The sequence below is a fragment of the Shewanella submarina genome (assembly GCF_042646185.1).
Classification (GTDB): Bacteria; Pseudomonadota; Gammaproteobacteria; order Enterobacterales; family Shewanellaceae; genus Shewanella; species Shewanella corallii.
The window spans coordinates 402438-517780 of the sequence record NZ_JBHRTD010000017.1 but is presented as its reverse complement, the minus strand read 5'-3'; the positions used below and the strand labels follow the sequence as shown (position 1 = coordinate 517780).

The 115343-nt window shown below is 49.1% G+C and carries 100 protein-coding genes (2 of these 100 cut by a window edge); 73 read left to right on the top strand and 27 right to left on the bottom strand.

Going from position 1 to position 115343, the window contains the following annotated elements; all coding sequences use genetic code 11:
• The 4 genes from ACFOE0_RS16220 to ACFOE0_RS16205 all read left to right on the top strand — a co-directional run.
• On the top strand, window positions 1–829 hold the 3' portion of the coding sequence (locus ACFOE0_RS16220) for a FadD3 family acyl-CoA ligase (protein ID WP_248936227.1). Its footprint begins 788 nt before the window's first position; 829 of the gene's 1617 nt are visible here — the last part of the coding sequence; its start codon lies beyond the left edge, outside the window; it ends in the stop codon at window positions 827–829.
• Window positions 830–1103: 274 nt separating this feature from the next.
• A complete protein-coding gene (locus ACFOE0_RS16215) occupies window positions 1104–2819 on the top strand; it encodes a sensor histidine kinase (RefSeq protein ID WP_248936226.1) in 1716 nt (571 codons plus the stop codon).
• A gap of 2 nt (window positions 2820–2821) precedes the next feature.
• Window positions 2822–3265: a response regulator gene (locus ACFOE0_RS16210; RefSeq protein ID WP_248936225.1), complete on the top strand. Its 444-nt coding sequence runs from the start codon at window positions 2822–2824 to the stop codon at window positions 3263–3265.
• The gene (locus ACFOE0_RS16205) at window positions 3262–4161 is read left to right on the top strand and encodes a GGDEF domain-containing response regulator (RefSeq protein WP_248936224.1); all 900 of its coding nucleotides are present in this window, start codon (window positions 3262–3264) and stop codon (window positions 4159–4161) included. Before ACFOE0_RS16210 ends, ACFOE0_RS16205 begins: the two co-directional genes overlap by 4 nt.
• Window positions 4162–4203: 42 nt before the next feature.
• Here ACFOE0_RS16205 and ACFOE0_RS16200 read toward each other — a convergent pair whose 3' ends face one another.
• Together ACFOE0_RS16200 and ACFOE0_RS16195 are read right to left on the bottom strand one after the other, a co-directional pair.
• Complete coding sequence (locus ACFOE0_RS16200; RefSeq protein WP_248936223.1) at window positions 4204–6615, bottom strand: efflux RND transporter permease subunit; 2412 nt, start codon at window positions 6613–6615, stop codon at window positions 4204–4206.
• Window position 6616: 1 nt separating this feature from the next.
• The gene (locus tag ACFOE0_RS16195) at window positions 6617–7678 is read right to left on the bottom strand and encodes a WD40/YVTN/BNR-like repeat-containing protein (protein ID WP_248936222.1); all 1062 of its coding nucleotides are present in this window, start codon (window positions 7676–7678) and stop codon (window positions 6617–6619) included.
• A 381-nt stretch (window positions 7679–8059) separates the two neighbouring features.
• Between ACFOE0_RS16195 and ACFOE0_RS16190 the strand changes: the two genes are divergently transcribed.
• The 8 genes from ACFOE0_RS16190 (at window position 8060) to ACFOE0_RS16155 (ending at window position 16441) form a co-directional block, all read left to right on the top strand.
• Complete coding sequence (locus tag ACFOE0_RS16190; protein ID WP_248936221.1) at window positions 8060–9280, top strand: acyl-CoA dehydrogenase family protein; 1221 nt, start codon at window positions 8060–8062, stop codon at window positions 9278–9280.
• A gap of 27 nt (window positions 9281–9307) precedes the next feature.
• Entirely contained in the window at window positions 9308–10351 is a 1044-nt protein-coding gene (locus tag ACFOE0_RS16185) for a ferredoxin--NADP reductase (protein WP_248936220.1), read from the top strand.
• Between the two features lie 164 nt (window positions 10352–10515).
• A complete protein-coding gene (locus ACFOE0_RS16180) occupies window positions 10516–11298 on the top strand; it encodes an SDR family NAD(P)-dependent oxidoreductase (RefSeq protein WP_248936219.1) in 783 nt (260 codons plus the stop codon).
• Window positions 11299–11309: 11 nt separating this feature from the next.
• The gene (locus tag ACFOE0_RS16175; RefSeq protein WP_248936218.1) at window positions 11310–12410 is read left to right on the top strand and encodes an alkene reductase; all 1101 of its coding nucleotides are present in this window, start codon (window positions 11310–11312) and stop codon (window positions 12408–12410) included.
• A gap of 23 nt (window positions 12411–12433) precedes the next feature.
• Window positions 12434–13183 (top strand): electron transfer flavoprotein subunit beta/FixA family protein, encoded by a 750-nt coding sequence (locus tag ACFOE0_RS16170; RefSeq protein ID WP_248936217.1) that lies wholly within the window; start codon window positions 12434–12436, stop codon window positions 13181–13183.
• Between the two features lie 27 nt (window positions 13184–13210).
• A complete protein-coding gene (locus tag ACFOE0_RS16165; RefSeq protein WP_248936216.1) occupies window positions 13211–14164 on the top strand; it encodes an electron transfer flavoprotein subunit alpha/FixB family protein in 954 nt (317 codons plus the stop codon).
• Between the two features lie 92 nt (window positions 14165–14256).
• Window positions 14257–15429, top strand: coding sequence for a helix-turn-helix transcriptional regulator (locus tag ACFOE0_RS16160; protein ID WP_248936215.1), 1173 nt, complete (start codon window positions 14257–14259; stop codon window positions 15427–15429).
• A gap of 166 nt (window positions 15430–15595) precedes the next feature.
• The gene (locus ACFOE0_RS16155) at window positions 15596–16441 is read left to right on the top strand and encodes an alpha/beta hydrolase (RefSeq protein WP_248936214.1); all 846 of its coding nucleotides are present in this window, start codon (window positions 15596–15598) and stop codon (window positions 16439–16441) included.
• Window positions 16442–16479: 38 nt separating this feature from the next.
• Here ACFOE0_RS16155 and ACFOE0_RS16150 read toward each other — a convergent pair whose 3' ends face one another.
• A complete protein-coding gene (locus ACFOE0_RS16150; protein ID WP_248936213.1) occupies window positions 16480–17295 on the bottom strand; it encodes an enoyl-CoA hydratase in 816 nt (271 codons plus the stop codon).
• A gap of 186 nt (window positions 17296–17481) precedes the next feature.
• Here ACFOE0_RS16150 and ACFOE0_RS16145 point away from each other — a divergent pair, with 186 nt between their 5' ends.
• From ACFOE0_RS16145 to ACFOE0_RS16100, 10 genes are all read left to right on the top strand, one after another.
• Window positions 17482–18249 carry an SDR family oxidoreductase gene (locus ACFOE0_RS16145; RefSeq protein WP_380712414.1) on the top strand — a complete coding sequence of 256 codons (768 nt, stop codon included), beginning with the start codon at window positions 17482–17484 and terminating at the stop codon, window positions 18247–18249.
• Window positions 18250–18330: 81 nt separating this feature from the next.
• The gene (locus tag ACFOE0_RS16140; RefSeq protein WP_248936211.1) at window positions 18331–19323 is read left to right on the top strand and encodes an OB-fold domain-containing protein; all 993 of its coding nucleotides are present in this window, start codon (window positions 18331–18333) and stop codon (window positions 19321–19323) included.
• A gap of 8 nt (window positions 19324–19331) precedes the next feature.
• Complete coding sequence (locus tag ACFOE0_RS16135) at window positions 19332–20444, top strand: acyl-CoA dehydrogenase family protein (protein ID WP_248936210.1); 1113 nt, start codon at window positions 19332–19334, stop codon at window positions 20442–20444.
• Window positions 20422–20844, top strand: a complete 423-nt coding sequence (locus ACFOE0_RS16130; protein WP_248936209.1) for a MaoC family dehydratase — start codon at window positions 20422–20424, stop codon at window positions 20842–20844. Before ACFOE0_RS16135 ends, ACFOE0_RS16130 begins: the two co-directional genes overlap by 23 nt.
• A gap of 13 nt (window positions 20845–20857) precedes the next feature.
• A complete protein-coding gene (locus ACFOE0_RS16125; protein WP_248936208.1) occupies window positions 20858–22048 on the top strand; it encodes a lipid-transfer protein in 1191 nt (396 codons plus the stop codon).
• Between the two features lie 9 nt (window positions 22049–22057).
• Entirely contained in the window at window positions 22058–23224 is a 1167-nt protein-coding gene (locus tag ACFOE0_RS16120; protein ID WP_380712345.1) for an acyl-CoA dehydrogenase family protein, read from the top strand.
• Between the two features lie 144 nt (window positions 23225–23368).
• The gene (locus ACFOE0_RS16115) at window positions 23369–24619 is read left to right on the top strand and encodes an acyl-CoA dehydrogenase family protein (RefSeq protein ID WP_248936206.1); all 1251 of its coding nucleotides are present in this window, start codon (window positions 23369–23371) and stop codon (window positions 24617–24619) included.
• Complete coding sequence (locus ACFOE0_RS16110) at window positions 24616–25740, top strand: acyl-CoA dehydrogenase family protein (RefSeq protein WP_248936205.1); 1125 nt, start codon at window positions 24616–24618, stop codon at window positions 25738–25740. The genes ACFOE0_RS16115 and ACFOE0_RS16110 overlap by 4 nt, the downstream gene beginning before the upstream one ends.
• A gap of 291 nt (window positions 25741–26031) precedes the next feature.
• On the top strand, window positions 26032–26952 hold the full coding sequence (locus ACFOE0_RS16105) for a manganese-dependent inorganic pyrophosphatase (RefSeq protein WP_248936204.1): 921 nt from the start codon (window positions 26032–26034) through the stop codon (window positions 26950–26952).
• 108 nt (window positions 26953–27060) lie between these two features.
• A complete protein-coding gene (locus tag ACFOE0_RS16100) occupies window positions 27061–27396 on the top strand; it encodes a hypothetical protein (RefSeq protein ID WP_248936203.1) in 336 nt (111 codons plus the stop codon).
• Window positions 27397–27541: 145 nt separating this feature from the next.
• Here the strand turns inward: ACFOE0_RS16100 and ACFOE0_RS16095 are convergent, their stop codons facing one another.
• Together ACFOE0_RS16095 and ACFOE0_RS16090 are read right to left on the bottom strand one after the other, a co-directional pair.
• Window positions 27542–29608 (bottom strand): PhoX family protein, encoded by a 2067-nt coding sequence (locus ACFOE0_RS16095; RefSeq protein ID WP_248936202.1) that lies wholly within the window; start codon window positions 29606–29608, stop codon window positions 27542–27544.
• Window positions 29609–29814: 206 nt separating this feature from the next.
• Window positions 29815–30336, bottom strand: coding sequence for a hypothetical protein (locus ACFOE0_RS16090; protein WP_248936201.1), 522 nt, complete (start codon window positions 30334–30336; stop codon window positions 29815–29817).
• Between the two features lie 247 nt (window positions 30337–30583).
• Here ACFOE0_RS16090 and ACFOE0_RS16085 point away from each other — a divergent pair, with 247 nt between their 5' ends.
• The 4 genes from ACFOE0_RS16085 (at window position 30584) to ACFOE0_RS16070 (ending at window position 39724) form a co-directional block, all read left to right on the top strand.
• Window positions 30584–33553 (top strand): DUF3857 domain-containing protein, encoded by a 2970-nt coding sequence (locus ACFOE0_RS16085; protein ID WP_248936200.1) that lies wholly within the window; start codon window positions 30584–30586, stop codon window positions 33551–33553.
• Window positions 33554–33949: 396 nt separating this feature from the next.
• Window positions 33950–34816, top strand: coding sequence for a Tim44 domain-containing protein (locus ACFOE0_RS16080; protein ID WP_248936199.1), 867 nt, complete (start codon window positions 33950–33952; stop codon window positions 34814–34816).
• A gap of 450 nt (window positions 34817–35266) precedes the next feature.
• Complete coding sequence (locus ACFOE0_RS16075; RefSeq protein ID WP_248936198.1) at window positions 35267–39025, top strand: S8 family serine peptidase; 3759 nt, start codon at window positions 35267–35269, stop codon at window positions 39023–39025.
• Window positions 39026–39220: 195 nt separating this feature from the next.
• Complete coding sequence (locus tag ACFOE0_RS16070; protein WP_115136809.1) at window positions 39221–39724, top strand: SMI1/KNR4 family protein; 504 nt, start codon at window positions 39221–39223, stop codon at window positions 39722–39724.
• Between the two features lie 71 nt (window positions 39725–39795).
• Here the strand turns inward: ACFOE0_RS16070 and ACFOE0_RS16065 are convergent, their stop codons facing one another.
• A complete protein-coding gene (locus ACFOE0_RS16065) occupies window positions 39796–40902 on the bottom strand; it encodes a choloylglycine hydrolase family protein (protein ID WP_248936197.1) in 1107 nt (368 codons plus the stop codon).
• Window positions 40903–41110: 208 nt separating this feature from the next.
• On the opposite strand from ACFOE0_RS16065, the gene ACFOE0_RS16060 reads away from it, so the two are divergent.
• From ACFOE0_RS16060 to ACFOE0_RS16045, 4 genes are all read left to right on the top strand, one after another.
• Window positions 41111–41563, top strand: coding sequence for a virion protein (locus ACFOE0_RS16060; protein ID WP_248936196.1), 453 nt, complete (start codon window positions 41111–41113; stop codon window positions 41561–41563).
• Window positions 41564–42214: 651 nt separating this feature from the next.
• Entirely contained in the window at window positions 42215–44065 is a 1851-nt protein-coding gene (locus ACFOE0_RS16055; RefSeq protein ID WP_248936195.1) for a hypothetical protein, read from the top strand.
• A 202-nt stretch (window positions 44066–44267) separates the two neighbouring features.
• Window positions 44268–44516, top strand: coding sequence for a GlsB/YeaQ/YmgE family stress response membrane protein (locus tag ACFOE0_RS16050; protein ID WP_115136971.1), 249 nt, complete (start codon window positions 44268–44270; stop codon window positions 44514–44516).
• 144 nt (window positions 44517–44660) lie between these two features.
• Window positions 44661–45068, top strand: a complete 408-nt coding sequence (locus tag ACFOE0_RS16045; RefSeq protein ID WP_248936194.1) for a DUF4156 domain-containing protein — start codon at window positions 44661–44663, stop codon at window positions 45066–45068.
• Window positions 45069–45134: 66 nt separating this feature from the next.
• Here the strand turns inward: ACFOE0_RS16045 and ACFOE0_RS16040 are convergent, their stop codons facing one another.
• Window positions 45135–45707, bottom strand: coding sequence for a hypothetical protein (locus tag ACFOE0_RS16040; RefSeq protein WP_248936193.1), 573 nt, complete (start codon window positions 45705–45707; stop codon window positions 45135–45137).
• A gap of 1410 nt (window positions 45708–47117) precedes the next feature.
• Between ACFOE0_RS16040 and ACFOE0_RS16035 the strand changes: the two genes are divergently transcribed.
• The 3 genes from ACFOE0_RS16035 to ACFOE0_RS16025 all read left to right on the top strand — a co-directional run bounded on the left by ACFOE0_RS16035 (window position 47118) and on the right by ACFOE0_RS16025 (window position 52599).
• Window positions 47118–49355, top strand: a complete 2238-nt coding sequence (locus ACFOE0_RS16035) for an acyl-CoA dehydrogenase (RefSeq protein WP_248936192.1) — start codon at window positions 47118–47120, stop codon at window positions 49353–49355.
• A gap of 127 nt (window positions 49356–49482) precedes the next feature.
• On the top strand, window positions 49483–50274 hold the full coding sequence (locus ACFOE0_RS16030) for a CLCA_X family protein (RefSeq protein ID WP_346347858.1): 792 nt from the start codon (window positions 49483–49485) through the stop codon (window positions 50272–50274).
• 327 nt (window positions 50275–50601) lie between these two features.
• On the top strand, window positions 50602–52599 hold the full coding sequence (locus tag ACFOE0_RS16025) for an alpha/beta hydrolase family protein (RefSeq protein WP_248936373.1): 1998 nt from the start codon (window positions 50602–50604) through the stop codon (window positions 52597–52599).
• Between the two features lie 106 nt (window positions 52600–52705).
• On the opposite strand, the gene ACFOE0_RS16020 is transcribed toward ACFOE0_RS16025, so the two are convergent.
• From ACFOE0_RS16020 to ACFOE0_RS16005, 4 genes are all read right to left on the bottom strand, one after another.
• Window positions 52706–53230 (bottom strand): GNAT family N-acetyltransferase, encoded by a 525-nt coding sequence (locus ACFOE0_RS16020; protein ID WP_248936191.1) that lies wholly within the window; start codon window positions 53228–53230, stop codon window positions 52706–52708.
• A 39-nt stretch (window positions 53231–53269) separates the two neighbouring features.
• A complete protein-coding gene (locus ACFOE0_RS16015) occupies window positions 53270–53881 on the bottom strand; it encodes a response regulator transcription factor (protein WP_248936190.1) in 612 nt (203 codons plus the stop codon).
• A gap of 27 nt (window positions 53882–53908) precedes the next feature.
• On the bottom strand, window positions 53909–55687 hold the full coding sequence (locus tag ACFOE0_RS16010) for a sensor histidine kinase (RefSeq protein ID WP_248936189.1): 1779 nt from the start codon (window positions 55685–55687) through the stop codon (window positions 53909–53911).
• An 84-nt stretch (window positions 55688–55771) separates the two neighbouring features.
• Entirely contained in the window at window positions 55772–56884 is a 1113-nt protein-coding gene (locus tag ACFOE0_RS16005; RefSeq protein WP_248936188.1) for an FAD:protein FMN transferase, read from the bottom strand.
• 186 nt (window positions 56885–57070) lie between these two features.
• On the opposite strand from ACFOE0_RS16005, the gene ACFOE0_RS16000 reads away from it, so the two are divergent.
• Both ACFOE0_RS16000 and ACFOE0_RS15995 read left to right on the top strand, forming a co-directional pair.
• Window positions 57071–58426, top strand: coding sequence for an FMN-binding protein (locus ACFOE0_RS16000; protein WP_248936187.1), 1356 nt, complete (start codon window positions 57071–57073; stop codon window positions 58424–58426).
• A gap of 31 nt (window positions 58427–58457) precedes the next feature.
• Window positions 58458–59498, top strand: coding sequence for a porin (locus ACFOE0_RS15995; RefSeq protein WP_248936186.1), 1041 nt, complete (start codon window positions 58458–58460; stop codon window positions 59496–59498).
• A 97-nt stretch (window positions 59499–59595) separates the two neighbouring features.
• Here ACFOE0_RS15995 and ACFOE0_RS15990 read toward each other — a convergent pair whose 3' ends face one another.
• The gene (locus tag ACFOE0_RS15990; protein ID WP_248936185.1) at window positions 59596–60864 is read right to left on the bottom strand and encodes a cation:proton antiporter; all 1269 of its coding nucleotides are present in this window, start codon (window positions 60862–60864) and stop codon (window positions 59596–59598) included.
• Between the two features lie 324 nt (window positions 60865–61188).
• Between ACFOE0_RS15990 and ACFOE0_RS15985 the strand changes: the two genes are divergently transcribed.
• On the top strand, window positions 61189–61659 hold the full coding sequence (locus ACFOE0_RS15985) for a hypothetical protein (protein WP_248936184.1): 471 nt from the start codon (window positions 61189–61191) through the stop codon (window positions 61657–61659).
• A 78-nt stretch (window positions 61660–61737) separates the two neighbouring features.
• On the opposite strand, the gene ACFOE0_RS15980 is transcribed toward ACFOE0_RS15985, so the two are convergent.
• The 4 genes from ACFOE0_RS15980 to ACFOE0_RS15965 form a co-directional block, all read right to left on the bottom strand.
• Complete coding sequence (locus ACFOE0_RS15980) at window positions 61738–63810, bottom strand: tetratricopeptide repeat protein (RefSeq protein ID WP_248936183.1); 2073 nt, start codon at window positions 63808–63810, stop codon at window positions 61738–61740.
• Between the two features lie 116 nt (window positions 63811–63926).
• The gene (locus ACFOE0_RS15975; protein WP_248936182.1) at window positions 63927–64460 is read right to left on the bottom strand and encodes a hypothetical protein; all 534 of its coding nucleotides are present in this window, start codon (window positions 64458–64460) and stop codon (window positions 63927–63929) included.
• 112 nt (window positions 64461–64572) lie between these two features.
• Window positions 64573–65619: an ecdysteroid 22-kinase family protein gene (locus tag ACFOE0_RS15970; RefSeq protein ID WP_248936181.1), complete on the bottom strand. Its 1047-nt coding sequence runs from the start codon at window positions 65617–65619 to the stop codon at window positions 64573–64575.
• Window positions 65620–65621: 2 nt separating this feature from the next.
• Window positions 65622–66668 (bottom strand): tyrosine-type recombinase/integrase, encoded by a 1047-nt coding sequence (locus tag ACFOE0_RS15965; RefSeq protein WP_380712334.1) that lies wholly within the window; start codon window positions 66666–66668, stop codon window positions 65622–65624.
• 678 nt (window positions 66669–67346) lie between these two features.
• Here ACFOE0_RS15965 and ACFOE0_RS15960 point away from each other — a divergent pair.
• From ACFOE0_RS15960 to ACFOE0_RS15950, 3 genes are all read left to right on the top strand, one after another.
• Window positions 67347–67853 carry a hypothetical protein gene (locus tag ACFOE0_RS15960; RefSeq protein WP_248936180.1) on the top strand — a complete coding sequence of 169 codons (507 nt, stop codon included), beginning with the start codon at window positions 67347–67349 and terminating at the stop codon, window positions 67851–67853.
• Between the two features lie 434 nt (window positions 67854–68287).
• Window positions 68288–68995, top strand: coding sequence for an SDR family oxidoreductase (locus ACFOE0_RS15955; RefSeq protein WP_248936179.1), 708 nt, complete (start codon window positions 68288–68290; stop codon window positions 68993–68995).
• Window positions 68996–69319: 324 nt separating this feature from the next.
• Window positions 69320–71200: a S8 family peptidase gene (locus tag ACFOE0_RS15950; RefSeq protein ID WP_248936178.1), complete on the top strand. Its 1881-nt coding sequence runs from the start codon at window positions 69320–69322 to the stop codon at window positions 71198–71200.
• A gap of 99 nt (window positions 71201–71299) precedes the next feature.
• Here ACFOE0_RS15950 and ACFOE0_RS15945 read toward each other — a convergent pair whose 3' ends face one another.
• Window positions 71300–72316, bottom strand: a complete 1017-nt coding sequence (locus ACFOE0_RS15945; RefSeq protein ID WP_248936177.1) for a DUF3080 family protein — start codon at window positions 72314–72316, stop codon at window positions 71300–71302.
• A gap of 377 nt (window positions 72317–72693) precedes the next feature.
• Between ACFOE0_RS15945 and ACFOE0_RS15940 the strand changes: the two genes are divergently transcribed.
• Window positions 72694–72969 carry a hypothetical protein gene (locus ACFOE0_RS15940; RefSeq protein ID WP_115136790.1) on the top strand — a complete coding sequence of 92 codons (276 nt, stop codon included), beginning with the start codon at window positions 72694–72696 and terminating at the stop codon, window positions 72967–72969.
• A 49-nt stretch (window positions 72970–73018) separates the two neighbouring features.
• On the opposite strand, the gene ACFOE0_RS15935 is transcribed toward ACFOE0_RS15940, so the two are convergent.
• The gene (locus ACFOE0_RS15935) at window positions 73019–73696 is read right to left on the bottom strand and encodes a tRNA/rRNA methyltransferase (RefSeq protein WP_248936176.1); all 678 of its coding nucleotides are present in this window, start codon (window positions 73694–73696) and stop codon (window positions 73019–73021) included.
• 235 nt (window positions 73697–73931) lie between these two features.
• Here ACFOE0_RS15935 and ACFOE0_RS15930 point away from each other — a divergent pair, with 235 nt between their 5' ends.
• Window positions 73932–75557, top strand: a complete 1626-nt coding sequence (locus ACFOE0_RS15930; RefSeq protein ID WP_248936175.1) for a phosphoethanolamine transferase — start codon at window positions 73932–73934, stop codon at window positions 75555–75557.
• A 78-nt stretch (window positions 75558–75635) separates the two neighbouring features.
• Here the strand turns inward: ACFOE0_RS15930 and ACFOE0_RS15925 are convergent, their stop codons facing one another.
• Window positions 75636–77198 carry a DUF3369 domain-containing protein gene (locus tag ACFOE0_RS15925; RefSeq protein ID WP_248936174.1) on the bottom strand — a complete coding sequence of 521 codons (1563 nt, stop codon included), beginning with the start codon at window positions 77196–77198 and terminating at the stop codon, window positions 75636–75638.
• A 193-nt stretch (window positions 77199–77391) separates the two neighbouring features.
• On the opposite strand from ACFOE0_RS15925, the gene ACFOE0_RS15920 reads away from it, so the two are divergent.
• From ACFOE0_RS15920 to ACFOE0_RS15875, 10 genes are all read left to right on the top strand, one after another.
• A complete protein-coding gene (locus ACFOE0_RS15920) occupies window positions 77392–78681 on the top strand; it encodes a tyrosine-type recombinase/integrase (protein WP_248936173.1) in 1290 nt (429 codons plus the stop codon).
• A 17-nt stretch (window positions 78682–78698) separates the two neighbouring features.
• Entirely contained in the window at window positions 78699–79166 is a 468-nt protein-coding gene (locus ACFOE0_RS15915) for a DM13 domain-containing protein (protein ID WP_248936172.1), read from the top strand.
• A gap of 294 nt (window positions 79167–79460) precedes the next feature.
• Window positions 79461–81674, top strand: a complete 2214-nt coding sequence (locus ACFOE0_RS15910; protein ID WP_248936171.1) for a S8 family serine peptidase — start codon at window positions 79461–79463, stop codon at window positions 81672–81674.
• 403 nt (window positions 81675–82077) lie between these two features.
• Complete coding sequence (locus ACFOE0_RS15905; RefSeq protein ID WP_248936170.1) at window positions 82078–83475, top strand: SWIM zinc finger family protein; 1398 nt, start codon at window positions 82078–82080, stop codon at window positions 83473–83475.
• A 23-nt stretch (window positions 83476–83498) separates the two neighbouring features.
• Window positions 83499–84989 (top strand): DUF5691 domain-containing protein, encoded by a 1491-nt coding sequence (locus ACFOE0_RS15900; protein WP_248936169.1) that lies wholly within the window; start codon window positions 83499–83501, stop codon window positions 84987–84989.
• Window positions 84982–86061, top strand: coding sequence for an ATP-binding protein (locus ACFOE0_RS15895; protein ID WP_248936168.1), 1080 nt, complete (start codon window positions 84982–84984; stop codon window positions 86059–86061). The genes ACFOE0_RS15900 and ACFOE0_RS15895 overlap by 8 nt, the downstream gene beginning before the upstream one ends.
• A gap of 1 nt (window position 86062) precedes the next feature.
• Complete coding sequence (locus tag ACFOE0_RS15890; RefSeq protein ID WP_248936167.1) at window positions 86063–88393, top strand: DUF5682 family protein; 2331 nt, start codon at window positions 86063–86065, stop codon at window positions 88391–88393.
• Window positions 88381–89634 carry a VWA domain-containing protein gene (locus ACFOE0_RS15885; protein WP_248936166.1) on the top strand — a complete coding sequence of 418 codons (1254 nt, stop codon included), beginning with the start codon at window positions 88381–88383 and terminating at the stop codon, window positions 89632–89634. The genes ACFOE0_RS15890 and ACFOE0_RS15885 overlap by 13 nt, the downstream gene beginning before the upstream one ends.
• A 124-nt stretch (window positions 89635–89758) precedes the next feature.
• On the top strand, window positions 89759–90169 hold the full coding sequence (locus ACFOE0_RS15880; protein WP_248936165.1) for a hypothetical protein: 411 nt from the start codon (window positions 89759–89761) through the stop codon (window positions 90167–90169).
• A gap of 452 nt (window positions 90170–90621) precedes the next feature.
• Window positions 90622–92220 carry a P-loop ATPase, Sll1717 family gene (locus ACFOE0_RS15875; protein WP_248936164.1) on the top strand — a complete coding sequence of 533 codons (1599 nt, stop codon included), beginning with the start codon at window positions 90622–90624 and terminating at the stop codon, window positions 92218–92220.
• A 233-nt stretch (window positions 92221–92453) separates the two neighbouring features.
• Here the strand turns inward: ACFOE0_RS15875 and ACFOE0_RS15870 are convergent, their stop codons facing one another.
• Both ACFOE0_RS15870 and ACFOE0_RS15865 read right to left on the bottom strand, forming a co-directional pair.
• Entirely contained in the window at window positions 92454–93509 is a 1056-nt protein-coding gene (locus tag ACFOE0_RS15870) for a hypothetical protein (protein WP_248936163.1), read from the bottom strand.
• Between the two features lie 142 nt (window positions 93510–93651).
• Window positions 93652–94707 carry a hypothetical protein gene (locus ACFOE0_RS15865; RefSeq protein ID WP_248936162.1) on the bottom strand — a complete coding sequence of 352 codons (1056 nt, stop codon included), beginning with the start codon at window positions 94705–94707 and terminating at the stop codon, window positions 93652–93654.
• Window positions 94708–95216: 509 nt separating this feature from the next.
• Between ACFOE0_RS15865 and ACFOE0_RS15860 the strand changes: the two genes are divergently transcribed.
• The 3 genes from ACFOE0_RS15860 (at window position 95217) to ACFOE0_RS15850 (ending at window position 98154) form a co-directional block, all read left to right on the top strand.
• Window positions 95217–96536 carry a KAP family P-loop NTPase fold protein gene (locus ACFOE0_RS15860; protein ID WP_248936161.1) on the top strand — a complete coding sequence of 440 codons (1320 nt, stop codon included), beginning with the start codon at window positions 95217–95219 and terminating at the stop codon, window positions 96534–96536.
• 425 nt (window positions 96537–96961) lie between these two features.
• Window positions 96962–97114: a hypothetical protein gene (locus tag ACFOE0_RS15855; RefSeq protein WP_248936160.1), complete on the top strand. Its 153-nt coding sequence runs from the start codon at window positions 96962–96964 to the stop codon at window positions 97112–97114.
• Between the two features lie 191 nt (window positions 97115–97305).
• Window positions 97306–98154, top strand: coding sequence for a hypothetical protein (locus ACFOE0_RS15850; protein WP_248936159.1), 849 nt, complete (start codon window positions 97306–97308; stop codon window positions 98152–98154).
• 921 nt (window positions 98155–99075) lie between these two features.
• Here ACFOE0_RS15850 and ACFOE0_RS15845 read toward each other — a convergent pair.
• Entirely contained in the window at window positions 99076–99426 is a 351-nt protein-coding gene (locus ACFOE0_RS15845; RefSeq protein ID WP_248936158.1) for a hypothetical protein, read from the bottom strand.
• A 192-nt stretch (window positions 99427–99618) separates the two neighbouring features.
• Between ACFOE0_RS15845 and ACFOE0_RS15840 the strand changes: the two genes are divergently transcribed.
• The 8 genes from ACFOE0_RS15840 to ACFOE0_RS15805 all read left to right on the top strand — a co-directional run bounded on the left by ACFOE0_RS15840 (window position 99619) and on the right by ACFOE0_RS15805 (window position 104098).
• A complete protein-coding gene (locus ACFOE0_RS15840; protein WP_248936157.1) occupies window positions 99619–99807 on the top strand; it encodes a hypothetical protein in 189 nt (62 codons plus the stop codon).
• A complete protein-coding gene (locus ACFOE0_RS15835) occupies window positions 99800–100099 on the top strand; it encodes a hypothetical protein (protein ID WP_248936156.1) in 300 nt (99 codons plus the stop codon). The genes ACFOE0_RS15840 and ACFOE0_RS15835 overlap by 8 nt, the downstream gene beginning before the upstream one ends.
• Window positions 100100–100292: 193 nt before the next feature.
• The gene (locus ACFOE0_RS15830) at window positions 100293–102185 is read left to right on the top strand and encodes a hypothetical protein (protein WP_248936155.1); all 1893 of its coding nucleotides are present in this window, start codon (window positions 100293–100295) and stop codon (window positions 102183–102185) included.
• Window positions 102167–102343: a hypothetical protein gene (locus ACFOE0_RS15825; protein ID WP_248936154.1), complete on the top strand. Its 177-nt coding sequence runs from the start codon at window positions 102167–102169 to the stop codon at window positions 102341–102343. Before ACFOE0_RS15830 ends, ACFOE0_RS15825 begins: the two co-directional genes overlap by 19 nt.
• 36 nt (window positions 102344–102379) lie before the next feature.
• Window positions 102380–102565 carry a hypothetical protein gene (locus ACFOE0_RS15820; protein ID WP_248936153.1) on the top strand — a complete coding sequence of 62 codons (186 nt, stop codon included), beginning with the start codon at window positions 102380–102382 and terminating at the stop codon, window positions 102563–102565.
• Between the two features lie 2 nt (window positions 102566–102567).
• Complete coding sequence (locus ACFOE0_RS15815; protein ID WP_248936152.1) at window positions 102568–103020, top strand: hypothetical protein; 453 nt, start codon at window positions 102568–102570, stop codon at window positions 103018–103020.
• 36 nt (window positions 103021–103056) lie between these two features.
• Window positions 103057–103500 carry a hypothetical protein gene (locus ACFOE0_RS15810; RefSeq protein ID WP_248936151.1) on the top strand — a complete coding sequence of 148 codons (444 nt, stop codon included), beginning with the start codon at window positions 103057–103059 and terminating at the stop codon, window positions 103498–103500.
• Window positions 103481–104098, top strand: a complete 618-nt coding sequence (locus ACFOE0_RS15805) for a hypothetical protein (protein WP_248936150.1) — start codon at window positions 103481–103483, stop codon at window positions 104096–104098. Before ACFOE0_RS15810 ends, ACFOE0_RS15805 begins: the two co-directional genes overlap by 20 nt.
• A gap of 5 nt (window positions 104099–104103) precedes the next feature.
• On the opposite strand, the gene ACFOE0_RS15800 is transcribed toward ACFOE0_RS15805, so the two are convergent.
• Window positions 104104–105735 carry an LA2681 family HEPN domain-containing protein gene (locus ACFOE0_RS15800; RefSeq protein WP_248936149.1) on the bottom strand — a complete coding sequence of 544 codons (1632 nt, stop codon included), beginning with the start codon at window positions 105733–105735 and terminating at the stop codon, window positions 104104–104106.
• A gap of 238 nt (window positions 105736–105973) precedes the next feature.
• On the opposite strand from ACFOE0_RS15800, the gene ACFOE0_RS15795 reads away from it, so the two are divergent.
• The 11 genes from ACFOE0_RS15795 (at window position 105974) to ACFOE0_RS15745 (ending at window position 112287) form a co-directional block, all read left to right on the top strand.
• Complete coding sequence (locus ACFOE0_RS15795) at window positions 105974–106822, top strand: major capsid protein P2 (protein ID WP_248936148.1); 849 nt, start codon at window positions 105974–105976, stop codon at window positions 106820–106822.
• A 9-nt stretch (window positions 106823–106831) separates the two neighbouring features.
• Window positions 106832–107191 carry a hypothetical protein gene (locus ACFOE0_RS15790; RefSeq protein WP_248936147.1) on the top strand — a complete coding sequence of 120 codons (360 nt, stop codon included), beginning with the start codon at window positions 106832–106834 and terminating at the stop codon, window positions 107189–107191.
• A 125-nt stretch (window positions 107192–107316) separates the two neighbouring features.
• On the top strand, window positions 107317–107523 hold the full coding sequence (locus ACFOE0_RS15785; protein WP_248936146.1) for a hypothetical protein: 207 nt from the start codon (window positions 107317–107319) through the stop codon (window positions 107521–107523).
• Entirely contained in the window at window positions 107499–107870 is a 372-nt protein-coding gene (locus tag ACFOE0_RS15780) for a hypothetical protein (RefSeq protein WP_248936145.1), read from the top strand. The genes ACFOE0_RS15785 and ACFOE0_RS15780 overlap by 25 nt, the downstream gene beginning before the upstream one ends.
• Complete coding sequence (locus ACFOE0_RS15775; protein ID WP_248936144.1) at window positions 107863–108660, top strand: hypothetical protein; 798 nt, start codon at window positions 107863–107865, stop codon at window positions 108658–108660. Before ACFOE0_RS15780 ends, ACFOE0_RS15775 begins: the two co-directional genes overlap by 8 nt.
• Window positions 108660–110201, top strand: coding sequence for a hypothetical protein (locus ACFOE0_RS15770; RefSeq protein ID WP_248936143.1), 1542 nt, complete (start codon window positions 108660–108662; stop codon window positions 110199–110201). Before ACFOE0_RS15775 ends, ACFOE0_RS15770 begins: the two co-directional genes overlap by 1 nt.
• Window positions 110198–110803, top strand: coding sequence for a hypothetical protein (locus tag ACFOE0_RS15765; protein WP_248936142.1), 606 nt, complete (start codon window positions 110198–110200; stop codon window positions 110801–110803). Before ACFOE0_RS15770 ends, ACFOE0_RS15765 begins: the two co-directional genes overlap by 4 nt.
• Entirely contained in the window at window positions 110757–111128 is a 372-nt protein-coding gene (locus tag ACFOE0_RS15760) for a hypothetical protein (RefSeq protein WP_248936141.1), read from the top strand. The genes ACFOE0_RS15765 and ACFOE0_RS15760 overlap by 47 nt, the downstream gene beginning before the upstream one ends.
• 12 nt (window positions 111129–111140) lie before the next feature.
• Window positions 111141–111311, top strand: coding sequence for a hypothetical protein (locus ACFOE0_RS15755; protein WP_248936140.1), 171 nt, complete (start codon window positions 111141–111143; stop codon window positions 111309–111311).
• A complete protein-coding gene (locus ACFOE0_RS15750) occupies window positions 111312–111458 on the top strand; it encodes a hypothetical protein (protein WP_248936139.1) in 147 nt (48 codons plus the stop codon).
• Between the two features lie 61 nt (window positions 111459–111519).
• Window positions 111520–112287: a hypothetical protein gene (locus ACFOE0_RS15745; RefSeq protein ID WP_248936138.1), complete on the top strand. Its 768-nt coding sequence runs from the start codon at window positions 111520–111522 to the stop codon at window positions 112285–112287.
• Window positions 112288–112333: 46 nt separating this feature from the next.
• Here ACFOE0_RS15745 and ACFOE0_RS15740 read toward each other — a convergent pair whose 3' ends face one another.
• The 4 genes from ACFOE0_RS15740 to ACFOE0_RS15725 all read right to left on the bottom strand — a co-directional run.
• The gene (locus ACFOE0_RS15740) at window positions 112334–112846 is read right to left on the bottom strand and encodes a hypothetical protein (protein WP_248936137.1); all 513 of its coding nucleotides are present in this window, start codon (window positions 112844–112846) and stop codon (window positions 112334–112336) included.
• Between the two features lie 305 nt (window positions 112847–113151).
• Entirely contained in the window at window positions 113152–113721 is a 570-nt protein-coding gene (locus tag ACFOE0_RS15735) for a HEAT repeat domain-containing protein (RefSeq protein WP_248936136.1), read from the bottom strand.
• A 378-nt stretch (window positions 113722–114099) separates the two neighbouring features.
• Window positions 114100–114990 carry a tetratricopeptide repeat protein gene (locus tag ACFOE0_RS15730; protein ID WP_248936135.1) on the bottom strand — a complete coding sequence of 297 codons (891 nt, stop codon included), beginning with the start codon at window positions 114988–114990 and terminating at the stop codon, window positions 114100–114102.
• A 4-nt stretch (window positions 114991–114994) separates the two neighbouring features.
• Window positions 114995–115343, bottom strand: partial view of a tetratricopeptide repeat protein gene (locus ACFOE0_RS15725; RefSeq protein WP_248936134.1) — the final stretch only. Its footprint extends 539 nt past the window's final position; the window shows 349 of its 888 coding nt (coding positions 540–888); its start codon lies off the right edge, out of view; its stop codon occupies window positions 114995–114997.

Sequence of the window (115343 nt, the reverse complement as noted above, 5' to 3'; positions counted from 1 at the left end):
AATCGAATCGGATAGGGTAAGTGTGTTACCCGGGCCACCGACTCTTTACCTTTCTCTGCTGGCGGATCCTGAGCTGGGTAATACAGATCTATCCAGTCTGAGGGTGGCATCTACAGGTGCATCAAGCATACCTCCGGTACTTATTTCGCGTATGCGGGCGGAGTTGGGTTTTGAGGTGGTCACCACGGCGTACGGCTTAACAGAATGTGGCGGTTTAGCGACCATCTGCAATCCGCAAGACAGTGCAGAAATCATAGCGGGCACCAGTGGCAAAGCGATTCCCGGTACAGAGGTCTCGATTCTGGACAAGCAGGGGACTATTTTGCCTGCCGGTGAAACCGGCGAGATCTGCATTCGTGGCTTTAATGTTATGCAGGGGTATTTTGATAACCCCAAAGCAACCGCAGAAACGATTGACAGCGATGGCTGGCTGCACACAGGGGATCTGGGTGAGCTCGACAGCGCAGGTAATCTGAAAATTACCGGCCGGCTTAAGGATATGTTTATCGTCGGCGGATTTAACTGCTATCCCGCAGAAATTGAAGCTCAGTTGGCAGAACACCCAGGTGTTGCGCAATGCGCAGTCATTGGGGTGCCTGACGCCAGAATGGGGGAAGTCGGATGTGCTTATCTGGTGCTTAATCCTGGCGAATACACTGACGAGGCCGACATCATTCAATGGTGCCGTGCCCGTATGTCCAACTATAAAGTGCCACGCTTCGTGCGGGTAATTGATGCCATGCCGCTAAATGCCTCCAATAAAGTGCTCAAAAACCAATTGGCAAGGGACTTTGAAAATGAATTCAGTTCCCGTGCTGCGACGGCCTGATGAAGTTTACCACTCTATAAACGTCTCCCACTAAATAAGGGGCAGCGGGCAGTAAGTTTCTGGCTCTGATTTCCCTTTATTGCTTTACAGGTTTTTCCCCGTATTGCCCTTTATGTTTTATCCCCATCATCCAGCCACTTGAATACATCGACGGACCATAACCCTGGTCCGTCCCAGATGTATCCCGAATCAAAATCTCACCGGCGTAATGTCAACTATAATTAGTTTTGACAAGGATGCCGGGTGGTCTGAACCACCGGAGATATTGAATTCAATGAAGAAAAATCACCACCAAGCGATCTCTTTTAGCCTATTGGTTATGACGGCATGCGCCATCATAGTGACCACGATCGTGATCCTTTATTACACAGCACTCGAGAGTGAGAAGCGTAACCTCGCCGTGCTGGCCAATATTCAATCCAATTTGTTGGATGCCTACGCTGAGGGTGGAGTCGATACCAGGACTGGAGTGGCAGATTTAACTTCTCTTCGCTCTCGCTTAATAGACGTCATTGAGACCCAGAAAACGTTTGGTGACTCAGGGGAGTTTGTACTGGGTTTCAGGGAAGGGGACAACATCCACTTTGCTTTCGAACACAGGTTTGGACCAAGTGGAATTCCCGAAGAAATCCCGATGGATAACACCTGGGCGGAACCTATGAGGCAAGCGTTAATGGCAAATCGAGGAGCCATTGTCGCACTTGATTACCGGGGACACGAGGTGATTGCGGGTTACTCCTGGTCCCGTCGGTTCAACATTGGTGTGGTTGCTAAAAGAGATCTGTCAGAGTTCCAGAAGCCCTATGTTCAGGCGTTTATGTTGTGTATTTCCATTAGCGTGATTATCTGTATGGTCAGTTGGATTTTCGTTAGAAAACTCAATCGGGTGATGATTCAGGGGGTAAAGAAAACGAGGGAGTTATTGGAAGCGACATTCGATTCAATTAATGACTCTGTCATCACTATCAATTCAGAAGGCATCATACAGTACGCCAATAAGTCGACAGTCGCCCTGTTTGGTTATGACATTAATGAGCTGTTGGGAAACAATATTTCAATTATCATGCCTAAAAATCATAGGGATATGCATGACGACTATTTAAGAAAATACTTGGTGACAAATAAACCTAATATCATCAGAAGAGCGGTCGATTTCATCGCAGTGAAAAAGGATGGCGCAAGATTCCCGATAAAGTTGAGTGTTTCCGAGTCAACCAGCTTAGAAGAGGTGATGTATATAGGAGTCATACGCGATATTTCGGAAGAGAAACACCTTCAACGTTCTAAAGATGAGCTGAACAAAGAGCTTCAAAGATCAAACAAAGAGCTCTCTAAGTTCGCATATATTGCCTCTCATGATCTCAGGGCCCCCTTAAGGGGAATTAAGACGACAGCCAAATGGGTAGAGGAAGATCTTGGTGATAATGTCGACCCTGAGATAAAAGATAATTTACAGCTAATGCAGAACCGAATTGAGAGGTTGGATACTCTTTTAGATTCATTATTAAACTATTCCAGAGTGTCAACGGAAGAGCGTCAGTATGAAAAAGTTAATGTCAGGGAGCTGTTGGAAGATGTCGTGTTTGTTGTGTGTGATGATAATGTCACGGTAAATATCCAGTGTAATGATATTGAGATTTATACCGTAAGAGTACACCTACAACAAGTTTTTCAGAACCTGATAGATAATGCCATCAAGCATCATGATGAGTTGATTCCGATAGAGATTACCATCTATATCAGAAATGAAAAGGACTCGATATGGTGCTCAGTTAAGGACAATGGCTGCGGGATCCCGCTGGAACACCAAAAGAAAATATTCGAAGTATTTCAACGCCTGGTTCGTCGCGACGAGGTCGAGGGTACTGGTATTGGTTTGGCCTTGGTCAAAAAATTGATTGAATTACACGGTGGCGACCTTGAGGTTCACAGTGTTCCACCTGTACGTGGTACTGAATTTTGTTTTTTCTGGATTAAGGAGAGAGGTTAATCATGGAAGAACCTGAGTTGGTCAAATTTCTGGTCGTAGAAGATGATGACCTGGATTTTAAAATGTTGATGCGAACACTAAAGAAGTTGAGGATCAATAATCCAGTGATTAGAGCCTACGATGGCATTGATGCGTTGGAAATATTAAAAGGCGAACACAGTGTCGAATCAATTTCGCTGCCATATATCATTCTACTCGACATTAATATGCCAAAGATGAATGGACATGACTTCCTCAAGGAACTGAGATGTGATGAGAATTTAAAACGCTCAGTGGTATTTATTCTGACAACATCTGCAGAGTGTAGTGATTTAAAGGCTGCCTATGATAGAAACGTCGCTGGTTACATTCTTAAAAATGACGCCAGTGATAGTTTTTTAAATGCTATTACTATGATAGATGCTTACATTCACGTTGTTCAGGTGCCCTGTAAGGGGGTTGTATGAGTTACCCTAAACAAAATGTCCTGCTGATAGAGGATCAGGATCTGGATGCCAAAGTGGTGATAAGGAGCCTTAAACAGGTTACCGGCATTCGATTTGATGTCAGGGTAGTCAAGCGGGTGTCGGATGTTGAATCTACGATTTCAGATTTTGTCCCCAACGTTGTATTGGCAGACTTGTCCTTACCTGATTCTCAATGTGATGAGACGGTTAGAAGAATCATGAACATGCAAATCGATGCGCCGGTTGTCGTATTAACCGGTATCGATGATGAACTGATTGATATGACTTCCATGGAAATGGGGGTTCAGGATTACATGCTGAAAGAGGATATCAACCCAAGGTCTATCAAGAAAACCATACTCCATGCAATGGAGCGTTATAAGCTTCACAATATGCTTGAAGACTTGGCCAACAAGGATTCACTGACCAGAGCCTTCAATCGCAGATATTTCTTCAATCAAGCTCAAATCGAATTTGAACGTGCCAAACGTTATCAGACATCACTCTCTATCGCGCTGTTTGATATAGATAATTTCAAAATGATTAATGATGAATATGGTCATCTGGCGGGAGACGATGTGCTCAAGTCCATTGTTGCCGATATGCTTTCTATTGTCAGAACCGTAGATATTGTTGCTCGATTTGGTGGGGAAGAGTTCGTCATTCTGCTTCCTCACACAGAGCTGGAGGGCGCGTTGGTATTGGCTAACAGGATCCTGACAGAAATTGCGGGAAAAAAGGTGTTGGCAGCGGGACAGGCGATAAATGTGACCCTGAGTTGCGGGGTCACCAAATTTAGCAATGAGATGAATGAATTTAAGGACGTGCTAAATCTTGCGGATCAAGCCCTTTATGATGCGAAATCGAATGGTAAAAACTGCGTTATGTCAAAATAAGCCCCGGGGCTTGCACTCAGCCCCGGGTGCTCTGCAGCAAGATCAACTTATGGTATTTGCTGGAACGCCGAGTTCATTCCTTGTTTGAGTGCTGGTTTTCAGTCTCACCGCACCCACATCAAAAATACAGGCCAGAGCCGGCAGCAGGAAGATTGCACCGAGCACATTCACCAGGAACATAAAGGCCAGCAGTATGCCCATATCTGCCTGGAACTTGAGAGCCGAGAAGGCCCAGGTGCCCACACCGATAGACATGGTGACAGCGGTAAATACAGCGGCTGTGCCACGGCTTTGCATCGCTTCATAGAAAGCTTGCCGCAGTGGGGTGTCCCTGTTCAGCGCATGTTGCATGCGTTCATAGATATAGATGCCATAATCCACACCTACACCAACGCCCAGAGCGATTACCGGCAGGGTAGCGACCTTAAGGCCGATCCCCAACAGGGCCATCAGGGCATTACACAGGATACACACAAGCACCAAAGGCAGGATGACACAGAGTACCGCTTTGATTGAGCGGAAGGTCAGCCAGCACAAGAGGCTGATGGCACCGAAGATGGAGATAAGCATCTGTACTTCGGCTTTCTCCACGGCCTGGTTAGTGGCAGTGGCCACGCCGGCGTTGCCTCCAAGCAGACGGAAGTTGGCGTCGGTCAGCTGCTCATTATCAATAAAATTAAGGATCTCGCTTTCCACATGCTTTAGCGTCGCATCCTGATGGTCTTCCAGATACACCATCATATTAATGGTTTTACAGCCATTATCATTCATACCCAGCTGAGGATGAGCCGCATGAGAACCTGCGACCAGCGATTGTTCACTGCGCTGCAGGGTACGCCACAGCGGGTTGCCTTCGTTATTGCCGGAGACATAAAGTTTAGCCATACCCGCGGTAGTGGTAACAGATTGCACGCCATCGACCCCGCGCATATGAAAATCAAAGCGGTCAACCGCGTTCATGATCTCCCAATCCAGACAGGCTTCTTCACGATTACGGGTTTCGACGTAAACCGACAGCACATCCATACCAATCGAGTAGTCATTGACTATGGTGTCGTTATCCAGGTTGTAGCGGGAGTCTGCGCGCAGTTCAGGGACGCCGGTACCCACATCTCCGGTCAGCAGCGATCGTGACTGCCAGGTACCCAACGCCAACAATACCAACATCACTGTGACAGAGATCTTGGCTGGTCCTGGCGTTGCCAGTGCCGACAGTTTCCACCACAGATTGTGTTTACTGTCATCGTCTTGTTCATGCAGCTTTTCATGCTTAAGCGCCATCTGCTCAAGCTTAAGGTGTGACAGCACAATAGGCATAAACATCTTATTGGTCATGATCATCAGTGCGACACCCAGGCAGGCGGTTACACCGAGTTCATGCACAATTGGAATGTCGATCACCATAATCACCATAAAGCCGAGGGCATTGGCGAGCAGGGCAACTGTGCCTGGGATCGCCAGGCGACGAAAGGCATTGGCGGCGGCTTTTTCCGGGTCATGATTTTCCAGTACATCCAGCTTCCAGGCGTTGGTCATCTGCACCGCGTGGGATACGCCGATGGAAAAGATAAGGAAGGGCACCAGCACTGACATTGGGTCAATGCCATAGCCAATCAGGGGCAGAATCCCCAGCAGCCAAATCACAGGTAGTAAGGCAACGGTAATGGCCAGCAGCGTGAGCTTGATAGACAGGCTGTAGTGCCAGAGCAGCAGCAGGGTAATGATAAAGGCGACCAGGAAAAACAGCAGCACTGTCTCCAGGCCATCCATTACGTCTCCCATCACCTTGGCAAAGCCGATAATCTGGATATCAACGCCGGCACCGGATAGATCTGAACGTATCTTCTCAAGATGTCTGGCAACGTCCGCATAGTCAGTTTTTTCACCGGTCTCCGGGTTTATATCCAAAAGCTCTGCCTGCACCATGGCGGACTTGAGATCATTGGCCACGAGATTGCCTACCTGACCGGACTTGGCCACGTTACTGCGTACCTGCGCCAGTCCTTCTTTATCCGCGGTAAAGCGGGAAGGGATCACTACATCGCCCATAAAACCAAATTCAGTGACCTCCATATAGCGCACTTCAGGGGAGAACAATGAGCGCACGGTTACCCGGTTAACTCCCGGCGTAAAGAACACCTCATCGGTAGCTTTGCGAAGACGGCTGAGAAACTCTGGGTTGTAGATATCGCCCTCGCCATTCCAGCTGAGGCTAATCATGATGCGGTTGGTACCGGTAAACTTGGCGCTGTGGTCCATAAACGCCTGCATGTAAGGGTGTTCAACCGGAATGAGTTTGGTAAAGCCGGGGTCAAAACGGGTTTGGGTCGCTGTATAACCAAGCAATATGGTCAGCAGCAGAAACATCACCCCCAAAGGTTTTCGCCAGCTAATCAGCCAATGGGCGATATTGTCTACCAACAGCTGGGTTCGGCTGGGTTGAAATTGATTCATATCACACTCCTGCTTTTTCAGCTGCTGCGGTTGGCCTTATGGCTTCTTGGCTATTTCTGTGGGTATTTAGTGCTTCATTTTGCCTTGAACTATTTTGACTAGAGTCAAGGGTGGGCCCATGGGTCATCAAGCCTTTATCACTGGCAAGCAGCAATTTATCCAATCCAAGAGGATGGATATCTGTAATGGCCAGGCGGCCGCCACGGCGAATAATGTTAAAGCTGTCCCCCTGGTTTCGGGTGCTGATGACAAATCCGCCTTGTCCACCCAGCAGCAGTTCGCCATCAGGCATCACTTCATGGGTAAACAGGGAAACCGGGATATTGAAGTTGAGGCGTTGCCAGCTGTGGCCATTATCATCTGAGCGGAAAATATTGCCGCGCATCCCGTACACCAACCAACGTTCTCCCCCCAGATGCAGGCCGCCGTAAAAGGAGCCATCATAAAAAGGCTCGACGGTTTGCCAGTTGTCACCACTATTGTCAGAGCGCAGCAAGGTGCCGGCTTCACCCGCCAACAGCCAGGTTTGACCATCTTTTCCCGGGATCATGCTGTTCAGATGCCAATCCAGGCCTTGAGGTGGCGGCAGGTCCTGCCAGCTGGCCCCGTTATCAGATGACTTTCGGTAGTAGCCAAAGGCTCCAGAAGTCAGCCAATCACCGTCAGCTTGTTTTTCCAGAGATAACAAAGGCGTGCTGCCAAAATCACCAAAGCTGATCTCATTCCAGCTCTCACCACCATCCTGAGTTCGCAAAATCCAACCTTCATGACCAATCGCCAGGCCATGGTCTTTATCGGAGAAACGGACTCGGGTGATTAGTGCATTGCGCTGATTATCAATGCTGGCAGCTTGCCAAGAGTTACCCTGATCTCTGGAAATCAGGATATGTCCCAACTCTCCTGCAGCGATAATCCCCGCTGAACTTGAGTGCAGACTGGTGATATTCATATTATCCACCGGGATTCGGGTGGGGGCGAGTGGGGCTGAATGACGGGGCGAGAAGGCGAAAACGCCTGCAGCCGCCACCGCCAAAGAGATCCCTATGGCCAGTGTTGTTCGCATAACACCTCCCCTGTGTTGCTCAGGTCACACCTGAGATTTGCAATAGTCTTGTTGTGCCAAAGAACCGGGCTCATCTGGCTTGTTTTTATTACTGCCTGTCATCAGGCTTGCCCCTATTCAAAGGGGACTCAAGCTGATTGGCTCTGGTCGCATCCTTCTATGGGTCTTGGGCTCATTATTCCGGCTTCACCCGAGGCAACATCGTCCAAACGGACAAGAGGGATTTTTGTGGGGTAGTTAACGTAAACGTAATAGTGAATAAGGCGTACAGTCCGTTAGTCCATTTTGACGATGAGTGACCAAAGGGGCTGTGAAATTCTCGGAAGCATCCAAAAAGCAAGACAATCCATGCCACATAAGGGGCGGACCAAGGAGAGCAATATGGGAATTCAGCTGGATAATGTGGCGCTGTCGACCACGGAAGAGTATCTCAATGATGTGGCGTTGGAGTTGATCGCCAAAGCAAAGGCATTGGTGCCTGAGCTGCGTGAGCGTGCCGCCCAAACCGAAAGGGATGGCAAGGTGGCCGAGGCCAATGTAAAAGCCATTGCTGATGCCGGTTTGTTCCGTATTCTTCAGCCAAAGCGTTGGGGTGGTTATGAGCTGGATCCCCGTGTGTTTTACCGGGTGCAGATGATTCTGGCCAGCGGCTGTATGTCCACTGCCTGGATCTATGGGGTGATTGGTGTTCACAACTGGCAGTTGCCTCTGTTCCCTGAGCAGGCTCAGCAGGATGTTTGGTCAGCTGATGACTCAACTCTGATCGCTTCCACCTATATGCCGACAGGTAAGGCAGAAAAAGTGGATGGGGGTTATAGATTTAATGGTCGCTGGGGTTTCTCCAGTGGTTGCGAGCACTGTGAGTGGATTTTCCTCGGCGGCATGTTACCCAAAGAGGAGGGCGGTGATGAGCTGGAACATGTGACCTTCCTGTTGCCCAAGTCAGACTTCAAAATTGAAAAGAACTGGGATGTCCACGGGTTACTGGGTACAGGAAGCCACGACATAGTGGTGGAAAATGCCTTTGTGCCCGAACACAGAACCCAACGCACCAACAACCACTCAGATAAAGGTTGTCCGGGCCGCGAGACCAACCCGGGCTGGCTGTATCGAATTCCCTTTACTCAGGTGTTCCAGCGAGCTGTATCGTCGGCTTGTATTGGTGCATTGGATGGCGCAATTGAAGAGTTCAAAACCCGAGCCGGTGCCCATGTGGGCAAACATGGCTCCAAGACAGCGGAAGATCCCAATGCTCAGATGGCGGTAACCCAAGCCATGATTGAATCGGATCAACTGAAATTGGTCCTTATTCGTAACTATGGCCGGATTGTTGACTCTATCCGTAACGACGACCCTATGTCAGTGGAAGAGAGATTGCTGCAGCGGGCCCAGGCCAGTCGTGTACCCAAAGTGTGTGCAGAGCGCGTTGATGATCTGCTGCGCGCCTGTGCCGCATCGGGTCTTTATAAAGGTAATCCTATTGAACGGGTGTTCCGTGACATTAATCAGGCCCGGGGCCATATCGCTAATAATACCGATGCTTACGCCCGTGCCCATGGCGGCGTTATGCTGGGTCTTCCTAATATGGATCCTTTTGTATAAGCACGGAAATCGCGATAAGGAGGTTCCATGTCGTCCAGATATCACAGCTTGAAAGTTGTTGAGGTGATTGAGGAAACCCATGATGCGAAATCATTGGTCTTCGATGTGCCTCCTGAACTTGCAGAGTCATATCGATATGCCAGCGGTCAGTTTCTGACCTTTCGCATTGCCCAGGGCAAAGAGCAATTGCTCCGGTGTTACTCCATGTCGTCCAGCCCTGAACTTGATACAGGGTTAAGGGTGACGATCAAAAGAGTGGAAGGAGGCAGGGTTTCAAATTACCTGTGTGACACAGTCCGGGTTGGTGATCTTCTTGAGGTGATGCGTCCTGCCGGGGTGTTTGTACCCAAAAGTCTGGATGAAGATCTTTTGCTTTGCGCCGGTGGCAGTGGGGTAACACCTGTGTTTTCCATACTGCAAACCGTGTTGGCTAAAGGACGGAGTAAAGTCCGCTTTATCTATGCTAACCGCGATGAGTCCTCTGTGATTTTTGCCGAGCGATTGAAGCAATTGGCACAGGAGTATCCAAAGCGCCTCCAGTTGATTCACCTGCTGGATAGTCTAAATGGCATTCCTTCAATGGACTTGCTCAGTTCGCTGGCCAAGCCATTGTTGCATGGCAGGGCTTTTATTTGCGGGCCTGGGCCTTTTATGGATGCGATGGAAACGGCGATGAAGCAAAACGGCATGCCATCATCGAAGATTCATGTAGAGCGTTTTGTGTCTTTACCCGACGAAAGTGTGGGAGCCCCAAGCAACCCGCCATCCCAGGGGCCTGTAAAAGTCGATGCGGTTGACCAGGCGATCGCTGTGGTAGAGCTGGACGGAAACACTCATGAGATCCCCTGGGCAGGTGGTGAAACCTTGCTGGATGCTGCCGAGAAGGTTGGAGTAGAGTTACCTTACTCCTGTCGCAGTGGCATGTGTGCCAGTTGTATGTGTGAGGTCAAAGAGGGCAAGGTGGACTTGCTGATTAATGACGTACTGGATGAGAGGGATCTGAATAATAATCTGACCCTGAGCTGTCAGGCCGTGCCGCTGACGGAAAAAGTCCACATCCGCTATACCTGATATTGCCAGCTAAGTTGAAATCCCCAAAATGCCCCTTAGCCGGGGCTTTTTATTACCTCCAGTCCAATCTTGGTTACCGTTAGTCCCTCTGGACGATGGCTTCAGGCTGCGGCTTTTTTAACTTGGTTGAATCTATAACCAAGCCTGCTGGCTGGAGGTCAATCATGAATAATCAAATACAACAGCGTTTGACGGGCAAAATCGCGTTTATTACCGGCGGCGGTACAGGCATAGGTGCAGCCACAGCCCACCGACTGGCCGCTGAGGGTGCTCAGGTCGTGATTTGTGGCCGACGTGCTCAGGTACTGGATGACACCGTTGCCGAAATTCAGGCTCTGGGAGGCAAGGCCACCGCTTTGGTTGCAGATGTCAGTGATGAGCGCGCGCTGGTCGGCGCCATGCTGAAAGCTGCAGACAACTTTGGCAGACTCGATATCATGGTGAATAACGCTATGGCCTTTACCTGGGGCTCGATTGAAGAGATGAGCACAGAGGACTGGCATGCCAATTTTAAAACCTCGGTCGATGGTACTTTCTGGGGCACCCGCACCGCCATGAAGCTGATGAAAGGCAAGGGCGGCGCCATTATCAATATTTCCTCTATTTGTGGCGAACTGGGGACACCCTGGATGTCAGGTTACTCAGCCTCCAAAGCCGCGGTAAATAACTTCTCCCGTGCAGCTGCGGCAGAGGGCGCGGCTGATAATATCCGGGTTAATTGTGTGGTACCCGCTGTAGTGGAAACCCCGGCTACCGCAGGGATGCTATCCGATGATTTTGCCCGCCGTAATACTGAGAAGCTGATCCCCATGGGACGCGTGGGTAAGCCCGATGAACTCGCCGCGGCGATTGCATTTCTCGCCAGTGATGACGCCTCCTACATTACCGGTGTGAGTCTGCCTGTCGATGGTGGTCGCAGCGCTGTGCTGATCACCGCATTGGATTAAAGGAGTAGTTTATGAAGCCAGGTGCTGAGGCTGTTCATTCCCCTTTATTATCACCCTTACAGCTGGGTGAGCTAAAGCTCAAAAACCGTATAGTGATGGCCCCTATGACCCGCAATCGCGCTGATGATGAGGGTGTGCCCACTGCTGCCATGGTGAAGCACTACGGCGACAGAGCATCTGCAGGTTTGATTGTTGCAGAAGGAACCTGGCCAAGTCGCGAAGGTCAGGCATATAACCGCCAGCCTGGTATTGAGACTGGGAGTCAGATAGAGGGGTGGCGCAAGGTGACAGATGCAGTTCATCAACAGGATGGTTTGATTTCATTGCAAATCATGCATTCCGGTCGAATTGGCAGTCACCATATCAAAGGGGTTGATGTAGACCATATTGCCCCCAGTGAGATCCGTGCCAGCGGTGAAATCTATACCGATGCTGCAGGTATGCAGCCCTTTGACACCCCAAGAGCTCTCTCAACTCAGGAGGTTTGGCAGCAGGTCGACATTCATCGCCAGGCCGCTAAGAACGCGAAACTGGCTGGATTTGATGCAGTTGAACTTCATTGCACCAGTGGTTATTTGCCGATGCAGTTTCTCTGCTCAGATAGCAACCAAAGAGACGATGAGTTTGGTGGCAGTGTCACAGCACGTGCCCGGTTTGCTTATGAATGTTTAAAGGGGATGTGCGAGGTCATGGGGCCAGGACGTGTTGGTATTAGGCTCAATCCCGGCAACACCTTTAATGACACCAATGACGCCAACCCGGAGCAAAGCCATAGAGTGCTGCTTGATATGGCCGCTGAACTACCTCTGGCCTATGTCCACATCATGAGATCGCCTGTTCCGGGATTGGATGCTTTTGCTATGGTGCGAACAGCCTGGCAAGGCGGCATTATCGTCAATGACAACTTCAATCCCCTGACAGGCGGGGAGGCGGTGCGAGCCGGTAAAGGCGATGCAGTGTCCTTTGCCCGTCACTTTATTGCCAATCCGGATCTTGTGGCACGGGTACGTGATGGTGCAGAGCTTGCTCGTTTTGATCGCAAGACTCTCTATACCCCGGGAGACAAAGGCTATAACGATTACCCGAAACTTGAATTGGAAGTAGAGGCCTGAAGGCCCAACAAGAGGACATAAGTATGAAGATTTTGGTCCCGGTGAAGCGGGTTGTGGATTACAACGTCAAAGTGAGAGTGAAGTCGGACGGTTCTGGTGTGGATCTGGACAATGTGAAGATGTCCATTAATCCCTTTGATGAAATAGCCGTAGAGGAAGCGGTGCGTTTAAAGGAAGCGGGCTGCGCATCTGAAGTGGTCGTGGTAAGCCTGGGCGGAAAAGGGTGCCAGGAGACCTTGCGCACAGCGTTGGCGGTGGGTGCTGACCGCGCTATTCATATTGATGCTGAAGATGGTGTTGAACCTTTGGCCGTTGCTAAATGCCTGAAGCAGGTTGTCAGCCGGGAGAACCCCGAACTGGTGATTATGGGCAAGCAGGCGATTGATGATGACTGCAATCAAACAGGTCAAATGCTGTCAGCCTTGTTGGGCTGGTCTCAGGGAACCTTTGCGTCTGAGCTTGAACTCACAGATGGCAAGGCTAAAGTCACCCGGGAAATTGACGGCGGCCTGGAAACCCTTGAGCTGGTAATGCCTGCCGTTATTACCTGTGATCTGCGCCTGAACGAACCCAGATATGCCTCTTTACCCAACATTATGAAGGCCAAGCGTAAGCCGATGGAGCAGATCCCTGTATCTGAACTGGGGGTGGATATCACACCAAGAATTCAACCCGTGAAGTTTGCAGCGCCAGCACCCAGAAGCGGCGGTGTGAAAGTGGCTGATGTCGCCGAGTTGGTGGAAAAACTGCGCAGTGAAGCACGCGTGCTCTGATGGCAAAGGATTGTAAGGAGAGATGAAATGAGAATTCTGGTCATAGCGGAGCAGGAAAATGGCAGCTTGGTGGAAACTTCGCTGAACGCAATAAATGCAGCACAAAAATTGGCCGCAAGTCACGGTTCTGCGGCAATCGACGTGCTGGCAGCCGGGCACAACACTGATGCATTGGCAGCAGAGTGTGCGGCAGTGACTGGCGTTGATGAGGTGATACAGGTAGACGCGCCACAATATGCTGCGTCTCTTGCTGAAAATATCACTACTTTGGTTGTGGAATTAGTCAAATCCCGTGATTATCAGGCAGTGATTTGTGCCAGTACCAGCGTAGGAAAGAACATATCCCCCCGTATTGCAGCGCTGTTGGATGTTGCCCAGGTTTCTGATGTTACAGAGATTATTGGGGTTGGAACTTATATCAGACCTATATATGCTGGTAACATCATGTTAACGTGCGAGTCTGCTGAGCCGGTACAGGTTCTGACCGTTCGTCCAACTGCTTTTGATAAAGCAGACCTGGGTGGCAGCGCGACTGTTACACGTCTTGATGCCGGCGAGGATGCCGGACTGTCCAGCCTGCTGGGGCGTGAACTCAGCAAGTCAGACCGCCCGGTGTTGAGCAGTGCGCCCATAGTAGTGTCCGGTGGACGTGGTATGGGCAGTGGCGATAACTATCAGCGCTTGCTGGAACCGCTGGCTGACAAATTGGGTGCGGCTTTGGGGGCATCGCGGGCAGCTGTCGATGCAGGCTTTGTGCCCAATGACTATCAGGTTGGACAAACCGGAAAGATAGTCGCGCCGGAGCTTTATCTGGCGGTGGGTATATCAGGTGCTATCCAGCATCTGGCAGGTATGAGCGACGCCAAGGTGATTGTGGCTATCAATAAAGACCCGGATGCACCGATATTTCAGGTAGCAGACTATGGTCTTGAAGGTGACCTCAATGAATTGGTGCCAGAGCTGACCGAGTGCCTCGCTTAAGCAGCGTCTTGCACAAACATGATGATTTGCCGCAGCAGTGCAGGACCGCTGCGGTTGCCTATCCTTGCAGACAATAATAACAGGGGGATGCTTTGGCAGATATCAACATGGACCTTGAGCGTTATAATGGCCTCATTGAAAAAATCTATGACGCAGCCAGGGATAAAATCAGTTGGGCAGAGCCACTGGAAGAATTCCGGAATCTGTTCAGCGCAAACTTTGTGACGCTAATCCTTAAACAGCCGGCTCAGGACGATGAGGAGGACCTCGGCCTGATGATCGCTGTTGGGGGAAATCTAAATGGCAAAGGCAGGGTTCAATACCTGCCATATCGCCACAACCTAACGCCTTTCGCTGATCAACGACCCGATCAGGTTTTCACTGTCGATGACCTGATGGACGAAAGCGAGTGGCGGGAAAGCTCCTATCGTAAGCATTGGTGCGAAGCCAATGACGTCTACCACGTGATGGCGGTGGATATCTCAGCGCCGGAAGTGGGCAGCCTGAGATTCCGTATCACGCGCCCGCAAGATTCTGAAAACTTCAGCTCTGAACAAAAAGCTCTGTGTCAGTTTCTGGTGCCTCACCTGAAACGGGCGTTGGCAATTCACCTGGAACTGGATCGAAGCCATTCCATTGGCTCTATGTTCTCTCAGGCCATTGGTCGACTGTCTATCGCCACTGTACAGATAGATGAGTCAGGTCGAATCCTTGAACAGAACGTATTTGCCAAGGAGATCCTGGAAGAAGCCGATGGCTTACAGGTAGTCGCCGGTAAGCTGACTGCAACCTATGCCAGCGATAACCGGGAACTTAAGCAGCTGATTAAAGGCGCTTTTGAGCGAGCCAAAGAGAACAATAGTGCAATTTTGCCGGAAGCTATGTCGGTCACCAGGCCTTCAGGTGAGGTAAATCTGGGGATTGTGATTGAAGTGGTTCCTACACCGGTTTGGGCTGAGAACAAGGGGCAGAGCAAAGCGGTGGTCTATATCCGTGATTCTGTAGCCAAGTCTCAGGCATCCAGTGATGTGGCCAAAAAACTGTTTGGCCTGACACCGGCAGAAACCGCGCTGTCTTTGCAGTTGGCCAATGGTTTGTCTCTGGAAGAGGCGGCAGAGGCGTTGAATATTCGCCGTAACACTGCCAGAGCACATTTGAGGGCTATCTTCTCCAAGACAGGTGTTCGTCGCCAAACTGAGCTGGTACGTATTTTCCTCAACAGTGTGGCTCCGTTGAGTTATACAGACAGTCAGCCACCGAGGTAAGCGTCGTCAGCTAAAAGCCGGTAGTGATACCGGCTTTTTTATGAAAGTAATTCACTAAATAGCCACTTTGGATAGATGGATACGTCTCAAAGTTATATTAGGTGGGTGTTTTTGGTTCAAATATTTTCAATGCAGCCTTTAATATGGCGCCCGGGGAGGAACCGACATGATAAATTTATTACGCTTACCAGTCGCGTTGGTTTGGTTACTTGCGAGTGTACCTGTCATTGCAAAAGACGCATTTCAGATCCCCCGCAGTGAGGTGATTGAGCTTGAAGACCTCAGCAGTAAAAGAACCTATCCAGCGTTTATCAAACTCCCGAAATCCTACCAATCTGATGCCGATAAACATTACCCGGTGATCTATCTGACCGACGGAGCTTATAGCTTTCAAATCGCTTCAGGGGTAACCCGGTTCCCGATGAATTCAGGGCAGATGGATGAAGCAATTCTGGTTGCGCTCTCATATTCCAAAGGGTCGAAAGGGGCTGAAAGCAGGATAAGAGACTATACACCCTTCAAGGCAGCTGACTGGAAGCGGGAAACAGGTGACGCAAAGCGGCATGCAGAATTTATCAAAAATGTTCTGATCCCCTATGTAGAGGGGAATTATCGAACTAATCCCAACAGACGCACTTTTGTCGGCAACTCTCTGGGCGGTTTGTTTGGCGCGTATATCTTGTTTTCTCAACCTGAATTGTTCAGTAGTTATGTGCTTGGCAGTCCATCAGTTTGGTTTAACAAAAATCAAATATTGTCATCAAAGGCGGAAAAACCTGACGTGCCTGTAAAGGTTTATCTCTCTGTCGGCAGTAGAGAAACTCCTGAGTTTGGATTAAACAACGATATGATAAAGGGCGCAGGCAGACTCACTGACAAGATCAAATCAGAGCTGGGGAACAAAGTCAGCTTGCAATTCAGGGTTATCGAAGGGGCAACCCATGCCACAGCTTTTCCCACAACGCTTATCCAGGGGCTTGATTGGATATATGGCATTCCACAAACCAACTGATTGGCAGCAGGGCGGACTACTGCTGCCAGAGTTTAATCTTATTCTCCCTTAAATTCGGGATAGCGCTTTTCCAAAAATGCCGTCATGCCTTCTCGCTTATCCCGGGTCGCAAACAATAGTGCGTTAGCTTTTCGTTCGAGTGCCATGGCAGAATCCAGTGACGCATCCATACCGGCTAAAATCACTTCTTTGATCTGCTCCGCGGCCAGTGGTGGCATGCGGGCGATACGCTTTGCGGCTACCAAAGCGTTCACCAGGACTTCTTCATCTTTACAAACCTCGCTCACCAGGCCAGCTACCCAGGCTTCATTGGCGCTAATCGGACGGCCGGTAAGTGCCATGCTCATGGCTTTGGTTTTGCCGACAGCGCGAACCAGGCGTTGTGTTCCGCCAATGCCCGGCATAATGCCGATGGCGATTTCAGGTTGGCAAAAGCTTGCACTTTCTCCGGCAATCAGAATATCGGCATGCATCGCCAGTTCGCAGCCCCCGCCAAAGGCGTAACCACAAATCGCCGCAATCACAGGCTTGGGGCATTTCTCAATAGGTGCCCATAATCTTTCTGTATGACGCTTATAGATCTCTATGGGATCGGCATCCACCAGGCCGGTGATATCGCCGCCAGCCGCAAATACCTTATCGCCTCCAGTCAGAACGATACAACGTACGCTGTCATCCTGAGACAGGATCTCAAAGTGTTTGGCCAGACAATGTTGAAGTTCAAGGCTGAGTGCATTGGTGGCATCAGGTCGATTCAGGGTCAGCAGGGCGATCCCCGGCTCAGGAAAGCTCAGGAGTACAGTCTGGCTTTCAGGGTAACTCTCACTCTGGCTTTGGCTGACGTTTGTGTTCATGGGAAAAGGTCCTGTTTTTTCATCTGACTCCATTCTCTGTTTCACCCAATTTCTCTCATCGTCCATTCAGACGAAGATGGGTTTGCCCACATCAGACCAGAATGTGAAACATCGAAAAAAGCCGACGCTTAACCGGCAGCCCGGATGCTGATCTATCTGCGTCAGGGCGATTGAGGGAACACAATGATGAAGCTTAATTATCAAGACAAGGTGGTGCTGGTTACCGGCGGCACCAAAGGGATTGGAGCCGGTATCGCACAGGAGTATCTTGGCGCAGGCGCAAAAGTCGTGGTTTGTGGGCGTAAGGCGCCGGACACACTGCCACAGTGCGATGGCAATAGCGCGGTGTTCGTTGCCTGTGATGTGCGGGATCTTAACTCTATTGATGAGATGTTTAGTTTCATCGAGCAGGAGTTTGGCCGGCTTGACGTATTGGTCAATAACGCCGGAGGCAGTCCATTTGCCATGGCGGATACCGTCTCACCTCGTTTTCACGAAAGCATTTTACGCCTGAACCTGATCGCTCCGCTGAATGTGGCTCAACGAGCCAACCAGTTGATGCAAACTCAGGAGCAGGGCAGTTCGATCATCTTTATTGGCAGTATCAGCGCGCTGCGAGCATCTCCGGGTACTGCAGCTTATGGTGCGGCTAAAGCCGGCATCCTTTCGCTGGTGCAATCCCTGGCCGTGGAGTGGGCCCCAAAAGTGCGGGTGACCGCTGTTAGCCCTGGCCTGGTAAAAACCGATCAATCCTATCTGCACTATGGCGATGACGAAGGCATTGCCGCTGTCAGCAAAACTATCCCCGCTGGTCGTATGGCTGAACCCGAAGATATCGGCAAAGCATGCGTATACCTGTCTTCAGAGCATTGTCTGTATGCCAGTGGTTGCAACCTGTTACTCAACGGCGGTGGTGAAATGCCAGCGTTTTTGGCCGCTTCCGGTGTCAACTAAGCGAACAGATCAGAAATCTAAACAAATGAGACCTTACGCCCAAGCTTTGGGAAATACGTCCATAACTTCAGGAGAAACACCTTGGCAGATTATGAATGGTTAAAACCGATACGCGAGATGGTAGGCCGTGAGTACGGTCGCATCATCGCCTGGGACGAAGTGAATCCTGCCATGGTGAGGCAGTGGTGCGAAGTGATGGGTGTGGAAAATCCTCTTTATACAGATGCTGAATATGCCCGTCAGAGTGAGTTTGGGGAACTGGTGGCTCCGCCATCCATGTTGCAAAGCTGGTGTGAAGCGGGCTTTTATCGTGACAGCTATGCGCCGGGTTCTACAGAGGACAACCCTTATACCGTACTTAAGCTTATCGAAGCTGAAGGCTATCCATCTGTAGTCGCAGTGAACTCTGAACTGACCTTTGAGCGTTACGTCAAAATGGGGGAGAAGCTATATTACACCACCCGATTTGACGCCATCAGCGAAGAGAAGGTGACTGCCCTGGGGACCGGATTCTTTGTCACTTTGATCATGAGTTACTTCTCTACCAATGACAGCGGCGAAGATGACAAAGTCGGTGAGCTGTTGTTCCGGGTGTTCAAATTTAAGCCCGCTAACCCGGTTGCCAAGCCGGAGAAGACTGAATCCGGTCTGCCAAAAATCAAACGTCCCAAGCCGGGGATAAGTGACGATACCCGCTTTTTCTGGGAAGGCTGTGAGCAGGGTGAGCTGCGTATTCAACATTGTAAGGCCTGTGACAAGCTGCAGCACCCGCCTGCGCCAGTATGCATGCATTGCCACTCTTTCGAGCTCGATTATCAGCTTGCCAGTGGTAAAGGTCAGCTCTACTCCTTTGTCGTGATGCACTATCCCGAAGTCCCTCCATTTGATCATCCAAATCCCATTGGCCTTATCGAGCTGGAAGAGGGCGTTCGTCTGTCTGCGCAGCTGTTTAATGTAGATAAAGCTCAGTTGCAAATAGGCATGGCACTGGAGGTGCGTTTCGAAACTTTCGATGACGAAATGACATTGCCCTTGTTCGCGCCGGTATCTGCTGCAGCGGAATCACTGACTTAGGAGGCCACATGGATTTTGCTTTAAATGAAGAGCAGCGCGCCATAGAAGAGATGGCCACCAGCCTGTTCCATGACACCTGCAGTGATGATTTTCTGCGGGATTTTGTTGAGCGTGGTGATACCTCAATGGATGAGCTGTGGGCTTCCTGTATCGAGACTGGACTGCACTCTTTGTATATCCCGGAAAGCGCAGGCGGCAGTGGCCTGGGCATGACTGAGTTGATGCTGGTGTTGCAGGCTCAGGGCAGTGCGCTGGGTTTGGTGCCTTTATGGCGCCATCAGTTAGCGGCAACGGTTATTGCTGAATATGGCGATGAAGCTTTGATGCCCACAGTGTTGGCCGCCGCAGAAGGGGGCAACCTCCTGAGCGTGGCAGATCCCTCTTCATCCCCGATTTCAGCCAAATGGCACGGCGATAGTCTGCTGGTTAGTGGCACAGTGAATGCGCTGGCTGAAGCGAATCGGGCCGAGACGGCCGTTATCAAGGTGAACCTTGATGGTGAGATCCGCTTGTTGGCTCTGCCAATCGCTGCTGAAGGGATCACTTTGATTGAAGGTGTGATGACTCAGGGTGAGAAGGTGGCTGATGTTGAGTGCAAACAGGTCACAGTTCCAGCCGTTAATCTACTGGCTGCGGACGCGAGCGCCTGGTTGCAGCCAAGGGCCATAGCCGCACTGTGCGCCCAACAACTTGGGATCAGTGAACATCAACTCAAACGCACCGTTGAATATATCTCTGAGCGCCGCCAGTTCGAGCGTCAGATTGGAGCCTTTCAGGCAGTACAGATGACCATGGCAGATTGCCGTGTGGCACTGGAAGCGCTGCGTTCCAGCCTGTGGCAACTGGTATACCGTCTGGATGCGGACCTTGGCTGCGATTCAGAAGCGCTGGCGACTGCTTTTCAGGCCAGTGAAGCTGGCCACCTTATCGGCCACAAAGCTCAGCACGTACATGGCGGTTTTGGCGTCGACATCACTTACCCCATTCACAGATACCTCTACTGGAGCCGGGCTATTCGTCTGGCACTGGGGGGCAGTGGTGACACTTTGGCACAGCTGGGCGACTGGCTGAACGATAACGATAAGCTTGGATGGAAGTATGACCTCGATGAAAACCATTAATTTCAATGACACCAATCCGGGCGACAAACTGCCGGAGTTGGAAATCCCTGTCACAGTAGCCCTTATCACCGGTGGCGCCATTGCTACCCGTGACTACTTTCCGGGACATCATGATAAAGATGCGGCCCAGGAGCTGGGGTCACCCCATGTGTTTATGAACATCCTGACAACCAATGCGCTGGTGCAACGTTTTGTAGAGAAATGGGCGGGTCCGCAGGCCAGATTCAAGGATCTGAAGATCAAACTGGGTGTGCCCAACTACCCGGGTGACACCATGAAGCTGATGGGTGAAATCACAGACAAAGATGAGGTCAGCCAAACTGTCACGGTAGCGCTGGCAGGAAAGAACTCCATGGGCACCCATGTGAGCGGTACGGTCAGCCTGACGCTGCCTGTCTAAGGGAGATTAGCCAATGACAAGTGCAATGGAAAAAAATATCAGTGGTCAGGCCGCAATTGTGGGGCTGGGCGCGACTGAGTTCTCCAAAAATTCAGGACGAACCGAACTTAAGCTGGCGATGGAAGCTACACTGGCCGCCCTTAAAGATGCGGGCATAGATCCGGCTGACGTTGATGGCTTCTGCAGCTACTCAGTGGACAAGGTGCCTGAGTATGAAATCGCCCGTCTGCTGGGTTGTAAAGAGGTGAAGTTCTTCTCCCAGATCCCCCACGGCGGAGGTGCCGCATGTGCGCCGATTATGCATGCTGCGATGGCGGTCGCCTCAGGTGTGGCAAAAACCGTGGTGGTTTATCGGGCAATGAATGAACGTTCCTGGTACCGCTTTGGTGCTGGCAGCTATGGCTTTGCTTCAACGCCCATTTTCGAGAACGTTAATTACGGTTGGTACATGCCCCATGGCTTCCATACTCCTGCGGCCTGGGTCGGCATGTTTGCTCAGCGCTATATGCATGAATATGGCGCCACATCCGAAGACTTTGGCCGGGTAGCGGTCGCAGCCCGTGACTTTGCCTCTACCAATCCTCAGGCTTTCTTTTATGAGCGCCCTATTACCATAGAGGAGCATCAGAAGTCCCGCTGGATTTGTGAGCCTCTGCATCTGTTGGATTGCTGTCAGGAGTCAGATGGTGCTGTGGCCATGGTGATCACCTCTACTGAGCGAGCCAATGAGTTGTCAGTCAAGCCTGTAGTGATTAAAGCCGGTGCTCAGGGTATCGCAGAAGGGCAGCAAATTATGACCTCCTACTATCGTGACGACATCACTGGCCTGCCAGAAATGGGCGTGGTTGCCCGTGAGCTGTACAAGCAGTCAGGTCTGGGCCCGGATGATTTCCAGACCGCCATCATCTATGACCACTTTACCCCGTTTGTATTGCCGCAGCTGGAAGAGTTTGGCTTTGCTGACAGAGGTCAGGCCAAGGAGTTTATCCGTGCAGGCCATCACGCCCGTGGTGGCAAGTTACCTATCAATACCCATGGCGGTCAGATAGGTGAGGCCTATATCCATGGTATGAACGGAGTGGCGGAGGCGGTTCGTCAGGTTCGCGGCACTGCGGTCAATCAGGTGGACAATGTTCGCAATGTGCTGGTCACCGCCGGAACAGGTGTACCCACCAGTGGTTTGATTCTGGGCAGCGCAGACTAAGGAGGCAGTATGTTTGTAGATTTAACGCCAGAGCAGCATCAACTGCGTCTTAAAGTCAGAGATTATTTTACCTCTTTGATGACCCCTGAGCTGAAGTCCAGCCTGCGGGGCAAAGAGGGCGGTGAAGAGTTTCGCTCTGTGATCCGCCAGATGGGTAAAGATGGCTGGTTGGCCGTAGGTTGGCCCAAAGAGTTTGGTGGTCAGGGCTATAAAGCGACAGAGCAGCTGATCTTCTTTGAAGAAGCCAATATTGCCGGTGCGCCACTGCCTTTTGTCACCATCAGTACCGTCGGCCCATCTTTGATGACTTATGGCACAGAGCTGCAGAAGGAAAAGTTCTTGCCGGGGATCGCCCGGGGCGAAATTAACTTCGCCATTGGTTATTCAGAGCCGGATGCCGGTTCAGATTTGGCGACATTAAAAACCTCGGCCAAGGACAATGGCGACCACTTCCTGGTCAACGGCAATAAGCTGTGGACCTCTGGCGCGGAAAGTGCGGATTACATCTGGCTCGCGGCCAGAACGGATGCCGAGCTTCCCCGTCATAAAGGGGTTTCCATCATGATTTTGGACACTCAGGAAGAGGGCTTCTCTCATACCGTTATCCCGACCTGCTCCAACCCCACGGCGGCGACCTATTACGACAATGTCAAAGTGCCTAAAGAGATGTTGGTGGGCGAGCTTAACGGTGGCTGGAAGCTGATCACTGCTCAGCTTAACCATGAGCGTCTGGGACTGGGCTCCTGGTCAGATAAAGTCGCTGGCCTGTATCGCAAGGTGCTGTTGTGGGCCAAAGCCAGGGATGAGCAGGGCAATCGCGCCATGGACAAGCCCTGGGTGCGCTCGGCGATGGCTGAATGTTATTCCCGTTTGGAAGCCATGCGTCTGATTAACTTCCGTATCGCGTCAGATCTTGAAAAAGGTCAGATGGATGTAGCGCTGGCGTCCATTACCAAGGTGTATGGCAGTGAGTCTGCCATTGAGATCTTGCGCAAGTTGCAGGATGTGGTGGGCGCCAATGGCATGGTCCGCGAGGGCAGCGCTGCCGCCTTGCTTGGTGGCGAACTGGAATATGAGGTGCGCGCCTCTGTCACTCTGACTTTCGGTGGCGGCACCAATGAGATCCAGCGCGAGCTTATCGCCCAGTTTGGGTTGGGACTGCCCAGAGCCCGATAAAGGCTAAGAGCCCGATAAAGGCTAAGAGCCAGATAGAAGGCCCAAAGCCAAATAACCATCGTCCGTTATCCGTTGGTCAAAGATAACGGGCGAAAATAAAGAACACTGTACAGTCGGCAGCAGAGTCCGGCGAAGGAGAGCAGGATGAGCGAAATCGACAGTTTTCGCACTGAAGTGAAGCAGTGGCTCGAGGAGAACTGTCCTCAGTCCCTGCGTACACCAATGAGTGATGATGAGATGATCTGGGGCGGCAGAAATGTCCAGTTTAATACCCAGGATCAGCGAGTTTGGTTTGAGCGGATGCGCGACAAAGGTTGGTTTGCGCCGGCCTGGCCTGTTGACGTTGGGGGCGGTGGATTAACACCGTCTCAGGAAGCGGTACTGGAAAAAGAGATGATGAAGCTGGGCTGCCGTCCACCTCAGATCAATCTGGGGATCTGGATGCTGGGGCCTGTCGTGTTGGAATTTGGCACCCAAGAGCAAAAGCAGCGTCTGCTTGGCCCTATGTGTCGTGGAGAAGTGCGTTGGTGTCAGGGCTTCAGTGAGCCCAATGCCGGCTCTGATCTGGCGGGTATTCGTACCAGTGCAGTGGATATGGGCGATCACTATCTGGTCAATGGCTCTAAAATCTGGACCTCATACGGTGATAAGTCCGATGCCATGTACGCTCTGGTGCGAACCAATGCCAATGCACCCAAGCATCAGGGGATCTCCCTGCTGGTGTTGGATATGCACGCTGAGGGGGTAACGGTAGCGCCTATCGATCTTATCAGCGGTAAGTCCACTTTCTGTGAAGTCTTCTTCGATAACGTCAAAGTGCCCAAAGACAATTTGATTGGCGAACTCAACGGCGGATGGGCACTGGCCAAGAAGTTGCTGCAACATGAACGTAGTGCCATGTCCAAATTTGGTCAGTTCTGCTTGCCCACCCATTTCAGCCTGATGTCTCTGGTGAAAGATTATCTGCCTATGGCAGAAGAGGGCGAAGCTGCTTCAGATATCGCGCTGCGTCAGCGTGCAATGGCGGCTGAGATGGATGAAATCGCCTACAACCTGACAGTGCAACGTATGGGCGAAGAGGCTCGTGCCGGTAAGAATGTATTTGGCACCATGTCGATTATGAAACTGGTGCACACAGAGCAGGAAAAACAGAAGTTTGAGCTGCTGCTGGACGCCATGGGGTATCGGGCGCTGGGTAACCTGTCGCTGGCAGGCGAAGGCTGTGAATATTCTGCCCAGGAACTCAAACTGACCAAGGCCTGGCTTAATGGCTTTACCCAAACCATTGCCGGTGGCTCATCAGAAGTTCAGCTGAACGTGATCGCCAAGCGGGTATTGGAGTTACCTGAAACCAAAATCCCAACTCAGCCACAGGCGAAAGGAGGTGCTCAATGAGCATGGTGTACTCTCAGGATGAGCAGATGCTGGCGGATACGGCCGCTGAATTTCTGGCGGCGCAAAGTCCGGTTTCGGCTCAGCGTAAACTCAGAGACGAGCAGGTGACGTTGGGATTCGACGCCCAGATATGGCAGACCATGGCAGAGCTGGGCTGGGGCGCTATTCCCTTCCCTGAGGCCAAAGGTGGGTTGGAGTTTGGCTATAAAGGCATGGGCGCTGTGTTTCAGGAGCTGGGCAGGCATCTGTCTGCCTCACCCATGCTGTCATCTGTAGTTCTGTGTGGCAGTTTGGTCGAAAAGCTGGGCAGCGAAGTGCAGCAGGACACCTGGCTCAATGCCTTGATGTATGGCGAGCAGCGCATGGCGCTGGCGCTGGAGGAGCATCACAGGTTTGACCTTGGCCGTATTGCAAGCGTTGCAGCAAAGTCCTGTGAGGGATATCAGCTGACCGGCACCAAGGCTTTGGTATTTGATGGCCTGGAGGCAGATGCCTATCTGGTGGCGGCGCGCTTGCCACAGTCAAACCGCCTTGGCCTGTTTATTGTCCATGCCAACGCTGCAGGCCTCAATGTCCGCGGTACCGGTTTGGTGGACTCCCGCAATAACGCAGCCCTTGAGCTGCAGCAGGTCAATGCTGAGCTTCTGGGAACAGGTGAAGAGGTAGAACCGTTTCTTGAGCAGGTGATAGACAGCGCCAGAGCCTGTCTGGCTGCAGAGATGCATGGCGCCTGCGAAGCCCTGTTCCGGATGACGACAGACTATCTGAAGACCCGAAAGCAGTTCGATGTGCAGATAGGCACCTTTCAGGCATTGCAGCACAGAGCGGCGGCATGCTTTGTCGAGTTGGAGCTGGCAAGGAGCACTGTTATCAATGCTCTGGCGGCCATAGATAAGGCTCCCGGCAGCAAAGAGACCGCCGCCGCTATCGCTCTGGCCAAATGGAAAGTCGGGGTGATGGCAGACAAGGTCACGGGTGAAGCGGTGCAGATGCATGGCGGAATAGGTGTTACAGATGAGCTGGATGTGGGGCTATACCTCAAGCGCATTCGGGTTGCGCAAATGGCACTGGGTGACAGCGACTATATGGTCAGCCGCTATCACCAATTGACTCAGGAGTGAGCCTGAGCAGGAAAGCCGCCCGAACTTGGTAGTTTTTGGCCGAAAAGCGAAGGGGCAATGGGTTTGTTTTTATAGGCCAGCGCCGGAGTGAAATCACTCCGGCGTTTTTTGTTTGTTCAATCGATGATGACAATTAGTCTGATTTACGGCTTTAACATTTTGTTCGGGGGAAAAATTTTGTAGAATCTCGCGATTGTTTAAGCCGCATACTCGTTAACAGCCTGGCTGACAGGATTCCTGCTTGGGGTGGGATTTGTTAAAATGCGCCGAAATTAATAGTGAGATTGAGCCATGTCTATTTACGTAGTGGGACACAAGATCCCTGATTCTGATTCCATCTGTGGTGCTATTGCGCTGGCCTATCTGAAAAACCAGATCGGCGAGCCAGCCATTGCCACTCGCCTGGGTGAGATCTCTCCTGAGACTCAGTTCATTCTGGACACCTTTGGTGTTGAAGCCCCAGAGTTCAAAGAGAGCTATGCCGGTGAGCAGGTTTATATTGTTGACCACTCTGAAGTGACTCAGGCTCCGGACGATATCGCTCAGGCGACTATCGTGGGTATTGTTGACCACCACAAACTGGGCGACCTGACTACCGCTACTCCACTTGAGTGCTGGATCCGCCCGGTAGGCTGCTCTAACACAGTGATCAAGATGATGTACGATTTCCACGGCGTGGAAATTCCAAAGGCGATCGCCGGCATCATGATGTGTGCCATTCTGTCTGACACTGTTGTGTTCAAATCTCCAACCTGTACTACTGCTGATATCCGCTGCGTTGAAGCTCTGGCTGATATCGCAGGTGTTGAAGACTTCCACGGCCTGGGCATGGAAATGTTCAAAGTGAAATCTGCCGTTGAAGGTACGCCAATCCGTGATCTCGTTATGCGTGACTTTAAAGACTTCAACATGAACGGCAAGCTGGTTGGTATCGGCCAGCTGGAAGTGGTTGACCTGTCTGTATTTGACGCTATCAAGCACGAGCTGGAAGCTGATATTGCCTCTCTGAAAGAAGAGGGTGGCCGTCACTCTGTGATGCTGCTGCTGACCGACATCATGAAAGAAGGCTCTGAGCTGCTGGTTGTGTCTGATGACGTTGCCGTGGTTGAGCGTGCTTACGGTACCGCTACCGAAAACGGCCGTGTATGGCTGGATGGTGTACTGAGCCGTAAGAAGCAGGTAGTACCACCACTGCAGGATGCTTTCGCTTAATCGCGACTGAGCTCTGAGTGAAATGCCGGCATTTGCCGGCATTTTTGTACCCATTGCTAATGAATTGAAATATATTAATAAATTCACCTATTCATCAGAGGGAAGTCGATGAACGCCATCTTACTATTTATTTTGCTATCGCTGATGTTTGTGTCTCTCTATGTCAGATTTGTTCAGACACTTGGTGGAGAGCTGTGTAAACATCTTGAAGTGAGTCAGCCTGAGCTCTGGCGGCAGGTGGTTGAACAAGCCAGCCAGCTGGGCAGTGAAGATAAATGGCCAAAAGCGGTGGCATTGCAGATGCTGTTGAATGGCAGCTTTGCTGATCAGGGCTCAAACGAATTGAGCCGGTTCAAAGCAAAATCGATTCTTTATCGTGTAGCACTTGCACTGTCCTTTGTTCTGGCATTGGGAATCAGCTATTGGTTCTATCTTTCCTCGTAAATGCGCAGCATGATGACCAAATATTCCCGGGGAGCCGGGAGGTAAGTCGGCTTGGTATTAGTCATTGCTGACAGGCGATGCAGTTTCAAGCTAAAGATGAAATTGGGCCCCAAATGGAGCCCATATTTATTGTTAACTCCCGGTATTAGACGCCTATCTCCCCACCATCGTTTTTGGTAATGACCACAGTCGCCGCCCTTGGGCGAACGCTGGTGCCGGTAGGCGTCACCTCAGCAGCATTGGCCGAGTATGGCCAGTTACCCGGGTGCTGAATATTGGCAAACATATTCTTGTAATCCGGAGTGATAGCAAAGCCTGTCACTTCACAGCCATTGGGACCGACGAAGAAACGACGCAACTGGGTTTGGTTGTCAGCACTGATGACTTGCTGGTTTCCATCACCATCAACCAAGGTCGAAGGCACCACTGCCAGCATCTGGTCATTGGTGTATTCTTCCACTTCATCGGCGCCGTTGTCTGTCTGCACCCACATAATACCGCGGTGGTCAAAGGCGAGGCCGTCAGGACTGGCAAATTGGTTAAGCTCTGCCAGGCCGGAGCGGTTGGTATCGGCATCACCATCTTCAGGTGAACCAAATACAAATATATCCCAGCTAAAGTCTGTGGCGTCTTCACCTTCATCCCAGCGAATGATGTGACCGAATGAATTATCTATGCGCGGGTTGGCGGCATTGGCCTCTTCACGTCGGGTGTTGTTGGTCAGTGTCAGGTAAGCACTGCCGGTAAATGGGTCGACGGCACACCACTCAGGTCTGTCCATCTCTGTGGCTCCCACTGCATCTGCTGCCCCGGGCGTGTTCAGAATAATGGCGGCCTGAGATACAAATTTTTCCCCCAGGCGGCGACCATCAGTGGTCACGCTGTCCAGTGTCAGGGGGATCCAGTTACCTGTACCATCTGCATTGAATTTGGCGACGTACAGTGTGCCTTCATTCATATATTTATCGCCGGTAGCGATACGATTGGCAGGGTTGGCGTCCGAAGGATCCCAGTTGGCATCTGACACAAACTTATACATATATTCAAAGCGTGAATCATGACCTGAATAGAAGGTCACAGGCTTACCGGCTTCCAGTTTGCCAAAGGTGCAACCTTCGTGGCGGAAACGGCCCAGCGCGGTGCGCTTTACTGCGCGGGTGGCTGGGTTATATGGGTCGATTTCTACAATATAACCATGACCATTGGCCTCATTGCGGTAATCCTGTTGAGCACTGTTACCACTTGGCGTGACATTGAAGCGGGTAAATTCATCCACCAACTCTTCTGTGTGACCTTCAAGAGTATCCCAGCGATAACGACTGTTTGAATGGCTCAGGCCCAGTCTGTCCTGATCTTCAGTGTGATCGCCACGGTTTACAAAATAACCGGGCCAGTTCTCTTCGCAGGTGAGATAAGTACCCCAGGGAGTAAATCCGTTACCACAGTTGTTAAGGGTACCGCGGGCCTGGCTGCCATCCGGGGAAAAGCGAGTTTCCAGATAAGAGGTATATGCCAGAGGGCCGGCAATATCCATGATGGTGGCACCGGTAAAACGGCGATTATGGCGATCGTTCTTAACCACCTCCCACTGGCTGCCATTCTTGCGGATACGTACCACTGAAACGCCGTGTCCGTTGATCTCCTTGCGTACCTCATCCACCACAGTACGTTTGCCATCAGCATCAAGCGTTGGACCGTTTGCATGCAGGGCATCCAAATCCAGGTACTCATGGTTTACCACCAGCAGGCCATCTTCACTGCTGTCATTCAGCGGGAAGAAATGCATACCATCATGGTGTATCCCCATGGCATTGGCCTGATCTTCTGCCGTATTGGTGCCGTCAGACTTCCATTCTCCGGCTTTATCATTCAGTGGCGTGCCCCAGGGAGCCAATACCTGGGCGCTATAACCTTGAGGAATGGCAACAGCATCTGTCATAGAGCTGGCAATAGAATCAAAACCCAGTTTAACCGAGGCTTGGGTCGGTGGCGCCGGGGTTGGTGCGGGTGGTGGCGTTGGCGCTGGTTTAACGACAGTTTCACTGCTTGAGTTACAGCCACTCAGGCCAGCTCCGGCAAAGGCGGCCATGGCGCTCATACCCAGTCCACCTTTAACAAAATGGCGACGGGAAAGATGACGTTCAAGCACCTGATCGAATGTTTCATTATTACTTTTGTTGTAGCACCTTGGGTCATGGGTTGCTTTGCTCATTGGACACTCCTGAGTGTTAACGCATTTTGTTGTTTTGATGAAGCAATGGGAGCCAGCTCACACTGCGATGCGCTACACACTAAGGGGGCAAGATGACAGTTTGGCTGAAAACAGATGACCCTGAGATTGCCAAATTGTGTCAGAGATTAGACTGGTTCCAACTGTACACAAGAGCAATTTAAATACCTGGTTGAGGGGGAGTTTGGCTAACACTTATCTATATACAGTTGGCTCTGATAATGGGGAGCTTTTCCCGATTCGGAGTGTGTTGGGGACTGGGGCCGATAGTAGATCAGCATACAGGTTTGCCACCATTGAGCTGGGGCCATACCGGCAGGATAGAGGATGATGCGGGTGTCGGTGCCCTTGCCACTGACACTCAATTCCAGTTGGTCATTAAGCTCAGTGATACACACTGCTACGTCAGATTGTTCAATACTGCAATCAGGTAACCCCAGCAGGCTGAGCATACTTCTGGGTGTGGGATAACCGTTTAAAAGGTTCACTTTCATGCCATCTATTTCGACGGTTGCCTGGCCCAGATTTCTGTCCTTGATCTTAGCTTCGAGAACTACTGCATCGTATGAGGCTTGAAATAACTGCTGATATTCCACCAACAGGGTCTCGCGGGAATCCTTACGCGTGTCGGTAAGTAAAAGCCAGATAACCACTGTCATGGCGACAAAAAGGAATATGTATCTGGTAGGTGAGGGGGTGCTTGGTTTCACAGACTAGAATGCGCCTGATTTCTGGTTGTTGGTTTCAAATCAAGATACCTCTGATTTGAACTTGAACAAAATGTTATTTATATGTTGCGCGCAATCCGGCTATTCGTGAAGATAAAAAGCCCTGTATTTGACTCCATTAGCCAAGATGCCAACAAGAATAATCAGAACGCTGACTCGTCTATTTAATAAGGGTGAACCCCACCTGGGAAAATCTCCCTCAATTTACAGTCTGTTGATACTCTTGGCTTTGCCCTTTCAAGCTTTGGCCAGCAATGAAATACAGACTCGTCAGGAGTTGGATACTGAATGGACATCCGGCCAGTATGAAACTCAGGGGTTATATTTCTCCGGCGTTCCCAACTGGGTATCGACCATCAAGATACCGACAGTGACTGAGATACCCAAAGATGAGGTCACAGACGGTATCTACACCCTGTTGGTCGACAACCAATACAAGGTTCCGAAAGAGGACGCTCCCGAATATTACTCTCGTTATGCAAAACAGATTACCGGCAGTGATGGTCTGGAGACGGCCTCACAGATTGAGATTGAGTTTGATCCCAGCTACGAAAAGATTCTGTTCCACGGTGTCAGATTAAAGCGTGATGGGGTGTGGTTGGATAAAAGCCGGGATGTCAGTTTTTCGCTGCAGGACAGCAGAGGCAATGATGCACTTCTGGTCAGGCAGAATAAGTCAGCCTATTGGATCGTTAATGATGTCAGAGTTGGCGATATCCTCGAATATCATTTCACCCGTATCGGTCAAAATCCCGTGTATCAGGGCATATTTTCTGCTTCGCGAACCCTGCAATGGTCGGTACCGGTTCACAATCAGCACTATCGTCTGGTTTGGCAGAAAGAAACGCCTGCCAATGTCCATTTTACCGACGGTGAGATGGAGATGGAGCAAATCCGCCTTGGGGACACCACAGAGTATAAGTTGATGTTAAATCAGGTGCCTGCAGTCAGAGTGCCCAATGATACACCATCCTGGTACCGTCCCTATGCGAGGGTGTTTATTAATGAGGTCAATAGCTGGCAGGAGGTAACTGACTGGGCAAGACCGCTTTTTGAGCGTCAGACAGTTGCAGATGATGAAATCACAGGTTTGGCAGATAGGTTCAAACAGAGCGGCGACCTGAAGCAACAGGTTGCGGCAGCGACTCAGTTTGTACAGGAGGAGATCCGATATCTGGGGCTGGAGATGGGCAGCAACAGTCATATGCCCGCGTCGGCGCCGGATACCCTGGCTAAACGCTATGGTGACTGTAAAGATAAAACCGTGTTGTTGGCTGCGATTTTGAGGGCGATGGGTGTTAAGGCTTCTCCTGTCCTGGTGCACTCCACTGAGGGCCAGGTGTTGGATACCATGCAGCCTTCACCTAAGCGATTTAACCATGCGATCGTTAAAGCGGAAGTCGCGGGAGAAGTGCAGTGGATCGATCCAACAATACTTCATCAACAGGCAACCGAATATCAACCTGACTATGGGTATGCACTTGTGCTGGATGACACAGGTCATCAGCTTGAGCTCATGTCCAAGTCCAACTCAGGCTCGCGGGTTGAATATAAAGAGGTCTATAAACTACCTGATACCAACGAAAAGCCATTGAGCTTGAGGGTGGTGACCACCTATGGGGGCGTAGATGCCATTAATGGCCGATCAACTTTAAGCAGCAACGGACTCGAGGGGGTCTCTGAACAGTACCTCAAGTATTACGGTAATAGCTTTCCGACCATAACAATTGCCGAACCTCTCGAGGTCGTTCACGGTAACCATGGTGAGTTGACCTACCATGAGTCCTACAATATGGATGAGGCCTGGGAGATCGATGAATCCGGTACATTGACTATCTACTTCAGCGAGAACCAGGTGTCATCCTATCTTCAGGTTCCCGATGCCGGCGACCCAAGACCAAGGGGACAAACTTTTCCGCTCGAAATTAATGGTCTGATTCGGATTGAGCTGGAATCTGAAGACTGGAGCTTTACCAACGAGCGTATCAATGAATCCAATCCATTTTTCGATTATCAGTATCAATTAACATTCGATAAAAAGGGTAGGAAGCTGATGTTGGAATACAGCTTCAAAACCCACACTGATCTGATATTGGCTGAAGAGTTAAAAGCTTATTCGGACGCAGTATTGAAAGTTCGAGACTCCTTGAGTATTGGTTTAACCCGCTCGGCTCCTGCGTCAGCTACTTCGTCTGACTCACAAGCCGAACCTGTCAATATTGGGGTATCTGAAGCGGTATGGATTGTCATTATCCTGGTTATCATGCTGTTTAGTTTGGTTTTGGCTATCTCCAGCTTCCTGGTTGCCAAAGATTATGAAGGGGAGGTCGAGTATTACCCTGTTTCTCCAATTAGTTTTTATTTACTGTCTCTGGTGACATTGGGTATTTATCCTTTCTATTGGCAATATAAGTGCTGGCAATATATCAAACGTCGTGATGACTCAGATATCTGGCCATTTGTAAGGGCACTCTTCGGCGTGTTTTGGCTTTACCCGCTTTACCTAACGTTAAAGCAGAGGCATCTGGACCGGAACATTAGTTTCCCTGTGTCTGCTTTCGTGATGGGAGTATTGTGTTTTCTGTTTTTCGTCTTCAACGCGTCTCATCAGTTATCAGAAAAAGCTGGCTGGTTCAGTGAGCTTTTGATCCCTTTGTGTGTGCTTCCCTTGGTGTTATATGTCAACCAGCTAAATCTTGGTCGCCGAGAGGCTTTTACCCATAACTCAAGGCCCAGAGCCCGTCATATTGCAATCGCTTTAGTGACCGTGCCTCTGGCGGTATTTGCCGTAACCCAATCCATTGGCCTGATGCCTTCAGAAAGAGTGATTAAAGGGGATGAGCTGTGGCAAAGAGATATCAGCTATATGCAGCGAAAGCAGCTGTTCGGCGCCAACGAAACACCTGTGCTCTTCTACAGTGATGCGCTTTTCAATATCCGTGATGATGGCAATGGCTTTACTGACAGCCGGGTATTCACTTACTGGAAGGATGAAGGCCAGTTTGATTCCAGATCTGTGCCTTTCGAGCAGGTAGCGCAGATAGAGATTGAGTATGCCGACTCAGATAATGACAACTCAGTGATCACTGTTACTCTGGATGACGAGAGTTATTTTCTACTGTTTGTGCCTCACGCAGAGGAGGATGACCAGCGTTTCTACCAGCAACTTAATAAAAGCTGGCAGTCATCTAAAACTTAACACTCAGCCCCTAATCGAAAGCCGGGCAAACGCCCGGCTTTTTTATAATACCAATCCGCATAGGAGATTGATCTCATCAGAGCCATGTCAGCCATTCGAGTACAATCCAAATTGGTGACGACATAGTGGTTCTATGACTAAACAATTTGGGGCAGTAATCGTGTGGCTGACAGGCTCCCGACGGGCGAGTTTTAAAGGTGCGCATACTGCCCAGAGCTCGCTTGATTTATCCCGATAGACCTTTGCTCGCTCCGATTGTCTACACGCCTTTAAATTCTCGCTGAGTGACTAAACTCCTATGCGGATTGGTATACTCACACTTTTTAACGATATCAGACTTGCTAGCAGGCCGGGCCTCCAATAACATGCATTTTCTCTTTTAATACAGGAAGAAATATGAAGAAGTTATTGACCCTGTTTACCATAGTGATGGCTGTTAGCCTTGCTGTGGTTCCCCATGCAGATGCCAAGCGTTTTGGTGGCGGCAAGTCCTATGGTAAGTCCCATAAAACTGCACCTGCTAAACAGCAACAGGCACAGCGTACTGACACCATTCAAAAACAAGGTACTACAGCGCAATCTGGCGCGAAAAAAGGCCTGATGGGCGGTATGTTAGGCGGATTGCTGGCGGGTGGTTTGCTGGCAGCTCTGTTTGCCGGCGGCGCTTTTGAGGGGATCCAGTTTATGGATATCCTGATTATCGGTGTGCTGGCGTTTATTATCTTTAAAATTATCAAGTCAGTGATGGCGCAAAAAGCGATGAGTCAGAGACGACCTCAACCTGCTTATGCGGGGCCTCAGAGTCAACAGCAGTATCAACGCCAGGCTCAGCCACAGCAGACTGGTAACTTTGGTGGCGGCTTCGGTGCTCAGGCCAGCGACGTTCCCTTCAACCTGCCATCGGGATTCGATGCCAACGGCTTCGTTAACCGCGCCCGTGACCACTATATGCAGATCCAGCGCGCATGGAATGCCAACGATCTGGACAAGATCCGCGAATATGTCTCTGCAGATCTGTATCAGGCTCTTGAGCAAGACCGCGCCGCAACGCCGGGGGAGCTGCATAATCAGATTCTGTTTATCAATGCCGAACTGGTTCGTGCAGACTATAACCAGTCGGTAGCGGAATTGAGCCTTAAGTTCTCAGGCAAGTACAAAGAAACTCAGGACGCGATGGAAGAAGATATTACCGATATCTGGCATCTTGAGCGTGACCTGTCCAGGCCTAATTCTCCATGGTTAATTGTGGGCATCGAGTCCTGATAATCCGAACATTTTAAAAGCCTGCTGAAAAGCAGGCTTTTTTGTAGTAGTAAAATACTATTTCGTAATAGATATAAAACCTGATTTAAATAAAGGCTTTATAACCTCACATACATTATGTGATTTAACATATTCAATTTCAGCCGTTTAGTATTATATTTGGGCAATTAAACGTTCATTTAAAACTTTAATGTTAATTGCTCTTACCTTCAAAATTACTATATTTGCTTGAGCCTTAAACATATATTGAATAAGTATTGAATCAAATTTGAACAGTTGCGACTATAACCCTTGTCGCCTGCAAAAAGGGCGCAAGTTCAAGACCATGTTAGTACAGTTAGAAGGCCCATATTAGGAAAACCAAAATAGGTGGTACTAAGTTAAGCGGTATTAGAGTGCTTGATTTTCCTGAATTTAATAAGACTATTAAAATCAAATAAGGAAATTGGCATGTTTAACAAGCTTGCAATCGCAATTTCTGCTTCGCTGATGACAGGGCTTGTTGGTGCTTCAACCATCGACAAGTATCAACTGGAGCAATATCTGGATTCAACTCAGTCCGAAGAAACCCTACTGCAGGAAAATCAAGGCGTCGTAGCCTGGATGGTGGTGTTGAATCAGGAATCCGTCAGTAAACAACTCAAAACCAGAAGCGTATCAAGCCCGGCGGCCGCCATGCAGGATGTAATGGCATCCCAGGCAAAAATGAAATCTCAAATCGCCGCTATGGGTGAAGATATTCAAGTACTATCTTCGACCTCAAAGCTGGTTAACGGTCTGATTGTGGCCGGTGACCACAAGGCAGTGATGCGCCTCAAAAAGAATCCTGATATTAAAAAGATCCTGCCGGTTTATGACAGACAGCTTCATGTCGCGGCCAGTCGTGATTACGTCGGTGCCACGGCTGTCGCCAACGCTGGTGGCGCTACTGGTGCAGGCCAGATAGTGGCAGTGTTGGATACAGGTGTCGACTATACCCACTCAGCTCTGGGTGGTTCGGGCAATCCGGATGATTATGCGGCTGCAGTGGCATCTCAAGCCACAGCGCCTTCATGGCCACAGGGTAAAGTCATAGGCGGTTATGACTTTATGAATGACGACCCTAATCCCATAGATGCAACCACCAACCACGGTACCCACGTAAGTCACTCTGTATCCGGCATTGCACCCGATGTTGAGTTCTATGTGTACAGTGTGTGTGCTGGCGGTTGCCCGGGTGTGGCTCAGTTCAATGCACTCGAAGCCGCGATGGACCCGAACGGAGACGGCGATACTTCAGATCATGTGGATGTGGTCAATATGTCTCTGGGTGGCGCCTTTGGTGACAACGATGGTGATGCAGTAGAGCTGCTGATTAATGAAATGGTGGAGCAGGGCATCAATGTGGTGATCTCTGCAGGTAATGATGGCCCGCGTCCATTTGTTGTCGGTGGTCCAAGTACCTCTAAAAACGCCATGTCAGTCGGGGCGATGACTCACCCAGTAAATGAAGGTGGCAAAATCGAGTCAGAACTGAATGGTACGCCTTTCGTTGCAGTTGGCGCCGGTTTTAATACCACTAATGAGTTTGCTTTTGACTCTACTGGTTCACCGCTTGTCTATTCCACCGCCAACGATAATGCAGACGCCTGTGATGCATTCGGAGATGACATAGATTTTACCGCCAACGCAGTGTTGGTGGATCGCGGTGGCTGTAACTTCACCACTAAGGTGTTGAATGCCCAAAATAAGGGCGCTGACTTTGTTATCGTTGCCAACAATGTGGATACGCCTCCCTTTGCAATGGGCGGTTCCAATCCAGATGTCACCATTCCGTCAGTGATGATCTCACTGGCTGATGGTAACCTGTTTAAGGATGCGCTGGACAACAACAATGCGGTTTATAGCATTGAATCTGAGTCTGTGGTTCTGGCCGATGGTATTGCCAGCTTTACCTCCAGGGGGCCATCGGTTGCCGGACTGCTGAAGCCTGAAATCACCGCCCCGGGTGTAAACATTCTGACGGCTCACCCAGGTCTGGGTGATGGTCTGACGCCAGCCAGCGGTACCTCCTTCTCCGGACCAATTACCGCTGGTGCAGTGTCTGTTGTCAGGGAAACCTTCCCGGACCGTAACGCCTTCGAAGTCAAAGCGACCTTAATGAACACCGCCAACAGTGATGTTTATCTGGCGCCACCTGCGCAGAACCCTGATGCCGGTTTGGCACCGGTTTCCTACATAGGTGCAGGTTTGGTTGACCTTGAAAGAGCAGTAGAGTCCGAGGTGATTGCATGGGATTCAGACTCCCTGCAAGCAGCATTGGCGTTTGGTCTGGTTAAAGGCACTGAGATGCAAAGTGTGACCAAGACGGTGACCTTAAAGAACTTCTCCGGAAACGATCACACCTTTAACCTGGAGCTTCACCAGAGATATGCGGACGATATCGCGTCTGGTGCTGTTTCTATGGATATGCCATCCAGTATTACGGTGGGAGCGGGTTCCACAGCAGAATTTGATGTCACCATGCATCTTGACCCATCAGCCCTGCCGGCCTGGGGCCTGCGAAGCGGCAATACTGATGTAGCAGGTCAGACTCAGGCATTGACCCTGTCAGAGTATGACGGTGCCATTCGCTTTATGCAGGGTGATGAGGAAGCACTTAAGCTGATTTACCATGTGCTGCCCAAGGCCGACGCCGAGGCCAGTGTTGGTGTCGCACAGTTTGAAGGTGAGACGGTGCGCAGCGTGACCAATACAGGCGCGACAGATCTGACCAATGTCTTCGCTGCGAGCCTGACAGGCGTTGATCCGGTAGAAGATGAACGTCGTCACGATATGGTGGGTGGTAGCTTGGAGGTTATCGAGCTTGCCGGCTGTACCGGTGGCTATGCCATAGTTAACACCATGGTGTTCCGTGACCCGATTATCCATCCATTGGTGGGTAGCCACAATGTGGACTTCGATTTGGATCAAGATGGTACCTGGGACTACAAGATAGGGTCTATTAACTATGGTTGGTTCCGTCGAGGTGACAACCGTGCCCGCATGTTCGTCCATGGCTATCCCAATGCCACCAGAGGTTTCATTCGTGAAGTACTGCATACCCCGGGCAATAACTTCATAGGCAATTTTGCCTGTTTCGGCGATATGGGCCTGAGTGAGAGCGATATTGGCAGTGAAGTGAATATCCGATTCCGCGTAGAAGAAGACAGCTGGATCCTGGCTGGCGCCTCCGGTGAAGGTGATGAAATTACTGCAACTGTTACGCTGGAGCCAAACGATACAGCTCTGAACTTGTTCGATGAAGCAGGTAACCCAATCAGCTCACTGGCTCAGGGAGAAAGCGGTCTGTTTGACGCCAGTTACTCAGAGCTGGGTTATGTCATGCTGTCTGATCAGGGGGGCGTGGCGCTGACCTTCAATATGTCTCCGGACGCCAACTCAGCGCCTCGTGTTGATGACCTCGAAGCCAGTGTCGATAAAGGTACAGGAGAGGGTGAAGTTGTTGCCCGCTTCAATGGCGTGGACGATGACGCTGTGTCCAGTCCAATAGCCAACTACGAGATGACAGATGCCAACTCTGATGTGCTGGTCGTTGATTATGATGGCAGCCTGAAAGTCGCGCCTGGCATGGAGATTGACCAATCTACTGAGACCATGACAGGTACCGTGGTGGCAATTGATACCCTGGGTAATCGCTCCGAGCCTGCTGATTTCACCGTGACTGTAAACAACACCCGTCCTATGGTGGAGTTTGAAGAGAAGCGGGTGATAACAGCCACTGGAGGTGAGGTCACACTGACTGCTCTTGGCACTGATGAAGATGGTGATGAGTTGACCTATGAGTTTACTCAGACTCGTGGGCCAGCGGTCAGCTTCACTCAGGATGACAACATGATAACCTTTACTGCACCTTCAGTCTCAACCAGGTTGAAGTTCAAGGTGAAAGCGTCTGATGGTCGTCTGGAGAGCCGCGCTGACAACGCCAAGGTCATTGTCAGTACACCTCCGCAAGCCATTATTCAGCACTATGAGTTCTTTGGTGGAATTCATATCCTGAGGTCCCGCAGTACCGACGAAGATGGCCGTATTCGTCGTCATCGCTGGACCTTTGATAATGGCGAAACCCGTTCGGGCCGCGTGATTTTCTACCGTGGCGATGCGACCGGCGTAACCCTGGAAGTGACAGATAACAGAGGCCTTAAGGACTCAACCAGTATCACTTTCTAACCTTTCTACTGATAAAGAAAGATGACCAAAGGCCACACAGATGTGTGGCCTTTATTTTTGCATCAGGGAAGATCTCGCACAAAAAATAGCAATATTGGGTAATAGCGACGCCGATGGGTGGTTTGATAAGTTTTTTAAGGTAAGTAAGGGTACCTGGCAACCAGGGCGTAAACATTGAAAGGAGAGGTATTGTTTATGGACAGACATTTTCCCGAAAAACTCAAAATGCTGCATCAAATTGCCATCGATTACGAGGATGGTATCGACTTTGAGCCCTATGAGGAGTTTGTATCTTCGGGACAAACAGATGCGTGGATTAAGTTGTGGACCTGTAATCAAACCCTGAGTGGCGACCAATTCTTAATATTCGGGCAGGACGGCTCAGGTGGTTACGCTGCATTTTGGCTGGTAAATCCAGATCAACCTGTGCTGGAACAACCTGTGGTATTTTTTGGCTCAGAAGGTGAAGCCGGGCTTATCGCAGCGAACTTTTATGATTATGTCTGGTTACTGGCTAATGGTATTGGACCATTTGAGGCCATCGCCTATCCGACCCTGGAAAGACAGGGTAAACCTGAGTTTGCCCGCTTCGCGCAAACGTACGCCCATGACCACAGAGGCACAGTGTCAGCAATTATCGAAAGAGCCCATAACCAGTACCCGGAATTCGACAGGGTACTGGATGATTGGTGTGCATGAACCAGGCATAAAGCCTGTTTTCAAATATCAAATAAAAAGGCCCGCTGGGGCCTTTTTATTTTCAGCAAGGACTACTGAGTCACCTTATGAGTGGTAAAGCTGCCACTGTCCAGCGCCAGCTTGGTCTCTTTGGCACCACTCAGATCAGCGGATTTCAGATCAAAAGACTTAATTCCGCTGTCGAACATAGTTTTGTAGTAGAGAACCCGATTTTGCTGATCGATCACTGAAGTCCACTGGGTGGCAGAGGGCAGATCAGGGATATGGGCTTTATGTTCAGTGCTGAATTCAGTCCCTATGGGAATATCAAAGTTATTCAAAATATGAAACGCCTGAGAAACCGCGTCCCGGTTGGTTTTCATCGTGGGTGCGGTTTCAACATAAAAGGCTGCTCGCACGAATCGGGCCGGAGGACTGATATCGCCAGGCAGAGCCGCAAACGCTGTACCAACCCCAAATGATCTGGCTTGATAATCGCCAAAATTAACGGGGGCTGAGGTGCCGGGCTGCAGGCTGACATAGTTATTCAGATTGGTGACCTGCCAGGGGAAATCCGGAGAGTTGGTCAGTACACCCACAGGGTTGTCATAGAAGTGGATCTCGCCGTTATTCACAATCTCGATAACGATATTAGCACCGGATTTATCCGTTACCCGCCAGTGTGCCGTTGGTGATGGATTACCTTTGGCATCAAGGTAGACAGGTACGATTTTAATCTGCTTAATGGCAGCCTTGACCTGTTCAACCGTATCAAATTGACTCAGCATCCAACGCACAAAATCCATATCGGTAATGTTGTTGGCAGTATGGGCCGGGTCGAACTTTGCCAGGGAGCCGTAGCCTTTGAAATAGAAAAGGCCTGCGGTAAGTCCGGCTTCATTGATCCCTTCGGCGATAAACCTGTCATCTGAGACTGAAATCCCGGCGAAGCCATACTTGCTGTCCCAACTGAGCCCGGTTTTTCCATTAGGCATGGTAGAGGCATAACCATAATTTCTTGGCGCTATGATCAGTTTACTGTTGAGATTGCTTTCTCCCCACTCAATAGTGCGTGCGTGAATATTGGCGTGAGCCTCTGTGCTCAAAGTAATGCCGGTACAGGCATCTGCCGTACCAATAGATGCACCGGCTAATGCCAGTCCTGACAAAATACTCAGGACGAGGGGTTTCAATGCCATAAACAGCTCCTTTTGTGGATTAGGTCACCAGATGGCTTAAATTTTCAAGCCTGTTTTAAGTTTTCGTCGCTAATGTCACTGATAAGTCCGATTATCTTATTGCTGTGACGATATCTTGTACAAAATTATTAAAAAGTGCCGCCAATACCTTATAAAACTGATGCCAAAGCGGACCGGATGTAAGCTCCTGGCCAGGTTGCCGGGCAGCATGAAATGCAAACAGGCCAGAGGTAAGTCGTTTCGCTCCAACTCCAGACGAAAAGACATTCCCAGAGGCATTCGCAACCATAATCCTCTGAACATTGAAAAAGGCTGCAACTGGGAAGGCGCCTGTGGTACAGATGGACGATTTGTGGTTTTTTCCTCCGCGTTTTATGGCATTCGCGCCGCTGCCCGCATAATGAATACTTATCGCTTAAAGTACGGGATCAATACCATCCGGGGCATAGTTGAACGCTGGGCACCTCGGGAGGATAACAATCCCACTGATAACTACATCACCTTTATTGTTGGTCACAGTGGGATCTGTGCTGACACAGTGTTGCACGATTCAGATTATCCCAGAGTGATCACGGCCATGATCAGATTTGAAAACGGAGAGTGCCCTTATTCAGTTGAGGAAGTAACTCAGGGGGTCAACGCAGGCTGGAGATCATGCTGACATATCCCAAGTTTTTCTATTCATAAGTCTCCCGGTGGACACAATTGGAGCCAGGGCACTTCTGAATATGAGTGACGACTACGTGCTCAACAGACCATGAAAAATTATCATCAAGGGCGGGGAAACCTGCCTTTGATTCTATTTATATCACTCTCTTCATATCTGATACTCGTCCCAATTATCGCCGATAACACTCTGTTAAACCTTCCTATTCCCAGTTTTTCTTAGCGTAAGCCTTTTGACATTAATCACCTGTTGATGGGTGATTAAATGGTAAGAAATACCGGTTATTGGTTATTTATCCATATGTAAGACCAGTTCGAGCCGATTAAAAAGTAGACAATCCAGTGTCACATCTATAGTTTGTATACAATACACAATATCCCAATGGCTCCCGGTGGTTGGCTAAAAAAGTAAGAAGTAAAAACGATAGGGCCAACCCCGGGGCCATCTTTAGCTCATTTAACTCATGTGTCGATTGCCAGCATGAGTGTGTTCAACAAAACAATGATAAGAGAGTTGATTATGTGTTCTATCGCGAATAAGACATTCTGGATTTGGCTGTTGTTGTTACCATTGTTCCCCACGATTAGTCATGCTCAGGACGAGCCTCCCTGGTTTGGGTCCATCAGTGTCGACAGAAATATCATAATGGCCAATGACCCTTCTACCTTCTTTGGCCTGGGTTATACCGGACGTCAACAACACTATGTTTACGACAGACGTTCTGATTCCTGGGGAACTATCTACGGATATGTATTCAACTTGAAGTTTTCGGATGGCACCCAAACCGATGCTGTCGTCAGCCCTGAGTTTGGTAGTCAGGAAAATGCCCGTGAAAAAGCAAATGAATATGCGTTTTACCTGGGTCAACAACCAAAGAGCATTCGGGATGGTGTGCAGCGACTCATCATTTTTGACGGTGATGCAAAATGGGGAGGGTTAAATGGCGACGTCATGGTACATACAGTTCATGGTAAAGCACTGATAAAGAAAGGGACGCTGGAGGAAACCTTATTTCATGAAGCTATACATGCCACATTCGAGACTGGCCATAAGAACCATCCAGACTGGCATGAAGCCCAAAAAGCCGATGGCATCTCGATTACCAAATATGGACAAAACTATCCGGTTAGAGAGGATTTTGCTGAGACCTTTTTGATGTACTTCGTGTCGCGCTATATGACAGACAGGGTAACTGATTCGGTACTGGACACCGTCAACACCCTCATTCCCAATCGTTTAGCCTATCTTGATAGCCAGAATTTCGACTTAAGCCCCTACACCCCAAATTCAACATCCCATGCTGCTACGCTTACCTCCCATGGCCCTGAAGTTGAAATAGAGACCAAAAGTGTCACTCTGTCATGGAATAGGCCCGAAGGAACTCACGCCTATCGGCTCGATGTCGGAACGACTGGAATCGGTTCTGACAATATCCTTGCAAGCGATCTGTTGTACCAAGATCAATCTGAAGTCACTAATCTACCGGACGAGTATGCGGCAGTATACGTACGCCTTTGGTCAGCCCATTGGTCAGGTTCATGGGAATATCGTGATTATCGCTTCATCTCTCCTAACCTGGATAATTCAAGATTGACGGCGAACTTGACCAGGCCTCGTCACGGTAATCAACTTACGGGAGTTCGACAAACGTTTTACTGGGATAATCCGCCATTGGCCAGTCACTATGACTTACTCTTGGGTTCTAGTAAGGGGGGGAACGACATTCTGTCGTCTAATGTTCAAAAGGCTTCTGATTACAGTTTCCAATACAGAGATGTCTTCGGATTACCCAGTGATGGCAGGGATGTATTTGCCCGCCTTTGGACCTACACGGACTCATGGAACTATCAGGATTACGTTATTGAAGCGATAAATGATCCCGAAGTTGTCAGCATTCTTTCTCCAGCCCAAGATACACAATTGGCCTCATCCAGCGTTGTGTTCGATCTGGAGAAGCCCTATGTTGACAGTGAATACTCGTATGATCTGATTGTGGGAACTCAGGGAGTTCACTCAAATGATATCAGGGTTTCATCTGTTACCAGCGACGAATCAGTTTTGGTTAATGGGCTGCCTGTCGATGGCCGCACTGTCTACCTGACCTTATGGACAAAGAAAGGTGAGCTTCCCTGGTCCTATAAAACCTATTCTTATGAGGCTGTTGACGCCGTTATCTCCACTGCACATTTTGACAATTACTCCGAGGAAACTCCGCCTTTGCTTGAGTCGACCAAAGTGTTGTTTGAATGGCGTAAACCTGATGTGAATCATGAGCATGAGCTTTACCTTTACGACTTGCTGGTAGGCTCTACACCCTGGAGTTCAGATATCAGATCTTCGTCTACGACGACGAATCAGTCGTTGCTGGTCGAAGGACTGCCTAAAGATGGCAGCAAGGTTTATATTACGTTTTGGACTAAAGTAGGCGAACAGCCCTGGGCATCTAAGCAGTATATCTATCAAACTCCGAAAACTAATGAGGTCGACAACCCATAGTGGTAATGAACTGGAGTCGGGTAGTCGCTAACCATGTCAGACAGGTTGATGCTTGGTGAACAGATATTAATTTTAGAAAATCGATGTTAATTCAAACTGATGTCCTTTGCCTGATGCTGATTACAAGAATGTTCGTTGAGCTCACGCCCCTAACTGCGTACTTTTGAAGAGCTTCTTATGGTTTACAAAAGAGGGCAGTACTATGACGCTGAGTTCCTTAATTACTTTTCTGATTATTGGTGGTATTGCTGGTTGGCTGGCCGGTCAATTGATGAAAGGGGCTGGATTCGGACTCTGGATCAATATTCTGATTGGAGTCATTGGTTCAATTCTTGGTGGGTTTGTATTTGGCTTGTTGGGCTTTGCTGCCACCGGCATTATTGGCTCCATTATCAGTGCAACGGTGGGCGCGGTATTGTTGCTCTTTATACTCTCCAAAGTCCGTAGCTGACACTTGCTGAACCACCTGTTTTTAACGCAATGCCCGTGGCGTGGATCTCAGTTTTTCACCACGCCAATTCCCTTATTTCATCACTGAGCATACACTCGCCGCCCTTTGTATTTTGTTCTCTTGTTAACTGTCTTTGGGTGCGTGATGAAACTGCTAAAAACCCTGTTGGTACTGGCCGGAGCTGCCAGTTTGTCTGCCTGTGTAACTTTTCCAACCATGGAATCTGAGAAAGTAAAAGTGCTGTGGGATGATACATACGCACTGCGCGGTTGTGAGCATAAAGGCACGGTATTGGGCTCTCAGGGACATTTCTATGATTACTGGCTGCATGCTGATCGTGACATGGTATGGGGCACTCTGAACGAAATGCGCATTAAAGCTCACGAGAAGGGCGCTGACACCATATATCTGTTCCGTCCTTTTGGTTTCCTGGGCTCAGTGACCATGATGGCTAACGCCTACGACTGTAGTGGTCAGAACAAGACAAACACACAGCAGGGCGACATTCAGCCACCGCTGGTCTCTTCTGTTACAGAGCAGCCAGCCCAGTAACGATTGCACGTGTAGAAAAGCAAAAAGCCCGCCGAATGCGGGCTTTTTTGTTGCAGCTCAAGTCAGTCAATCGTCTTTAAAAAAGCGTTTGGTCGCCACCAGTTGATCGTATAGATAACTGACCTTGCTGTATTTTGTCTTTGGGATCTGATACCGGTCGATACAGAATGTCAGGCTTGCACCAGGATACTGAGTGTTTTGTAAAAATAGTCCGCAATTTGCCGTCATCACTTCGATTTCGCTGAACGTCGTATTATGGTCGTAAATGGGGCCATCGATCTTAGGGGGGAAACCTTTATAGCGACTAAGGTCAATATCACCAGGCAGTCCCGCCCTCATCTTCATAATCTTGTCATAGAGTGAAAATGCCTGCTTGTGAGGTTCCAGACTGATGACTTGACCATTGTAGGTGCACTGATCGATCTCCGACCCGATCAGCTCAGTGGTCAATTGCTGCAGGGCCTGCTCATCACTGCTTTCATTATTCGCTCTGTCTAATTCTTGCCACTTTTCTTGTGGAATATTCATCCACAGGCAAGCAGCAATGACGTATTGAGTTGAGGTGTACTGGGTTCCTGCACTTTTGGCGTTAAAACAGACGCTCAGTCCGAGAGCGATAACAAGTATCAGATATTTCATTTTCTCTCCAATGGTGCCATCAATTGCAGTTTGCAAGGGAGTGATAAAAACAAGCTAATGCAAATCCTGTCCCCTTGCTATAGCGCCTTTGGGTGAGAGTGGAGCATGAACAGGCGTCGCGCTTAACTGCAGTTCTCAAGTGCAATGGTGTCATTCAACCAAGGCAATTTCCGACAGGTTGGCGGACTCTACTTGCAATCTGTTCAATCAACCTGTTTGGTGCTCTTGAAAATGCATGTCTATTCAAATAATTGAATGGTTGTCAGAAAAATCTCGGGGCTGATACTTTTGATTTTGCATAAATCATGATTAACCATTCATTGGTATTACTGGATCCCTTTAAAAAAGTTGAGGCTGAAACATCCAAAGTTTCAGGGGTGCCCGGACGGGCACGCATTGTGATGGACTGGGCTAACCGAATGCTCTGGTCATAGTGAGAACGTGATAGGCTGAGCGAGAACAGTTGGCGAAGCAGGGGACACACATGGGGGCAGACCGGAGCAAAATTCCAATCAGAGTCTTGCTTGTTCTGTTGAGTTTTGGCCAGGCATACCTTTGCTATTTGTCTCACTTCGACAAGATCAGCTTTGCACCACTCTATTGGCTTGTTCACGTTTTTTTTGAGCCTGTATATTTCCTGTTGTTACCGATAGTCGGCATGTTCGAAAAGTGGGTGCCCATTGACATGGATCTGACGGAATACAGGAACTGGTGGTTTCCCCACTTAAAGCTCAACGCCTGGCTCATTGGGGTCGTCTTTTTCTATCCCTTGAATGTGGCATACCTAAAGCTTTTTCGGAAAATACATAGCCTGGTCATCAATCGAACTTAAGGCATGAGGCAACTTTAAAGGAGGTTTACATCAGCCACTAAACTTCTCGTTAAATCAGCAAATCTCGGCTGAAGATAGCCCTGTCTCTGTTGGGACAAATCAGCAGTCAACCATAGCAACTTTGGGTAAAGCCTTCTTCCTTCAAGTTTTTCATTGTCATTTATCTATCTAATTTTAATAAATATTTTAAGCAGTCAAAGGGTGGGGAGAATTTCATTAGACTGGAATTCCCGAATGAGGTGAAGATCTCAATTTCCACGCGCTCCAAGGGGTTACTGGTGTTCTCTGGATCACCAGGGCTTGATTCCATCACTTTATTAAGCTTACAAGTGTTCGCTTAGTTTTTTGTCCACCTAAATGCTCTGGATGTGGACGAGTTGAAGATTTTTTGTTGCGGTAAATCAAAGCGGTAAGAGTTCCCTAAACGATATAAATAACAATGTGATAGGGAGGCTTTAAAGATCTATTTCCTGTGTCATTTTAAAAATTTATTCAAACGTTTGTTTAAATTGTTTGAACTCGATCGCATTTTGTGACGTAATGTAGACATGTGTATTCTGGTCAGATGAGTAATGGATATGAGTTTACGAACCCAACTAAGGAAGATATTGCCCAGCATTTCCACCACAGAGCAGGAAGCGCTGGACGCAGGTGATGTATGGCTGGAAGGTTCCATCTATCAGGGTAAGCCTGATTTTTATTCCCTTCGCGCCGTACCCGATGCGAAATTGACTGCTGAGGAGCAAGCCTTCCTCGATGGTCCTGTTCAGGAACTGCTGGGAATGATCGACGACTTCGAGATCCAGAACAGTAAACACATTCCTGATTCCATTCTTGAATTCCTCAAGAAACATAAGTTCTTTTCCCTGATTATCCCTAAGTCATACGGCGGTCTTCAGTTCAGCCCTTACGCTAACTCAACCATTGTGGCGACCATCTCCGCTAAGAGCAGCGCAGTTGCAGTGACTGTCATGGTGCCTAACTCACTGGGGCCCGGTGAACTGCTGATGCATTACGGTACCCGTGAGCAGCAGGATTTTTGGCTGCCACGTCTGGCTGGTGGACAGGACATTCCCTGTTTTGCCCTGACCAGCCCGGAAGCGGGCAGTGATGCAGGTGGTATCCCGGATATCGGTGTGGTGACCAAGGGCGAATATAACGGCGAAGAAGTGCTGGGTCTGAGCGTCACCTGGGACAAGCGTTATATTACGCTGGCACCAATTGCTACCGTGCTTGGTCTGGCCTTTAAAGTGCAGGATCCCGATGGTCTGCTGGGCGATACCTATGACCTGGGCATTACCTGTGCGCTGATCCCTAAATCTCACCCCGGTGTGCAATTGGGCAATCGTCATGACCCTATGGGTGTGCGTTTTTATAACGGTACCACCCGTGGTGAGAACGTCTTTATCCCAATGGATTTCATTATCGGCGGCCAGCAAAACATAGGTCGCGGCTGGCAGATGCTGGTGAGCTGTCTTGGCGCCGGCCGTGGTATCTCTCTGCCTGCGTTGGGCGTGAGTGTGTCTCAGGCATCCTTTAAATCTTCTGCCGAATATGCGGCAGTACGGGAGCAGTTCGGTCTGTCTATCGGTAAGTTTGAGGGTATCCAGCAGAAACTTGCAGATATCGCGGGTAAAACCTACTTGCAGGAAGCGATGCGCGTACTGACCACTGAAGGCCTGGGCCTCGGCCTAAAGCCATCTGTGGTAACCGCTATCGCCAAATACCATATGACAGAGCTTGGCCGTGATGTGCTGGATTCCGCCATGGATATTCAGGCAGGTAAAGCCATTCAGTGTGGCCCGCAAAATACCCTCGCTTCAGGCTATGTAGCCCAACCCATTGCCATTACGGTTGAAGGGGCCAACATCCTGACCCGTAACCTGATGATCTTTGGTCAGGGCGTGATGCGCTGTCATCCATACCTGCAAAATATGGTGGAAGCGATCCACAGCGAAGAGAAGGACGCTGATAAAACCTTTAACAGCATTCTGGCTAAAACCGTGGGTTACAGTGTGGGTAACAGCCTGCGTTCCTTCCGCCTGGGATTGCTGCCATTTACCGCAGGAGCAGAATCAAAACTGCCACAGGTTCAACCTTACGAGAAAGCGGTTCAGCAGCTGGCTTCAAAGCTGGCGGTATATGCTGACTTCTCGCTGCTGGTACTGGGTGGTAAGCTTAAGCAAGCCGAGATGCTGTCAGCCCGTCTGGGCGACGTGATGAGCTACCTTTATGCTGCCATGGCGTCGATTCGTTACTTCGAGACCAAGGTATCTGAAGCGGCCCGTAAGGATGCTGAACCTTACTTCCATTACGCTACCCGTTGGTCGCTGCAGCAGGCAGAGAACGCTATCCATGACTTCCTGGATAACTTCCCGTCCGCGCCAACCCGCCAGGCGATGCGCCTGTTGACCATCACTTACGGTAAGCGTATGCCAAAGATCTCAGATGATCTGGTACGTGAACTGGCAGAAGCGGCGCAGATGAATACTGCGTTCAAGAAGCAGCTCACTCATCTGATCCGTCCGGTAGCAGGAGACGGTAACGACATTAATGAAAAAGCCTATCTGGCCAAGATTGAGTGTCTGGATCTGCTCGCTCGCCTGAAGAAAGCGCTGCGCAAGAAAGAGGTTCGCGCCGGTGTTCGCTTCGGTGAAACCATAGATAATGCGCTGGCAGCTGGTGTAGTCAATGCAAGCGAAGCCAAGCAGCTTCATGCATATAACGTGAAACGTGAGCGCGCAATCAGGGTTGATGAGTTCGATTTCGACCTGAATCTGATCACGCCTCAGCCTGAGCTGAAAGCCGCTGGTTAATCCTTCCTGGTTCTGCTTTGTCCTGATAGACAAACCGCATCCCAGTCAGTAGCATCAAGGCCTCCCTCGGGAGGCCTTTTTATTGCCGGCCGAACAACGAGCCTCATCCTGAAATCAAAGGTAATCCTTGAAGTTAACCAGTTTTAAGTACAAAACCCGTAAAGGTCCTGACTATCGACATGGCGAGCAAATGTCGTTTATGGATATCAAGCAAACCTTTGGTATGGGGAACATTCGTGTCGGGAGCTGGGTGACCCGGGAAGAGAAGGATCTGGCGGCCAATCTGATTTTCGATTCCCTGGCAGACCTTGCTTACATTCTGGCATTGCCCCCTGAGGCGATTGGCCTTCGCGGCAGTTTAAGCCTGGCCTTTGGCAGTGGCGGCCGTAAAGGCGTGCAGGCTCACTACGCCCCCAATCAAAGAGAACTGGCGCTGGCTAAAAATGCCGGGGCAGGGGCGCTGGCCCATGAGTTCTGGCATGCGTTTGACCATTACATTGCTGACAAGGCATTTGATATTGGTGATGCTTTTGGTCCCCGTAAACGCATTCTGTTTGCCAGTGATTGCTGGCTTAAAGATGAGTTGCCCCTGCCACATCCCTTGAACGACCGATTGTTTTCAGTATTCAATACTGCGCTCTTGAGTCATGACGGTCTGGATAAGCATGATTATGTTGCCCGCAGTGTAAAGGCAGACAAGGTCGCAGGTGCCCATTACTTCTCTTTGCCGACCGAGATGATGGCGCGCGCCTTTGAGGCTGTGGTGGAGTCCTGCACTGAGATAGACAACCCTTATCTGGTATCCGGTACCACCAAGCCGGATGTCATGCGTGTTTATCCGGACCTTGCCCACAGGCAGGAGATTCATTCAGCACTGCAGGGATATTTTGGGCCGCTTGGCCAGGCACTCAGCAAATAGCGTCATGCAGACGACTCGCTTTACCTTCACAACAAGCCTTGTTGGCAGCTTTAAACTCAGGTTTTCCGGTGACAAGTGGATAGCTGAATCCTCTTCCAACACTTTGTTACTTTTTTCATTGCTGATATTGAATGCAATTCAGGCTTTCATCTTGAGTTAAGCGCTTGCTTTTAGCATGCTGCATCCATGTTAATGATGACAGGGATGAAAATGAAAAAGCCAAGCTCAAAACTCTCAATAATAAAAGCACCTGGCCTGATTGCCTCTAAACTATCGCTCAGTCTGGCGCTGAGTCTGAGTCTGAGTCTGGGGCTGACTCCTGCAGCCATGGCTGATAATCATCAGCCTCTGAGTGCCACAGACGTTTTTAACCTTGAGTATGTCTCCAGTCCGGATATTACTGCCGATGGCGATACCGTCTACTTTGTGCGTCAGCAGATGGACAAGTTTAAAGACAGCAAGACAGGCAATATCTGGAAAATAAGCAGTGACGGCGATGACCTTCTTCCTGTCACGACAGGAGAGCATTACGATTGGTCGCCTGTGCTGTCACCGGATGAAACCCGTCTGGCATTTATTTCAAATCGGGGTGGCAGTCCTCAAATTTATATTAAGTGGCTTAAGTCAGGTGAATTGGTCAAGATCTCCAGTCTCACTTCATCACCCTCTGGGCTGACCTGGGCCCCCGATGGCAAGTCGCTGGTGTTCTCCATGTTTGTACCGGCTGCACCAAAACGTCCAGTGTCTCTTTCTGGTAAACCCAAAGGTGCCACCTGGGCTGATGACGCCATATTTATCGAAGATACCATCTACCGTCTGGATGGCAGCGGTTACCGTAAGCCGGGCAATACCCAACTGTTTACCCTGGCTGCCAACGGCGGCCATGCCCGCCAGTTAACGGATGGGCCCTATAATCATGGTGGCACGCTGTCATTCACACCTGACGGTAACACACTGTATTTTGCCGCTTCCCGTTTTGATGACGCTGAATATCAGCCGCTGAACGCCGAAATCTATCGTCTGGATATGACCTCAAAGGCGATAGAAGCGATAACCGACAGAAACGGACCTGACAGTCAGCCAAGGGTTTCACCCAACGGTAAGTGGCTTGCTTACACAGGCTATGACGACAAAGGTACAAATTACGAAAACCAACAGCTTTATCTTAAGAATCTGAAGTCAGGCGAGGTGAAATCACTGACAGCAGATCTCGACCGTTCGGTATCTACCTTCCAGTGGGACGGCGATTCAGATGCCCTGTATATCAGCTATGACGATCAGGGCAAAACCCGCCTTGATAAAGTGTCGGTGAAAGGTAAGCGCACCGAAGTCACAGATATGATTGGCGGAACCAGCCTCGGCAGACCTTACACCTCTGGTGACTTTGATATCTCAGGTAATGGCAAGATGGCCTTTACCTTGTCTGATACCCAAAGACCGGCCGAGTTGGCTGTGACGTCTGTATCCGGTCGTAAGGCGGGTAAATACGACGTATTGACTGATTTCAATGCTGACTTTACCGATGGCAAGGACACCGCAAAGGTGGAAGAGTTCTGGGTTAAATCCAGTTACGATGGTCTGAACGTGCAGGGCTGGATCATGTATCCTCCAGGCTTCGACAAGAGTAAGAAGTATCCTTTATTGCTTGAAATCCACGGCGGTCCTACCGCTGCCTATGGTCCTCAGTTCTCAATGGAGCTTCAACTGTTTGCCGCCCGCGGTTATGTGGTGCTCTATATGAACCCAAGAGGCAGCTCCTCCTATGGTAAGGAGTTTGCGCAGACCATAATGCACAACTATCCAAGCCAGGATTACGATGATTTGATGTCCGGTGTGGATGAAGTGATTAAGCGCGGCTTTATCGACGAAGAGAAGCTTTATGTCACTGGTGGCTCAGGTGGCGGTACGCTGACAACCTGGATAGTCGGCAAGACAGACAGATTTGCTGCTGCGGTTGTCGCCAAGCCGGTGATGAACTGGTACAGCTTTGTACTGACGGCGGACTTTTATCCCTTCTTTACCCAGTATTGGTTCCCGGGTATGCCCTGGGATAATACCGAGCACTACATGAAGCGCTCACCCATCAGTCTGGCTGGCAATATCACTACCCCGACTATGCTGCTGACCGGTGAAGATGACTACCGTACTCCGATTGGTGAATCCGAGCAGCTGTATCAGGCCCTTAAGCTGCAGAAGGTGGACACTGCTATGGTACGTATTCCGGGTGCCAGTCATGGTATCACCGCCAGACCATCCAACCTGATGGCTAAGGTTGAGTATATCCTTTGGTGGTTTGAGCAATATGGTGGCCCGGCCAAGCCTTAAACTCATTCCCTATGGTTTATAACGAAAGCCCGTCATATCAATGGCGGGCTGTTTATTGTTTATCGCTTTATCTCTTCTCTTTATCTCGTTACCTGGGAGTCGTGAGCTATCCTTTCCAGCCCATTAATACCAGAGGCTTTTGTCTTGAATATTTAAGATAGAGCTGGCCGATATCATTGGGCACTGTGTCGATCGCCCGCAGCTGAAACCCTGCACGGGAGTAATAGTTTTCAAGGTGAGGCAGGGCATACAGAAAGCTTTTCCCCGAGGTCAGCTCAGGTGAAATGAATTTAAGCAGCTCATCGCCAATACCCTGTCCCCGATACTCAGGATGCACCAGCATGCCTGTTACCAACTCAAACTCACCAATGGGACGAATGCGAACCACGGCAATTATCCTTTTGTCATTGCTATCTGGCTGGTCCGTATCCTCGTTGTCCAGACCATTAATGGTTACGATAGCTAGCTTTTCTCTGCCTTTAGGTTTCGCCCAGGGCATATAGGCCTGATACAGCTTTTTTATCTCTCTGGACTGCTGTTTTTGCTGACTGTCATTCCGCAGGGTTGGATTTTGCACAGGCGAGCTATGGTCGTCAGGAGTAATCCAGCAGAAGTCAAAGGGGATGTTCATACACTAATCTTTTAAAGCTGCATGGAATATCTAAAGGGGTTAATGGACAGCGTTTATCATAGAGGTCAGCTCGGCAACGCTACCGGCTGACATTTTGCTCATCACCTTTTGCCTGTGCAACTCAATTGTACGTTGAGCTATGCCCAGTTCAGCGGCGATCACCTTGTTCATTTTACCGTCCAGAATCCCGCTTAATACCTCTTTCTCCCGCCGGGTAAGGCTCTCAAGGCGGGTTGTGATCTGAGTTTTATGAACCAAACTCTCGGCCAACTCCTGACTTTGCTTGATGCCTTGCTCAAGCAACGTCAGCAGCTTGTCTCCATCTACTGGCTTTTCCAGAAAGTCCAACGCGCCAAACTGAATACTTTTTACGGCAAGCGCTATGGTTCCCTGGCCGGTCAACATAATCACTCTAATCGGGCTGTTTCGCTGTTTCAGGGTTTCCAACAGCTCCATACCGTCCATTCCCGGCATATTAATATCGAGCACGGCAACACCAGCCTGGTGAATGTCAGTTTGGGTTAAAAACGCATCGGCGGATTGGTAACAGGCTGGCTGAATTCCCAGGCCTTCAAGCATCCAGCTTAATGACTCAAGCACGTCCTGATCGTCATCAACCAGATACACATTGTCGATATTGGGCGAATTCATATTAGCCTTCCTTCCACGGGGTCAGTATTAAAGGGCATCTTCATAGCTCAGCTGTGCTTTAGGCAGGGTAAGGCGCATACACAGGCCCTGAGTACGGCGTAACGCCTCCAACTGGCCCTGATGTTCTTCAACAATACGTTTGCAAATCACCATACCCAAACCTGTGCCTTGAGGTTTGCTGGTCTCAAACGGCATAAACAGGCGATCGTATTGGGTGTCAGACAGCCCCTTACCGTTATCAATAATCTCCAGGACGACGTTATCGCCGCAGGTCTTAAGATTAATTGAAAGCTCTGGCGAATCGGTTTCATCCATGGCATCCAGACTGTTACGGATCAGGTTAACCAATACCTGTTGTATCAAGCTGGAATCTGCATGTATCAACCCGGGCACCAGATTCAACATGGGCTCAAGCTTTATTCTTTTAAAATCCGGCCGCATAAGATTGAGCGTCTCATCGAGCAATTGCATCAAGTCAATGCGACAATATTGAGTATCCTGCTGGCAAAAGCTCCTTAGTCGGTTAATGGTATCCTGGGCTCTGTCGACCTGGTCCAGCACCTTGGTCATGGCGCTTTTCAGCTCAGGACCACTGTCCTTCATCCGGTAAAGGCAACCCTGGGTCAAATAACGGATCCCGGCCAGGGGCTGTTTCAATTCATGGGAGATCCCCGACGCCATCTCACCGGTCAGCAACACTCGCTGGGCTTTAAAAAACTGCTTTTGCTGGTCAAGCAAAGCCTGTTGGGTCTGCTTGTGTCCTTCCATTTCGGTTTGCAAGGCCCGGGTCCGGATATGCACCAAACGCTGCACCCAAAGATGATGCAGACCGCCGAGCAGAAAGATAATGCCGCCACCAAACAGCCAGGGCAAAGCAGAATGCAAAAGCTTCTCCCAGTTGGTCACAAAGGGCCATCTTTGCAGGGTTTTAAGCAGAGCAAACACCTGCCTGTCATCGACCGGTACTGTCCAGTACTGATATCTGCCCTGAATCGCTGCTGGATGAGTGTTATCTATGCTAAGCAAGGCTTTAACCAGACTGGCGCCAAGCTGATGATCTGTATGGCCCAACTTTGAAAAAGCATAACCCGGATACAAAGGGGTTGAAGCCTCACAGGGGTAGTTGTCATGTTTGACCTTGAGCGCAACCGTCAGACTGTTTTTTGGAACATGTCCCTGTCTAACCGCATTTTCCAACACACAGGCAGGAAGAATCGCGATATCGGCCTCGCCATTTCGCACTAGTTGCAGCAGGTTTTCCTGAGGAAAGCCACGGAATGTAAACTGCTTCAGGTCTTTTTGAACATCAATTCCCCGGTTTGCCAGTTCACCGGCAAAGATCTGAAAGCCGCCAAAGGCTTCCGGTGCAGAGGAGACCACTTTAAGGTGTTCCAGGGACGACCAATCTCTCGGCGCTTCGCCAACACGGCTGATCACAGCAGAACCAACTGTATCTTCAGGCCTTGAAGCGTTATTGCCCACCAGAGACAGCAGCTGGTTAATGCCAAAATCCTGCTTGAAAGAGACGGTGGATACCGGGTTACTGATCAAAAAATCGATTTGATCATTGGCCACCGCACGTTGCTGTTCAATCGGGGAGAGTACCTTAAGGTCAAAGTCTCGCCCCAATGTATGGCTCAGGTAATCTATGGTCGGTTGCCAGCGGGCCGCAACAGATGCCGGGTTGGCAAATGCTGCCACGCCCACTTTAATTGGCGCGCTGTTATCAGGAGTTTCTCCCGCAAACAGGCTGAACGCTGTGCAGCCTGCAAGCAGTCCGGAAATTAGGTTTAATTTTGCTGACATCGACAGATTTTATTGATTAGGTAGCGGCAGGGCACAGTTGAATACAGTAATTATTAAACAGTGGCGCCTGAAATACCGTTAGCTCTATGGCAATTTCAGCCGGAACTTATCAAAATCGCTGGTGGACCATTTACTGCCGTCGACATTTTCATACCAAACCGCCTGAGTACCGGGCAATGTTTTGAGTAACTTAAGGGCTTCATTCCTTGGCATCAAAAACAGGCTGGTGGACAGCACGTCGGCGATAATTTGCTGATCTTCCATCACGACAGTCACTGCTATACCATCCGGATTCGGAGCCAGGGTACTGGGATCGATAATATGGTGGTACTCCTGGCCATCGACAGTGTAATAGTTGAGATAATTACCGCTGGATACCACAGTCAGGTTTTCACCCGAAATCAACTCATGATAGTGGTTTTCTGGCATTTGACACTCGGGCGTACTGTACTCATTCTTCCGACATACAGGGTTTTCGATTCCGGTAACAAACTCGCGTCCATCAGGATGCAGGCCATAATGGCGAATGTTGCCGCCGGCATTGATGATAAACTGCTGCACGCCATTGTTTTTCAGGCTGTCGTAGACCTTTTCCACCATCCAGCCTTTGGCGATCCCACCCAGATCCAGTGACATTCCCGGTGCCATTGAGATGGTGCCTGCCACTGCGTCCAGCTTTATATTGTCAACATTGGTCAGCCTGGCTGCCTGCTCCAACTCACTGCGTTTTGGGGTTTCGCATTCGCCCCCTTTTTGGCAGCGCTTGCGGTATCCGCGCCAGATATCGACAACAGGCGACAAGGCCACATTGAATCGTCCACCGGTTTTATCGTGCCACTCCAGGCTGGCCTCCAGCAGCTCCATTAACTTGCTGTCGATAATATGGGTTTGGCCCGGGGCATTATTAATGGTTTTGATATTGGTAAAACCTGGGTAGGTGCTGTAATTGGATGCCTGATAGTGATACTCCTGAACCACATTCAGCGCATCACACAGGGCCTTTTGTGAAACCTCAGCAGCTTGACCATAGATTTGCACCGACACTGAGGTGCCGAAGTACCGCAAGGTGGTCATATTCGCATTATTGGGTTCCACCACAAAGGTGGCGTTCCCCTCACACTGATAAGGATTAAAGTCATCAGCAAATGCCGGGGCGGAAAGGGCGGTCAGGCCCGCCAATATCAAAGATAATTTCATAAGGACTCCTGTGAACAGAGTCAGCATCCTTCGCCAAGCCAGTTAAGCCAAGGCTGGCATGATGAAAATGTCTTGCAGTTAACACTTCTGTTATCCAAATCCAAAACCTGCGGTTTTCCGCAATTGTCGCAATTTTCTCTGTCGCTATTCTGGCCTCAACACCCACATTGATTCAGGGCTAAGGCTATGAAATACGGTAAAACATTTAGATTAAGTCTGGTTTGTTCAGCGCTGGCAGTATCGGCATTTGCGCTATCTGGTTGTGCCTCATTCGATGCGCCGAAGGGCAAGTATGAAGATGGTACTCACCTGGTATCAGGTAAAGGTAAGAAGGGCGACATCCAACTTGAAGTCAAAGTTGAAAACGGCAATATCATCGCAGTTAAGACTCTGGCCCACAAAGAAACCGAATCCCTGTTTTTGAATGCCGAGCGTTTGCTACCGGAAATTCTTAAGAACAATGGCCACGAAGGGATAGATGCGATTTCAGGCGCGACTTACTCTTCCAACGGTATCCTTAAAGCGGTTAATGACGTTCCCCGCGCCGATGGCAGCAAGCCAGCCTTTGAACCTGTGGGTGCCCGCAGTGCTTCAGATAAGAAAGAATTCAAACTCAAATGGTCAATTCAGCCTCAGCTTGGGGTGGTTAAGGGCGAATACTTCTACGAAGAAGCGCGTTTCCGTCAGGGGCACATGGGCAGCATGCTGATCGTGACTGACAGCCAGAATGCCAGGGATGTCCTGCTGGCTGAGTTCAATGAGTCCGGTCGTCCAAACTATTACACCCGACTGTATCAGGACGTACCCAAGCGTATGTCTGAGTACAACTTCTCTATGGGCGAAAAGAAAGGTACCGCCTGGGTACAGTCCAGCCTGACCATGGAAAAGCTGATGATGGACCAGGACAAGCTGACCTTCGAACTGAACCCTGACTTCGACCCTAAGCTGAAGAATAAACTGGCAGAACCCAACCGCCTGAAATACCTGGGTGTGGACGTAGTGGCCGGTGCATCAAACAGCGTTGAGCAGTCGATGATCCCACTGACTGCCAAGATCAATGATCGCATTCAAACCAAAGGCAGTGACCAGTTGTTCTATCAGTTGGCTGAAAAACTGAAAGATGACAAAGGTCGCTGGACAGGTATTACCGCCATGCTGCGTCTGGTGGTCGATAAGAACAGTAAAACCATCACTCACGCCTATTACGACGAGATTTTTGCTGACAACAAGCAGCAGATCCGCGATCCGTCTCTGAAAGGCTTCTACCGTCAGTCCAAATACCAATCTATCTACTACAGCGAGCCATCACGTATCGGCTTCAACGTGATGATGGACGGTCTGGCAGAGCATTTGAAAGCAGGTGGTTCTTTGTTTGAAATCAACGACCTGCCAGCGACCGGCGACACAGGCAGTTATGCGGCGACCGGTTTCACCAAACGCTCAGACGCCTGGGACAACTACCTTTCCCTGGCTGAAAAACTCTACAACGAAATGCGCAGCGATGGCGTTATCAAAGCCCACGCCAATGCACCAAAAGCCTGAGAAACAGAAGCATTAAAAAAGGAATAGCAAAATGAAAAAACTGACCCTGTCAGCACTGACTCTGGCGATGTTGGCCCCTATGGCCCACGCCGACACCATGGACTTCTACGGCCGTTTCGACTACTCAGTAACCTCTTCAGATTCAGGCTCTGCCACCCATAACAACAAAGATGGCATAGTGCTGGAAAACAACTTCAGCCGTCTGGGTGTGAAAGGGGATATGAGCCTGTCTGAGTCTACCTCTGTGTTCTACCGTATTGAGGTAGGTGTAAATGGTGGCACTGAAGGTAAGAGCAGCAACCCTTTCTCTGCACGTCCCACTTATCTGGGTGTAAAGCATGACACCCTGGGGGCCCTGGCGGTAGGCCGTATCGACCCGGTATTCAAAATGGCCAAAGGCGGTGTTGACGCTATGGACATGTACTCGATGAAGCATGACCGCCTGTTCGCCGGTGACAAGCGCTGGGGTGACTCACTGGAGTATAAGTCTGCACGCTGGAATGATATGCAGTTGGGCGTTAGCTATGTGATGGAAGATAACCATTACGAAGAAGAGGATGCCCGTCGTGACAATGGTAACTACCAGGTGTCTCTGACCTATGGTGACAATAAACTGAAGCGCAACAATGTTTACCTGGCAGCAGCTTACTCAGATGGAATCGAAGATATTCAGGCTTACCGTGCGGTGGCCCGGGTTAAGTTGGATGCTTTGCAACTGGGCGCCATGTTCCAGCACACTGAGCTGGTCAACCCGGCCAAAGATTACTGGCAGGATCGCGAAGGCAGCGGCTTTATTGTTAACGCCAGATACCAGATCGACAAGCTGATGCTGAAAGCCCAGTATGGTCAAGATGATTCAGGTTCAGGCTTGATTGCCAACCGCATCTACAGCGCTATGGGTGATGCTGCCACTGTTGTTCCGGAAATATCACAGTGGGCAGTCGGTGCTGAGTACCGCATCAGCCGCTCAACCCTGGTGCACACCGAAATCGGCCAGTTCGATGTTGAGCAGGCACAGTACAACAGCTTCGACGACACCATAGTGTCTCTGGGTGTGCGCTTCGACTTCTAAGCGACAGCACTATTTAAAATGCTCAGGATGAGCGTTTGATTCAGGAACAAAGCAAAAGGCGACCATCGGGTCGCCTTTTTATCTTCTGCCGGACTGACTATTCGAGCCGCTTGGCTTTTTCAATCATGGGAGTAATGGTTGAGCCCTGAACCAGAATCGAGAACAGCACGACTGCATAGGTCATCACCAGCAGTATTTCCCGCACATCAATCTGCTTGTCGGGAATCACCATAACTCCCGCAGGAACGGACATTGCCATCGCCAGAGCCAGTCCACCACGCAGACCTCCCCAGGTCAGAATTTTCACTGACATAGGGTTATAGATCCTGAATCGCTCCAGCCCCAGATAACAGAATTTGATACTAATATAGCGGCAGGCCAATACCAGAGGGATTGCGATAGCCATCATGATCCAATCCTGCCAATGGAACACAAAGGTCAACATGGCCAGACCTATCATCAGGAACAGAATACCGTTGAGGAACTCATCTACCAGTTCCCAGAAATGGTTTAAGTTCACCTTGGACGCATCTGTTAACCCCTGTTCCCGGGTGATATTGCCAATCAAAATACCCGCCATCACCATAGCCAGCGGGCCTGACACACCAATGACCTCGGCAAAGGCATAGCCAGCCGATGGCACCAGTAAAGTCAGCAGCAGTTCCATATAAGGATCGTCAGTGCCTTTGATTAGCCAGTGGAACAGGGCGCCAAGCAAAATGCCGTAGAAAATACCGCCAATCGCCTCAACCAAAAACAACTCAGTAACCCCACCAATGGTCGGCGTTTCGGTGCCGAAGGCGATGGTAAAAATAGTCACGAAAATCACCAGACCAAAGCCATCATTGAATAATGACTCGCCTTCAATCTGAGTCGAAATTCTTTGGGGAGCATGAAGCTTTTTAACAATGGCAAGCACTGCTATAGGGTCTGTAGGGGAGATCAGTGCGCCAAACAGAAGGCAATACACCAGATCCAGCGGAAAACCAATCAGATTGCATATCCCGTACAGGGCGAATCCCACCAGAAAGGTGGAGGTGAGGGTTGCGACCAGAGCAAGCACCGCAATTTCCCACTTCTGATCCTTCATGTTATTCAGTTTGATCCCCAAAGCCCCGGCAAACAGCAAAAAGCCCAGAATCCCGCTGAGTAAGAATTCACTGAAATCAAAGTCACTGTGAAGCACACCCGCCATCATCTTAAGTTGGGCAGGTTCAAACTGGCCAACCAAAGCCACAGCCAGTGAGATCATTAAAGCGGCTGCAGTAATGGCAATGGTGTTTTGTACTTTGCTGAATTTCTGATTGAAATAGGCGATAAAAATGCTGACCGCGGCCAACAGGCAGAGCAGGTGGTATGTGGACACAATTCCTCCCTGAAGTGGGAATTAGGATGAAAAATTCGAAACAGAGTTTAATGCTAGTGCAACAAACCATGGGATTGCACGTTAAGATAAGTTAAATTTTTCCTGATCCAAATTCTTAAGCAACTGTTGTGATTGAAGTAATTGGGAGTCAGTTGTGAATTGGCTTTAATCATCCTGAATCATAAGTTAACGCAGCCCGCCTATTTCTATTGAAAAACAAATGGATAGCTCAACTTTTCCCTGTTTTTACCCGCAAAAATGATACTAATGCGCAGCAATACTCTCTAGGGTCAGACTTGGTCTTGAAATTAAGGGAGTAACCTTATGCGCAATGCATGGATGTTCGCAGCGGGTCTTGTGGGGGTCATCGGCCTCGCTCAGGCACATGAAGAACCAATTGATACTGAATGGTGTGAAGGTGGCAGAGTTGTTCTGCTGGGAAAATTTACCCTGCACGGCAATCAGCTCCAGCGGTACGCCAACTATGTAGAAGAGAATGGCGTATGCCCTGGTAGTGATGACGGTGTCAGCACCAAAACCTGTGGTCAGTTTGATGACGAATATGGCGTTGGTCGCAGTGCTTCCTCCAACCTTTGCAGCCAATTTGCTTACAGGGTAGGCAGAGGCGATGACGGTACGGTTAAACCTATCTTTTATGAGCCAGCGAGCTTCAGAGATGGCGACCCAAATCATCACGAGTTGTACAGTGTGAAGCAGGGGGTGGTATTTGCCTGCGGCTTGTGCGAAATGCCCGTTGAACGCCGTGAAACCAAGCAACTGGAGCGGAAAAAGTAAGTTTAATCAAGGATAGTCTTTTGCAGCTCCGTTAACGCCCACCGCCACAGCGGGTTCGGAGCTGCCTTTTATCCTTTCCTATAACAGTGCCCTGGCGTGAAGATGTTGATTTACTCTTTCCAGCTTGGCGTCCAACTCTTCTCTTCTTTCTTTTGTCAGTTCACACTCAGCCAGCACATAGTGCCCGGTTCTCAGAACCTCACGCCATCTGGGTTTTTTTGGCAGGCTTCGAATCGACAGGTACCTGTCCAGAGAGCGGGTTCTGAGTCTGCCTTCATCGATAGAAACACGCCAAATACCACTTTGTTCCGCCAATTCTATACGGCTTTGCTGGGTCGATTGCTCCCATGACTCAACGGTATAGACCATAAGGTCGACCAACAGCTGATGAAACTCTGTTTCGCTGAGCAGGGCGGTGGCGTGGGGCAGTGAATCATCATTGGCCTGCATAAACCGGATCACGGTAACCGAGCCTGCACCATCGACGTGGGAAACCTCAAGCTGGCACAGCTTTTCACCCGCTGGTGTGGTAAGGCGAATATCATGAAACCTGAGTTCATCCAATTCAGAATCCGATGACAGACTAAGCCAGAAGCTTTCATTTTCCGTGGTAATTAACTTGTTCAACTCAAGGCTATCCAGTTGCTCAGAGGACATCTCCAACATGTCGCAGCATGATTGATTGGCAAAAATCACTCTGTCGTGATTGTCGGCAACCAGCATTGCCTGATGTAGTGTACTCATGGCTGTTTGCAGCGAATCGAGAGACACCCCCAGAGCGTTGACCTGACTTCGGTGCAGCTCGACCTGCGAGTTAAGTTCTTGTTTTTCAGTGCGACGCTTAAGTTGCTGGTAACGAATCATCAGCATCAATAAAATCAGCGCCAGAGACGAAAATGCGGTGAGCCAGATCAGTTGATGCTTTCGGTCGTTGGCTTCCAGCGCTTTAATCTGGTGCTTTTGTGCGAGGATCTCGTAAGCCTGTTGCTGCTGCTCATACTCAAACTCGGTTCTGACTCTGGCCAGGGCTTCATCATAGGTTTGTTGAAATTGGCTGGATGCAAACTGAGCCTTGCTTTTCAGGTACCCGGCACTGGTTTGCCAGCGATGATACACCTCTGCGTTGGCTATTAGCGCATCGTAAAATTCATTAACGGTTTCAGGAGCACTTGCGGTTTTGGCCGCGGCCAGCCCTGCATTCAGCAGCGCATCGGCTTGCTGAAACTCGCCTTGCTTACTGAGGAATTTACCCATAACCAACTTAAGCAGGATACTCTGGGCATTCTGTCCAAGCTCGGTATCTATTACCGATGCCAGCTTCAAATGCCCCTCGGCAGATTCAGGATCACCCAGCGCCAAATAGATTTCCGATAAGTGGATAAGCACTCGCAACATGGCAGTCCTGTCCTGTGACTCTCTGTGGTAACTGAGACTGTCTTCAAGGACATCGATCGCTTGCAGATATTTACTCTGATTGAATAGCGCTTTAGCAATATTTTCGTTGGTATGGGAAAGTCGGCTGCTGGCATCGTTATCACGATAAATATCCGCTGCTTTTTTGAAGTACAACTCAGCTTCGGACCACTCAGACATCTTCAGATAAACAGTGCCAATATTGTTAAATGTGACGGCGGTACTGATGGGGTTGTTCAGGGACTGTTTAATCTTCAGGCTGGATTGAAAGGCTGACAGGGCATCGGAAAATTGCCCCATGGCCATATTAACGGTTCCCAGATCATTAAATACCCGGGCCTGTTGTGGCTCACCTTCAGCGATCCGTTCTGCAGCTTGAAACCGACCGAGTGACTGCGCGTATTCACCCTGACGATAGGCCAGAATCCCGCTGCGCCTGAGGTAATTGAATGCCTGCTCGGGAGTCAGCAGCTCTTTATCCAACTGGTTGTTCAGACGGGCATCCATCTGATTAGCAAGCTCAAAATCACCATTACGGGTATACAGGGCGATTAGATTAATGCCGGCATTAACCTCTGTGTCCAAAGGCAAATTTTTATCGGCCAATACCCGGCGACAAGTCTCAATGGATTTTGTTACTGACCTGTGGTCATTAACGCATACCTCATCAGTGTCCGCTTCTGTTGCTGATGAGATATTCGCCAATAGAGTTAAGCCAATTACCAGGTAACGACGCATAAAAAAGGTGTCTCCGGGAGCATTCAGTGGTCAATACTGTAGCACCCGCAGACACCTTGATTAAGTGTTATCGGCTAAAAATACCTTCTATTGCAGCAATATATATTTACAGATTGCTACCTCTGTTCACGCTCGCGGTTTTCGCGCCAGTAGCGTGGCATCTCTTCCAGCCCCTCCAAAGGAGTCACTTTAATGTCGCCACCATCAGGATCCTCTGGCAGGGCAACTTCCAGTTCATGGTGAGCCGTCATAGGTGGGATGGTATAACACTTGTCCAGCTTAAACTTGATACCCTGACTGGTGTAGTAATAACCAGGGCCCACCATGTTGGTAAAGGTGTAAGGAGCGTAATGTCTTACCCGAACCTGGCCTGAGCCCGGAACACTATATCCACCGAAACCTCCACCGCCGCCGGCAAATGTCTGGGCATAGTTAAAGGTGGCCGTCGCCGCTGTGTAATATTCCGGGTCGGCAACACCACCGGGGATTGGGCCTGAAAAGTTGGCCATAATCTGGGATTGAGTCCAGGAAACATCAGCGATTTGAACTATGGTACCGCCATGGCACCAGGGAACAGCTTGAGCCAATGGAGCCATCGAAGTCGCTAACAGCAGTGAGCTGATTTTGAGTAGGTTGGATTTATTAATCATTGTACTTTCTCCATGAAACGATAATGTGCTTAACAACTGCAAGCTCAATATGGAATGTCATGGAGTAAAGTTCGATCTATTCAGCGGGCAAAAAGGGCAATTTACCCCGAATTTACCCTTTGATTTCGTACACTATTTTAAGTGCTTTATTACACTGGGCAGCTGAAAAGGCATTCAACTTTGGGTGCTCTGCAGCCCAGCCTGCGAGGAATCTGTCGAAATCCGCCCATGCAACAGGGAAGAGTCGACGGTACTCCTGATTCAGGTCGCGAATATCTGCTGCTGAAAATCTATTCACTAAGGAAGCCGATAACCGGGACAGATAATAATCCAGCAACTCAGGAGCCGACTGAAACAACTGGTCTGAATCCATTACGCTCCCAAGAAAGTAAGCCAAATCCTGAACACCTATGCCCACGCCAGTATATTGAAAGTCAACTGCGGCAACCCGTGACTCTTGAGTATTGCGATAACAAAAATTCGCCAGTTTGGCATCCCCGTGAACCAGGGTTTGAAAACGGGCAGAGTTTAAACTCCTGTCTATATCCGCCGCGGCCTGTTTCAATTCAGAATCCTGCATAGACGCAAATTCATCAGGGCGGGTACTTAGGTGCCAATAGGTACCTCTCCGCCATACCCCTTCAGGCCAGAGTTGATTGGATGCTGGCGCCAACAATAGCTGGCTTTTATCTGGTACGGCGGATACCTGGGAGTCGACCATAAAAGCTGCGTGAAATATGGCTAACCATTCTATCGTGCTTTCAATCTTGCCCCTGTCATTGGTCTCAGAAATCGGGGAATATCCCAGATTTTCAAGGTCATCCATGATGATAAAACGACCGGAATCGAATTCAATCAGTGCCACACAGGATGGGAGAGGGGGAAGTGACAACTGAGTATTTGCCAGGAAAGCATACCAATTGGTTTCAACCTGATAGGAGAGTAATTTTCGCTGATGCCCTATATCCGTATCCCAACCCCTGGGATGAACAGCTTTATCAGTCAGTTGGATGTACTTTACACAAAACCTTTGGTCTTTGACCCGTACTCTGAACAGTTCGCCATAGCCACTCCATAAAGATTGGATGGTTTCGATATATTCTGGCTTCACATCAGGCCAATATTGGCTAAGGAGTTCTGTATAAATATGTCCGGGCATAATTATTTCGGTTTAAGGTAATGTCTTAATGACCTGGGATCGGTATGACCTGTGCGGCCCATAATATAAAGTGTGTCTTTATCGTTCTCATGCAACTGAGTGACGCAGCCGCTTCTCAAACTATGTGCGCCAAACCAGGATTCGCCTAAGCCAGCAATTTTACAATATTTTTTTACAGTACGATAAACGTCATCACCATTTAAAAAGCCTGAGTTTCGACCGCTGCTACCTGGCATTTTGCGCTCATAGGGGCGGGTAAATTTACCGCATCGGCTGATGGACCTGAACAGATGCCCCGAACTGAGTTGGCTGATCTCCAACCAGCGACGAACATAGTCTGCCGCTGCGAACTGCTCAGAGTAGGGCAGGTCTTTCCATTCCTTGCCCCCCTGTTGGTTACTTTTTGAAAAGGCGAGCCGAACTCTCAACTTGTCGTGAAGAAAGGTAAGATGTTGGGTTTGTAATGAAGCTAATTCAGAGCGTCGAAATCCACCCTGAAAACCTAAAGTAATTAGAGCCTTATCTCGCACTTTCAATAGTCCACTTTGCTGCGAATCTACGGCAGCCAGTAATCGGGCCAACTCTGTATACATTATAGGCTGCTGATCATAATGAGCTTGCTGTCGATACTGGTTACGACTGATGCCGCGCATAATTCGAAGCAGCATAGGATGATCCGTTGGCGTACGAAACCCTGCCTGTAAATGGTAAAAGCGGATGGCTGCGAGCCGGGTGATCAGTGTCGCCTTTGACAATTGAACACCGGACTCCAGGTAAAGATCTTTCTGATGACCAATAAAGGAGATCACAGCTCTGGGGTCTGCCGGCAACGCACTCATACCATGGTGTTGGCAATAATCCTGGAAAATCGAAAAGCTGGTCGCGTAGTTACGTCGGGTATTTGCGGAGACTTCAAATTCTGTTTCAGCGGCAGCATTATGGAAGTCGTCCAAAATACTGCTGGGCAGGTTGGACTCCTGATGATATTGCTCAGGAACCTGACTGTTGATCAGGCCTCGACCGGGTGAGCCAGAATAGGGATAAGACACTAAGTACCTCTGGTATCTCCTTTATAGTGGCGCAAATTGTACTTAAATCAGACAATTACTACCAGTGATAATCGTCATTATCACTGGTAGCGATGTTAATTGCTTGCTGCTTGAACAAAGCCTGACACGGGGAGAGGGTAATGCTTTTTAGTTGTATATTTACTGAGCGCTGCAGATTTAAATCAGCTGGGTAATCGACTTGCTTAACATAATGAGTAAATAGATGGTGAACCACTTATTCTGTATAAATGCTGCGCATCATCATACAGACGACAAATGGGTATTGGATTATCCCCGGGTAATACAGCTCATTAAATAGAGTAATCAACAAGAGTAAGATTGGAGCCTTTGCTTTATTTATCCAGCGGCTCAATATTTGGCTGATTAAAACTCATTTTGCTTAATATGTTAATGCGGAATTCTTAACTTCATCCGGGGATCTAATTGAAAAATATCGATACTTTATCTTGCCCGATTAATATTAAAAAATGCTGGTTGGCCATTTTATCTGTATAGATAACCTTCACTGCTTGCGGAGTGGAACACATGCATTGATTATCATGGTATAACCATACAATAGCTTTTCACCCTGACTAACTTACTGTTGTAAATGATATTTCTAAGCCCTATAATTTCTTAAGTATAAATGGTGTAACCATTTTATCAGGAGAAGAAAAAGTGGAATGGAGATATCACGGCGAAGCGCCCCGGGCTGGCCGCAAACTGTTACTGATCCAGGCTGATGAAATCAGTTTGACCGTACCTATGATTTATCGGTTTTTAACCAGCGAAAACATTCAACGTAAACCGGATTGGTATCTTGTCTCGGTTGCCTCAGCGGGCCGATTAACAGAGCACCCAATTTATAATCAGTTGATTGATAGTCTGAGAGCTTTGGTTAATAGTCACAGACAAAAGTCGGACTTTACCGCTGAGCAATTGAAAGCAACCAATAGTCTGTTGAACCAGTTCTTCAGTGATCTCGGATGGCGCGAAGCCCGTAAAGAAATATCGCAAATTAAAAAGCGTCAAAAGAAAGCGCACATTGAAGTCAGTAAAGACATTATTAATAGACTAAAACTCTATATGGAGCAGGAGAGCTTCGATAGTTTCGACCAGGCTCTGGATAATCTTTTATCCGAACATGCCGCATCGCAACTGCTGGATTCCATCGAAGAAGAGTAAAGGAATCAGCGAACCCAAATATTCGGCCATATACTTAGGGAAGAGGGAAAGGGCTGTCGCCTGTATTTGCCGCTTCCCTTCATTCTCACTTTTACCCAGGTAATTTACATGTCCCGAAACGTTACGATTGATGTCTTGTATAGATTGGAACCAGGTTGTCTTGGACCAACAGGTACTGAACATGTCGAACCATTTTGTGCACTGGCCAACAAGGCTATCTCTCATTTTATGACTGATATGGTTACCTGCCGCATGGAACCCAGGTACGACAAGTCTTTACCAGAAATCAGTTACAGCATGGGAAACAAAAACTTATCACAGGATCAGGCCGCAAATTGTTTACAGGTTTTTGACCTTCAACTCGACGATTTTGAAGATCAACTCCATGACAAAGTGTCACATCTTACCGTTCAATATTTGTCGAGGTTGTAGCTATGGTCAGTAAAACTCAAAAGCATGTTTTGATAACCGGCACTAACAGAGGTATTGGGTTAGGCCTGGTCAAAGCCTATTTAAATGACGGCTGGCGGGTATCCGCCTGTTGCCGCAGTCCGGAAGACGCTATCGAATTGACTTCACTGATGGAGTTGGATGATGACTTGGCAGTATACGGGTTGGATGTCACAAATTATGATGAAATTCAGAGTCTTGCTTCAGCTTTGCAAGGCGTGCCTCTCGACCTGCTGATCAATAATGCCGGCTATTATGGGCCGAAAGGTGTCTCATTCGGTAACACCAACGTCAGTGAATGGGAAAAGGTTTTTGCGGTCAATACTATTGCGCCACAGAAGATGGCAGAAGCATTTCACCCCAACCTTTGTCTGGCAGATTGCGCTTGTATCGCCAATATGAGTTCCAAAGTCGGCAGTATGGAAGATAACCATTCCGGTGGAGGTTACCTCTATAGATCATCAAAAGCCGCTTTAAATTCAGTAACAAAAAGTCAGTCTCTGGACCTGGCGGAGGATGACATTATTGTGGTTGCCTTGCATCCGGGTTGGGTACTTACCGATATGGGAGGCCCCAATGCACTGATCGATATCGAGGCGTCTGTCATCGGGTTGAAACGAATATTGGATACTATCTCGCCACTTAATACAGGTTCATTTATTGATTTTTCCGGTCAGGAAATTCCTTGGTAATCTTTTATAGTGTTTACAACACAGAATCATTCAAACGACTGATTAACTAACCCTTGCGGTATAGTTGTCAGTCTAACTTGTGCCACACCAAAATGGTTACAATCTGTTACATTTGGCGGTTTTGGGCGTATTTATATACTTTCCTACGGTAGTAATATTAATGGCTTAGTACAAAATTTAGTTAAGAAATTTTAGCGATTTCTGTCAACTATCCTTTCCAAACCCGGGATTTAATCCATACCGGATCCCTCGGTTAATGCAGACAAATGTCACAATCCACGTACTTTAGATATCGCCGATTTTGGCAAGTATTTGGAGATAGACATGTACAACAAGAAGATAATAGCGGCCTCTGTGGCCACTCTGTTTCTGCCTTGTGTTCAGGCGGCCCAGGTGTCAATTGAACAGGAAGTACAGGCCAAACTTATCCCGGACAACTACATTGTTGTCTTTAAGACCCCAACTGTTCTAAGCCTCAATACCCCAATGGCAGTTCAGGATTTTGCTACCCAGCAGGGTGCCATGCTTGAAAACCAGTACTCAGTTCAGGTGAAGAGACACTTCGGTGATGTCCTCAATGGCGTGCTGGTAAAGGCCAATAAAGCACAGCTCAAGGCATTGAAAAAGAACCCAAATGTAAAATATGTCGAGCAAGACCAAATGGTCACTATTGCCCCTCTGGCCGCCGGTGATCAAAGCGGTGCAACCTGGGGATTGGACAGGGTAGATCAACGAGATCTGCCGCTGGATAATAACTATCACTACGACTATGACGGTACCGGCGTAACAGCTTATGTTGTCGATACCGGTGTAAGAAACAGCCACGCCGATTTCGGCGGCCGCGCGACCAGTGGTTATGACTTTGTCGACAATGACAGTGATGCATCTGACTGTAATGGTCACGGTACACACGTTGCCGGCACCATAGGTGGCAGCACCTGGGGTGTAGCTAAAAACGTCGATATTGTCGGCGTGAGAGTATTGGACTGTCAGGGTTCCGGCTCTTACTCAGGCGTTATTGACGGTATTAACTGGGTGAAGAACAACGCTTCCGGCCCATCAGTTGCCAATATGAGTCTGGGTGGCGGTGCTTCTCAGGCCGTAGATGACGCAGTTAATGCGGCAGTTGCAGCTGGTGTAACCTTCGTTGTGGCTGCAGGCAACGACAACTCCAACGCCTGTAATTATTCACCGGCCCGAGCCGCCGACGCCATTACTGTTGGTTCAACCGCCAACAATGATGCACGCTCGAGCTTCTCAAACTATGGCTCTTGTCTGGACATTTATGCGCCGGGTTCCAGCATCACATCTACCTGGCATACTTCCAACTCAGCCACAAACACCATCAGTGGCACCTCGATGGCAGCACCACATGTTGCCGGTGCTGCAGCCTTGCTGTTGGATCAGACTCCTGGCCTGACGCCTGCTCAGGTTGTGTCGACTCTGACCTCTCGCGCCTCTGACGGTAAGGTCAGTGATGCCAAAACAGGTTCTCCGAATAAGCTGCTTTACACCCTTGAGGGAGATGGTGGTGGCTGTACCACAGATTGTCCTCCGGGCAATGGCAATGAGCTGACCAATGGTCAGGGTGTTGCTGTGTCAGGTGGCTCAGGCTCTGAAACCGGCTACTTCATCAGTGTACCGGCTGATGCAACCAATCTGTCAGTCACTCTGGCAGGCGGCAGTGGTGATGGCGATCTGTATGTACGATATGGCGCAGAGCCAACAACTTCTACCTGGGACTGCCGTCCATACAGAAGCGGTAATAACGAAACCTGTGACTTCAGTAACCCAGCTGCAGGTGATTGGTACGTGATGGTTCGCGGTTACACCAGTTACAGTGGTGCGACGCTGACAGGTACCTATACAGTTGGTGGAGGCGGTGGTGGCTGTACTGCTGATAACTGTCTTGAAAACGGTGTTCCTGAAACCAATCTCAGTGGCGCACGTGGTTCTCAAACCTTCTACACCATCGATGTACCAGCAGGAATGACCCTGACAGTACAAAGCAGTGGCGGTAGTGGTGATGCTGATATGTATGTTAAAGCGAGCAGTGAGCCGACCACCAGTGACTGGGATTGTCGTCCATACCGTTATGGCAACAACGAGACTTGTAACCTGACCAATGGCTCAGCAACCACGTACCACATCATGTTGCGTGGCTATAGCTCATACTCAGGTTTGACCCTTGAGGCCAGCTACTAAAAGTTATTTATAGTCATTAATAGCTGGTAATAGCTGCTTAAATGTGAAAGTGACAAGACCCGCTTCGGCGGGTCTTTTATGTGTTGCCAATAATGCATGTCAGAATAGGTTTCCACAGGAATCCTGAAGCTGCTGCCACCAGGCAACATGCTGTTTAATTTGTGCTTCCATGCGTCCGTGCAAGGTATTGTCGTCGCCTTCACCAAAGTAAAAATTCACCCCTTCGGCCATAGCGGTTCCCTTGAACAGAGCGATAAGATCAGGCCCCAACCTAAGTTGGATCTGTCTTAACTTCGACAAATAGGCCTGGGCCCCGGGCAGATAATACTTACGAAACACTGTCGCCAGGATCTCCCGGGAACGGTTATTGCCGCGCTTAACACACTCACGGAAGTCTGGGTTGGCCGCCAGCAGCAAATTGACCTGCTCCAGGGCTGCCAGGCTATCCCGGCTTCCCGCCATATAACGCTGCAGCAAACTGTGTCGATAAAACTGCTCAAGGTTGGACTCTACAAGCTCAGTATCAATCCGCTCAAAATTCCCTTTGGCCAATGCCTGTTTCATTAGCAGAAGGCTCTTAACGGCCATTTCCAACTCAGTAATCCCGGCAAGGGCGTTGTCCAGTTGCATACTGGTTGACCCTGCAAACAGACTTTGCCTCAAGCTGGCGTCATTGACCAGCATGCGATCAAAGGCGCTGACAGCAGTTTGTTGCTTGTCTGCCAGTGCCAGATTGAGGGACTGGGTAAGTTCAGGAGATTCGTCCGACAGGGCAGAGATGCATTCCGGGGTGAGCTGAATAAAGCGAACGTGGTAGATAAATTGCTGGCTGGCCGTAGAGACCTTTCCAAGGGTACTGTTTCGCTCACTGACCAGAGCCCCCAAGCGGCATCTGTCCAGCTTAAACAGGTCAAGCACTCCTACGCTGACAGTGCTCTCTGTCTCGGGAAGCCTGGGTGGTTGGAACAGCGGGACGGCATAATTCGGGGCAGGGGCACTGTCGTCCATCACCGTCTCAAGCCGACTCATGTAGTTGTCCCACACCCCTTTGGCATCCTGCGCTGGTGTGCAGGCTGTCACTAGCCCCAAAGCGACGATAATAAGCGCTGGTTTCATCAACTCCTCCTTCTGTAGGGTTTGTTGACCTTTGAAGATGGTTTTTGCAGCTTTTTGTCGTTGTTTTATACAAAGCAACGCGATTGTAGTGTAGTTGTTCTACATAAATGAGCGTTAATGCAGTAGAAAGCGACGACAAACGCTGCCCGAAGGGCTCGGCTATACGCGCTTTACTCTTTGTTGCAAGGTATTTGCTTAGGCCCACTAGGCGGCACACCTTGCGTCGCGACTAAAGCGCGTCTTTCTCGAGCAAAATTCAACCATTAAAGGCCAACAGACCCTTGTGTATACGTATTACTGAAGGCAGAGGGACACTGTTGGCGAGAAATTGTGCGCTAAATAGGTTATACTGACTGGCCAACTAAAGGATGGAAAGTATGAAAACAGATATTGAAAAACTACAGGAAAAACATCCCGGGCTGGTTCATAGTGTCGATCGTACTGTGGAATCTCATACACAAAGAGAGCAGGGTGAGCGCTTTATCAATACCCTGATGATCAAGGGTTATGACGTACCGTTCAAGTACCACAGAACCAAGAAGTACAAGTCCCTTGAGGGCCAGGTAGTTAACCTGACCTACTATCCAGCCTCAGAGACCGTTGCCGGTTTCGACATGGAAATAATGAAAGTCGTCAGATTAAGACGCAGCTGACAAAAAAGGACGCCAATGCAGCGTCCTTTTTTGATCATGAATTCTGTCTTCAATCAATGTGTTTCAATAAATCACTGGCTAACTGATGAGCCATCTTGCAGTCTCTGGATTGTAGTTGAGCCACACCGTCCAGCAGCCAAGCCCGCAATTTATCGTCCTGTTTTACCGCTAACTTATCCAGTAACACTTCAGCCTTGGCTTTCAACGCCTGTACCTGGGCATCAGGTGCCTGGGATTGTTGAATGCCAATACGGGCATCAAGGTTACTCAATGCATAGCAGTAAACCATGACCGCCTGAGCAAGATTCATCGAAGGGTATTCATTCTTAAGTGGCACATAGGTGTAAAGGTCGCAGGTGTTAAGCTCTTCGTTACTTAAACCGCTGGCTTCACGGCCAAATACCAGCCCCACTTTACCGCCTTCATGCTGCTGCAGTCTGCCATTAAGCTCATCCGGGGTCAGAAATACCTTGGCACTGCCGCGCTCTCTTGCGGTGGACCCGATTAAAAGGTCAAACTCTTCGCGAAGTGATGCAAGCGAGGGAACCTCGCGAATGTTATCCAGAATGTCAGCTGCGCCATGGGCAACCCACCTGGCTTCATCTTCCTGATGCGCGCTTGAGTTAACCAGGATCAACTCATTGAACCCCATGGTTTTCAACGCTCTGGCTGCGGCACCTACGTTGGCTGCCCGGGCGGGTTCAACCAGGATAAAAGACAAAGACATGCTGGACTTCCATTCAGGATAAAAGGCGCATTATAGCCTGCTAATTTGCGCTGGGTCAGCGCCCCCTGGCGTGATTGTCTCAAGGTTGGCTTTAACAGGATAAATAGTGACCAAAACAGCAAGATTTACTCAGGGTTAATCTTTGTCAATAAAGGGCTATCTTACTGAGCGAGTACGAATAATAAGGTTACAATTGTTGCTCTTTCACGCTCTTTTTATCTCACCGGGGTTTATTTTGAGATTCAGCATTTGGCCGACGAGTATCAATCGATTCACTTTCTTGCTGGCATTGTTTTATGTCTGTATTTTTAACATTCCGTTCTTTTCTGTAGTCGAAAGAGGCCTGGCGGCTCAGTCCGCGGTCAATTGGTGGTTTGTCGGCTCCATTCCTCTGTTCTTGCTTTGCGCACTGTCGATTTTGTTTTCCCTGTTCAGCGTCAGGTATCTGGTTAAACCTTTCTTTATCCTGCTGACATTGGTCAGTTCTCTGGTGTTCTTCGGTCAATGGCAGTACGGCATTATCTTTGATGCCGGTATGATGCAGAACATCTTTCAAACCAATCCCGCCGAAGCGCAAACCTATCTGAACATGAGTTCAGTGTTAAGTTTCCTGCTGACCGGTGTGTTGCCATCCATCTGGATTTATAAAGCGCCGCTGCAATACCCAAAAGCCTCAACAATGCTCAAGCAAAAGGGCCTGTTTATTTTGTTCAATGCTGTGATTATTGGGCTGATTGCCGCGTTGTTCCTGCAAAACTATGTGACTTTTGGTCGCAATAATGACAACTTTAAGCGCTCCATAGTGCCCACCTATTTTGTTGGCTCGCTGGTTAAGTACGTCAATATCACTTACCTGCAAAAACCATTGCCTTACCATGAGCTTGGGTTGGACGCCCACGAAACGGTAAAACACCATAAGCCAAAGCTGCTGGTACTGGTAGTGGGTGAAACCGCAAGAGCCAAAAACTTTCAGAACTATGGTTACGACAGGCCTACCAACCAATACACGGCCAAAGATAATATGCTGGTATTTAATGACGTCAGCTCATGCGGTACAGCCACAGCAGTGTCCTTGCCCTGTATGTTTTCCCGCATGAACCGGAAGGAATACGACGCGAGGCATGCTCACGCCGAAGATACCCTGATGGATGTGCTTCACCATGCTGATATCAAGCTCAGTTGGATTGATAACGACAGCGGCTGTAAAGGTGTTTGCGACCGGATCCCCCATGAGTTGATTGCGCTGGATGCAGACCCTGAATTTTGTAATGGAGAATCCTGCCAGGATCAGGTGTTGGTTGACCGCCTCAAGACGACCCTGGCGAAAATGAACGCCCATCCGGAGGATACCTTGATTGTGCTGCACATGATGGGCAGCCACGGACCCACTTATTACCAGCGATACCCAAAAGACAAAGCGCTGTTTATGCCTGATTGCAAGCGCAGCGATATACAGAACTGCTCCCATCAGGAGCTGGTCAACAGCTACGACAATACCCTGGTATACACAGACTATATTTTGAGTGAGGTAATAGGGGTATTGAAGCAGGAGAGCAATCAGTATGAGACAGGTATGCTGTACCTTTCTGACCATGGTGAGTCGCTGGGTGAAGATGGCATGTATCTGCACGGCGCGCCTTATGCCATTGCGCCCGATGAGCAAACCCATATCCCTATGTTTGCCTGGTTCTCCAACAGCTTTCTTAACGACAGCAAGTTGTCACGCAGCTGTATTGTGGCTAAAGCCAAAGCGGGTGGTTTCTCCCACGATAACCTGTTTGATACTGTGCTTGGTTTGATGGATGTAGACACCCAAATCTACCGCGAGAACCAGGACATTATGGCCAGTTGCAAAGAGTAGAAAGACTCTCAAACCAAAAGCCTCCCGCGTTGTCAGCAAAGGAGGCTTTTTTATTTTGGGTTCCAGTTGGGATGAATGTCAGATATCCCGCCACTGATCCTTGATGGCCACAAAGGTATTGATGTTTTCCATAAACAGCGCCAGCAGGAAGGGATCAAAGTGGGTTCCTGCGCCTTTCTTCATCTCATCAATCACTTCATTCATGGGCCATGCCTCCTTGTAACAGCGGGCATGGGTGAGGGCATCGAACACATCGGCAATGGCGACAATACGTGCATATAGACTGATGTCATCGCCTTTAAGCTTGTTGGGGTAGCCGCTGCCGTCGTACTTTTCGTGGTGTTCCAGCGAAATTTGAGCGGCAACTTTTAAGATAGGGCGCTCGGAATCTCCCAGGATCTGATGACCAATTTCAGGGTGCTGCTTCATGATCTCCCACTCTTCTTCATCCAGCTTGCCCTGTTTCAGCAATATGTCATCGGGAATGGCAATCTTGCCGATATCGTGCATAGGTGCGGCCCGTCTCAGGAATTGAGCTTCAGCTTCTGTCATCCCCGCCAGCAGGCCAAGTTCAAAGCAGTATTCAGACATGCGCTTCACATGATTGGCCGCCTCCTTGCTGCGACTTTCCACCACATCACCCAGGCGCATGATTAGCTCTGATTGGGTGCTTTCTACCTCTTTGTTGAGCATCAGGTTTTCAAACGCGATACCCACGTTGACCGCGAGAATATCAATCAGCTTGCGATTAAGTTCACTGATATTGCCTACACCATCCAGATACAACAGATTCACCCAGCCCCTTTGGGTCGGGAAGTACCCCAGCATACAGTCATCACGATAGATACACTTTTCTGAGGCGATAGCCTCTTTCATCATTTCATTGATGTCATCTGGAATAACATCACTGTTGACGCCCGAGTACCTGCCGGTGCCTGCCAGTACATCGAAGGAGATCTCGTTGGGAGCCAGCACCACGGCATCGAACGAGCTGCAACGCAAAAACAGGGTTTGGGTATCGATATTGAGCAGGCTGGCCACCTGGCTGAGCAGCCCTTCGGCAAACTTATGCAGAGTTCTGAACTCAAACAGGCCGGATGAAGCGGACAGTACCCGCTCCAGGCCTTCTCTGTGCTGGATTTGCGCCTTGCGGGCCTTCTCTATTTCAATAATATCCCGGTAGGCACGAATGGAGGTGTAAACACAGGTGAGTAATCGACGGGCATCCAGCTCAGACTTGGCTTTGTAGTCATTAATGTCGTAATTGACAATCACATCCTCTTCCGGTGCCTGACCGGGCTGACCGGTTCTCAGCACCAGACGGATCGCCTGATTCTGCAACTCCTCACGGATCCAACGAACCAGCTCCAGACCGGCATGGTCTGTCTCCATCACCACGTCCACAAAGGCCATGGCGATGTCATCATTTTCCAGCAGCAGGGTTTTCGCCTGTTCGGCGCTGTAGGCATTGATGAACTCCAGGCCATGACCGTCAAGCTTAAAGCGGGACAGTGCGAGCTTAGTGACAGTGTGAACGTCACGCTCATCATCAATAATCAGAATTTTCCATGGTGGTAACGAATTGGCTTCCGAGGGCTTAGCCTTCCCCGTAAATAAAGAGCCTTTTCTGTTGCTTCCCATATTCAACATTACCCGTGACCTCGTATCTAAAGCCTATTGATTCAGTGTAGTAGAGCAACGGCCAACCGCTAGTTATCGGCTGATGTGATTTAAAGGCTCCCAGGCTCCACGCAGCACGGCACTAAACGTCTTAGCTCATTGTGACCGGGTGAGGTAATATTATGTTTCTGTTTATTATGGAATTAACACCTAAATGCCTAGCGTTATCCCCCTGTTTGATGGCCCTCAGTATCTGGATCAGGGCAATGCCGAAGTCAATCAATACATCACAGGGATTAGTATCGATAAGGTCAGTGATGCCGGTTTGGTGTACGAACACGCCTGTGACTGGTTGATGGAGCAGCGTCATCACGAGAACAATTACAAGGCTTATCGCAGTGAGCTGACCACCTTTTTCCACTGGTGTTTCGATGTGGCTGCGATGTCTCCGGCGCAGCTTACCCGTAAAGATATCTCCCGTTACGTCGGCTACTGCCAGCAACCTCCAGCAGAGCTGATCGGCTACTTTAATGTGGCCCAGTTCAAAGCCGATAAAAGCAGCGGTGAGCGAAGTCCCAATCCGGCATGGAAACCCTTTACCGGCAAGAAGACGCTGGGGCAGGAAGCCCCGTATCAATTGTCTGAGAATGCGCTCAAAACCAAAATCGCCATCCTCTCATCCTTTTACGCTTATCTGGTCGGCGAAGAGTATTGCGAGCGAAACCCTCCGCAGATCTGGATGAACCACAGCCGCTATAACCGTGACCGTAAGTTCGCCCTGCAGCAGGATGACGATCTGCCAGCATTCACTGAGTTGCAGTGGTCCTATGTGATGGCCTGTGCAGAGAAGCTGGCCCGGGAACAACCCAGGTCAGGTGAGCGCAGTCTGTTTCTGATAAGCCTGCTGTACGCCTGTTACCTGCGCATTTCCGAAGTTGGCGCCAGAGCAGGCTTTTCTCCGGTAATGGGTCAGTTCAAGCGTCATCCTCAAACCGGCGTTTGGAGTTTTCATGTACCTCAGTCCAAAGGTGGTAAACGTCGCAGCGTTGCCGTATCTAAAGCCCTATTGAAAGCATTGAGCCGGTATCGCCGGTCTCTTGGGTTAACAGACCTGCCAACTGCCGGTGACAACACGCCTTTATTTATTCGCCACAGGGCAGCGGGCCGGGGCCGGGAAGCCGGTGTGCTCAATGCCAACCTGGGGATCCGTCAACTCAGAGAGGAAGTCCAGCAGGTACTGGAGATGGCCGCACTGCAGGCCCGGGAGGATGGTCTGGATGAAGACGCCAATGCCATGGCTGGCATGAGCGCACACAATATCCGACACACAGGTATTACCCATGACATCAATATCAATCGCAGGCCGCTGTCCCATGTACAGGCTGATGCGGGCCACGACAGCATTGATACCACCTCAAAGTACCTGCATACCAGCCAGATAGAGCGTCATGAATCTGCTTATGCTAAGGTCATGGATAACCTCGCAGGAATCGATGGAAACTGACCAAAAGGAAAAGTGAAATGAAATGGTTAGCCAGATTAATTACCCACGGTGCCGCACTGTTATTAGGCATTGCACTGGGCATATTTTTATTGCCCATCCTTATTCAGGAAGAGCCGCCTTCAGCGTCAGAGCTCAGCGGTGTTCAAACCAACGCAAGCTATGTCGCAGAGTTTGACCGTAACCGCAGTGGCAGCGATCTTCTGCATTGGGGCGAGGGCATGCTGTACTTTGCACCTGACACAGTCGCATTTGCAGGAGATCTGGCTCCGGGGCCGGATTACCGTCTGTATCTGTCGCCTGTCTATGTTGAGAACGAAGAGCAGTTTCTGGCCAACAAAAACAAGATGGTTGAAATAGGCAATATCAATTCATTTAAAGGCTTTATGCTGCCACTGCCGGAACATCTGGATATCAGCCGCTACACCACAGCCATCGTCTGGTGCGAGTCCTTTAACCAGTTCATCTCATCCGGTCGTTATCAGTAACCTGAGTCTGTTGATGCTCGAAGGCTCCGCATTGCGGGGCCTTTTTTGTCTTCTTTTGCCACCCAACCCCAATGTCAGAAACCGATTCTGACATGTCATTACCACAGGCTTTAAGGCCACTGAACTTCACAATCTGAATAAAAACAACACTATATAAGTTGGCATGGAACTTTCTATCTCTATCGCAGCATGGACTCGCCGGGGGCAACCCAGGTATTTGCACCGGCGAACCCCATGATCATAACAGGCTGGAGCAGCCTGTGACTGAATCTAGATGAGAATGGAGTATTCAACATGATGGTGATCAGTAAAGTTTCCGTGGCCGTTGGCCTGGTATTGTCTTTGGGTATGGATGCCCACCCGGTATTTGCAGAAACCTCCGATTTTAAGCAGCGCGGTCCAGAAGTGCTTGAAGGACAAAAGGCGCTACCTGCAGAGGCTCCCCAGCCTGTGTTTAAAATCGACCCCGCGGTAAAAGCCTTTGCCGCCGATAATTCAACTCTGCCGCTAATCGTCGAGCTTAACTCCCCCGAATATCGTGCCATCCTTAAGCAGGCCAGGGAGCAGGAAGCCAGAGCGGTAGAGAAAGTCAGCCAGGAGATCCGTGCTCTGGTCAGGGAATATGAACCCAAAGGCAGTTTCGCCACCAAGGATGAAGAGCTTGATGCCTGGTCCGCGGCTAAGGGTAGTCAACCTAAAGCCGTTAGCGAACGCATGAAACAACTGAATATGGAGCGTGAACAGGTCGCGCTGGATATTCGCAGCCGCTTTAAAGATAAGGCTGAGTCCATTCTTGCACCGTCCCAGAAAAAGTTTGCTGCCATGGTGGAGTCCATGGGGGGCGAAGTGACACAGTTTATCGATACCAACCACTCAGTAGCCATTACCATGCCAGCAGACGCCCTCAAGCGACTGGCTAAGAACCCTATGGTTATTGCTGTGAGCCTGGATAACCCCGGCGAACCTGAACTGAATAACCAGACTCAATCTCTGGGTGTCGGCTCATTCTGGAACGATGGTGAAGATGGTGGCATCTGGGATGTGGGTATCCTCGACAGCGGTGTGGAAGAGACTCACAGCGCCCTGAATAGCCACACCTTTATCGAAAACTATGCCGTTAATGGTACCCATGGCACAGGCGTGGCCTGTATGTATGCCAGTACCAACAACACCTATAAAGGCCTGGCTTACGGTCTGGATAAGATCCTGGTCGACAATGCCGGTTCAGCGTCAACCTCTATGGCTGGTGCCGACTGGATGGTACGCACCGCATCCGATGACCCTGAGGTGATCAACTACTCCTGGGGTAACGGCTCAGCCTCGACCACGACCTGGGGCAGCATGGCACGATTTGTTGATGGCATAGTCCACAGCAAAAATCTGATCTGGGCGAAATCTGCTGGTAACCAGGGATATGGTGCCGGCACTACCATGACCCAGCCAGGCGAGAACTATAACGGTATGACAGTGGCCAACATGGATGACAAGAACACTGTGACCCGTTCAGACGATGTGATCACCGGCAGCAGTAGCCGTGGTCCTGCCTATGATGGACGTAAGAAGCCGGATATCGCTGCGCCGGGTAATCAAACCTACACCTGTACCACAGGTAACAGCTACGCCAATCTGGGCGGTACCAGCTCAGCAGCGCCAAAAGTAGGAGCTGTTTCTCTGCTGCTGAGAGATTCAGGCCATTACTATCCCATCTCCATGAAGGCGACCATGATCAACACTGCCGACTCCTGGGATGATGCCAACACCCAAACCACAGCGGACGACAGTCAGGTGACAGGTAAAGAGTGGAACCGCACCTATGGCTGGGGCTATCTGGATGCCCGCCATGCTGAATTCCACAAAGATGATTACTTCATCGATACCATTGCCAAAACCGGCAACTCAGGCGATTACAAGCTGTATGTTGGCCAGAACTATGTGGGTGACAAGTCCACCATAGTGTGGGAGCGGGATGTTGACTACAACAATGCCAGTACCCCAACCAGCTATAAAAACCTGAGTGATATCAATATGCGCCTTTACGACGAAGATTCGGAAAGCCTCGAAGATACTGACTTCTCGTCCAAAGATAACGTGCATCAGGTTGCAGCAACCTCAAGTGGTCGCAAGGTGATTAAGGTTTACGCCTGGAACAGCTCTCAAAGTGAACGTGTAGCTCTGGCTACCGAGGAGAACTTTGAGCGTGCCGTGGCACCTTCATTCAACCTGGTTAAAAGCTATACCTATGCAGGTTTGCCTGGCTACTACACAGTAAAGGTGAATATCACCAACCTTGGCAGCATCAAAGCGCACGACATTACGGCGTCTATATCGCTGCCTGCAGGCGTCAGCCTGATCTCCTCAAGCGCCAGCACCTCGGTGTCTGATCTTGATGCAGGAGCGGGTACCTCAGCGTCATGGCTGGTATTCAAAAGCCCTCTGGGCAACCTGAATAACATCAGCTACACGGCCACCAGCTACTCCTACGGAGAAGTTTTCGCAAGCACCAACTGATAGTCCCAACTATCAAGCTTAAGCTCTGTTCACAGGGACGTGACGGGCTACTTTTTATCCAAATTAAAGTTATGCCGGTTCCTTTGGCATTGGTGAATACCAAGGTCAGACAGGGAAGTCAGAGCCATCGCTTATGCTCCAAAGGAACCGGCAACCGACCAATACAAGCACAAAAGTGTTCAGGCCATGGTCTATGCTTTAACGGTAACCCCACCGAATTAAGCCCCGACCACAGGGAAGTGACGGGCTATCCTTCCAAACTCAATAATCGGCATTTCTCAGCGGCCACTCTATGCCCGAATAATGCTTTTGGGCGACTGGACGAATTCTGCTCACTGACATAATGTGTGTCCACATCGCCAATCAGTAAATGGGTCGGATACCCGCAAAAGGATGTCAGTAAATGGAGCTCCCGCTGCAGACTGTGCAGGATCTCGCGCCGGATCAAAAATCACTGGCCGCCGCCAAAAAACTGATTAACCCCGGGAAATGGCCCATGCTGGGAATCGCCGGGGAGCTCAACACCATCTGGGGACAGTGTCAGGGTTCAGGCGCAAACCCTTATCTCACCATGGCGGATATCAAGGACCATGGTTATAAATGTACCTGCCCATCCCGTAAATTCCCCTGCAAACATGTATTGGCACTGTTGTGGATCTACAGCGAGAACGCGCCCCAGTTTGCTGAGTCTGAGCCTCCGGAGTGGGTGGGCGAATGGCTTTCCCGTCGCCGTCGCCCACAAACCGCCACTAAAGGTGACGCTGAGCCGCAAACCGACGCGTCGATCGTTAAAGACATCTATGCGATCTCAGACGAACCCGCACTCAGCCCGGAAGATATTGCGAAAAAAGCGGCACTCAAACAGCAAAGAGCCAGTCGCAACCGGGAAAATACCGAAGTCATCGTAAAGGCAGGACTGCAGGAGCTGGAACTCTGGGTGAGAGATCAACTCAGAACCGGTATATCCGGTCTGATAAAAGAACTCAGACCCCGTACACGTCAAATTGCTGCCCGCATGGTCGACGCCAAAGCCGGCAATCTCGCTTCCCGCATAGATGAACTCTCTTCAAAAGTCGCAGGCCAAAGCCTGGAGCAGCAGGTCCGAATCATTATGGATGAACTGGGAACCTGGATACTGATTTCCCGCGCCTGGCAATTGCACTCTGCCGATCCCGACGCACGCAGGGCAGTTCAAACCGCTGAGAGCAAAGATGAACTTCTCAATGGCGAATCAGCTAAGTCTGCAATCCGCGCATCAGGTCGCTGGCTTTGCGTTGGCGAAAAGGTCGAAACCCGCCGGGACGGTCTGGTCAGTCATGAAACCTGGCTCTATCCCCTTGATGGACAATCGACTACTACGGCAAAACTGCTGGATTACTATCCGGCAACGGCTGGCAAGCGACAGGCGAGTTTACGGGCAGGGAATCTGTTGCAGGGGGAGTTAATCTTCTATCCATCTCGCATGCCCCAAAGGGCAATCCTGGCCGACTACCAGCTGCTGACGGACACTGTCAGTTGGCCGGACGTTGCACCTCCAACTCCCGAGGAGCAACTGGTCACAGCAAAAACCTTACTCCCCTGGACTGAGTCAGTTCCTCTGCTGATTGGTTCCTGCACACTGGGACGGGATAAAGCGGGTGACATCTGGCTTAACTTTGAAAACCAATCTTTACCTTTAAGCCCGGCCGAGATCACTCCCTTGATGGGTGGAGATCTGCTGGGTGCTTTTGTTAGTTGGAATGGCAATCAGGCTGAGCTGCTGTCAGTGTGCTCACCCAGATGGGGGACGCTGTCTTGCTAGATGACAACGCTTTGCAATCTGATATGGATCAGATAAAGCAGGAACTGGAAGCCCTTGAATCACTTTATCAAACCTGGTTGATGGGCGATGCCGGTCAGGCTCCTGCGTTGCCTGATAGCTGGGGATTGAAGCAACTGACTATAGATGAGCAAAGCCTGCTTGGCCTGGCTATCGCAAGCCAATACCGCCTGCTGAACACCATCTCCACTCCCAACAGCCTGGAGCCTATGAAACAACTTCCCGATCCAGAGTTACCTGTGCTGACACAAGCATTGCGTCCAACTTTCCGTGTGCTTGTTAAAGAGTTAAAGCAGAACGAATATCTGTTTAACCGATTGCTGCAGTTATTGGAAACCCGGGGGTGGATGCCGCATCCCCAGGATTGGATGCCTCAGGGGCAATTTACCAGGGTGCCTGATTCACTCATTCCCTGGCTTGCCTGGTCGGCTGATGAAAGAGCTTCCGGCTGCAGCGATGCTCGTCAATTGCTGACGCCGGACAATTGGCCTTCATATAAACCAGCGGTCAGGTTAAGGCTGCTTGAGTATGTCCGAAAGCAAGATCCCGCTTATGCCTGGGAGTTACTTGAACAGTGTGCTGCTCAGGAGTCTTCCGATAAACGTATCGCTCTTTATAAGACGCTCGAGCACGGACTCAGTGAAAACGATCTTCCGTTTTTACATAAAGCCATGGGTGACAGATCGCCCAAGGTTAAACAGCTTATCCAGGCGATGCTGAGCCGATTGGGTCACGCGGTTGGCAATGCAGACGAAGACACCCTGACTGAGCTGAGTCAGTGGCTCATTCCCAAGACCAAAGGTCTCTTCAAAAAACAGCTTCATCTGATTGCGCCAGCCCTGAAAAACAGCGCTAAGATGCGCAACCTTACCGATGCTCTGCAAACCATTCCACTTGAACAGTTAGCCGGGGCAATGTCGCTAACAATCGAACAACTGCTGAGTGGTTGGTCGTTTGCGGACAATATGGGCCAGGGCGTTGCCAGACCAAACCGGGTTTTGGTTGAGAATGTGGTGAGTTCCCAGAATGACGCTCTGCTGGTGATTTTGCTTGAAAACCTCGTCACTACAACCGCAGAGATAGACCTGGATCTACGGCATCAGCTGCAAACCCTTGCAACCCGATTGACCAATAGCCAGCAGCAGTCCCTGATCATGCGTTTATTAAAAGCCGCTCCCGGCGATTTACAGGTAGATCACTTATGGGCGATCAGCCCACTTCCCTGGGAATGGTTAACTGCAAGGGAACTTAAAGGCACCAAAGCCTACAAAAACTTCATTTCAGGTATGGGCAAGATTCTGGTTGATGACAGGAACAAAGTCGTGAATCAAATGAACATCTCCAGACTGGAGTTACTCGGCTTAATTCTCAGCGCCGAGTGTGCAGAGATGACAATGCAGGATCTGCAGAAAACCGGAGTGTCCCCCATGGACCCAGCGCTGGATACGTTGAAATTCAATATCAGTCTTAAACAGGAAGGAAATCAGGATGAGTGACATTTTAAGACAAACCGCCGAGGTCATTTATCAGGCTGAATTGGATGCCCTTAAAGCTGAGGACTCAGGGCAGAAACCGGATAACTGGCATCTGTCACCCAGAAGCGTGGTCAAGTATCTGCTGGGTGGTAAAAACGCATCCGGCGTCACCATTACGCCGAAATACATAGGCAATCAGCGTTTAATTGAAACTGCAGTAGCCACACTGGCTACCGATCGGGCTTTGTTGCTGCTTGGCGTACCCGGGACTGCCAAATCCTGGGTGTCTGAGCATCTTTCTGCAGCAATATCCGGCACCTCGACTCAGGTGATCCAATGTACCGCAGGGACAGATGAGAATCAGATACGTTATGGTTGGAACTATGCTCAGCTGCTCGCTAAAGGCCCGACTCGAGAAGCGCTGGTGCCAACGCCGCTGTTTCGCGCCATGGAGTCAGGAACAATTTGCCGACTGGAAGAACTCACACGTATGGGCTCAGATGTGCAGGACACCTTAATCACAGTCCTGTCTGAGAAGATGTTACCTATCCCTGAACTCAATGATTCGGTATTTGCCCGTCGTGGCTTCAATATCATTGCCACCGCCAACAATAGAGACAAAGGGGTTAATGAACTGTCCAGCGCCCTCAAGCGCCGTTTTAATGTGGTTGTATTGCCACTCCCTGATGATATGGCTCAGGAGGTAGACATTATCAACCGTCGGGTAGGGGAGATGGGTAACAGCCTGTCATTACCCGTACCTGCCAACATCTCAGACGAGATAGAAAAACTGGTGACCATCTTCCGCGAGCTGCGCTCCGGTAACACACTTGATGGCAAAATTGCCCTTAAAGTGCCATCTGGGAATCTTTCAACCGCAGAAGCCATTGCCGTGATGGTCGGCGGTTTAAGTCAGGCGGCCTGGTTCAGCGAAGGTAAGCTTGAACCGGCGGATATCGGCAGTAACCTGGTGGGTGCCATTATCAAGGACCCCGTTCAGGATCGGCTGGTTCTTGAAGAGTATCTGGAAACCGTACTCAAAAAACGTCCCGGTTATTCAGCCTGGTATCAAAGCATCAACGAATTGCTCTGATATGACTGATATTCATTATCTGGGGATCCGTCACCATGGCCCTGGCTCGACAAAGCGGCTGTTGGCGGCGCTTGAGTCCATACAGCCGGTCGCTCTGTTAATCGAGGGGCCTGCTGACTGTACCGAACTGTTGTCCTTTCTGGGTTCAGAACAGATGGTGCCGCCTGTATCCCTGCTGTCATTTGCCACACGCGAATCAGGTTTCAGTATCTATTATCCCTTTGCCGATTATTCTCCCGAGCTGCAGGCATCTAAATGGGCCATAGCCAATGAAGTCGAAGTCAGGTTTATCGACCTGCCTGTGTCGATACAACTGGCAGACATGCTAAAGCAGCAGGCCGAATCTGAAGATGAACAGCCCGAACCCACAATCGAAGCCGACAATAAGGCTCACCAGTCACCACCAATTGAGCAATCCGAACAGGCCAGAGCAGCCGCAGAGCACTTCAGGCGTGATCCTATTGCTGCATTGGCTGCCATTGCAGGTTATGAAGATGGAGAAGCCTGGTGGAATGATGTACTCGAACAGGGCAATGATGCAGATACCGGAGTATTTGATGCGCTAGCAGATGCCATGGAGGCATTACGTGACTGCTGGCCTGAAAAACACGAAAAACAGGCATTAAAGGAAGCCCAGCGAGAAGCCTATATGAGACTGCAGATTGCATCGGCTTCCCGGGAACTTGAAGGCCCAATAGTCGTGATTTGTGGTGCATGGCATCTACCGGCACTGCAGCAAAAAGTCACTCAAAAGAGTGATCGTGCACTGCTTAAATCTCTGCCCAACAAACTGCCTGCCAGTCAGTACAAATCCACCTGGATCCCCTGGACCAGTCCAAGACTCGCCTATCAGTCAGGCTATGGCGCAGGTGTGTCTGCCCCCATGTGGTATCAACATATCTGGGACAAAGGCAGTGACGATACCGCGCTGGCCCAGTGGCTTACCCGTATTGCCGATATGCTCAGACAGCAGGGGCAATTGGTCTCTACAGCATCTGTGATTGAGGCGGTTCGCCTGTGCCATACCCTGGCAGCCGTTAGAGGACGACCCTCTCCCGGATTTGAAGAAACCAGAGACGCAGCAATATCCGTGTTGTGTGGTGGTGAGCAGTTACTGTGGCAACAAATAGAAAAACCCTTGTTGCTGGGCAGTCAGGTGGGCAGTGTTCCTTCACAAGTCCCACTGGCACCGCTGCTGGACGACCTGCAAAAGTGGCAAAAAAAAACCCGTCTAAAGAGCGAAGCATTGCCCAGGGAGGTCTCTTTGGACCTACGCTCCGAGCCTGGGCAACTTAAATCCTGGCTGTTACACAGACTCAGACTCCTGCAGGTACCCTGGGGAGAACAACTCGATGTCGGCAGCAGTCGTGGTACTTTCAGGGAAAAGTGGCAATTGGCCTGGGAGCCTGAATACTCGGTACAACTGGTAGAGAATCAAATCTACGGCAGTACGCTGGAAGAAGCCTCGGCCAACCGCACCATTCAGGCAATGAAAGAGCAGCATGCCCTCGGTAAACTCGCTGCACTTGTGCTGGTTAGCCTTGAAGCACAACTGCCCGATGCAGCAGAGGCAGGATTTACACTCTTGTCAGAGCGAGCCGCTCACACAGCAGAAGGCATGGAGCTGTTGGACGGTCTGCCGCCTTTGGTGGATATCAGCCGTTACGGTACATCTCGTGACATCTCATTAAGCCATGTTCAGGCGTTGATTGAGCGTCTCACCATTCAGGCGGCGTTGTCCTTATCTCTGGCTGTGCGCCAATTGTCGGAAGAGGAAAGCACCCATTACCGTCAGGCATTGCAAACAGCTCACAACCAGTTGGAACTTGCCCAGCTTGACGATGAGATTATGAGTACCTGGTGGCAGGCGATTGAAGAGGTCACCCACAGTGATCTTTGTGACTTTGGAGTCCGCGGTCTGTGTTGCCGTTTAATGTATCTGAGTCAGGGTATTGATGCCGCCGCTCTACAGATGCTGATGCAACGAATATTGTCACCCGCCGTAGATCTTACCGATGCCAAACGTTTCTTCGAAGGCTTCTTTACCGGGGCTGCTGAACGATTACTTTATGATGCCAAACTCAGGTCCGTAGTCGACCTTTGGCTGATGGGGCTGGATGAGCAAACCTTTACCGAAAGCCTGCCGCTGCTCAGGAGGGTATTTGCTGATCTTGATGCGATGGAGCGTAAACGTTTGTTGGATGCGCTTGTAAGCAAGCAGGCAGCTGCTGAGACATCATTGGCAATCAATCCCGATATATTGCCCAGGTGGCGAAGTCATATGCAGGGGATTAAAGCGCTGCTTGGAGGCGATAAATCATGGATGAATTGAAACAAGCCCATAAGCCTGATAAGCAAGCTACAGCCGAAACCGGGAGCCGCGAGCCGCAATCCCCTCAGGAACAAGCAAGACGATGGCAATTAGCCCTGGGTGCACAGGACAGTGAATCTCAGTTAAGCGAGCGTGACCTTCGTCTTGAGCAGGCCTTGTCCGTCCTTTACGGCTCAGGCAGAGACGCCGACAAATCGTCAGGGTCCGGCAAAGGCCGCGGCAGCCTGGGGAGTTCTGCACCACGGGTTGCCAGATGGCTTGGCGATATCCGCGAATTCTTTCCATCCTCAGTGGTGCAACTGGTTCAACGTGACGCCTTCGAACGCCTGGGGCTGACTCAAATGTTGATGGAGCCAGAGTTTCTGCAGGCTATGGAGGCTGATGTTCACCTGGTAGCAGACCTTATCAGTCTGCGCACTATGATGCCGGAGCAGACCATAGATACAGCCCGCCAGGTCATTAGCAAAGTGGTAGCAGAGTTGATGCAACGGCTTGAGCAAAAGACAACCGAGGCGATTCGGGGCGCGGTAGACAAGAGCAAACGTACCTTCCGCCCGAGGCACAATGACATTGATTGGCACAGAACCATAGGTGCCAACCTTCGCCACTATCAGCAGGAGTACCAGACTCTGGTGCCGGAAAAGCTCATTGGCTTTATGCGTAAACAGCGCAGGCTGGCAGATCTGGATGAGGTCATCCTGTGCGTCGACCAATCCGGCTCTATGGCCACGTCAGTGGTGTACAGCTCTATCTTTGCCGCTGTAATGGCATCAATACCTGCGGTGAAAACCAAACTTATCTGTTTTGACACCGCCATAGTGGATTTAACCGAAGAGCTTGCCGATCCTGTTCAGGTGCTGTTTGGCGTGCAATTGGGTGGTGGCACAGATATCAATCAGGCGGTGGCTTATTGCGCAGATAAAATCGAACGTCCGGGCAAGACACATCTGATTTTAATCACCGACCTTTATGAAGGGGGCGACGCAGAGCAATTAAAGTCCCGTATTGCCGAGCTTATCCGCAGCGATGTCAATGTCATTACGCTGCTTGCACTGAGTGATGACGGCAAGCCTTCCTACGATGGTCAGCTGGCAGCTGAGTTTGCCGCTATCGGCAGCCCGGTATTTGCCTGTACCCCGGATCAATTCCCGGATTTAATGGCTACTGCCCTGAAGCGCGAAGATGTCAGCCAGTGGGCAGCAGATCAGGATATTGCCACTGTGAGAGCAGCTGAGCAGTAACATAGAATCTTCCCCGTTTATGCCCGGCTTAGCTCGGGCATTTTGCTTTTGTGTCATGTAGCTTGTTATCCCTGTAAACCCACCAAGCAGTATTCATCTCCCCAAAAAACTATTGGAGTTTGATATGACTGATACAAAAAACGAAGCGACGAATAAGGAAGCAAAAGGAAAAACTGAGGATAAGAAGTCATTATTTCCTGTCAGAATTGAAACCACTGACGCAGCGAAAGATCCCCTGAGGTTAATCATAGAGATACTCAAAGACGACAAAATCTCTGACGAAGATAAAACCCAACTGATCGTCTATTCACAGGAAAGGTTCAAAAACAGGCGCAAGATGGCTTATGCATCTCTGTACGCCATAATTGGGTCTTTAATCTTCATGCTTATCGCCGCAATTGTTGATGGATTTACAGACTCAACAATACTCGCAGCTATACACCAGAATTCCACCATGATCGGCTGGATAGAAGGCTTCCTCACCGCCATCGTTGCTGCCTACTATGGTGTTTCTGCCTGGCGACCCGCCAGCTGAGCTGTCCCGTTTGTCGGTAATGCAATAGCTGATTGGGTGGCTTATTGCATTGCCGGTAAGGGCAGGGCAAGCACCAGCCTGTTTCTTCTCCCACTAATTTATGATTTTTTGCCATACCAGCTGCACCTATAGCTATTTAGCGGCTGACAATCACTGTTTCGCAAGTCTGCCTTGTGGCTGGTTTATCCCGGTAAAAGCAAACGCAGGATTCAACAGCTAATCAACGCCAATTGCCTGAAAGCTCTGACTGATTAAGGAGCGAAAATGATGTTCAAACTATCCGCAACCCACCTCGAAAAGAACTGAAAACCCGCTTGTATATAGTGCGAAACAACTATGGCAGGGTTAGTACAAATGCACGGTTTGCCCGAATAAATATAGAGAGACGCGTACTGGACAATTCCCGGCCCTCACTAATAGGGTGAGTGGTGTTATACAAATAAGGGGAGTGTATGCGGCTGATTTTTGGGGATGATAATGCAGAAGATGATGATCTTCTGTCCGAGTGTTTTCTGGACCGAAAGAGTTTCAGAATTTCAAAACCTATCATCACAGGTAAGTGGGGAACAGGTAAAACCGCATCGATTTTTGACAGTTGTAAAGAGCTGGCGAATCAGCTGAAGGCTGATAATCCTCTCGACCTTTGGTATATGAATGAGCACGCTTTCGATATCAAAGAGATGGTCGCCCTTAAAGCCATTCACGCCGACAGCAATTACAACCTTGAGGTGGCACTGCAGGACCTGTGGAGGGCTGAGATCATCCGGGCCCTGGTGATTCAGTTGGGCGCACTTCAGGAATACTACAACCTGGAGAACAGCCTGCACTGGAAGGCGATTCATAAGCTGTCCCTGATCGAAAGGATTAAATTCCCGATCTGGAAAAGCATTAAAATCGCCGTGGAAATCGCCACCAACTCGGCAGTGGATCTGAACAAAGCCGATGAGGTTAAGTCCGACCTGTCTGCGGTGTTTCACCACAAAACCTATTCCGATGTGATCAAGTGTATTGGTGATATCAGCTCCGAAAAGATAAAGCCCAAAATCGCCATTGAACCCATAGAGACACCCAATTCCCCCCTTGAAGCACAATCAGGTATCGCCCAGCTTACGGTTTCGTCCCTGTTGAACACCTACCAGGCTTACTTCACTCCCAATAAGCTCAATGGCGCAGAGATCTTTATTACCATTCCCTGGCACAGATACCGCAAAGAAGACCTTAATTTCCCGCAAAAGATGACCTCCAAGGTCAAACGAATGCGCTGGAACGAGACAGATCTTCGCGAGTTCATCAATAAGCGCATTGAGTATGAGTTCAGGCAGGCCGCCCGGGGCTATAACCGCAAAAACGTAGACCCCTGGAATACCCTGTATGGCGCTACCGTCCGCAACGACCACTGCCATGTAGGTTATGCAGAATGCAGCTTCAAATATGTGCTCAGGCACACCCACCACAGATCACGGGACATACAGCGCCTCGCCAGGAAAATCGTCGAACACGCCGTTGAAGTACACGATAAGGAAGTTGAAGACGTGCTGATTGGAAGAGGGGGCTGGAAAATCCCTTTCACCACCATTCAGGATGCCATCAAGAAAGAGAGCGCCGTGCTCTACGATGAGCGAGTGATTGAAGGTACCCGCCGCTATCCGGTACTCAAAAAGATAATGGAAAGCCTGTACTGCCTTAAAGTCCCGTTCGAGTTTAAGGACCTTAAGGACAGGCTGGAGCCTTTGAGTATCGACACCAATGAAGCCATCTCAATTTTGTGGGACAGTGGCTTTCTGGGGATAGAGATCAGCCCCTCAGGCGAGCAGTACGCCATGGGCTTAAAGTCGATACTGGGGGAAGAGAGCCTGCGCACCTATGAGTTCCAGGGCCATTCAAAAATCAGAAAGTGGTACTTCTTTGAACATAACCATGATGGTGACCCCAAGCAGATGATCAACCGCTACAACAACTCTCAGGAGTCTGTCGCCAAGTATGTCCTGCACGCCATTTCATTCGATAAGTTGATGCTGAACGTCAGCAGAGAGTGCCCAATCGGAGTTTAACGGGGAAACGAGTTCCTGCCTTTTAAACGGTTAAGGGGGCATTAGGTGCGGCCCCTGACAGCACCAATCGCAGGGGCCGCGTTAACGAGGAATTGGGATGGGTCTCGTTAACTTATCTCAATACGGCGTTCCCGCCGGATAGATCACTTTAATCGATAGATTTGGCGCCTGCTGACGACGAGTCGTAAGGTATTTGGGGTGTTGATAAGGGTGAACAATGTTTGATGCTAACCTTACTCACCCGCGAATTGTTGGCCTTTTCCTTCAAACAATACAAGGGCATAACGACCAAGCTCGTCAAAGTAGCGCCAGCGTTTTTGTGGGTCTTCAGTGACTTTACAGCGCTCTCCAACTTTCTCGGTTAAACAAGCTGCACTGTAGGTGATAAACAGGTTTTCTTCTTCAGCGAAGATATCAAATGTGCTGGTTTTGACGTAACCCACCATGGCGTTACGGTAGGCCTGAATGCTTTCCTCCATCATATCCTGTGCAGGAAAGTCGCCAGTGAGCTGGTAGTTATCAAATTGCCAATCAGAAAATCCATCTTCTGGATTAAGCTTCTTTCGCCAAATTACCGAGAATGCAGTAGGTAATACAATCTGGTCCGAGACTTGGTGTTTTACTGAATCGACATCCTGAAAAGTGGCTTCGCTGACAACGGTTTCGCCTACGTTGACGGCTCTTATTATCCGCTTGTCATAGGGGGATGTTGGGAAGGGTCTAAGTGAACTTTCTCCATTACCAGAGAAGAGTACAACAACATCAGTCGAGTCTGTCGGGTTTCTCACTATCCATCCGTTTGGATCGCTCCCTTCTTTTTTAGAGCAGTCATCATAAGAGTCGAAGCAATTAAAGGTATAAAAAATCCTGAGATGACCCTTATCTACCACGACTTGTACAGTTGCATCTGAAGGCTCAAAGTTTTCATACGCATTGTTAAGTGCTTTCATCTTTTCAAGAGCCAATGTGCTGTCTATGACACTATCAATTCGATAATAAACTAAGGAGTCTGTTGTAGATTCCGGGTTCTTGCTCCAGTGACCCTTAACGTGAGTGGGTATGCCTAAGCCTGAAATCGTTGCGTAAGCGCCAGGGTAGCCACTTACGGCTCCATAACCAAAATCTGAAAACCAACCTGAGGTATCAGAAACCATTATTTCTCTGATGCTGTAGCGACCGTCTGTGGTTCCAGCATTGCCAAACTTAGCCATGAGCAACTTGTTATCCGCACAACCGGTAAAAGAGGTTAATACCAAAACCGTTGTCAGAGTGATTAAAGCTCTATCCATTGTTAAAAATCTCCCTGTACTTATTCCCTTCAGAACCCCGGTTTACATCCTTTACTGATAGCTTTTGAATGCAGCGCCAGCTGACGACGAGTCGTAAGGTTTGTGTGGTGTTGATAAGGGTGAACTATGTTTGATGTTAACCTTACTCACCCGCGAATTGTTCGCCTTTTCCTTCAAACAGTACAAGGGCATAACGACCAAGCTCGTCAAAGTAGCGCCAGCGTTTTTGTGGGTCTTCGATGACTTTACAGCGCTCTCCAGCTTTCTCAGTTAAACAAGCTGCACTGTAGGTGATAAACAGGTTGTCTTCTTCAGCGAAGATATCAAATGTGCTGGTTTTGACGTAACCCACCATGGCGTTACGGTAGGCCTGAATGCTTTCCTCCATCATATCCTGTGCAGGAAAATCGCCAGCGAGCTGGTAGTTATCAAATTGCCAATCAGAAAATCCAGCTTCTGGATTCAGCTTCTTCCGCCAAATTACCGAGAATGCAGTAGGTAATACAATCTGGTCGGTGACTTGGTGGTTTACCGAATCCATATCCTGAAAAGTGGCTTCGCTGACAACGGTTTCGCCCACATTGACGGCTCTTATTATCCGCTTGTCATAGGGGGATGTTGGGAAGGGAGTAAGTGAACTCTCTCCATTGCCAGAGAAGAGTACAACGACATCTGTCAAGTCTGTCGGGCTTCTCACTATCCATCCGTTTGGATCGCTCCCTTCTTTTTTAGAGCAGTCATCATACGAATTGAAGCAACTGAAGGTATAAAAGATCCTGAGATGAGCCTTATCTACCACGACTTGTACAGATGCACTTGAAGGCTCAAAGTTTTCATACGCATTGTTAAGTGCTTTCATCTTTTCAAAAGCCAATGTGCTGTCTATGACACTATCAATTCGATAATAAACTGGGGAGTCTGTTGTAGATTCCGGGTTCTTGCTCCAGTGCCCCTTAACGTGAGTGGGTATGCCTAAGCCTGAAATCGTCGCGTAAGCGCCAGGGTAGCTACTCACAGCGCCATAGCTAAAATCTGAAAACCCACCAGACATATCAGAAACAACCATTTCTTTTATGCCGTAGGGACCGTCTGTGCTTCCAGCATTGCCTGACTTAGCCCTGAGCAACTTGTTATCCGCACAACCGGTAAAAGAGATTAATGCTAAAACCGTTGTCAGAGTGATTAAAGCTCTACCCACTGTTAAAAAACTCCCTGTACTTATTCCCTTCAGAATCCCAGTTTACATCGTTTCCCAGTGGCTTGAGTGCGATTACCCAGCTTTTACCGCCATTAGTTTCGCATTTACCAGTAGATGTAAGCAAATGTCAGCTCACCAGTCCCGGGGAGTCGGCGTACGTAACTAAAGCGGGTAAAGCACCACCTCGTTGGGGAATGGTTATTCGAAGGGGAAGGGCGAGGGGACTGGCACCAATCTCTGTTTTGACTCAAAGGCCGACTGAGTCGGATAAGACTACTGTGGGGAATGCAATGATGATAAGGACGGGTAAGATGTCCAGACAGAAAGACCGTGTTTATATAGCGAAAGAACTAGGTGTTAATCCAAGATAGATTGCAAATATTCCACCAATGCATCAAGTCCAAAAAACAAGTACACGCTTTAGGTGACAATTGAAATAGTTGGCTAAACTCGGTTGAACAAACTAATACTTAGTGCTACTTTCGTCGTTATTTTACGAGATAAACAACATGTTGATATCCCTTCCTAAATTAGAAATAGACAATTCACAAGGTTTTAAGCAAAGTGACATATTCGGCCACTCATCATTTGGCAACAGCTTAATCAATTTAGTCTTGGCGTCTGAAGAATTAGTAATAGCTTTAGATGCAGAATGGGGGGAAGGAAAAACTACTTTTACAAAACTACTAATTGCCGAGAACAACCTAACTCCAAAGCTCAAAATAATCTATTTTGATGCTTTTGAAAATGACTATCAAAAGGACCCTTTTATTGCACTTACATCAGAGTTTTATCAAGCAATTCCAGATTCCGATAGTCAATTTGCAAAAAAATTCCTAACGCAAGCAACAAAGGCTTCAATGGGGCTCATGCGAGGTGCAGCTAAGATTGGTATAAATCAACTAACTCTTGGGCTAATAAATACAGACGAGGTAATCTCTGATGTAGAGAAAGAATTTTCAAAACTAGCATCAGAGCAGGTAGATGAGGCAATCAAGAATAAAATTGTAAAAGCAAAGGAAGATAAAATGAGCTTCCGAGCTTTTACAAAAGCACTTGAGACTCTTGCGAGTAAATCAGAAGGCGAACGAATCCTTTTCATAATTGATGAACTTGACAGGTGCCGCCCTGATTTTGCACTTGAAATACTAGAAAAAATAAAACATATCTTTTTTTGTAAAGGTGTCACATTTTTACTGGTAACAAACCGAGCACAATTAGAGCAATGCATCAAATCTAGATATGGCCAGATAGATGCCCAAAAATATCTTGATAAATTTGTAAATATATGGCTAAACCTTCCCAAAAAACCACACTCTAATGACTATTATTCGCATGGTGAAGGCTCTTCTTTGACCTACCTGAGATACTGCCTAGATAAGCAGTCGAATGACGAGGACGTGACGAATGGTCAATTTGTACAACATATCAAAACGATATTGTCAGTAAGAAAGGTAACACATAGAGAAGTGGAAAGGCTAGTTTCTAGATTTGCATTGGTTTCTAATTCCCTGGGTGGTCTCAACGAATACGCACAAATAATGCTCGCGTTATACTGCTACCATAAAATAGCAAATCCAGAGTTATTAAAGTCTATCATGTCAGATGACGGCAAAAATATAGAACTGCTAAAAGAAATCATGTTTAGTGATAATGAAGTATTACGCGAACCAGAGCTTTCAACTTATAACGCGGTTTTGCAACATAACTATGAGCAAGATTCCCAAACTAGAAAGGAGATTGAAGGGGAGCATTTAAAACATATGAATAGGTCGACCTTATTGAGAAACACTGAGTGTTTTTCCTATTTTGAAAACCTAATGAATTGATATAACCGAGTGCGTGTTAACGATACATATTTCAACATGATGGATAAAGAGTATCGTTCATACTGGAATCCACGCCGTGAGGCGCCACTTTCCCTTTGGGATATCTCTATGCGCTAATTCTTAACGCTATCGCTTTAGATACCTTCCAGACTCTGCAGCCAACATCAGAGCCAAACCTCCAAAAAGATCCCGGCTTGTTCGCCGAACCACTGGTTATAATGGAGGCGTAAATCATGGCACGTAATTTCGTAAACGGCCTTCCTGGCAATCCTTAGTGAACAGTAATCAAGCTATGCTGATAGAGATTTCTAAGGTGAGGGTGGTGAACGTTGGAACCAGAGTCGCATCTACAAGGTGGAATGTTAGTAAGCATGTAGTGTCTTTGTCTCATAGTATGGTGCCATTAAAGGGAAGGCTCTTAGTCGATGGATTGGCTCGCCGGTGCTTTTGGTATCGGCATCTTTTGGTCATTGGTTCAGCTGAACCGCACCGCCGTTCGCCAACGTCTAGAACTCCGGGAAATGTATCACGCTCTTGATAAGCGGATCATGGTGCTCGAAACGAAAGAGGGACGTTAGGCGTTAGACAACTTCAATGCCAACGTCAGGACTCCAGACCCCATAGTGGTGAAGATTGAGCCCAGTTCAACGCTAATCGATATCATCGCTGGGGAAGTGATAGTCGCTGCTGCTTAGGTTAAGAAAGGTAAATGAAAACTTAACGCCAAGATGTTAAAATTCATTAATATCATGACATTAACATAATCACCATGAAATCTTACCTTGCAAGATGGCATTCCTTTCTAGAAAAGGCGTGTCTGAACAAAGCACTCTCTAAATTAGTATTTTCATCAACTATCTACATTGCGATTATATACGGGATAGCTTTGGTTTATGCGGCATCAAATATCTTAGGTGTCCCAGTGGTGGAGTTGCTAAAAAATAGCGCAACACTATTAACCGCATTGACTCTAGCTTTTACCGTATATCAGTACCACAAGGGAAAGGAAGGGCAGGCAGATGCTTTAATCTACTCGGAGATTGATAGGCTCATTAATCAAATTGCAAGTAGATCTGATGAGATGATGTCCAATAACCCCGATAGCATTCTAAAACTAATGGAGCACTTGTCCCACTTTTCGTATCTGGTTTATCAGTGCGAACTAGACTATGAACTGGTTCAGAGTAAGCAATTGAAGGATTCAATTGTGAGAAGGGTAGATAGATTGGTGACCACCAAGTTGTTCTCTTCGATGCAGGCGATAGATTGTCCAAAAGATGTTTACGTCGAAGGCCCAGAGTTCACTGTCGTAACTAATCACGTTAGTGATCTAATATTAAAAGGTAAGATAAAATCATTTGAAGCACCATTCGCTACTGCGAAGTTTGCATTTGATCAAAGCCTTTTAAAGAACAAAGTGGATCTATATGCACATGAATGTCACCTTGGGTTGGACGTTGTAAACTCCATCGACGTGTTGTTGCAAAGCAAGATAATATCCAGTGATGTTAAATCTCAAATTCAGAATGATCTAAAGTGTTATTGTCCATATATATACATAATCTATGAAAAGTTTGAGAAACATCAACAAGTCCGAGCCGCTCAACAATGTAATTAATGCCGATAATGCTATTTATCGGCATTTGACCTAAAAGGGCTACTTCGGGTGGCCTTTTTTGTGCTTCTCAGTCTTGAATGATTCCCGGTACTGACCCTGTGAAATCGCCTTATAGAACAGGCCGTTCAGCTCGAGAATAGGCGAAGTGTTCCGCTTTCTCTGACTACTGGTAGACAAGCCTTTCGCATTGAACACGTCTGGATTTGATCCATTCCTTGAATACAGAACGCATACCTGCGAGCCTCACAAAGACGAATCGCAGATACCACAAGTCACTGTACTCATATCGAAACCAGAGATTCTCATCTACAGATGAGTCACAGATTCTTCCGATCAATATGCAGATGTCCGTCATGGCCAAACCAAAATCTAGCCCAGTATTCGTGTGGAGACTGCATGGTCTGCAGGTTCACATATGCAAGGTTCGATTGGCTGGTTAGCTGAACGTACTTAGATTGCCAGGCTTCAGTAGTTGAAACTGGCTTGGCCAACAACATAGAGGTCAAACATAAGACTCGACACTAATCACAAACCCAACTTTGATTAAGCCACAACCAAAACACCAGGAGTTACTGCTGGCAAAACCATGATTGCTCAGACGGATTTCCGACAAGAGTTGCTGACAAAGTTGGGATGGAAAACCGGAGGAAATAATTTCCTGGATGGACGCAGTTAGAGATCTGAACGTATGATTGAAACAGCCAACTGCAGTACGGCTCAAAACCCGGGCAAGACTGACTGCAACTGCGTGAATTGTACAGTAACTCACTTGGAACCAAACACTTAGAAGGATAGTATGGTGAACCATTTATTGTATACAGCTAAGCCAAAGGCCATACTCCAACCACAAACAACAATTAACGCAACTGCGCACAATGTATAAATGGTAAAATATTGAATTAGGGGCTTTTTCTAGTTAAATCAATCAAAAAGAGGGGCTTTGGCTTCTGCAATTTCTGCCATTTGTTTTATATGGTCAGGCATTTCTAAACGCTCAGGGTCACAGCTGGGAATTGCATCTAAAATGCTTTGCAATCCAGCTTTTACGACAGGATTTTTTTCACGCCAAATCATTGAATGAAGCGCTAAAACACCGATGTGGATGTCTAAAATCTGCGAAAACTTCACCAGCACATCATTTGACGGAAACCTGTGGTTTCTTCGCCAGTTAGATACTCCAGTCTGAGAAAAACCAAATCTTTTCATTACGGCATAGTCTGAATCCAGGCTATAAGCCAGTTTCACCAGATCCAGAAAATCTGAGGGTTGCATTTTTCGTGTCCTGATTTGCGTCCTACTACTCACCTTAGTGGTGCAACTCATACCCCGCAAGCTACTCATGCATGAGTTGTAATACTCGGATGTGAGTTGTACCGTTTTGTCTGTCCTGACAGGGGCGCGGTTGAAGGGAGTGTCAGCCGTTAGCCCCTAAATCCAATCAGGCCAACTCAGGAGACAGACACTATGAAACCGATACTGATTAACCCCTTTGATGCCCCCGGCCATAAGACAGTTAGCCGGAACATACTGGTTCCCAACTTCGTCAACGCGGAAACACTGAAAAAGCCATTTGATCAGGGACTGCGTGAACGCAACCTGAAAACTGTCAGCTCTTTGAAACAACTGCATTTCGGGGGGCAAAGTTATGTTTAAGTGGCTTTTTGGCCGTAAGGCTCATTTTGACGAAATGTTGGCCTCTGAACTCACCAAGGAGAATCAGAAGCTGAAGCTTGAGCTCAAGAAAGTAACTGAAAGTCGAGACAGTTTTGAGCAGCAAATGTATGACCAGATAAGTTCACGCGAATGGGAGCGTAATGGTCATAAACATACTCAAGATGAGTTCGCAGCTTATCGAAAGGCAACGATTGAAAAACTGGCTTCAATTTATGCCGCCACTGACCAAGCCAAAGTCATTTCCATCATCGAAAACGGGGGTGAAGAATGAGCACCGGTTATGACTTGGTAATGGATCTCAATCAGGGGCATTCAGTAACACGCAATCGTGACCATTGGTTAAAACGGCGCGAGTATTGGCTCAGTCAGGCGAGCAAAGAGATCAGGAAAGGCCGAATGGTTATGGCTCGAAAAGCGTTTGAGATTGGTTGTGCCTTTGGCCGTTTGGCGGCTGGGTATCAGTCATGACGGTATTTCAAAAAGCCAAACCTTATTTGCCGGTGCTGTATCCCGGCTTTGATTGGGATCTCACTCCAGCAGCTGTAACGCCCAAGCCGCGCAAAAAATGGAGCGAGTACCCCAAGAACCCCGTTAAACGGGATCTGTCTTTGGTCGATATCGTAACGGAACCGCCCGAAGAACTATTTGAACCGTTAAACCTAACCGCCCCTTTGGGCGGTTTTTCTCTGGACGAAAACCAGCTGGCAGAAAAAGCCAGATTGGATCGCGTGCTTGCCATGAAACAGGCTGATTATGACTTGCACAATCCAAGCCCCGCAGGGCGGCGCGACCGCGCCGGGATAGATAGTCTTGTCCAGAGGTGCATATCTCCGACACGGCTTAGAAGTGAGGCCATAAACTCAGCCAGAGCCGACCAATTAGCGGCGATGAATGCCCGAATGCGAGAAAGAGGGATAACCCCCGACCAAAATCCTCCGCTGGTTATAGGGCAGGATAGCGCCTTGTGTGGAGATGCGCCGTTAGTATTTGGCGGTGTTGACCATGTGACCGGTGAAGTGACCGGGGCAAACTTCACCCGTCCGGCAGTCGCCCGGCTCCTGTTTCGGGAATGGTCAGACGAATATCGTTTTCGGGTTTGTGTGGATGCCAGCCCCACGGATGCACCCCCGCCACAAGCCGGTGACAGGATAACCACACAACTGACAGAGCGCGGGGCACGAAACGTGATGGAGTCAGGCGCATACCTGCAGGCAGTGAAGGGTGGGTATACCACTTTCCTGACCCTGACGTTCGACAATGACGCCAGAGGCAGACTTTTCAGAGGGGAAACAACCATTGGCGCGGAAGTCAGCCGCTTCTTTGATGCCTTGGGCAAGATGTATCGCCGGGGCTGGCAGTGTGCCAATGAGGTGCTGGCTACCCGTAATGGTTTTGACTGTGTTGGGGCGAATGCAGTTGTTCCTGGTCATGACAAATTCAAGGATTCTTTCGACTACTGTTGGGTAGCCGAAGCCCCGATTAAAGCCAAGGTTGTGGACAGCCGGAACGGGTTCCAATGTATTGATGACTTGCCCAATCCCCACTGTCATGTGCTGTTGCGCTGGCAGGTAGAGCCATACCTGTTCCATGACTGGGCAAATCGAATCGAACGGCTATGGGGGCAAGGGTTCGCCAAGCTGGAGCGCATCAAACACGCCAAAGCCGCCAGTCAGTATCTGTTGAAAGCCCTTGGCTACCTGACCAAAGGCAAAGACGCTGACCAAGGCGAAATCCAAGGCAACCGCTACAGCATGTCAAAAAGTGCAAGGGCTCCGGGCTGGGAATGCCTGAGCAGTTATCACGCGCAGAACATGGCCGCGATTATTGGCGAACTCCAAGAGGCTATGCAAAGACGCTTTGCCCCAATCAGAGGCCAAATCGCCGCCCACGCCAGACAGATGGACAAGGCCATTCGTGATGTGGCCGTGTTGAAAGAGCAGAAACAGCGAGACAAGGCCGCCAAGGTTAAAGCCCGAATCGCCAAACTTGAATCCCTGATAGCAGCTGCCCGGCAAAAATTGCAGTCATGCCCCATACGTGTGGCTGACTTCCAAGTGACCTTCAAAGGTGAAGCCATGCTGGACAAGTTCACCGCATGGGCAACCGGGGCGCGCTTGTGGGATGCCGCCGAACTGGAGCGAGTCACATTCACCCAGCCAAACCCGATGCGGGAGGCTATGGGAAAGATGATTGCAGGTTACCGCAGACACTACCGCCATATCGCCCAATTGTTTGAAGCCAGTGCAGCATTGTGGCCGCAGCTGCTCACCGAACAATGGCGAACTGAACCACCAGAACCCGCCCCAGCAACCGGGGCACAATTCGGAGACTATGAACGATGGATATCAACGACCTGAGAAAGCAGCACGCCCAATTGGGGGAAGTACTGGAGCAAGCCGAAAAAGCAGGCCCGTTTAATGCAATGCTTCATGCAAAGAAAGCAGCCCGGATAAGTCACGACTTATTGGGGGACATTATCAACCAACTGCAGGAACTCAATGCAACCAGTCATTAAATATCCGATTTAAGGGCTGGTCACTGGTGACCGCTTATGACGAAAAACCAGCAGTATGAAGCTAAGCAAAAAGCCAAGGGACTGACCAAAGTCACCCTGTGGGTGCCAGCCACTGCCGCCATTGAATTTAAAAGCATGGCGGCGTTCTGCTGTGGTCACCCAAACCACATTCCATTTATGACCCGAAGCACAATTACGGGCAAATTGAAAAAAGGGGTATAGCCATGCCTAAGAAACCAATCAACCCTGACATTGGGGAAGTGACCTGTGTGTTCACAGGTGAAACTGCGCCCGTTCGAAGAGATAAGAACGGCAATCTTTACTATGTCAGCAGCGCCGGGATGATAAAGCCGAACCTGTCAGATGGTCAGGACTGGATGCTGGAGAATTGCCATATCTTCGGAGCAGCTGAACACGCTCCGAAGGTAACGCCAGATGATGACATACCAGATAGCAAAAATGACATACCCGCGCCCCAAGATGACATACCAGAGAATGACAAGCCGCTGGCCGTCAGAATGCCCAAGATACCGGTTAACGTTAGGGCCAAAACGCCTGTTAATGAGCAAACCGACACCGTTAACGAGGATACAGGACAAGGCGCCGTTAACACGCCATCATCTGACAACATCGAGCCTGATAAACCACAGTCTTTTGCTAAGTGGCTTATCGGTTAACAACACATTCTCGCCGTGAGGCGATAAGGCCGAAACATGGAAACCCAGGAACTCGCCGGGGACGATACCCGCAAGACCGAACCCGAACACTTCACCGAATTTGCCAACGTTGAACACATGGCGGCAACACTCGAAGGTGAACCCACCCAACCGGCGCAGGCCGGTTATCAACCGCCCGAACCCGTTCACGTATCGGGAGCAGAAGTCATTGCCCCGATAGTGAGTCTTGCCTGCGGTTTACTGGCTCCCAACTGGAACATTGGCAGCGAGGAACAACAGGCACTCTCTGAAAGCTATGGCGCACTGGTCGACAAGTATTTCCCCGAAGGGGCATCCGCTTTCGGTGTAGAGCTAAATGCCCTGTTAATCACAGCCGCCATTATCACGCCAAGACTGGGAACCCCACGCAAGCCAGAGCCCCAAGATGCGAAAACCAATGCCGCCAAAGAGGAGCAAGCCAATGCCAAAGAAACGAGTTGATGTCAGTCGTAAGGCTGACTTAAGGCTGGTATGTGGTGGCACCGGCTCCGGTAAATCCTCCTATGTTAAACAAGAGATTAAACGACTCAAACCGTCACGCCTGCTTATCTGGGACCCAGTAGATGAGTATGGGGAAGTAGCCAATATACGGATCACAAGTCCCAAGGAACTGGCAGACCTGCTTAAACGCTATCCCCACGGCGCGTTAAAAGTTCGCTTTGTAGCAGAAGGACGCGAAATGTTCGAATTCTGGGCTGCATGTGCCTTTGCATGGTGTAACGCCTGTTTGGTAGCAGAGGAGCTTGCCGATGTAACCACCGCTGGTAAAGCGCCACCTCATTGGGGAATGGTAATCCGAAGGGGAAGGGCAAGGGGACTCGCCCCAATCTTTGCGTTAACTCAGAGGCCGAGCGAGTCAGATAAAACAACTATTGGCAATGCAACTCTCATCAGGTGCGGACGGATGAGTAGAGCCGATGACCGCAAGTATATGGCTAAGGAGCTGGATATAGAAATTACAAAATTGAAAGCTCTGCAACCCTTAGAGTATATCCAGCTTGACACCTATAGTTTAAATGTAATTGCGGGTAAACTATGATTTAACTACGTTTCTTTTTGGTGCAAGTAGTTAAGCAACGGGTAAACTTTTGAACCTGAGTAGTCTTCCCCATAAGTCAACTGATACCTAACAGCATACGTGAATGAAAATATAGCGGATCTAGTTAGACTTAATAGTATTTTAAGTCCGGAGATAAACTCCTGCTCATCTATGATTTTAATGTCTTCTGCGAAATAGTCATATATCCCATAGCTATCTATGTCTGACTCTCCTTCTCTAATTACTAAAAAGTTATGTTCCAGAGCATTCCTTACAGCTTTTAGCGAGTCCCACTCACCTTGTTTTCTATCATTTAAATCACTGGATATGCTATATAAGGCAACAAGTCCGGGATTTTTGAATTCATTGAAAAATTCTCTTCGGTTATCTAGGTCCAGATTCCAAACATTTAAAAAATCAACCTTTACAGCTCTTTTTTTCTTGCCTGTTGTGATTTTTGGTATTTCAAAGAAATTTGAAATTGCCACTGCTATTTTATCTAGAATTCCGAAACAAAGCCTATAAATCGTACGTAATTTTTCAGCCTCCAAACCAAGATATTCGTTGTTACCTAACTCAAGTAAAAATAACTCTTCAGCAAGTTTAGGTTTATCCTGAAGCGTTACGCACTCAAAATATAGATTCCTAGCAAAAGAAAATTCTGATTTTATCCTGTTTACAACAAATTCCATTGGAATAACCCTGTCTCCGTATAGCCCGATAGTGGCGCATACCGTTAGGTCATCCTTTGAGCTTCCAGCGCATTGACAGTAAAGGGCATGCTCAGACAATGTGAGATTACTAAATATACAAAATTTCCTGTAATCAGATAACTGGGAAAATTCATGCTCTGTCTGATGCTTATCAGCATCTTCACTTGTGCTGTCGGCGTCATCAAATTCTTCCAGTTGATTTAACGTCCAATCCAGACCATTCTCAGCGACGGACTTTAGCCCCTCCCTAATGTTAGGTATATTTAGAGCTCGTTGATAGCCGTCTTTTATGTCGAGAAGCATCCTTTCTGATAAATGATTACTGGCAAAAGACAAATCTTTTATAATTTCAGAACGGGCAATATATGCTTCCGGAATATATTCTGAAAAAATAAGTACCTGATTAACCCACTCTAACGCCTCAGTAAACCTAAACTGAGTTTTTAGCTCTATTGCAAGGTTTACTAAGGTTTGAAGGCGTGGCAACTCTACATCAACCTTGTTTGCACAATACGATTTCCAATGCAGTTTTTTTAAACGTATCCTTGGCTCAATGTTATTGAAATTAGCTTTTCCTGCATTCTCATACCCCAACTTGAGACTAAGCGCATTAGCTTGGCTGTAAAACATAAGCTCTTTTCCGACCACATCAATTATTTTTTCATGGTGTTCACCAGACAATATAGAATCAGCCAAATCAATTGACTCCACATCTCCTGCATCTCCACCACAGTCGATCAAATAACAAGCAATATAATAGAGATCTAGATAACACAAAGGGTCTTTGACACTTGTGTTAACAGTACTTTGCAAAAGATCCTTTAAAGTCGAAATTGCTAATTTATATTCGCATTCACCGATGTAGTTATCAATGACAGTAAACTTTGACATCAATGAATTTATTTGCGAATCCATGTCTTCCATAATAATTACCCATTTTCACAATTGGAACGATTCTAACGGAACCATTAACGGGAATACTAGATATATAGAGTATTTCTATGCAGAATCTAATAACACGCCGTGAGGCGCCACTTTCCCTTGGGGATACTACTATGCTGAAAAAATACCTACCTTTTGTCGCCATTGCTGTGGCGGTCGTCTATGCCTCCAACAAGATCCCGGCTGTTCGCCGTGTAATTGGTTAAAGGGGGCATAAATCATGGCACGTAATTTCGTCAAACTGCCTTCCTGGTCCAACGTTGCCGCAGGCAATACCGCCACGCTGGAACTGCCTTTGGGTCGTACCTATGACAAAATCCATATTCGTTACAGCGGCTTGAGCTTGGCTCAGATGAAACACATTCGCGTGAACATCAATGGCCGCGCTATTGAAGAATTCAAACACGGTCAGAGCCTGCAGGATGAAAACAAATACTACCTGCGCAATGTCGCTGCCAATGTGCTGGATATTCACTTCAAGCGGGATGAAATGAAAACCTTGGGTGAGGCTCGCGCCTTCGGTCTGGGGACTTCGTCTCAGCCATACCCAGACCCGGGTACCGGTGAAATGGTCAATCCGCCAGTGATTGCCAATGTCACGCTGGAAATTGATATTGATGAGGCTGCGGTCAATCCAACACTGGAAGCCTACGCGATTCAATCCAACCCCGCGCCGATAGGGTTTATCACCAAGGTGAAAAACTTCCCGGTTGCTCTGAATCCCGGCATCAATGAGGTGGATAACATTCCACGCCCCAACACTGCACGTATCGGTAGCTTGCACATTTTGACTGAGCAAACGATTGAAAAAATCGAAGTCGAATTGGACAGCGCCAAGATTTACGAACTACCCACTTCGTTGGCTGAAAAGATTCAGGTAGATCACGGTCGTTCGCCACAGGCTAACCGCTACACAGTGGACTTCTGCCTTGAAGGCGACATGTTGCAAGCGCTGCCTATGATTGGCTCTCAGGATTTCCGAGTAAGGCTGTTTGCTGCCGATGATACGCCGGTCAGTTCGAGCGCTACTGTTGTGGTGCATTACTTTGATGGTCTTGCAGGCATCTAAGGGGGCGAAATGATGACGCCACAGATTTTCAATCCACAGGTAGGTGCCAATCCTGTTGCTGCCAGTCCGATGAACTCCAATTGGTTCGGTGGGGTAAAAGACCTACTGAGTCTAAGTTTGGATGGGTTCATGAAGTACGAGCAGATACAGGCTTATAAGGATTCAGGCAAGCAGGGGCATTTGGAGCTGACCAGCACAGTCCAGACACCTAACCCCAACACTGACCAAACCTTTGTTGACCCAAAGAAGATGCAGGAGCAACAACAGAACTTTGCCGAGAAAGCCGGTGATTTTCTGCAAACGGGTGTAGGTGTCGCGGCGGCCATAGTCGCCGGGGTCGGGCTGCTGTATTTCCTGACGCGCAAATAGGGGGGTGATATGAATACTTTGAATTCAGGCTTTCTTGGCAAAGTCGCACCCTTGGTTGTTGCCGGTGCCATTCTGATGTTGCTTGAGCGCAAGCTGCTGACACCCAAAACACAAGGGGGCAGCTGATGTTTGGAATGGATAGTCTCACCGGGGGCGGTGGCTTTAGTGCGTCCAGTTCCGCGACAGCGACAACCGGCCCACAGTCCCAAAGCGGGAATTTTTATGGCGGCGGTATTGATTTCGGTGCCGGCTCCAGTGGAACCGGCGTCAATCAATGGCTGATTATCGGCGTAGCACTGGTGGCAGCATGGGCAATCTTGAAGAAAAAGTAAGGCGCGCATGGGAGCTGCTTGCCGCGGCCTTGGGTGATGACCTCAAATTGATTCAGGAAGAAGTGCTGCGCGGTGAATCTCAACTGATGGAGTGGGGCGGCGGTGAGTTTTACACCGTCACCCGCGCCGAGGTGATGTCACATGGTAATGAGTTGGTGATTGTGGCTGCTGCTGGCAAAAACTCACTAGTTCACCTTGCCGAAATTCATCGTCACGCCAAAGCGCAGGGCTTCGCCTCTACGCGCATTCACACCAAGAAACCCGACGCCATGCTGCGCATGAGTGAATCCAAAGGGCTGGGCTATGCCCAGGCTGAAACCGTATTGAGGGCAGCATTACATGGGTAGTTCAAGCCGGAGTAATTCATCCCAGCAAACCCGAAACAGTAGCGTATCGTTTGGGGTTCAGGGTCCCAACAACGGCATTATCCTGAACGGCAATGGCAACACAGTCACAGACGGGGGCGCATTTAAACTGGTGGGCGATATTGTCGGTCAGCTGCCGATGTTGTTCGCCTCCGGCATGAATGCCGTAACGGACGTTTCCCAGATGGGTGAGCGGCAAACCGAGCAGGCTTTTAACACTGCCACTGATTTGTATGGCGAAGCCAGTAACTCACTGCAAGAAATGGCGCGTTTGGGTGCCGATGTGATGACCGATGCCGGGGATTACATGCACAGCGCCACACAGGAAGCCTTTGACTTTGGCCGTAGTGCGATTGATACCGCAGGTCATGCCGCAGACAGCGCCATTGATGCCAATGTGATTGTCTCGCGTGAAGCGATGGACAACAGCTATGACATGGCCGCGATGGTTGCCACTTCGCTGGAAAATGCCAACGCCAATAACACCGATTTAGCGCACCGGAGCATGGACAACGCCGCCTATATGGTGGACGGCGTGACCAGCTTTGCTGACTCGCTGACAGACAAGGTGCTGGACAGTGCCGAGACTGCCAACAAAGACGCCACTGGGCAGTTAATCCGGGGCTTTGAATCCATGATGGGATTTGCCGAGGATTACAGCCGCAGTGACGGCACCGCTTTAGCCGAATCCAACAACAAAACCTTGCTGTATATGATGGGCGGATTGGCCGTAACCGCCTTGGGTGCAGCCTTTATCATGCGGGGGCAGTAATGGCGATTATCAACCAACAAATCCGCAATGGCGTGTGCACCATCAGCAAGCCCGGTCAGTTTTTCAGTTTGGTCAGTGCCTCCGGCATTGTACGGGTTAAGCTGCGCAAAGCCGGTACCACAGTATTTGATTCAAAGATGTGGGTAGGCATGAATCTGCCGACCGCCATCCCATTTGATGACATTGAAATCTATGGTGACGATGCCCCAATAGAGATTTGGGCGGGTATGGTCGCCATGAATCAATCATTGGTGGCTATGGGTGGCGCGAACGCCATTCGCACCAATGTGGTAAAGCTGCTGGGAAGCGACCCGCTGACAGGCTCAGATGTGACCCGTACCGCTGTACGTTTGCGCACTGACAAAGAGATTTTTGTCGGTGGCGCAGGAGTCGGCGGCGAAGGCTGGCGGCTTGTTCCTGGTCAAGTTGAAGAAGTGCCGGTCAAAGGCGTGCTTTATGGGTATCGCCTCTTGCCTGAACTCAATATGGCGGACACCTCAGTGGTGAGTGAACACACGGACGGCGTGATGTTTGGCGGTGGCTCAGAGCAAATCTATGTGTCGGAAGATAAGACGATTCGCCTGCAGGGTGATTTCAGTGGTCCATTAAGGCGCTCGATTAACGGCGGTGCATGGGAAGATGTATTCAATGCCAACGCATCAGAGTTTCGCGTCATTAAAGGACGTACCCCGGGTGAAGTGTTTGTCACTCGGATAGAACGTGTCTCGGGCTCAAGTTATAACGTGGACTGCTATATCTATCAGAGCAATGACAGCGGCATGACGTTTACCCGCTTGAAGTCATTCAGGCTAAGCGAATACGCCAATATCGGTGATACCAATAATTCCGGTTATGGCATCAATGCGTGGTGCGTGAAAAACGTCATTACCTTTTCGATGAGTGGTTGCACCATTGGCTTTAACGTCAGCTCATTAGAAGTGAAAGTCATCACTGCTGGCAGTATCAACAGAATAAACGACTTCCCGAACGCCTATCCAACCGGCATTCAGGGCGCAGTGTTTCTGGGCGACCTCAACACCGCGTTGGTGGTGATGAAAACGGGCAGCTATAAGCCGGTTTTGCTCATTCGCACCACTGACGCCGGTCAAAGCTGGGAGCACATTACCCAGTCAGGCAAGATGAGTGGCAAGTCACTCAGCGTTGACCAGAGCGGCCGCTTTGTCTGTGTGATGAATGAAAGCGGGTATATGTACCTGTCAGACAATGGCGGCTTGTCCCTTATCAGCGCAGGATTTCAGGCAGATGGAAACAGGCCGCACGTCAGCATTAACCTGTTTAAGAGCCACTTCCTCTACAAATACACAGACACCATATCGCTGGTGCATCTGCTTGATGGAGCCGTACAGCAAACCAGTGTCGAATTGGCCGGGACTGGCGGCGGTGAAGTCGCAGGCTATCTCACAGGTGACGGCACGTTTTACACCTACAGTGCAGGCGGCAACTATAACGCCGTTTATAGCCTGAGCATTACCGGCGACCTTAGTCCGGCGCATGTTGAAGTAATGGAACTGCTTGCATGAATTTGGCTGCCAAATTGGTGACCGGTTCGGTTATCTTGGGAGGGATGATTTTTTGGGCTTTGAAAAAGCCACATCCCAAACCCGGGAAAACCAGTTCACCCAATCCAGCCGATTTTCAATTAACACCGTGGGCGTTTGTCGACTTTGACGGGTACCTGCCCACAGGGGGTAACAGCATGGTTAAACCATACAATCGAAATGACGGAAAGCCGATACCCAAGGGCATCAGAAATAATAACCCTTTGAACATCGAAGCCGGGCAACCATGGCAAGGTGCCAACGGAAGTGATGGACGCTTCGCGACTTTTGAATCAGCTTGGTTTGGTATTCGTGCCGCCGGTCGATTGCTGAAAACCTATCGCGACCGTTACGGACTGAACACTGTCAGCGGTATTGTCAATCGCTGGGCACCACCAAGCGACAACAACCCGACTGACAATTACATTCGTTATGTGGCCGACAAAGCCGGAGTGGATATCAATCAGCCTTTGGCTGACTCAGATTATCCGCACGTAGTCACGGCCATGATTGAATTTGAAAATGGATACAACCCTTATGAAGCCAATGAGATTGCCAACGCAGTGGCCGCAGGCTTGGCCTGATTACTTAGTGCTGGCCGGTGTCATTTGGGCTGGCTGGCAGGCAGTAAAGCTGTATCGCAAGGGTGATGAACTCGCCGCCCAAGCAACCAAACCGCTCGGGCAATTGTGGTCAGATATCAGTGCCTGGTCAGGCGGATGGCGTCCGGTGCAATTAACCTCACTGCGCATTCTGTCGCACATGCTGGATGACGATTACCGGCTGACGCCAGAGGCTAGGGCGGTGATAACCAAAATCCCAGAGTACCAAACAGACATTCGTCGCATGTTTACCACTAACTATGTGATGAAGCCTGAGTTTCGTTATCTCATCGTGCAGAGCAATTAAGGGGAAGGGCACTTGGAAATGTTAACTGTGATGGATTGGCTCGCCGGTGCGTTTGGTACCGGCATCTTTGGGCTATTGGTTCAGCTGAACAGAACGGCAGTTCGTCAGCGTCTCGAACTCCGGGAAATGTACCACGCACTGGATAAGCGGATCATGGTGCTGGAAACGAAAGAGGGGCGTTAGATGTTCGACAACATCCCCACCAATTTCACGGCCAATGTCAGAACGCCAGATCCAATAGTGGTGAAGATTGAGCCCAGCTCGACACTGATAGCGATTATGGCAGGGGTGGTGGTAGTGGCTGCAGCTTGGGTGAAAAAAAGAACTTGATCAGATTGACTGGTACTGACCCACGACTATAATCCAACTCTTTGTCTTATAAGTATAAACTATGAAAAAGACATGTATAGGGGTTGGGCTTGTCTCTTTGATGCTAATCTCTCAGCTTGGAGCCGCTATATTGATGCTAGCTACCTTTCTAAAGCCTTCTGACCTTATCGCAGCTGTAAGCTCAGTTATTACACTTCTTGGTCTAGGGTTTGCCCTTTACCAATACAAAAAGAACAGCGACTATCAAGTAGACCAGGATTATGTGAAAGAAGTTCATCATTACATCGACTCAATACAAAAAAACCTTGGTGACGGTACTGTATTAGAAAGGCAGATTGATCCACATATGCTTTCGTGGAAACTCTACAAATTACGTATGAGCCTGGACAGTTTGGATCATACTTTCGATAAAATCCAATGTGAAACTCAAATTCAAAGTGTAAAAAGTAGGGTGTACGTATGTTTAACTCACGTTGTTCTTGAGTATCTTTCGAGAATATTTGTTTCAAGCTTAGTCCACGAGTCCCAGAAGCAAGAGATAGCATCAAAAGTTGACAGATATACTCAACAGTTACCTGAAGATCTAGGCTACCAGCCTGATGCTTTCACGACGACAAAACACATCTACAGCAAAATAGATGAAATGAACATCTCTTACATTTTCGATTACTTTAAATTGGACCAGAATGGTCAAGTAATCATCGAAAGCATCGAGTGCCTACTGGCTACTTTATACAAGTACACACCTTATACTTATGACGCGATCTGCCAAACGACACCACTCATCATGGCCATTTATGAAGACCTTCAACAGCAGCAAAATCCATAAGTGTTAATGCCGATAATGCTATTTATCGGCAATTGACCTGAGAGGGCTATTTCTTGTTCATTGAAGTAGCCTTTTTCTTTTGTTTTTCAGCCAAGGATGAATTGAACTCCGCCCCAAGTGCCAGCAAAGGGGATTGCTTAAGCTTCTGCAGTGAACGCACCAGTTCGTCTATCTCCTCATTGATTGCGCCACGCTCATCATCATTTCGGAACGCCTTCAGCTGGTCTGTCAGTATCCGAACATCCCGGCGATTGTATGAAAGCTCATTCCGATCCCACCATACGTCGAGTATCTCTGAGCCTGAAAAACTGAAGTCTTTATATGGTGTGTAGAGACGACCGTCACGGCCAAATCGAAAGCCGTCCCAATCATCTGTTTTAGGGATTGCGCGTTCTGCGAGTTCACAGAATCGGTCAACCCATTTTGGGCAGCCATTTGACCACCAGTATCTGACAGTGCGTTCAGAGACACCGAAGTGATTTGCGGCTTTAAGCGCGTCAATCCGTCCATTGGAGTTTAGGAAATGCATCAGGAAGAAGCTGCGAGTGGTGAAGTTCATAAGATTTAATTCCTGTCCTTTAGAATTTTTCGTCATAAAAATCACCTTTGGATAGTTAGCAGTGCATTAAACTTCGTATGTCGCTGCTAATGCGGTTATTGTCAGTTATGGCCACTAAACAAAGGACATTGACCAGAATCCCTGAAAACCCGACTTTCCCCAAATTTGCAATTATTGCCAACTGCGCACAATGTATATTATGTTAAATGAGATATTTGGGTATAGTACATCAAATGTGTTCATCATCTCCAGGTAAAAACCATCCCCTTCGTCAACCTAATCTCGTCCAAGACGTTCTTCAATTCTTATCTGGTGCAATGGCTATCTACAAATGCTGATATTGAAGACTGCACCGCACTCGTTGCTTCAGTCTTACTTTTTTCTTTGAGTATACTCAGCACCAGATCCACATCCCTGTTTTTGACGAAATCATTGGCTGCGTTGATAACACTGCATCTGACGGTGTAATCATCATCCTCCAGATAGCTTAGAGCTATTGCCAGGTACTCTTGTTCACCCAGTAGATAAAGACAATAGCAACAACTGACGGACTTATTTGCATTGCCATGTCCATAGACCCGTTTGACAGGTTCCATCAGTGTCTGCCTGTTTAGCAAGCCTGCGGCACACCGAACCAACGAGTGGTCATCTTTAAGCAACCGCTTTAGCTGAATATCAGATACAGGAATTTTAAGATTGCCAATTGCTTCCACGGCAGAAACTCTAACCAATTCGTCACTATCATTGACGGACTCTACAATGGCATTGGTGACTTCACTGCAGTGCGAATAGTCATAGGATGCTTCTATGGCTTCAATACGTGTTTCATAGTCAGCGCTACAGAACATCCCCAGTAGTCGATTTACCTCAGCCATCGGAACTCCACATACTTAGCCTTGTTCACATCATGTTGTTTAATATCACTACACTAGACAACTGCAGGATTGAAACCATAGCCTCAATCTTCACCAGGACATGAATATCTGTCCGTTATCATTAGTCTGGCAATAAAATGGTGCTACCATGCAACTCATTGTGGTTACTTTGCTCTGTTATGTTATGTCCGCCACTAAACTATGTGTTACTGCCGAGTTGAGCTGATGCTGGCGCCAGATTAACATATCGAAAACCATCATCTTTCCGGACGGGCTAATACGTCGGCAGTCACCATTGCTGTGTTTAACTTTGCCGGTAGAATCGGTACAGGTTTGCACTTCGGCCTCGCTCTGCCAGCACATATATATGGATATTGACTAATCTAAATACTCTTCATGCAGTTTTTGAAGTAATTTTTCTCCCTGTGCAATATCTGCTTCGCTTAATCCAGATTTTATTGACGCCAGGTTATTGTTCCATTCTCGCTTATGTATCCCAAGGACGCGCTCTAGTGCCAAACGCATCCAGGCATATGCCTCAACTTTTTTCTGCTCGACGCCTACCCCCTTGTAGTACATGATTGCCAGCTCCATTTGTGCCGTGCTTTCTCCCTGCTCAGAAGCCTGTTGCAGCCAGTCCAGTGCTTGCGCATAATCTTGAGCAACCGGTCCCGTCCCTTCCAAATACATCTGCCCTAAAAAACGTTGCGCTGAAGGCTCCCCCTGCTGAGCTGCCAAAGTAAACCAGTGATAAGCTTGTTGGTAATCTTTTGGTACATTCCGTCCCCAAAAATAGGAAATACCAATATCCTCCTGAGCTCTTGAATCGCCAGCTTGAGCGGCTTTTAGCAACCAGTAAGCTTCCATTTTCTCCGATAGTCTAACACCATCACCAAAGCTGTATTTGTCAGCAATAGAGAGCATCGCTTGAGTATCCCCGCTCATTGCTGCACTGAGGCAATAATCAAAGGCAACTTGGTTCTCAAACTCACAGAGCTTCGCCTTTGCGCCGATATCACCCTTATCTGCTAACTGTTCCAGCCAATACTGAAGAGGTTCTTCAGAGCCCCAACCAGGGATTCTTTCATAGAGTGACACCATCGCCATAAGCCCTTCAGACTCACCATTTAGCGCTGCTTGGTAATGTTCCGCCAGGGGTGAATCAACGTCTTTTGCTAAATCAACATTCGCCTCACTAGCGTTAGCTATGCCACTGGCTGATAAAATCACCATCAACACCAAAGAGATAGGTTGAGTTTTAATCTTCATTGAATTAGTACCTATCATCATTACTTTCAGGGATTTGATAACGCTCTAAAATCGGAGCTAATTGTTCTAATGCAGAACCAAACTCGGCCATTGACAATTTGTATTCAGCATCATTAACGATAAGTTTTTCTCGCGCAACTTGTCCCCAGATCCAGGCATTAGGATAATCTTCTATTCCAACTGAGAATTCTACATAGCGTCGCTGTGCTTCATGGTGACGTTGTTTCGCTGCCAATGATAGCCAACGGTTTGCCAATTGTTGTAGGTTTGGAGATGGGCGATAAATGCGGTCGCCATACGCGGCAAGTGGCACCATAGTAATCTGTGCCATTGCATAACCATAGGCCGCAGCT

Excerpts from the sequence above, each read along its gene's own strand:
- ACFOE0_RS16170 (WP_248936217.1), top strand. The coding sequence starts at position 12,434 with ATGAAGATTTTGGTCCCGGTGAAGCGGGTTGTGGATTACAACGTCAAA.
- ACFOE0_RS15985 (WP_248936184.1), top strand. The coding sequence starts at position 61,189 with ATGCGCAATGCATGGATGTTCGCAGCGGGTCTTGTGGGGGTCATCGGC.
- ACFOE0_RS15735 (WP_248936136.1), bottom strand. The coding sequence starts at position 113,721 with ATGGCTGAGGTAAATCGACTACTGGGGATGTTCTGTAGCGCTGACTAT.
- ACFOE0_RS16150 (WP_248936213.1), bottom strand. The coding sequence starts at position 17,295 with ATGAACACAAACGTCAGCCAAAGCCAGAGTGAGAGTTACCCTGAAAGC.
- ACFOE0_RS16035 (WP_248936192.1), top strand. The coding sequence starts at position 47,118 with ATGAGTTTACGAACCCAACTAAGGAAGATATTGCCCAGCATTTCCACC.
- ACFOE0_RS15745 (WP_248936138.1), top strand. The coding sequence starts at position 111,520 with ATGAAAAAGACATGTATAGGGGTTGGGCTTGTCTCTTTGATGCTAATC.
- ACFOE0_RS16070 (WP_115136809.1), top strand. The coding sequence starts at position 39,221 with ATGGACAGACATTTTCCCGAAAAACTCAAAATGCTGCATCAAATTGCC.
- ACFOE0_RS15970 (WP_248936181.1), bottom strand. The coding sequence starts at position 65,619 with ATGCCCGGACATATTTATACAGAACTCCTTAGCCAATATTGGCCTGAT.
- ACFOE0_RS15835 (WP_248936156.1), top strand. The coding sequence starts at position 99,800 with ATGTTTAAGTGGCTTTTTGGCCGTAAGGCTCATTTTGACGAAATGTTG.
- ACFOE0_RS15795 (WP_248936148.1), top strand. The coding sequence starts at position 105,974 with ATGGCACGTAATTTCGTCAAACTGCCTTCCTGGTCCAACGTTGCCGCA.
- ACFOE0_RS16115 (WP_248936206.1), top strand. The coding sequence starts at position 23,369 with ATGAGCGAAATCGACAGTTTTCGCACTGAAGTGAAGCAGTGGCTCGAG.
- ACFOE0_RS15955 (WP_248936179.1), top strand. The coding sequence starts at position 68,288 with ATGGTCAGTAAAACTCAAAAGCATGTTTTGATAACCGGCACTAACAGA.
- ACFOE0_RS15910 (WP_248936171.1), top strand. The coding sequence starts at position 79,461 with ATGATGGTGATCAGTAAAGTTTCCGTGGCCGTTGGCCTGGTATTGTCT.
- ACFOE0_RS15770 (WP_248936143.1), top strand. The coding sequence starts at position 108,660 with ATGGCGATTATCAACCAACAAATCCGCAATGGCGTGTGCACCATCAGC.
- ACFOE0_RS16005 (WP_248936188.1), bottom strand. The coding sequence starts at position 56,884 with ATGAAATTATCTTTGATATTGGCGGGCCTGACCGCCCTTTCCGCCCCG.
- ACFOE0_RS16080 (WP_248936199.1), top strand. The coding sequence starts at position 33,950 with ATGAAGAAGTTATTGACCCTGTTTACCATAGTGATGGCTGTTAGCCTT.
- ACFOE0_RS16100 (WP_248936203.1), top strand. The coding sequence starts at position 27,061 with ATGAACGCCATCTTACTATTTATTTTGCTATCGCTGATGTTTGTGTCT.
- ACFOE0_RS16110 (WP_248936205.1), top strand. The coding sequence starts at position 24,616 with ATGAGCATGGTGTACTCTCAGGATGAGCAGATGCTGGCGGATACGGCC.
- ACFOE0_RS15820 (WP_248936153.1), top strand. The coding sequence starts at position 102,380 with ATGACGAAAAACCAGCAGTATGAAGCTAAGCAAAAAGCCAAGGGACTG.
- ACFOE0_RS16020 (WP_248936191.1), bottom strand. The coding sequence starts at position 53,230 with ATGAACATCCCCTTTGACTTCTGCTGGATTACTCCTGACGACCATAGC.
- ACFOE0_RS15855 (WP_248936160.1), top strand. The coding sequence starts at position 96,962 with ATGGATTGGCTCGCCGGTGCTTTTGGTATCGGCATCTTTTGGTCATTG.
- ACFOE0_RS16105 (WP_248936204.1), top strand. The coding sequence starts at position 26,032 with ATGTCTATTTACGTAGTGGGACACAAGATCCCTGATTCTGATTCCATC.
- ACFOE0_RS16000 (WP_248936187.1), top strand. The coding sequence starts at position 57,071 with ATGAAATACGGTAAAACATTTAGATTAAGTCTGGTTTGTTCAGCGCTG.
- ACFOE0_RS15825 (WP_248936154.1), top strand. The coding sequence starts at position 102,167 with ATGGATATCAACGACCTGAGAAAGCAGCACGCCCAATTGGGGGAAGTA.
- ACFOE0_RS15940 (WP_115136790.1), top strand. The coding sequence starts at position 72,694 with ATGAAAACAGATATTGAAAAACTACAGGAAAAACATCCCGGGCTGGTT.
- ACFOE0_RS15750 (WP_248936139.1), top strand. The coding sequence starts at position 111,312 with ATGTTCGACAACATCCCCACCAATTTCACGGCCAATGTCAGAACGCCA.
- ACFOE0_RS15785 (WP_248936146.1), top strand. The coding sequence starts at position 107,317 with ATGTTTGGAATGGATAGTCTCACCGGGGGCGGTGGCTTTAGTGCGTCC.
- ACFOE0_RS15920 (WP_248936173.1), top strand. The coding sequence starts at position 77,392 with ATGCCTAGCGTTATCCCCCTGTTTGATGGCCCTCAGTATCTGGATCAG.
- ACFOE0_RS15860 (WP_248936161.1), top strand. The coding sequence starts at position 95,217 with ATGTTGATATCCCTTCCTAAATTAGAAATAGACAATTCACAAGGTTTT.
- ACFOE0_RS16065 (WP_248936197.1), bottom strand. The coding sequence starts at position 40,902 with ATGGCATTGAAACCCCTCGTCCTGAGTATTTTGTCAGGACTGGCATTA.
- ACFOE0_RS15850 (WP_248936159.1), top strand. The coding sequence starts at position 97,306 with ATGAAATCTTACCTTGCAAGATGGCATTCCTTTCTAGAAAAGGCGTGT.
- ACFOE0_RS16180 (WP_248936219.1), top strand. The coding sequence starts at position 10,516 with ATGAATAATCAAATACAACAGCGTTTGACGGGCAAAATCGCGTTTATT.
- ACFOE0_RS15880 (WP_248936165.1), top strand. The coding sequence starts at position 89,759 with ATGACTGATACAAAAAACGAAGCGACGAATAAGGAAGCAAAAGGAAAA.
- ACFOE0_RS15950 (WP_248936178.1), top strand. The coding sequence starts at position 69,320 with ATGTACAACAAGAAGATAATAGCGGCCTCTGTGGCCACTCTGTTTCTG.
- ACFOE0_RS16185 (WP_248936220.1), top strand. The coding sequence starts at position 9,308 with ATGTCGTCCAGATATCACAGCTTGAAAGTTGTTGAGGTGATTGAGGAA.
- ACFOE0_RS15730 (WP_248936135.1), bottom strand. The coding sequence starts at position 114,990 with ATGAAGATTAAAACTCAACCTATCTCTTTGGTGTTGATGGTGATTTTA.
- ACFOE0_RS16165 (WP_248936216.1), top strand. The coding sequence starts at position 13,211 with ATGAGAATTCTGGTCATAGCGGAGCAGGAAAATGGCAGCTTGGTGGAA.
- ACFOE0_RS15905 (WP_248936170.1), top strand. The coding sequence starts at position 82,078 with ATGGAGCTCCCGCTGCAGACTGTGCAGGATCTCGCGCCGGATCAAAAA.
- ACFOE0_RS16210 (WP_248936225.1), top strand. The coding sequence starts at position 2,822 with ATGGAAGAACCTGAGTTGGTCAAATTTCTGGTCGTAGAAGATGATGAC.
- ACFOE0_RS16130 (WP_248936209.1), top strand. The coding sequence starts at position 20,422 with ATGACCTCGATGAAAACCATTAATTTCAATGACACCAATCCGGGCGAC.
- ACFOE0_RS16050 (WP_115136971.1), top strand. The coding sequence starts at position 44,268 with ATGACGCTGAGTTCCTTAATTACTTTTCTGATTATTGGTGGTATTGCT.
- ACFOE0_RS16095 (WP_248936202.1), bottom strand. The coding sequence starts at position 29,608 with ATGAGCAAAGCAACCCATGACCCAAGGTGCTACAACAAAAGTAATAAT.
- ACFOE0_RS16190 (WP_248936221.1), top strand. The coding sequence starts at position 8,060 with ATGGGAATTCAGCTGGATAATGTGGCGCTGTCGACCACGGAAGAGTAT.
- ACFOE0_RS15975 (WP_248936182.1), bottom strand. The coding sequence starts at position 64,460 with ATGATTAATAAATCCAACCTACTCAAAATCAGCTCACTGCTGTTAGCG.
- ACFOE0_RS15810 (WP_248936151.1), top strand. The coding sequence starts at position 103,057 with ATGGAAACCCAGGAACTCGCCGGGGACGATACCCGCAAGACCGAACCC.
- ACFOE0_RS16125 (WP_248936208.1), top strand. The coding sequence starts at position 20,858 with ATGACAAGTGCAATGGAAAAAAATATCAGTGGTCAGGCCGCAATTGTG.
- ACFOE0_RS16010 (WP_248936189.1), bottom strand. The coding sequence starts at position 55,687 with ATGTCAGCAAAATTAAACCTAATTTCCGGACTGCTTGCAGGCTGCACA.
- ACFOE0_RS15780 (WP_248936145.1), top strand. The coding sequence starts at position 107,499 with ATGGGCAATCTTGAAGAAAAAGTAAGGCGCGCATGGGAGCTGCTTGCC.
- ACFOE0_RS16015 (WP_248936190.1), bottom strand. The coding sequence starts at position 53,881 with ATGAATTCGCCCAATATCGACAATGTGTATCTGGTTGATGACGATCAG.
- ACFOE0_RS16120 (WP_380712345.1), top strand. The coding sequence starts at position 22,058 with ATGTTTGTAGATTTAACGCCAGAGCAGCATCAACTGCGTCTTAAAGTC.
- ACFOE0_RS15775 (WP_248936144.1), top strand. The coding sequence starts at position 107,863 with ATGGGTAGTTCAAGCCGGAGTAATTCATCCCAGCAAACCCGAAACAGT.
- ACFOE0_RS15870 (WP_248936163.1), bottom strand. The coding sequence starts at position 93,509 with ATGGATAGAGCTTTAATCACTCTGACAACGGTTTTGGTATTAACCTCT.
- ACFOE0_RS16205 (WP_248936224.1), top strand. The coding sequence starts at position 3,262 with ATGAGTTACCCTAAACAAAATGTCCTGCTGATAGAGGATCAGGATCTG.
- ACFOE0_RS15800 (WP_248936149.1), bottom strand. The coding sequence starts at position 105,735 with ATGGAAGACATGGATTCGCAAATAAATTCATTGATGTCAAAGTTTACT.
- ACFOE0_RS16135 (WP_248936210.1), top strand. The coding sequence starts at position 19,332 with ATGGATTTTGCTTTAAATGAAGAGCAGCGCGCCATAGAAGAGATGGCC.
- ACFOE0_RS15980 (WP_248936183.1), bottom strand. The coding sequence starts at position 63,810 with ATGCGTCGTTACCTGGTAATTGGCTTAACTCTATTGGCGAATATCTCA.
- ACFOE0_RS15890 (WP_248936167.1), top strand. The coding sequence starts at position 86,063 with ATGACTGATATTCATTATCTGGGGATCCGTCACCATGGCCCTGGCTCG.
- ACFOE0_RS15760 (WP_248936141.1), top strand. The coding sequence starts at position 110,757 with ATGAAGCCAATGAGATTGCCAACGCAGTGGCCGCAGGCTTGGCCTGAT.
- ACFOE0_RS16155 (WP_248936214.1), top strand. The coding sequence starts at position 15,596 with ATGATAAATTTATTACGCTTACCAGTCGCGTTGGTTTGGTTACTTGCG.
- ACFOE0_RS16025 (WP_248936373.1), top strand. The coding sequence starts at position 50,602 with ATGGCTGATAATCATCAGCCTCTGAGTGCCACAGACGTTTTTAACCTT.
- ACFOE0_RS16040 (WP_248936193.1), bottom strand. The coding sequence starts at position 45,707 with ATGAAATATCTGATACTTGTTATCGCTCTCGGACTGAGCGTCTGTTTT.
- ACFOE0_RS15895 (WP_248936168.1), top strand. The coding sequence starts at position 84,982 with ATGAGTGACATTTTAAGACAAACCGCCGAGGTCATTTATCAGGCTGAA.
- ACFOE0_RS15845 (WP_248936158.1), bottom strand. The coding sequence starts at position 99,426 with ATGCAACCCTCAGATTTTCTGGATCTGGTGAAACTGGCTTATAGCCTG.
- ACFOE0_RS16075 (WP_248936198.1), top strand. The coding sequence starts at position 35,267 with ATGTTTAACAAGCTTGCAATCGCAATTTCTGCTTCGCTGATGACAGGG.
- ACFOE0_RS16200 (WP_248936223.1), bottom strand. The coding sequence starts at position 6,615 with ATGAATCAATTTCAACCCAGCCGAACCCAGCTGTTGGTAGACAATATC.
- ACFOE0_RS15805 (WP_248936150.1), top strand. The coding sequence starts at position 103,481 with ATGCCAAAGAAACGAGTTGATGTCAGTCGTAAGGCTGACTTAAGGCTG.
- ACFOE0_RS15790 (WP_248936147.1), top strand. The coding sequence starts at position 106,832 with ATGATGACGCCACAGATTTTCAATCCACAGGTAGGTGCCAATCCTGTT.
- ACFOE0_RS16145 (WP_380712414.1), top strand. The coding sequence starts at position 17,482 with ATGAAGCTTAATTATCAAGACAAGGTGGTGCTGGTTACCGGCGGCACC.
- ACFOE0_RS15900 (WP_248936169.1), top strand. The coding sequence starts at position 83,499 with ATGGATCAGATAAAGCAGGAACTGGAAGCCCTTGAATCACTTTATCAA.
- ACFOE0_RS15830 (WP_248936155.1), top strand. The coding sequence starts at position 100,293 with ATGACGGTATTTCAAAAAGCCAAACCTTATTTGCCGGTGCTGTATCCC.
- ACFOE0_RS16060 (WP_248936196.1), top strand. The coding sequence starts at position 41,111 with ATGAAATGCAAACAGGCCAGAGGTAAGTCGTTTCGCTCCAACTCCAGA.
- ACFOE0_RS15935 (WP_248936176.1), bottom strand. The coding sequence starts at position 73,696 with ATGTCTTTGTCTTTTATCCTGGTTGAACCCGCCCGGGCAGCCAACGTA.
- ACFOE0_RS15885 (WP_248936166.1), top strand. The coding sequence starts at position 88,381 with ATGGATGAATTGAAACAAGCCCATAAGCCTGATAAGCAAGCTACAGCC.
- ACFOE0_RS15840 (WP_248936157.1), top strand. The coding sequence starts at position 99,619 with ATGAAACCGATACTGATTAACCCCTTTGATGCCCCCGGCCATAAGACA.
- ACFOE0_RS16055 (WP_248936195.1), top strand. The coding sequence starts at position 42,215 with ATGGCCAATGACCCTTCTACCTTCTTTGGCCTGGGTTATACCGGACGT.
- ACFOE0_RS15915 (WP_248936172.1), top strand. The coding sequence starts at position 78,699 with ATGAAATGGTTAGCCAGATTAATTACCCACGGTGCCGCACTGTTATTA.
- ACFOE0_RS16195 (WP_248936222.1), bottom strand. The coding sequence starts at position 7,678 with ATGCGAACAACACTGGCCATAGGGATCTCTTTGGCGGTGGCGGCTGCA.
- ACFOE0_RS15925 (WP_248936174.1), bottom strand. The coding sequence starts at position 77,198 with ATGGGAAGCAACAGAAAAGGCTCTTTATTTACGGGGAAGGCTAAGCCC.
- ACFOE0_RS15995 (WP_248936186.1), top strand. The coding sequence starts at position 58,458 with ATGAAAAAACTGACCCTGTCAGCACTGACTCTGGCGATGTTGGCCCCT.
- ACFOE0_RS16175 (WP_248936218.1), top strand. The coding sequence starts at position 11,310 with ATGAAGCCAGGTGCTGAGGCTGTTCATTCCCCTTTATTATCACCCTTA.
- ACFOE0_RS15740 (WP_248936137.1), bottom strand. The coding sequence starts at position 112,846 with ATGAACTTCACCACTCGCAGCTTCTTCCTGATGCATTTCCTAAACTCC.
- ACFOE0_RS15765 (WP_248936142.1), top strand. The coding sequence starts at position 110,198 with ATGAATTTGGCTGCCAAATTGGTGACCGGTTCGGTTATCTTGGGAGGG.
- ACFOE0_RS16045 (WP_248936194.1), top strand. The coding sequence starts at position 44,661 with ATGAAACTGCTAAAAACCCTGTTGGTACTGGCCGGAGCTGCCAGTTTG.
- ACFOE0_RS15875 (WP_248936164.1), top strand. The coding sequence starts at position 90,622 with ATGCGGCTGATTTTTGGGGATGATAATGCAGAAGATGATGATCTTCTG.
- ACFOE0_RS15815 (WP_248936152.1), top strand. The coding sequence starts at position 102,568 with ATGCCTAAGAAACCAATCAACCCTGACATTGGGGAAGTGACCTGTGTG.
- ACFOE0_RS15945 (WP_248936177.1), bottom strand. The coding sequence starts at position 72,316 with ATGAAACCAGCGCTTATTATCGTCGCTTTGGGGCTAGTGACAGCCTGC.
- ACFOE0_RS16215 (WP_248936226.1), top strand. The coding sequence starts at position 1,104 with ATGAAGAAAAATCACCACCAAGCGATCTCTTTTAGCCTATTGGTTATG.